Source organism: Serratia ficaria, assembly GCF_900187015.1.
GTDB classification, from domain to species: domain Bacteria; phylum Pseudomonadota; class Gammaproteobacteria; order Enterobacterales; family Enterobacteriaceae; genus Serratia; species Serratia ficaria.
The window spans coordinates 2,948,451-3,059,325 of record NZ_LT906479.1 but is presented as its reverse complement, the minus strand read 5'-3'; the positions used below and the strand labels follow the sequence as shown (position 1 = coordinate 3,059,325).

The 110,875-nt window shown below is 60.3% G+C and carries 115 protein-coding genes, 1 pseudogene and 1 riboswitch (2 of these 117 only partly in view); of the genes and pseudogenes, 72 read left to right on the top strand and 44 right to left on the bottom strand.

Going from position 1 to position 110,875, the window contains the following annotated elements:
* The 6 genes from CKW09_RS14530 to narI all read left to right on the top strand — a co-directional run.
* Window positions 1-230 carry the 3' portion of a glycosyltransferase family 2 protein gene (locus tag CKW09_RS14530; RefSeq protein WP_061794627.1) on the top strand. The gene continues 514 nt to the left of window position 1, outside the view, so the window shows 230 of its 744 coding nt (coding positions 515-744); its start codon lies beyond the left edge, outside the window; the stop codon is at window positions 228-230.
* Between the two features lie 2 nt (window positions 231-232).
* Window positions 233-2,101: a carbohydrate binding domain-containing protein gene (locus CKW09_RS14525; protein ID WP_374188969.1), complete on the top strand. Its 1,869-nt coding sequence runs from the start codon at window positions 233-235 to the stop codon at window positions 2,099-2,101.
* 292 nt (window positions 2,102-2,393) lie between these two features.
* Entirely contained in the window at window positions 2,394-6,170 is a 3,777-nt protein-coding gene (locus CKW09_RS14520) for a nitrate reductase subunit alpha (RefSeq protein ID WP_095097935.1), read from the top strand.
* Complete coding sequence (gene narH / locus CKW09_RS14515; RefSeq protein ID WP_061794626.1) at window positions 6,167-7,711, top strand: nitrate reductase subunit beta; 1,545 nt, start codon at window positions 6,167-6,169, stop codon at window positions 7,709-7,711. Before CKW09_RS14520 ends, narH begins: the two co-directional genes overlap by 4 nt.
* The gene (gene narJ / locus CKW09_RS14510) at window positions 7,708-8,427 is read left to right on the top strand and encodes a nitrate reductase molybdenum cofactor assembly chaperone (protein ID WP_061794625.1); all 720 of its coding nucleotides are present in this window, start codon (window positions 7,708-7,710) and stop codon (window positions 8,425-8,427) included. Before narH ends, narJ begins: the two co-directional genes overlap by 4 nt.
* 2 nt (window positions 8,428-8,429) lie before the next feature.
* Complete coding sequence (narI, locus tag CKW09_RS14505; protein ID WP_061794624.1) at window positions 8,430-9,107, top strand: respiratory nitrate reductase subunit gamma; 678 nt, start codon at window positions 8,430-8,432, stop codon at window positions 9,105-9,107.
* Between the two features lie 199 nt (window positions 9,108-9,306).
* On the opposite strand, the gene CKW09_RS14500 is transcribed toward narI, so the two are convergent.
* Genes CKW09_RS14500 through CKW09_RS14490 form a run of 3 tightly spaced genes read right to left on the bottom strand, consistent with a single transcriptional unit; the run spans window position 9,307 to window position 11,881 of the window.
* The gene (locus CKW09_RS14500; protein WP_370671102.1) at window positions 9,307-9,456 is read right to left on the bottom strand and encodes a DUF2474 domain-containing protein; all 150 of its coding nucleotides are present in this window, start codon (window positions 9,454-9,456) and stop codon (window positions 9,307-9,309) included.
* Window positions 9,457-9,470: 14 nt separating this feature from the next.
* A complete protein-coding gene (gene cydB, locus CKW09_RS14495) occupies window positions 9,471-10,478 on the bottom strand; it encodes a cytochrome d ubiquinol oxidase subunit II (protein ID WP_095097932.1) in 1,008 nt (335 codons plus the stop codon).
* Window positions 10,479-10,480: 2 nt separating this feature from the next.
* The gene (locus tag CKW09_RS14490) at window positions 10,481-11,881 is read right to left on the bottom strand and encodes a cytochrome ubiquinol oxidase subunit I (protein ID WP_095097929.1); all 1,401 of its coding nucleotides are present in this window, start codon (window positions 11,879-11,881) and stop codon (window positions 10,481-10,483) included.
* 144 nt (window positions 11,882-12,025) lie between these two features.
* On the opposite strand from CKW09_RS14490, the gene CKW09_RS14485 reads away from it, so the two are divergent.
* The 6 genes from CKW09_RS14485 (at window position 12,026) to CKW09_RS14460 (ending at window position 19,196) form a co-directional block, all read left to right on the top strand.
* Entirely contained in the window at window positions 12,026-13,444 is a 1,419-nt protein-coding gene (locus CKW09_RS14485) for an aminotransferase-like domain-containing protein (protein WP_061794621.1), read from the top strand.
* 153 nt (window positions 13,445-13,597) lie between these two features.
* Window positions 13,598-15,286, top strand: a complete 1,689-nt coding sequence (locus tag CKW09_RS14480; protein WP_174524323.1) for an ABC transporter substrate-binding protein — start codon at window positions 13,598-13,600, stop codon at window positions 15,284-15,286.
* A gap of 48 nt (window positions 15,287-15,334) precedes the next feature.
* Window positions 15,335-16,291, top strand: coding sequence for an ABC transporter permease (locus tag CKW09_RS14475; RefSeq protein WP_061794620.1), 957 nt, complete (start codon window positions 15,335-15,337; stop codon window positions 16,289-16,291).
* 4 nt (window positions 16,292-16,295) lie between these two features.
* Window positions 16,296-17,246 carry an oligopeptide ABC transporter permease gene (opp4C, locus tag CKW09_RS14470; RefSeq protein ID WP_061794619.1) on the top strand — a complete coding sequence of 317 codons (951 nt, stop codon included), beginning with the start codon at window positions 16,296-16,298 and terminating at the stop codon, window positions 17,244-17,246.
* Window positions 17,243-18,229 carry an ABC transporter ATP-binding protein gene (locus CKW09_RS14465; RefSeq protein WP_095097923.1) on the top strand — a complete coding sequence of 329 codons (987 nt, stop codon included), beginning with the start codon at window positions 17,243-17,245 and terminating at the stop codon, window positions 18,227-18,229. Before opp4C ends, CKW09_RS14465 begins: the two co-directional genes overlap by 4 nt.
* Window positions 18,219-19,196: an ABC transporter ATP-binding protein gene (locus tag CKW09_RS14460; RefSeq protein ID WP_061794617.1), complete on the top strand. Its 978-nt coding sequence runs from the start codon at window positions 18,219-18,221 to the stop codon at window positions 19,194-19,196. The genes CKW09_RS14465 and CKW09_RS14460 overlap by 11 nt, the downstream gene beginning before the upstream one ends.
* On the opposite strand, the gene CKW09_RS14455 is transcribed toward CKW09_RS14460, so the two are convergent.
* A complete protein-coding gene (locus CKW09_RS14455; RefSeq protein ID WP_061794616.1) occupies window positions 19,184-20,158 on the bottom strand; it encodes an alpha/beta hydrolase in 975 nt (324 codons plus the stop codon). The two genes, CKW09_RS14460 and CKW09_RS14455, sit on opposite strands and share 13 nt — an antisense overlap.
* A 682-nt stretch (window positions 20,159-20,840) precedes the next feature.
* On the opposite strand from CKW09_RS14455, the gene CKW09_RS14450 reads away from it, so the two are divergent.
* The 6 genes from CKW09_RS14450 (at window position 20,841) to CKW09_RS14425 (ending at window position 28,662) form a co-directional block, all read left to right on the top strand.
* A complete protein-coding gene (locus CKW09_RS14450) occupies window positions 20,841-22,055 on the top strand; it encodes an aspartate aminotransferase family protein (RefSeq protein ID WP_061794615.1) in 1,215 nt (404 codons plus the stop codon).
* Between the two features lie 52 nt (window positions 22,056-22,107).
* Entirely contained in the window at window positions 22,108-23,142 is a 1,035-nt protein-coding gene (gene astA / locus CKW09_RS14445; RefSeq protein ID WP_061794614.1) for an arginine N-succinyltransferase, read from the top strand.
* Complete coding sequence (gene astD / locus CKW09_RS14440; RefSeq protein ID WP_061794613.1) at window positions 23,142-24,614, top strand: succinylglutamate-semialdehyde dehydrogenase; 1,473 nt, start codon at window positions 23,142-23,144, stop codon at window positions 24,612-24,614. The genes astA and astD overlap by 1 nt, the downstream gene beginning before the upstream one ends.
* A 49-nt stretch (window positions 24,615-24,663) precedes the next feature.
* Window positions 24,664-26,004 carry an N-succinylarginine dihydrolase gene (gene astB / locus CKW09_RS14435; protein WP_095097920.1) on the top strand — a complete coding sequence of 447 codons (1,341 nt, stop codon included), beginning with the start codon at window positions 24,664-24,666 and terminating at the stop codon, window positions 26,002-26,004.
* Window positions 26,005-26,015: 11 nt separating this feature from the next.
* Window positions 26,016-26,999 (top strand): succinylglutamate desuccinylase, encoded by a 984-nt coding sequence (gene astE, locus CKW09_RS14430; RefSeq protein WP_061794611.1) that lies wholly within the window; start codon window positions 26,016-26,018, stop codon window positions 26,997-26,999.
* Between the two features lie 580 nt (window positions 27,000-27,579).
* Window positions 27,580-28,662: a porin gene (locus tag CKW09_RS14425; protein ID WP_061794610.1), complete on the top strand. Its 1,083-nt coding sequence runs from the start codon at window positions 27,580-27,582 to the stop codon at window positions 28,660-28,662.
* A 78-nt stretch (window positions 28,663-28,740) separates the two neighbouring features.
* Here CKW09_RS14425 and CKW09_RS14420 read toward each other — a convergent pair whose 3' ends face one another.
* Window positions 28,741-28,965, bottom strand: coding sequence for a biofilm development regulator YmgB/AriR family protein (locus CKW09_RS14420; RefSeq protein WP_095097917.1), 225 nt, complete (start codon window positions 28,963-28,965; stop codon window positions 28,741-28,743).
* Between the two features lie 119 nt (window positions 28,966-29,084).
* Window positions 29,085-29,276, bottom strand: coding sequence for a YdfD/YebW family protein (locus tag CKW09_RS14415; RefSeq protein ID WP_061794608.1), 192 nt, complete (start codon window positions 29,274-29,276; stop codon window positions 29,085-29,087).
* 230 nt (window positions 29,277-29,506) lie between these two features.
* Between CKW09_RS14415 and lysM the strand changes: the two genes are divergently transcribed.
* The 5 genes from lysM (at window position 29,507) to CKW09_RS14400 (ending at window position 32,380) form a co-directional block, all read left to right on the top strand.
* On the top strand, window positions 29,507-29,953 hold the full coding sequence (gene lysM / locus CKW09_RS14410) for a peptidoglycan-binding protein LysM (protein ID WP_061794607.1): 447 nt from the start codon (window positions 29,507-29,509) through the stop codon (window positions 29,951-29,953).
* Window positions 29,954-30,235: 282 nt separating this feature from the next.
* Entirely contained in the window at window positions 30,236-30,376 is a 141-nt protein-coding gene (locus tag CKW09_RS24745) for a hypothetical protein (RefSeq protein WP_167387250.1), read from the top strand.
* A 23-nt stretch (window positions 30,377-30,399) separates the two neighbouring features.
* A complete protein-coding gene (locus CKW09_RS24740) occupies window positions 30,400-30,564 on the top strand; it encodes a hypothetical protein (protein ID WP_165283120.1) in 165 nt (54 codons plus the stop codon).
* Window positions 30,565-30,655: 91 nt separating this feature from the next.
* The gene (locus CKW09_RS14405; protein WP_061794606.1) at window positions 30,656-31,597 is read left to right on the top strand and encodes a pirin family protein; all 942 of its coding nucleotides are present in this window, start codon (window positions 30,656-30,658) and stop codon (window positions 31,595-31,597) included.
* Window positions 31,598-32,026: 429 nt separating this feature from the next.
* Window positions 32,027-32,380, top strand: coding sequence for a DUF1304 domain-containing protein (locus CKW09_RS14400; protein ID WP_061794605.1), 354 nt, complete (start codon window positions 32,027-32,029; stop codon window positions 32,378-32,380).
* A 7-nt stretch (window positions 32,381-32,387) separates the two neighbouring features.
* On the opposite strand, the gene CKW09_RS14395 is transcribed toward CKW09_RS14400, so the two are convergent.
* Both CKW09_RS14395 and CKW09_RS14385 read right to left on the bottom strand, forming a co-directional pair.
* Window positions 32,388-32,774 (bottom strand): helix-turn-helix domain-containing protein, encoded by a 387-nt coding sequence (locus tag CKW09_RS14395; RefSeq protein ID WP_061794604.1) that lies wholly within the window; start codon window positions 32,772-32,774, stop codon window positions 32,388-32,390.
* A 450-nt stretch (window positions 32,775-33,224) separates the two neighbouring features.
* A complete protein-coding gene (locus CKW09_RS14385) occupies window positions 33,225-33,437 on the bottom strand; it encodes a YccJ family protein (protein ID WP_061794602.1) in 213 nt (70 codons plus the stop codon).
* Between the two features lie 198 nt (window positions 33,438-33,635).
* On the opposite strand from CKW09_RS14385, the gene CKW09_RS14380 reads away from it, so the two are divergent.
* On the top strand, window positions 33,636-33,875 hold the full coding sequence (locus tag CKW09_RS14380) for a DUF2766 family protein (RefSeq protein ID WP_061794601.1): 240 nt from the start codon (window positions 33,636-33,638) through the stop codon (window positions 33,873-33,875).
* 39 nt (window positions 33,876-33,914) lie between these two features.
* Here CKW09_RS14380 and CKW09_RS14375 read toward each other — a convergent pair whose 3' ends face one another.
* Entirely contained in the window at window positions 33,915-34,148 is a 234-nt protein-coding gene (locus CKW09_RS14375; RefSeq protein ID WP_061794600.1) for a YobH family protein, read from the bottom strand.
* Between the two features lie 162 nt (window positions 34,149-34,310).
* Here CKW09_RS14375 and CKW09_RS14370 point away from each other — a divergent pair, with 162 nt between their 5' ends.
* Together CKW09_RS14370 and CKW09_RS14365 are read left to right on the top strand one after the other, a co-directional pair.
* Window positions 34,311-34,469, top strand: coding sequence for a PhoP/PhoQ regulator MgrB (locus CKW09_RS14370; protein WP_061794599.1), 159 nt, complete (start codon window positions 34,311-34,313; stop codon window positions 34,467-34,469).
* Window positions 34,470-34,562: 93 nt separating this feature from the next.
* Complete coding sequence (locus tag CKW09_RS14365; protein WP_061794598.1) at window positions 34,563-34,835, top strand: YebO family protein; 273 nt, start codon at window positions 34,563-34,565, stop codon at window positions 34,833-34,835.
* Between the two features lie 81 nt (window positions 34,836-34,916).
* Here CKW09_RS14365 and CKW09_RS14360 read toward each other — a convergent pair.
* Window positions 34,917-35,081 (bottom strand): annotated as a pseudogene (locus CKW09_RS14360) (VOC family protein); the annotation flags it as partial.
* A 169-nt stretch (window positions 35,082-35,250) separates the two neighbouring features.
* On the opposite strand from CKW09_RS14360, the gene CKW09_RS14355 reads away from it, so the two are divergent.
* The 3 genes from CKW09_RS14355 (at window position 35,251) to CKW09_RS14345 (ending at window position 37,421) form a co-directional block, all read left to right on the top strand.
* Complete coding sequence (locus CKW09_RS14355; RefSeq protein WP_095097914.1) at window positions 35,251-35,565, top strand: phage protein NinX family protein; 315 nt, start codon at window positions 35,251-35,253, stop codon at window positions 35,563-35,565.
* 83 nt (window positions 35,566-35,648) lie between these two features.
* Window positions 35,649-35,885, top strand: a complete 237-nt coding sequence (locus tag CKW09_RS14350; RefSeq protein ID WP_025303167.1) for a DUF4060 family protein — start codon at window positions 35,649-35,651, stop codon at window positions 35,883-35,885.
* A 174-nt stretch (window positions 35,886-36,059) separates the two neighbouring features.
* Window positions 36,060-37,421 carry an amino acid permease gene (locus CKW09_RS14345; RefSeq protein ID WP_095097911.1) on the top strand — a complete coding sequence of 454 codons (1,362 nt, stop codon included), beginning with the start codon at window positions 36,060-36,062 and terminating at the stop codon, window positions 37,419-37,421.
* Between the two features lie 44 nt (window positions 37,422-37,465).
* Here the strand turns inward: CKW09_RS14345 and CKW09_RS14340 are convergent, their stop codons facing one another.
* Entirely contained in the window at window positions 37,466-37,756 is a 291-nt protein-coding gene (locus tag CKW09_RS14340; protein ID WP_061794594.1) for a hypothetical protein, read from the bottom strand.
* 224 nt (window positions 37,757-37,980) lie between these two features.
* Between CKW09_RS14340 and CKW09_RS14335 the strand changes: the two genes are divergently transcribed.
* The 3 genes from CKW09_RS14335 to cspE (CKW09_RS14325) all read left to right on the top strand — a co-directional run bounded on the left by CKW09_RS14335 (window position 37,981) and on the right by cspE (CKW09_RS14325) (window position 40,146).
* Complete coding sequence (locus CKW09_RS14335) at window positions 37,981-38,979, top strand: MBL fold metallo-hydrolase (protein ID WP_061794593.1); 999 nt, start codon at window positions 37,981-37,983, stop codon at window positions 38,977-38,979.
* A 799-nt stretch (window positions 38,980-39,778) separates the two neighbouring features.
* Window positions 39,779-39,895, top strand: a complete 117-nt coding sequence (locus CKW09_RS14330) for a DUF2627 domain-containing protein (protein WP_002211058.1) — start codon at window positions 39,779-39,781, stop codon at window positions 39,893-39,895.
* Between the two features lie 41 nt (window positions 39,896-39,936).
* Entirely contained in the window at window positions 39,937-40,146 is a 210-nt protein-coding gene (cspE, locus tag CKW09_RS14325; protein WP_002221949.1) for a transcription antiterminator/RNA stability regulator CspE, read from the top strand.
* Between the two features lie 52 nt (window positions 40,147-40,198).
* On the opposite strand, the gene CKW09_RS14320 is transcribed toward cspE (CKW09_RS14325), so the two are convergent.
* A complete protein-coding gene (locus CKW09_RS14320) occupies window positions 40,199-40,915 on the bottom strand; it encodes a polyphenol oxidase family protein (protein WP_061794592.1) in 717 nt (238 codons plus the stop codon).
* A gap of 145 nt (window positions 40,916-41,060) precedes the next feature.
* Here CKW09_RS14320 and rlmA point away from each other — a divergent pair, with 145 nt between their 5' ends.
* On the top strand, window positions 41,061-41,879 hold the full coding sequence (gene rlmA / locus CKW09_RS14315) for a 23S rRNA (guanine(745)-N(1))-methyltransferase (RefSeq protein WP_095097908.1): 819 nt from the start codon (window positions 41,061-41,063) through the stop codon (window positions 41,877-41,879).
* A 54-nt stretch (window positions 41,880-41,933) separates the two neighbouring features.
* Here rlmA and mntP read toward each other — a convergent pair whose 3' ends face one another.
* From mntP to manX, 5 genes are all read right to left on the bottom strand, one after another.
* Window positions 41,934-42,503, bottom strand: a complete 570-nt coding sequence (gene mntP, locus CKW09_RS14310) for a manganese efflux pump MntP (RefSeq protein WP_061794590.1) — start codon at window positions 42,501-42,503, stop codon at window positions 41,934-41,936.
* Between the two features lie 11 nt (window positions 42,504-42,514).
* Window positions 42,515-42,698, bottom strand: a riboswitch (yybP-ykoY riboswitch).
* A gap of 221 nt (window positions 42,699-42,919) precedes the next feature.
* Entirely contained in the window at window positions 42,920-43,378 is a 459-nt protein-coding gene (locus tag CKW09_RS14305; RefSeq protein WP_061794589.1) for a DUF986 family protein, read from the bottom strand.
* Window positions 43,379-43,432: 54 nt separating this feature from the next.
* Entirely contained in the window at window positions 43,433-44,275 is an 843-nt protein-coding gene (locus CKW09_RS14300; protein WP_061794588.1) for a PTS mannose transporter subunit IID, read from the bottom strand.
* A gap of 15 nt (window positions 44,276-44,290) precedes the next feature.
* A complete protein-coding gene (locus tag CKW09_RS14295; protein ID WP_004945641.1) occupies window positions 44,291-45,091 on the bottom strand; it encodes a PTS mannose/fructose/sorbose transporter subunit IIC in 801 nt (266 codons plus the stop codon).
* A 55-nt stretch (window positions 45,092-45,146) separates the two neighbouring features.
* Window positions 45,147-46,106, bottom strand: a complete 960-nt coding sequence (gene manX, locus CKW09_RS14290; RefSeq protein ID WP_061794587.1) for a PTS mannose transporter subunit IIAB — start codon at window positions 46,104-46,106, stop codon at window positions 45,147-45,149.
* Window positions 46,107-46,734: 628 nt separating this feature from the next.
* On the opposite strand from manX, the gene CKW09_RS14285 reads away from it, so the two are divergent.
* Window positions 46,735-48,279 (top strand): TerC family protein, encoded by a 1,545-nt coding sequence (locus CKW09_RS14285; RefSeq protein ID WP_061794586.1) that lies wholly within the window; start codon window positions 46,735-46,737, stop codon window positions 48,277-48,279.
* A 17-nt stretch (window positions 48,280-48,296) separates the two neighbouring features.
* Here CKW09_RS14285 and CKW09_RS14280 read toward each other — a convergent pair whose 3' ends face one another.
* From CKW09_RS14280 to pabB, 4 genes are all read right to left on the bottom strand, one after another.
* Window positions 48,297-49,898, bottom strand: coding sequence for an EAL domain-containing protein (locus tag CKW09_RS14280; protein ID WP_095097905.1), 1,602 nt, complete (start codon window positions 49,896-49,898; stop codon window positions 48,297-48,299).
* Between the two features lie 271 nt (window positions 49,899-50,169).
* The gene (sdaA, locus tag CKW09_RS14275; protein WP_061794584.1) at window positions 50,170-51,534 is read right to left on the bottom strand and encodes an L-serine ammonia-lyase; all 1,365 of its coding nucleotides are present in this window, start codon (window positions 51,532-51,534) and stop codon (window positions 50,170-50,172) included.
* A 447-nt stretch (window positions 51,535-51,981) separates the two neighbouring features.
* Window positions 51,982-52,560 (bottom strand): CoA pyrophosphatase, encoded by a 579-nt coding sequence (locus CKW09_RS14270; RefSeq protein WP_095097902.1) that lies wholly within the window; start codon window positions 52,558-52,560, stop codon window positions 51,982-51,984.
* Window positions 52,557-53,930, bottom strand: a complete 1,374-nt coding sequence (gene pabB / locus CKW09_RS14265) for an aminodeoxychorismate synthase component 1 (protein WP_061794582.1) — start codon at window positions 53,928-53,930, stop codon at window positions 52,557-52,559. The genes CKW09_RS14270 and pabB overlap by 4 nt, the downstream gene beginning before the upstream one ends.
* 535 nt (window positions 53,931-54,465) lie before the next feature.
* On the opposite strand from pabB, the gene CKW09_RS14260 reads away from it, so the two are divergent.
* Window positions 54,466-55,467, top strand: a complete 1,002-nt coding sequence (locus tag CKW09_RS14260) for a glycosyltransferase (RefSeq protein WP_061794581.1) — start codon at window positions 54,466-54,468, stop codon at window positions 55,465-55,467.
* Window positions 55,468-55,534: 67 nt separating this feature from the next.
* On the top strand, window positions 55,535-55,777 hold the full coding sequence (locus tag CKW09_RS14255) for a YoaH family protein (protein ID WP_061794580.1): 243 nt from the start codon (window positions 55,535-55,537) through the stop codon (window positions 55,775-55,777).
* Between the two features lie 33 nt (window positions 55,778-55,810).
* Here the strand turns inward: CKW09_RS14255 and purT are convergent, their stop codons facing one another.
* A complete protein-coding gene (purT, locus tag CKW09_RS14250; protein ID WP_061794579.1) occupies window positions 55,811-56,989 on the bottom strand; it encodes a formate-dependent phosphoribosylglycinamide formyltransferase in 1,179 nt (392 codons plus the stop codon).
* Between the two features lie 272 nt (window positions 56,990-57,261).
* Here purT and cspE (CKW09_RS14245) point away from each other — a divergent pair, with 272 nt between their 5' ends.
* The 5 genes from cspE (CKW09_RS14245) (at window position 57,262) to yebF (ending at window position 60,192) form a co-directional block, all read left to right on the top strand.
* A complete protein-coding gene (gene cspE / locus CKW09_RS14245) occupies window positions 57,262-57,471 on the top strand; it encodes a transcription antiterminator/RNA stability regulator CspE (RefSeq protein WP_061794578.1) in 210 nt (69 codons plus the stop codon).
* A 147-nt stretch (window positions 57,472-57,618) separates the two neighbouring features.
* Window positions 57,619-59,001 (top strand): ATP-dependent RNA helicase DbpA, encoded by a 1,383-nt coding sequence (gene dbpA / locus CKW09_RS14240; RefSeq protein ID WP_061794577.1) that lies wholly within the window; start codon window positions 57,619-57,621, stop codon window positions 58,999-59,001.
* An 89-nt stretch (window positions 59,002-59,090) separates the two neighbouring features.
* Complete coding sequence (locus CKW09_RS14235; RefSeq protein ID WP_095097899.1) at window positions 59,091-59,414, top strand: YebG family protein; 324 nt, start codon at window positions 59,091-59,093, stop codon at window positions 59,412-59,414.
* Between the two features lie 39 nt (window positions 59,415-59,453).
* A complete protein-coding gene (yqfB, locus tag CKW09_RS14230) occupies window positions 59,454-59,762 on the top strand; it encodes a N(4)-acetylcytidine aminohydrolase (protein WP_061794575.1) in 309 nt (102 codons plus the stop codon).
* Between the two features lie 70 nt (window positions 59,763-59,832).
* The gene (gene yebF / locus CKW09_RS14225; RefSeq protein WP_061794574.1) at window positions 59,833-60,192 is read left to right on the top strand and encodes a protein YebF; all 360 of its coding nucleotides are present in this window, start codon (window positions 59,833-59,835) and stop codon (window positions 60,190-60,192) included.
* Between the two features lie 85 nt (window positions 60,193-60,277).
* On the opposite strand, the gene CKW09_RS14220 is transcribed toward yebF, so the two are convergent.
* From CKW09_RS14220 to mdtH, 5 genes are all read right to left on the bottom strand, one after another.
* Window positions 60,278-60,841: a lipoprotein gene (locus tag CKW09_RS14220; protein WP_061794573.1), complete on the bottom strand. Its 564-nt coding sequence runs from the start codon at window positions 60,839-60,841 to the stop codon at window positions 60,278-60,280.
* A gap of 159 nt (window positions 60,842-61,000) precedes the next feature.
* Window positions 61,001-62,641 (bottom strand): ABC1 kinase family protein, encoded by a 1,641-nt coding sequence (locus CKW09_RS14215; protein ID WP_095097896.1) that lies wholly within the window; start codon window positions 62,639-62,641, stop codon window positions 61,001-61,003.
* Window positions 62,642-62,678: 37 nt separating this feature from the next.
* On the bottom strand, window positions 62,679-63,326 hold the full coding sequence (gene grxB, locus CKW09_RS14210) for a glutaredoxin 2 (RefSeq protein WP_095097894.1): 648 nt from the start codon (window positions 63,324-63,326) through the stop codon (window positions 62,679-62,681).
* Between the two features lie 116 nt (window positions 63,327-63,442).
* On the bottom strand, window positions 63,443-63,691 hold the full coding sequence (locus tag CKW09_RS14205; protein WP_061794570.1) for a hypothetical protein: 249 nt from the start codon (window positions 63,689-63,691) through the stop codon (window positions 63,443-63,445).
* An 83-nt stretch (window positions 63,692-63,774) separates the two neighbouring features.
* Window positions 63,775-64,980: a multidrug efflux MFS transporter MdtH gene (mdtH, locus tag CKW09_RS14200; protein ID WP_095097891.1), complete on the bottom strand. Its 1,206-nt coding sequence runs from the start codon at window positions 64,978-64,980 to the stop codon at window positions 63,775-63,777.
* 345 nt (window positions 64,981-65,325) lie between these two features.
* On the opposite strand from mdtH, the gene rimJ reads away from it, so the two are divergent.
* From rimJ to murJ, 4 genes are all read left to right on the top strand, one after another.
* Window positions 65,326-65,910, top strand: a complete 585-nt coding sequence (gene rimJ, locus CKW09_RS14195) for a ribosomal protein S5-alanine N-acetyltransferase (protein WP_061794568.1) — start codon at window positions 65,326-65,328, stop codon at window positions 65,908-65,910.
* A gap of 8 nt (window positions 65,911-65,918) precedes the next feature.
* Window positions 65,919-66,563, top strand: a complete 645-nt coding sequence (locus tag CKW09_RS14190; RefSeq protein ID WP_061794567.1) for a YceH family protein — start codon at window positions 65,919-65,921, stop codon at window positions 66,561-66,563.
* Window positions 66,556-67,476, top strand: a complete 921-nt coding sequence (locus CKW09_RS14185) for a Gfo/Idh/MocA family protein (protein WP_061794566.1) — start codon at window positions 66,556-66,558, stop codon at window positions 67,474-67,476. The genes CKW09_RS14190 and CKW09_RS14185 overlap by 8 nt, the downstream gene beginning before the upstream one ends.
* A gap of 104 nt (window positions 67,477-67,580) precedes the next feature.
* Window positions 67,581-69,116 (top strand): murein biosynthesis integral membrane protein MurJ, encoded by a 1,536-nt coding sequence (gene murJ / locus CKW09_RS14180; RefSeq protein WP_095097888.1) that lies wholly within the window; start codon window positions 67,581-67,583, stop codon window positions 69,114-69,116.
* A 63-nt stretch (window positions 69,117-69,179) separates the two neighbouring features.
* On the opposite strand, the gene argS is transcribed toward murJ, so the two are convergent.
* Entirely contained in the window at window positions 69,180-70,910 is a 1,731-nt protein-coding gene (gene argS / locus CKW09_RS14175) for an arginine--tRNA ligase (RefSeq protein WP_061794564.1), read from the bottom strand.
* Window positions 70,911-71,828: 918 nt separating this feature from the next.
* Between argS and CKW09_RS14165 the strand changes: the two genes are divergently transcribed.
* The gene (locus tag CKW09_RS14165) at window positions 71,829-72,392 is read left to right on the top strand and encodes a VOC family protein (RefSeq protein WP_061794563.1); all 564 of its coding nucleotides are present in this window, start codon (window positions 71,829-71,831) and stop codon (window positions 72,390-72,392) included.
* Here the strand turns inward: CKW09_RS14165 and CKW09_RS14160 are convergent.
* A complete protein-coding gene (locus tag CKW09_RS14160; protein WP_061794562.1) occupies window positions 72,389-73,537 on the bottom strand; it encodes a MalY/PatB family protein in 1,149 nt (382 codons plus the stop codon). The two genes, CKW09_RS14165 and CKW09_RS14160, sit on opposite strands and share 4 nt — an antisense overlap.
* A gap of 102 nt (window positions 73,538-73,639) precedes the next feature.
* On the opposite strand from CKW09_RS14160, the gene cutC reads away from it, so the two are divergent.
* The 3 genes from cutC (at window position 73,640) to CKW09_RS14145 (ending at window position 76,564) form a co-directional block, all read left to right on the top strand.
* Window positions 73,640-74,398, top strand: a complete 759-nt coding sequence (cutC, locus tag CKW09_RS14155; protein ID WP_061794561.1) for a copper homeostasis protein CutC — start codon at window positions 73,640-73,642, stop codon at window positions 74,396-74,398.
* 385 nt (window positions 74,399-74,783) lie between these two features.
* Window positions 74,784-75,185, top strand: a complete 402-nt coding sequence (locus CKW09_RS14150; protein WP_095097882.1) for a hypothetical protein — start codon at window positions 74,784-74,786, stop codon at window positions 75,183-75,185.
* On the top strand, window positions 75,182-76,564 hold the full coding sequence (locus tag CKW09_RS14145; protein ID WP_231922049.1) for an FKBP-type peptidyl-prolyl cis-trans isomerase N-terminal domain-containing protein: 1,383 nt from the start codon (window positions 75,182-75,184) through the stop codon (window positions 76,562-76,564). The genes CKW09_RS14150 and CKW09_RS14145 overlap by 4 nt, the downstream gene beginning before the upstream one ends.
* A 36-nt stretch (window positions 76,565-76,600) precedes the next feature.
* Here CKW09_RS14145 and cmoB read toward each other — a convergent pair whose 3' ends face one another.
* The 5 genes from cmoB to CKW09_RS14120 all read right to left on the bottom strand — a co-directional run bounded on the left by cmoB (window position 76,601) and on the right by CKW09_RS14120 (window position 80,354).
* A complete protein-coding gene (gene cmoB / locus CKW09_RS14140; protein ID WP_095097876.1) occupies window positions 76,601-77,572 on the bottom strand; it encodes a tRNA 5-methoxyuridine(34)/uridine 5-oxyacetic acid(34) synthase CmoB in 972 nt (323 codons plus the stop codon).
* Window positions 77,569-78,312: a carboxy-S-adenosyl-L-methionine synthase CmoA gene (gene cmoA, locus CKW09_RS14135; protein ID WP_095097873.1), complete on the bottom strand. Its 744-nt coding sequence runs from the start codon at window positions 78,310-78,312 to the stop codon at window positions 77,569-77,571. Before cmoA ends, cmoB begins: the two co-directional genes overlap by 4 nt.
* A gap of 102 nt (window positions 78,313-78,414) precedes the next feature.
* Window positions 78,415-78,810 (bottom strand): MAPEG family protein, encoded by a 396-nt coding sequence (locus CKW09_RS14130; protein WP_004932387.1) that lies wholly within the window; start codon window positions 78,808-78,810, stop codon window positions 78,415-78,417.
* A gap of 102 nt (window positions 78,811-78,912) precedes the next feature.
* Window positions 78,913-79,728 (bottom strand): DUF72 domain-containing protein, encoded by an 816-nt coding sequence (locus CKW09_RS14125; protein WP_095100157.1) that lies wholly within the window; start codon window positions 79,726-79,728, stop codon window positions 78,913-78,915.
* Between the two features lie 47 nt (window positions 79,729-79,775).
* Window positions 79,776-80,354 carry a hydrolase gene (locus tag CKW09_RS14120; RefSeq protein ID WP_061794555.1) on the bottom strand — a complete coding sequence of 193 codons (579 nt, stop codon included), beginning with the start codon at window positions 80,352-80,354 and terminating at the stop codon, window positions 79,776-79,778.
* Between the two features lie 214 nt (window positions 80,355-80,568).
* On the opposite strand from CKW09_RS14120, the gene CKW09_RS14115 reads away from it, so the two are divergent.
* The 7 genes from CKW09_RS14115 to ruvB all read left to right on the top strand — a co-directional run bounded on the left by CKW09_RS14115 (window position 80,569) and on the right by ruvB (window position 86,208).
* Window positions 80,569-80,799, top strand: coding sequence for an FmdB family zinc ribbon protein (locus tag CKW09_RS14115; protein ID WP_331712577.1), 231 nt, complete (start codon window positions 80,569-80,571; stop codon window positions 80,797-80,799).
* A gap of 74 nt (window positions 80,800-80,873) precedes the next feature.
* Window positions 80,874-82,658, top strand: a complete 1,785-nt coding sequence (gene aspS, locus CKW09_RS14110; RefSeq protein WP_095097870.1) for an aspartate--tRNA ligase — start codon at window positions 80,874-80,876, stop codon at window positions 82,656-82,658.
* Entirely contained in the window at window positions 82,658-83,104 is a 447-nt protein-coding gene (gene nudB, locus CKW09_RS14105) for a dihydroneopterin triphosphate diphosphatase (protein WP_061794553.1), read from the top strand. Before aspS ends, nudB begins: the two co-directional genes overlap by 1 nt.
* 16 nt (window positions 83,105-83,120) lie before the next feature.
* Window positions 83,121-83,864: a YebC/PmpR family DNA-binding transcriptional regulator gene (locus CKW09_RS14100; protein ID WP_061794552.1), complete on the top strand. Its 744-nt coding sequence runs from the start codon at window positions 83,121-83,123 to the stop codon at window positions 83,862-83,864.
* A 73-nt stretch (window positions 83,865-83,937) separates the two neighbouring features.
* Window positions 83,938-84,459, top strand: coding sequence for a crossover junction endodeoxyribonuclease RuvC (gene ruvC, locus CKW09_RS14095; protein WP_061794551.1), 522 nt, complete (start codon window positions 83,938-83,940; stop codon window positions 84,457-84,459).
* 113 nt (window positions 84,460-84,572) lie between these two features.
* Window positions 84,573-85,184 (top strand): Holliday junction branch migration protein RuvA, encoded by a 612-nt coding sequence (gene ruvA, locus CKW09_RS14090; protein WP_061794550.1) that lies wholly within the window; start codon window positions 84,573-84,575, stop codon window positions 85,182-85,184.
* A 19-nt stretch (window positions 85,185-85,203) separates the two neighbouring features.
* Window positions 85,204-86,208, top strand: a complete 1,005-nt coding sequence (ruvB, locus tag CKW09_RS14085) for a Holliday junction branch migration DNA helicase RuvB (protein ID WP_061794549.1) — start codon at window positions 85,204-85,206, stop codon at window positions 86,206-86,208.
* A gap of 50 nt (window positions 86,209-86,258) precedes the next feature.
* On the opposite strand, the gene znuB is transcribed toward ruvB, so the two are convergent.
* The gene (gene znuB / locus CKW09_RS14080) at window positions 86,259-87,044 is read right to left on the bottom strand and encodes a zinc ABC transporter permease subunit ZnuB (protein ID WP_061794548.1); all 786 of its coding nucleotides are present in this window, start codon (window positions 87,042-87,044) and stop codon (window positions 86,259-86,261) included.
* Window positions 87,041-87,799: a zinc ABC transporter ATP-binding protein ZnuC gene (gene znuC, locus CKW09_RS14075; protein ID WP_095097867.1), complete on the bottom strand. Its 759-nt coding sequence runs from the start codon at window positions 87,797-87,799 to the stop codon at window positions 87,041-87,043. The genes znuB and znuC overlap by 4 nt, the downstream gene beginning before the upstream one ends.
* Before the next feature lie 78 nt (window positions 87,800-87,877).
* On the opposite strand from znuC, the gene znuA reads away from it, so the two are divergent.
* The 3 genes from znuA to lpxM all read left to right on the top strand — a co-directional run bounded on the left by znuA (window position 87,878) and on the right by lpxM (window position 91,289).
* Window positions 87,878-88,831 (top strand): zinc ABC transporter substrate-binding protein ZnuA, encoded by a 954-nt coding sequence (gene znuA, locus CKW09_RS14070; protein WP_061794764.1) that lies wholly within the window; start codon window positions 87,878-87,880, stop codon window positions 88,829-88,831.
* 21 nt (window positions 88,832-88,852) lie between these two features.
* On the top strand, window positions 88,853-90,175 hold the full coding sequence (gene mepM / locus CKW09_RS14065; RefSeq protein WP_061794546.1) for a murein DD-endopeptidase MepM: 1,323 nt from the start codon (window positions 88,853-88,855) through the stop codon (window positions 90,173-90,175).
* Window positions 90,176-90,320: 145 nt separating this feature from the next.
* Window positions 90,321-91,289: a lauroyl-Kdo(2)-lipid IV(A) myristoyltransferase gene (lpxM, locus tag CKW09_RS14060; RefSeq protein WP_095100154.1), complete on the top strand. Its 969-nt coding sequence runs from the start codon at window positions 90,321-90,323 to the stop codon at window positions 91,287-91,289.
* An 83-nt stretch (window positions 91,290-91,372) separates the two neighbouring features.
* Here the strand turns inward: lpxM and pyk are convergent, their stop codons facing one another.
* Together pyk and CKW09_RS14050 are read right to left on the bottom strand one after the other, a co-directional pair.
* Complete coding sequence (pyk, locus tag CKW09_RS14055) at window positions 91,373-92,815, bottom strand: pyruvate kinase (RefSeq protein WP_061794544.1); 1,443 nt, start codon at window positions 92,813-92,815, stop codon at window positions 91,373-91,375.
* A 186-nt stretch (window positions 92,816-93,001) separates the two neighbouring features.
* Window positions 93,002-93,874 carry a MurR/RpiR family transcriptional regulator gene (locus CKW09_RS14050; RefSeq protein ID WP_061794543.1) on the bottom strand — a complete coding sequence of 291 codons (873 nt, stop codon included), beginning with the start codon at window positions 93,872-93,874 and terminating at the stop codon, window positions 93,002-93,004.
* 341 nt (window positions 93,875-94,215) lie between these two features.
* On the opposite strand from CKW09_RS14050, the gene zwf reads away from it, so the two are divergent.
* The 4 genes from zwf to mdtI all read left to right on the top strand — a co-directional run bounded on the left by zwf (window position 94,216) and on the right by mdtI (window position 97,725).
* The gene (zwf, locus tag CKW09_RS14045; RefSeq protein WP_061794542.1) at window positions 94,216-95,691 is read left to right on the top strand and encodes a glucose-6-phosphate dehydrogenase; all 1,476 of its coding nucleotides are present in this window, start codon (window positions 94,216-94,218) and stop codon (window positions 95,689-95,691) included.
* Window positions 95,692-95,847: 156 nt separating this feature from the next.
* On the top strand, window positions 95,848-96,489 hold the full coding sequence (locus CKW09_RS14040; protein ID WP_095097864.1) for a bifunctional 4-hydroxy-2-oxoglutarate aldolase/2-dehydro-3-deoxy-phosphogluconate aldolase: 642 nt from the start codon (window positions 95,848-95,850) through the stop codon (window positions 96,487-96,489).
* 551 nt (window positions 96,490-97,040) lie between these two features.
* Window positions 97,041-97,409 (top strand): multidrug/spermidine efflux SMR transporter subunit MdtJ, encoded by a 369-nt coding sequence (mdtJ, locus tag CKW09_RS14035; protein WP_061794540.1) that lies wholly within the window; start codon window positions 97,041-97,043, stop codon window positions 97,407-97,409.
* Complete coding sequence (gene mdtI / locus CKW09_RS14030; protein WP_061794539.1) at window positions 97,396-97,725, top strand: multidrug/spermidine efflux SMR transporter subunit MdtI; 330 nt, start codon at window positions 97,396-97,398, stop codon at window positions 97,723-97,725. The genes mdtJ and mdtI overlap by 14 nt, the downstream gene beginning before the upstream one ends.
* A gap of 56 nt (window positions 97,726-97,781) precedes the next feature.
* On the opposite strand, the gene CKW09_RS14025 is transcribed toward mdtI, so the two are convergent.
* Entirely contained in the window at window positions 97,782-98,126 is a 345-nt protein-coding gene (locus tag CKW09_RS14025) for a RidA family protein (RefSeq protein WP_061794538.1), read from the bottom strand.
* Window positions 98,127-98,259: 133 nt separating this feature from the next.
* On the opposite strand from CKW09_RS14025, the gene CKW09_RS14020 reads away from it, so the two are divergent.
* The 5 genes from CKW09_RS14020 to rnd all read left to right on the top strand — a co-directional run bounded on the left by CKW09_RS14020 (window position 98,260) and on the right by rnd (window position 104,749).
* Entirely contained in the window at window positions 98,260-100,176 is a 1,917-nt protein-coding gene (locus CKW09_RS14020; RefSeq protein ID WP_095097861.1) for an ATP-dependent DNA helicase, read from the top strand.
* A gap of 78 nt (window positions 100,177-100,254) precedes the next feature.
* Entirely contained in the window at window positions 100,255-100,956 is a 702-nt protein-coding gene (gene tsaB / locus CKW09_RS14015; RefSeq protein ID WP_095097858.1) for a tRNA (adenosine(37)-N6)-threonylcarbamoyltransferase complex dimerization subunit type 1 TsaB, read from the top strand.
* Window positions 100,957-101,056: 100 nt separating this feature from the next.
* Window positions 101,057-101,647 carry a Slp family lipoprotein gene (locus CKW09_RS14010; protein ID WP_061794535.1) on the top strand — a complete coding sequence of 197 codons (591 nt, stop codon included), beginning with the start codon at window positions 101,057-101,059 and terminating at the stop codon, window positions 101,645-101,647.
* Between the two features lie 208 nt (window positions 101,648-101,855).
* Complete coding sequence (fadD, locus tag CKW09_RS14005; RefSeq protein ID WP_061794534.1) at window positions 101,856-103,544, top strand: long-chain-fatty-acid--CoA ligase FadD; 1,689 nt, start codon at window positions 101,856-101,858, stop codon at window positions 103,542-103,544.
* A gap of 83 nt (window positions 103,545-103,627) precedes the next feature.
* Window positions 103,628-104,749 (top strand): ribonuclease D, encoded by a 1,122-nt coding sequence (rnd, locus tag CKW09_RS14000; protein WP_061794533.1) that lies wholly within the window; start codon window positions 103,628-103,630, stop codon window positions 104,747-104,749.
* 234 nt (window positions 104,750-104,983) lie between these two features.
* On the opposite strand, the gene minE is transcribed toward rnd, so the two are convergent.
* The 3 genes from minE to minC are packed head-to-tail and all read right to left on the bottom strand — an operon-like array spanning window position 104,984 to window position 106,793.
* Window positions 104,984-105,253: a cell division topological specificity factor MinE gene (gene minE / locus CKW09_RS13995; RefSeq protein WP_004932303.1), complete on the bottom strand. Its 270-nt coding sequence runs from the start codon at window positions 105,251-105,253 to the stop codon at window positions 104,984-104,986.
* Window positions 105,254-105,256: 3 nt separating this feature from the next.
* Window positions 105,257-106,069 (bottom strand): septum site-determining protein MinD, encoded by an 813-nt coding sequence (gene minD / locus CKW09_RS13990; RefSeq protein ID WP_061794532.1) that lies wholly within the window; start codon window positions 106,067-106,069, stop codon window positions 105,257-105,259.
* Window positions 106,070-106,094: 25 nt separating this feature from the next.
* The gene (minC, locus tag CKW09_RS13985) at window positions 106,095-106,793 is read right to left on the bottom strand and encodes a septum site-determining protein MinC (protein WP_061794531.1); all 699 of its coding nucleotides are present in this window, start codon (window positions 106,791-106,793) and stop codon (window positions 106,095-106,097) included.
* Window positions 106,794-106,929: 136 nt separating this feature from the next.
* Between minC and CKW09_RS13980 the strand changes: the two genes are divergently transcribed.
* The 4 genes from CKW09_RS13980 to CKW09_RS13965 all read left to right on the top strand — a co-directional run bounded on the left by CKW09_RS13980 (window position 106,930) and on the right by CKW09_RS13965 (window position 109,609).
* Window positions 106,930-107,202, top strand: coding sequence for a YcgL domain-containing protein (locus tag CKW09_RS13980; RefSeq protein ID WP_061794530.1), 273 nt, complete (start codon window positions 106,930-106,932; stop codon window positions 107,200-107,202).
* A gap of 46 nt (window positions 107,203-107,248) precedes the next feature.
* Complete coding sequence (locus CKW09_RS13975) at window positions 107,249-108,277, top strand: lytic murein transglycosylase (RefSeq protein ID WP_095097855.1); 1,029 nt, start codon at window positions 107,249-107,251, stop codon at window positions 108,275-108,277.
* A 103-nt stretch (window positions 108,278-108,380) separates the two neighbouring features.
* Entirely contained in the window at window positions 108,381-109,037 is a 657-nt protein-coding gene (locus CKW09_RS13970; protein WP_061794529.1) for a fumarylacetoacetate hydrolase family protein, read from the top strand.
* A gap of 125 nt (window positions 109,038-109,162) precedes the next feature.
* Window positions 109,163-109,609: a YcgN family cysteine cluster protein gene (locus CKW09_RS13965; RefSeq protein ID WP_061794528.1), complete on the top strand. Its 447-nt coding sequence runs from the start codon at window positions 109,163-109,165 to the stop codon at window positions 109,607-109,609.
* A 502-nt stretch (window positions 109,610-110,111) separates the two neighbouring features.
* Here CKW09_RS13965 and dsbB read toward each other — a convergent pair.
* A complete protein-coding gene (dsbB, locus tag CKW09_RS13960) occupies window positions 110,112-110,642 on the bottom strand; it encodes a disulfide bond formation protein DsbB (RefSeq protein ID WP_061794527.1) in 531 nt (176 codons plus the stop codon).
* 121 nt (window positions 110,643-110,763) lie between these two features.
* Window positions 110,764-110,875, bottom strand: partial view of a sodium/proton antiporter NhaB gene (gene nhaB / locus CKW09_RS13955; RefSeq protein ID WP_061794526.1) — the 3' end only. The gene runs 1,466 nt beyond the window's last position; the window shows 112 of its 1,578 coding nt (coding positions 1,467-1,578); the start codon falls outside the window, past its right edge; it ends in the stop codon at window positions 110,764-110,766.

The window sequence follows — 110,875 nt, the reverse complement described above, 5'->3', positions numbered from 1 at the left end:
ACTACCTGATGTGGCTGGCGGTGCTGCAGAAGGCGCGTAACGGCCTGGCCTACTGCATTCCCGAACCGCTGGCCTGCTACCGGCTGTCGAGCCATTCGCTGTCGGGCAACAAAATCCGCGCCGCGGACTGGCAATGGCGGATTTACCGTCAGCATCTGGGGCTGTCTTACCAGAAATCCTGCTATCTGTTCGCCACCTATCTGCTCAATGCCGCGATGAAAAGGCAATGACCATGAGGGGCATGTACCGGATGGCGGCGCTGGGCTGCTGCGCCTGGTGGAGCGTTTCGGCTCTGGCGCAGGGCTGCCAACCCACGCTGTTGGCCAACCCCGGCTTTGAGCAGGGGCTCGGCGGCTGGCGCGCGCAGGGCGCGCAGGCCGACGACGATGCGCACAGCGGCAAGCGCAGCCTGCGCTACGACAATGCCGATGCCGCGCAGTACCGGACCTTCAGCCAGGCGCTGCGGGTGGCGCCGGGGCAGACGATCGATTTCGGCGTTTGGCTCAAGACCCGCGGCGTGCGGGGGCAAGGCCGCGACGGCGGCGCCGCGGTTTATCTGCAGAGCTTCGATGCGCAGGGGCGCTTTCTGGAAGGCGCCTATCCGGCCGGGGTGGCCGGCGACAGCGATTGGCGGCAGGTGAGCGCCAGCTATACCGTGCCGCCGCAGGCGGCGCGGGTCACCTTTGGCGTCTATCTGCGCAAGGGCAGCACCGGCAGAGCCTGGTTTGACGACGCCTATGCGTGCGTTCGCGCGCCTGCGCCGGCGTTGTATCAGCTCGGCCCGTCGGCGCAGGGTAAGGTCGACACGCTGCTGGTCACTCCGCAGCCGCAGCATGTGCAGGTCGACAGCGAATTGCTCAATGCCCAGGGGCAGGTTATCCACAGCAGCCGCGGCCGTTATCGGGTCGAAGGGCAGCGCCGCATCGAATACCAACCGCCGACCGGCCTGGCCCAGGGGGAATACCGCCTGCGCCAGCAGGTCAGCGGCGCGCAATCCCGGCAGGCGCAGGGCAGTGAGCTGTCTTTTCGCGTCGGGCAGCCGGCGGCCAAAGTGGCGATCGACAGCGAAGGCTTTACCCTGCGCGACGGCCAACGGATTTTCCCGCTGGGCATCTACGCCAACGTGGCTACCGATGAGCATTTGGCGCGCATCGCGGCGGCGGGATTCAACACGGTGCTGAACTATGACTATGGAGAAAAGAAAGATCCTTACGCCTTTTTCCGCAACGCGCGCAAGCGCGGGCTACTGGTTATCTATTCCGTCAAAGATCAGTATCGCGGCAGCCGTTTCGCCCCGGCCGTCCGCGGCGGCGACTACGCGGCGATGACCGCCTGGTACGTGCAGCGCTTGCGTTCGCAGCCCAACCTGCTCGCCTGGTACATCAACGATGAGCTGGGGCCGGAATATCTCGATAAAATCGAGGAAAAAAACCTGCAAATCAAGCGGCTTGACGGCGATCATCCCACCTTCCAGGTGCTGAACAAAACCGGGGAGCTGGACGCTTACTTCAACAGCAGCGACATTCTGGCGACCGATCCTTACCCGGTGGGGAACGATCGCGATCTGACGCGCACCACGCGTTATACCGCGCTGACGGTGCAGGCCGCCCGCCAGGCGCGCGGAGCCTGGGTGGTGATGCAAATCATGGATCACGCCGCCTATGACGCCCGCCGCCGGCCGCATCCGCCGTCAGAGGCGGAAATCCGCAATCAGGCCTGGCAGGCGCTGATCGGCGGCGCCAAGGGACTGCTGCTTTACTCCTATACCGACCTGTTCTACAAGCGCAAAACCGGCCGCTTCGACCAGCGGGAGTTTGACGCCGCCTGGCGTGGGGTGGCCGCCGTGTCGCAGCAAATCGCCGCCTTCACCCCTTATCTGCTGACGGGGAAATCGACTCCGCTGACGGGAAGCGACCCGCAAATCCCGGCGCGGATGTTTATTCTGGGCGATCGCGCCTTGTTGCTGGCGGCCAATCCCTACTATCGAGAGGCCAACACCCGATTGCGCCTCCCGGCGGGCTGGCGGCCGCAGGAGGCGGGCGCGGAGGTCAGGCTGGCGTTGCCCGCGGTGGGCACGGCGACCCTGTGGCTTCAACGCTGAATTCTTCGAGTTAGCGCCACGCGGGAGGTTGCTCCCGCGTTCTACCCCCAAATACCCCATCTCTTATCCTTCCGTCCTCACCCAGTCCGTCAATCCTCTTTTATCGGTTTATTATCAATCATTTATGTCGAATTTCCGGAGTTATACTTTGGTGGTATTCCCGTCGCCTCCGGCGCTTTTTCCACCGCCTTCTCTTGATCGCAATCAAATCGCCGCCGTACCGCCCTCAGTAGGCTGGCGGCAGATTGAGCATGTCTTCTTATAACGACAAGAGCCTTCAGGAGCCTTCCGGATGAGCAAGTTTTTAGACCGTTTCCGCTACTTCAAGCAGCTGGCGGAGCCTTTTTCTGGCGAACACGGCCAGACGCTGAACACCAACCGCGACTGGGAAGACGGCTACCGCAGCCGCTGGCAGCACGACAAGGTGGTGCGATCCACCCATGGCGTGAACTGCACCGGCTCCTGCAGCTGGAAGATTTACGTGAAAAATGGCCTGGTGACCTGGGAAACCCAGCAGACCGACTATCCGCGCACCCGCCCCGATCTGCCGAACCACGAGCCGCGCGGCTGCCCGCGCGGCGCCAGCTATTCCTGGTATCTCTACAGCGCCAACCGGCTGAAATACCCGCTGATGCGCAAGCGCCTGCTCAAGCTGTGGCGCGAAGCCAAGGCGCAGCACGGCGATCCGGTCGACGCCTGGGGCGCTATCGTCAGCGATCCTGAAAAAGCCAAAAGCTACAAGGTCGCGCGCGGCCGCGGCGGCTTTGTGCGCTCCAGCTGGCAGGAGGTCAACGAACTGATCGCCGCCGCCAACGTTTACACCGCCAAAACCTTCGGCCCCGACCGCATCATCGGCTTCTCGCCGATCCCGGCGATGTCGATGGTGTCCTACGCCGCCGGCGCGCGCTATCTGTCGCTGATCGGCGGCGCCTGCCTGAGCTTTTACGACTGGTACTGCGACCTGCCGCCGGCTTCGCCGATGACCTGGGGCGAGCAGACCGACGTGCCGGAGTCCGCCGACTGGTACAACTCCTCCTACATTATCGCCTGGGGCTCCAACGTGCCGCAGACGCGCACCCCGGACGCCCACTTCTTCACCGAGGTGCGTTACAAGGGCACCAAAACCGTGGCGGTGACGCCGGACTACGCCGAGGTCGCCAAGCTGTGCGACCACTGGCTGAACCCGAAACAGGGCACCGACAGCGCGATGGCGCTGGCGATGGGCCATGTGATGCTGAAAGAGTTCCACCTCGATCGCGAGGTGAATTACTTCCGCGATTACGTGCGCCGCTATACCGACATGCCGATGCTGGTGTTGCTGGAGCCGCGTGAAGAGGGGCACTACGCCGCCGGCCGCCTGCTGCGCGCCGCCGATCTGGTGGACGGCCTGGGCCAGGAAAACAATCCCGAGTGGAAAACCGTCGCCATCGACCAGCGCAGCGGCGAGCTGGTGGCGCCGCAGGGCTCCATCGGTTTCCGCTGGGGCGAAAAGGGCAAGTGGAACCTCGAGCAGCGCGAAGGCAAGGAGCAGCAGGACGTCGAGCTGCAGCTGAGCCTGCTGGGCAGCCATGACGAGGTGGCCGAGGTGGGCTTCCCTTATTTCGGCGGCATCAAGAGCGGCGGCGCCGACGGCGAGCATTTCAACAGCGTCGCGCTGGAAGAGATCCTGCAGCACAAGCTGCCGGTAAAACGCCTGCGCCTGGCGGACGGCCGCGAGGCGCTGGTGACCAGCGTCTATGACCTGACGCTGGCCAACTACGGCCTGGAACGCGGCCTGAACGACGCCAACTGCGCCGCGAGCTACGACGACGTCAAGGCCTACACGCCGGCCTGGGCCGAACAGATCACCGGCGTATCGCGCCACAATATCATCCGCATTGCCCGTGAGTTCGCGCAAAACGCCGAAAAGACCCGCGGCCGTTCGATGATCATCGTCGGCGCCGGCGTCAACCACTGGTACCACATGGACATGACCTACCGCGGGCTGATCAACATGCTGATCTTTTGCGGCTGCGTCGGCCAGAGCGGCGGCGGCTGGGCGCACTACGTCGGCCAGGAAAAACTGCGGCCGCAGACCGGCTGGCTGCCGCTGGCGTTCGGCCTCGACTGGCAACGCCCGCCGCGCCATATGAACAGCACGTCGTTTTTCTACAACCACTCCAGCCAGTGGCGTTACGAAACCGTCGGCACCGATGAACTGCTGTCGCCGCTGGCGGATAAATCGCGCTTCAGCGGCAGCCTGATCGACCTTAACGTGCGCGCCGAGCGCATGGGCTGGCTGCCGTCGGCGCCGCAGCTGGGCACCAACCCGCTGCAGCTGGCGGCGCAGGCCAAGGCCGCCGGCCAGACGCCGGTGGAGTTCACCGTCGACGCCCTGAAGTCGGGCGCGCTGGGCTTCGCCGCCGAACAGCCGGACAACCCGCAAAACTTCCCGCGCAACCTGTTCGTCTGGCGCTCCAACCTGCTGGGCTCCTCCGGCAAGGGCCATGAGTACATGCTCAAGTATCTGCTGGGCACCGAGCACGGCATTCAGGGCAAGGATCTCGGCCAGCAGGGCGGCGTGATGCCGGAAGAGGTGGAGTGGCGCGCGCAGGGCGGCGAAGGCAAGCTGGATCTGGTGGTGACGCTCGATTTCCGCATGTCCAGCACCTGCCTGTACTCCGACATCGTGCTGCCGACCGCCACCTGGTACGAAAAAGACGACATGAATACGTCGGACATGCATCCGTTCATTCACCCGCTGTCGGCGGCGGTCGATCCGGCCTGGGATTCGAAGAGCGACTGGGAGATCTACAAGGGCATCGCCAAGGCGTTCTCCGCAGTGTGCGTCGGCCATTTGGGCCAGGAAACCGACGTGGTGACCCTGCCTATCCAGCACGACTCCGCCGCCGAGCTGGCGCAGCCTTACGGCGTGCAGGACTGGAAAAAGGGCGAATGCGGCCTGATCCCCGGCAAGACCGCCCCGCACATCATCGCGGTGGAGCGCGATTACCCGGCCACCTACGAACGCTTCACCTCGTTGGGGCCGCTGCTGGACAAGCTCGGCAACGGCGGCAAGGGCATCAGCTGGAACACCCAGACCGAGGTCGACTTCCTGAAGCAGCTGAACTACGTGAAAGCCGACGGCCCGGCGGCGGGGCGGCCGAAAATCGACAGCGCCATCGATGCGGCGGAAGTGATCCTGTCGCTGGCGCCGGAAACCAACGGCCAGGTGGCGGTGAAAGCCTGGGAGGCGCTGAGCAACATCACCGGGCGCGATCATCGTCATTTGGCGCTGAACAAGGAAGACGAAAAAATTCGCTTTCGCGATATCCAGGCCCAGCCGCGCAAAATCATCTCCAGCCCGACCTGGTCCGGCCTGGAAGACGAACACGTGTCCTACAACGCCTGTTACACCAACGTGCATGAGCTGATCCCCTGGCGCACCCTCAGCGGCCGCCAGCAGCTGTATCAGGATCACGAATGGATGCGCGCCTTCGGCGAAAGCCTGCTGGTGTACCGGCCGCCGATCGACACCCGCGCCGCGCAGCCGCTGCTGAACAGCAAGCCGAACGGCAACAGGGAGAAAGCGCTGAACTTCCTGACGCCGCATCAGAAGTGGGGCATCCACTCCACCTACAGCGACAACCTGCTGATGCTGACCCTGTCGCGCGGCGGGCCGATCGTCTGGCTGAGCGAGGATGACGCCAAAGATCTGGGCATCGCGGACAACGACTGGATCGAAGCCTTCAACGCCAACGGCGCGCTGACGGCGCGGGCGGTGGTCAGCCAGCGCATCCCGCCCGGCATGACCATGATGTACCACGCCCAGGAACGCATCGTGAATATTCCGGGCTCGGAAATCACCAGCCAGCGCGGCGGCATCCATAACTCGGTGACCCGCGCCGGCCCGAAACCGACCCACATGATCGGCGGTTACGCGCAGCTGGCTTACGGCTTCAACTATTACGGCACCGTCGGCTCCAACCGCGACGAGTTCGTGGTGGTGCGCAAGATGAACAATATCGATTGGTTAGACGGCGAAGGCAACGACTACGCGCAGGGCAGCCAGCAGGAGAAAACCCAATGAAAATTCGTTCTCAAGTCGGCATGGTGCTGAACCTGGACAAGTGCATCGGTTGCCATACCTGTTCGGTAACCTGCAAGAACGTCTGGACCAGCCGCGAAGGCATGGAATACGCCTGGTTCAACAACGTGGAAAGCAAGCCCGGCGTCGGTTATCCGCACGCCTGGGAAGATCAGGAAAAGTGGCGGGGCGGCTGGATCCGTAAAATCAACGGCAAGCTGGAACCGCGCATGGGCAGCCGCGTCGGCCTGCTGGCGAAAATCTTCGCCAACCCGGACGTGCCGGCGCTGGATGACTACTACGAACCGTTCGACTACGACTACCAGCATCTGCACACCGCCAGGCAGGGCAAACACCAGCCGGTGGCGCGCCCGCGTTCGCTGATCACCGGCCGGCGCATGAAGAAGATTGAAAACGGTCCGAACTGGGAGGAGATCCTCGGCGGCGAATTCGAAAAGCGTTCGCAGGACAAAAACTTCGACAACATGCAGAAGGCGATGTACGGCCAGTTCGAAAACACCTTCATGATGTATCTGCCGCGTTTATGCGAACACTGCCTGAACCCGGCCTGCGTCGCCACCTGCCCGAGCGGGGCTATCTACAAGCGCGGCGAAGACGGCATCGTGCTGATCGACCAGGATAAATGCCGCGGTTGGCGCATGTGCCTGACCGGCTGCCCCTACAAGAAAATTTACTTCAACTGGAAGAGCGGCAAGTCCGAGAAGTGCATCTTCTGCTACCCGCGCATCGAGGCCGGCCAGCCGACGGTGTGTTCGGAAACCTGCGTCGGCCGCATCCGCTACCTCGGCGTGTTGCTGTACGACGCCGATCGCATCGAGCAGGCGGCGGCGGTGGAAAACGATAAGGATCTGTATCAGAGCCAGTTGGATATTTTCCTCGATCCGCACGATCCGGCGGTGATTGCCCAGGCGCTGGCCGACGGCGTGCCGCAGGGCGTGATCGACGCCGCCCAGCAGTCGCCGGTGTACAAAATGGCGATGGACTGGAAGCTGGCGCTGCCGCTGCACCCGGAATACCGCACCTTGCCGATGGTGTGGTACGTGCCGCCGCTGTCGCCGATTCAGTCGGCCGCCGACGCCGGCGAGCTGGCGCACAGCGGCGTGCTGCCGGACGTAGAAAGCCTGCGCATTCCGGTGCAGTACCTGGCCAACCTGCTGACCGCCGGCGACACCGCGCCGGTGCTGCTGGCGCTCAAGCGCATGCTGGCGATGCGCCACTACAAACGCGCCGAGACCGTCGACGGCGTGGTGGACACCAGCGCGCTGGAGCAGGTCGGGCTGAGCGAGGCGCAGGCGCAGGAAATGTACCGCTACCTGGCGATCGCCAACTATGAAGACCGCTTCGTGGTGCCGTCCAGCCACCGCGAACTGGCGCGCGAAGCCTTCCCGGAAAGCAAAGGCTGCGGCTTCAGCTTCGGCGACGGCTGCCACGGCAGCGACGGCAAGTTCAACCTGTTCAACAGCCGCCGCATCGACGCCATCGACGTGACGCAAAAAACCGTACGCCCGGAGGATGCCTCATGATCAGCCTGAAAGTGATCGCCCGCCTGCTCGATTACCCGGAGCAGGCGCTGTTTGACCATCAGCAGGCGCTGATCGAAGCGCTGGAGCCGGCCAGTGAGCTGGATCTGCACCACAGCGCGCAGCTGATCCTGTTTATCCGCCGGCTGTGCGCCCGGCCGTTACTGGACGTGCAGGCCGACTATTGCGAGCTGTTCGACCGCGGCCGCGCCACCTCGCTGCTGCTGTTCGAGCACGTGCACGGCGAATCGCGCGATCGCGGCCAGGCGATGGTCGACCTGATGGCGCAGTATCGCGCCGCCGGGCTGGAGATCGACAGCCGCGAACTGCCGGATTTCCTGCCGCTGTATCTGGAATATCTGGCCAGCCGCAGCGGCGAACAGGCGCGCGAAGGGCTGCAGGACATCGCGCCGATCCTGGCGCTGCTCGGCGCCCGCCTGCTGCAGCGGGAAAGCCCTTATGCGGTGTTGTTTGAGCTGCTGCTGGCGCTGTCGGGCAGCGAAGTGCAGGCGCAGGCGCTGGAGACGCAGGTGGCGAAAGAGGCGCGCGACGACACGCCGCAGGCGCTGGACGCCGTGTGGGAAGAGGAACAGATCAGGTTCCTTGGCGAACAACCGGGCTGCGGTTCCGATCGGCAAACCGCACATCAGCGGCGCTTCGCCGGCGCGGTGGCGCCGCAATATCTGGATCTGGCTGCAACGGCACCCAAAGGAAGATAATCATGCAATTTTTGAATCAGTTTTTCTTCGACATCTACCCCTATCTGGCGGGGGCGATTTTCCTGATCGGCAGCTGGCTGCGCTATGACTACGGCCAGTACAGCTGGCGCGCCGGCTCCAGCCAGATGCTGGACAAAAAGGGCATGCGCCTGGCCTCCAACCTGTTCCACATCGGCATTCTGGGCATCTTCGCCGGGCACTTCCTCGGCATGCTGACGCCGCACTGGATGTATGAGTCCTTCCTGCCGATCGAGGTGAAGCAGAAGCTGGCGATGATCGCCGGCGGCGCCTGCGGAGTGATGACGCTGATCGGCGGCGCGCTGCTGCTGAAACGCCGCCTGACCAACCCGCGGGTGCGCGCCACCAGCAGCTTTGCCGACATCATGATCCTGACGCTGCTGGTGGTGCAGGTGTGCCTCGGTCTGCTGACCATTCCGTTCTCCGCCCAGCATATGGACGGCAGCGAAATGATGAAGCTGGTGGCCTGGGCGCAGGCGGTGGTGACCTTCCACGCCGGCGCTTCGCAACATCTGGCGGGCGTGGCGCCGATCTTCAAGCTGCATATGGTGCTGGGCATGACGCTGTTCGTACTGTTCCCGTTCTGCCGCCTGGTGCATATCTGGAGCGTGCCGGTAGAGTACCTGACCCGGCGTTATCAGCTGGTGCGCAATCGCCGCTGAACCTGACCACGCCGCCGCCGGGCCGACAGCGGCGGCTGATTCTGCGGCCGTTGCCGGATCTGCGAAGCGTTGCGCAGTTCGCTAATAAAACGAGCCGATCGGGCAGGTGTTCGAACTGCCGAAGATCGGCGCCTTGCCGCTGGTCACGCTGGTGGTGTCCTTCTACTTTCCCAACCGCGTGGCCAGATAACGCCCGGCGCTAATGCGACTTCATCCCCGCCGCGGTCATCAGCAGGCGGAACAGCGAGGCGACGGCGAACAGCCCCAGCACGCTGGCGCTCCAGATGATCGCCAGCCAGCCGACGCGTTTCCACCAGGGGGCCGGCGCCGGGGTATTTTCACGTTGCATGCTTTTCTCCCTCATCAGTGATAGCCATCGTCATGGCTGACCTTGCCGCGGAACACGTAGTAGCTCCAGAAGGTATACACCAAAATAATCGGGATGATGAACAACGCGCCGACCAGCATAAAGCCGAGGCTTTGCGGCGGGGCGGCGGCGTCCCACAGGCTGATGGACGGCGGGATCAGCAGCGGCCAGATGCTGATGCCCAGCCCGCTCAGGCCGAGGAATACCAGCAGCAGGGTCAGCATAAACGGCGAATAGTGCGCGCCGCGCCTCACGCCGCGTCGAATGCCCCAGGCGCTGAGCAGCACCAGCGCCGGCACCGGCAACAGCCAGAACAGATTCGGCAGCTGGAACCAGCGGGCGGCGATTTCCGGGTGGGCGCTCGGCGTCCAGACGCTGACCGCCGCCAGCACCAGCAACAGGGTTATCAGCAGCGGCGTCGCCAGGCGATACATGCGCGCCTGCAGCTCGCCGGCGGTTTTCATCACCAGCCAGGTGCAGCCGAGCAGGGCGTAGGTCACCACCAGCCCCAGCCCGCAGAACAGCGCGAACGGCGTCAGCCAATCCAGCGCGCCGCCGGCGTAGCTGCGGCCGTTGACCGGAAAGCCGTTGATGATGGCGCCGACCACTACCCCCTGGCTAAAGGTGGCGAAGATGGACCCCCAGATAAACGCCTTATCCCAGATATGGCGTTTTTCCGCCGTGGCCTTGAAGCGGAACTCGAAGGCCACGCCGCGGAAAATCAGCCCGAACAGCATCAGGGTGAGCGGAATGGCCAACGCGTCGAGGATCACCGCATAGGCCAGCGGGAAGGCGCCGAACAGCGCCGCGCCGCCCAGCACCAGCCAGGTTTCGTTGCCGTCCCATATCGGGGCGACGGTGTTCATCATTACGTCGCGGTCACCGCTGTCCCTCACCCACGGGAACAGGATGCCGATGCCCAAATCAAAGCCGTCCATTACCACGTACATCATGGTGCTGAAGACGATGATCACCAACCAAATCAGCGGAAGATCGATGCCCATGTTCAGCTCCTGTCGTCCAAGGTGTCTTTAACTGCGGAGAGCGGGCGCGCCGGCCGGCCTTCGGTGTCGTCTGCGTGCGGCTCATGCCGCTGCGGCCCTTTGCGGATCAGGCGCATCATGTAGGAATAGCCCACGCCGAACACCGAACAGTAGACGACGATAAACGCCAGCAGGCTGATGCTCATATGCAGGTCGCCGTGCGCGGATACCGCGTCCCCGGTGCGCAGCAGGCCGTACACCACCCAGGGTTGGCGGCCGATCTCGGTGGTGAACCAGCCCGCCAGCAGCGCCAGCAGCCCGGAAGGGCCCATCCACAGGATGAAATGCAGGAACGGCCGGGAATGATACAGCCCGCCGCGCCAGCGCAGCCACAGGCTCCATACCCCGGCCAGGATCATCAGCATGCCCAGCGCCACCATGATGCGGAACGACCAGAACACCAGGGTGGAGTTTGGGCGATCTTCCGGCGGGAAGGATTTCAGCGCCGGCACCTGTTCGGTCAGGCTGTGGGTCAGGATCAGGCTGCCGAGGTAGGGCACCTCCAGCTTGAAGCGGGTTTCTTCCCGCTGCATGTCCGGCCAGCCGAACAGGATCAGCGGCGTCGCCTCGCCCGGCGGGTTTTCCCAGTGGCCTTCGATGGCGGCGATCTTCGCCGGCTGGTATTTCAGGGTGTTGAGCCCGTGGGCGTCGCCGATCATCGCCTGCACCGGCGCCACGCTCAGCGCCATCCACATCGCCATCGACAGCATCTTGCGCATCGCCGGGGTATCGCGGCCGCGCAGCAGGTGCCAGGCGGCGGAGGCGCCGACGAAGAACGCCGAAGACAGGAAGGCGGCGATGGACATGTGCAGCAGGCGATACGGGAAGGACGGGTTGAAGATCACCCTCAGCCAGTCGACCGGCACCACCTGGCCGTTGATGATCTCATGCCCCTGCGGGGTCTGCATCCAGCTGTTGGAGGCCAGGATCCAGAAGGTGGAAATCAGCGTGCCCAGCGCCACCATGCAGGTAGCGAAAAAGTGCAGGCCCGGGCCGACGCGGTTCCAGCCGAACAGCATCACGCCGAGGAAGCCGGCCTCGAGGAAGAAGGCGGTCAGCACCTCATAGGTCAGCAGCGGCCCGGTAATGCTGCCGGCGAACTCCGAGAAGAAGCTCCAGTTGGTGCCGAACTGGTAGGCCATCACCAGCCCCGAAACCACCCCCATGCCGAAGTTGACGGCGAAAATCTTCGACCAGAAATGATACAGATCGCGGTAGGCGGCATTGCGCGTTTTCAGCCATAACCCTTCCAGCACCGCCAGGTAGCTGGCGAGCCCGATGGTGATGGCGGGAAAGATGATATGAAAAGATACGGTGAAGGCGAACTGTATTCGGGCAAGTTCCAGTGCATCAAGACCCAGCATGGCGCCCCCTTGGGTTGAACATAAATTAACCTCTTGAGTGTGGCTGTCATTTTTGTGTGGAAAGCTTGGCGTCAAGTTAAGCACGGAGTACAGTGACTATAATAGTGACAGTTATTTCACTTTTTCATATAACAGTTAGGGCCTATGACCAGATACGAGCAGCTTGCGCAGCAGATCAGAGAACAGATCCAGAATCGGGTATGGCGGGCGGGCGACAAGCTGCCTTCGCTGCGCGAGAGCGGAAAACGCGCCGGGTTGAGCCTGATGACGGTGGTGCAGTCTTATCAGTTGCTGGAAAGCCAGGGCTGGATCGTCGCCCGGCCGCAGTCGGGCTACTACGTGGCGGCGCGTCCGCAGCCGCTGCCGCAGCCGGCGCGCGGCGAGAAGCTGCTGCTGAGCGAACAGGTCGATATCAACGCCTTTATCTTCGACGTGCTGCAGGCCTGCCAGGATCCGGACATCGTGCCCTTCGGCTCGGCGTTTCCCGACGCCACGCTGTTTGCCCAGCCCAAGCTGGCGCGGGCGTTGAGCAGCGTGGCGCGCAAGTTTACTCCGCACAGTTCGCTGGCCAACCTGCCGCCGGGCAATGACGCGCTGCGGCGGCACATCGCGCAACGTTATGCGTTGAGCGGCATGCAGGTGGCGCCGGATGAGATAGTCATCACCGCCGGGGCGATGGAATCGCTGAGCCTCAGCCTGCAGGCGGTGACCCAGCCCGGCGACTATGTGGCGATCGAGTCGCCGGCGTTTTACGGCGCGCTGCAGGCGCTGGAGCGGCTGCGGCTGAAGGCGGTGGCGATCGCCACCCATCCGCAGGACGGCATCGATCTCGATGCGTTGCAGCAGGCGGTGGAGCAGTATCCGATCAAGGCCTGCTGGCTGATGACCCACTTTCAGAATCCGCAGGGCGCCAGCATGCCCGATGAGCATAAACGGCAATTGGTGACGCTGCTGCGCGAGCGGCAGATTTCGCTGATTGAAGACGACGTGTACGGCGAGCTGTATTTCAGCGCCGAGCGGCCGCTGCCGGCCAAGGCGCTGGACAGCGGCGGCCAGATCCTGCACTGCTCGTCGTTCTCCAAGTGCCTGGCGCCGGGGTTCCGCGTCGGCTGGGTGGCGGCGGGGCGCTACGCCCAGCAGATCCAGCGGCTGCAGCTGATGAGCACCGTCTCCACCAGCGTACCGACCCAGATGGCGCTGGCCGACTACCTGCTGCACGGCGGCTACGACACCCATCTGCGGCGGCTGCGGCGGTTGCTGGCCCAGCGCCAGAGCGCGATGCGTCAGGCGATCGCCCATCACTTTCCGCCGACGGTCAAGGTCAGCCAGCCCGACGGCGGCTATTTTCTGTGGCTGGAGCTGGATGCGGCGCTGTCGTCGATGGAACTGTATCGGCGCGCGCTGGCGCAGGGCGTCAGCATCGCGCCGGGGCGGATGTTTACCACCGGCGACCATTTCAACCACTGCTTCCGCCTGAACGCGTCTTTCGAATGGAACGACAGGATGGAGGCGGCGATCAAAACCTTAGCCAAACTTATCCGGCAGCTCGAACCGGCAGGCTGAACGGCTTCGCCGCGCCGGCCGCGCAATAGAAAAACTCATAATGCTTTTTCCGGCAATGGAATGCCGGTTTCGTTGTTAGACAGCCCTGTGGCCGCCCATTACTCTGCGATAAATTTTGTCACATTTTATCAACGGGTCGATGAGGGGCAGTGGGTGAGCGGAATAAAAAATAACATAAACAAACTGTTGCACAATCGGTTAGCGCCGCTGGCGCTGGCCTGCGCATTGGGCATATCCTTCAGCGCGCAGGGGGAAACGCTGGCGGAAGGCATCACGCCGGCCACCGACGCCGGCCTGGTGCCGACGGCCGCCAAGCTGCGCAAGGACACTGTGGTCGCCGGCATTCTCGAACCGCAGGGCATTTTCAACCCTTATCTGTTCACCAACGGCTGGGATGAGAACGTCACCGAGGTGATCTTCAGCCGGCTGATCGGCCTGGACAGCGCGGGCAAGCCGGAAGGGCGGCTGGCGGAGTCCTGGCAGGTCAGCCCCGATAATTTGACCTATGTCATCAAGCTGCGGCCCAACCTGGTCTACAGCGACGGCTCGCCGCTCAAGGCCGAGGATATCGCCTTTACCCTCACGCTGTTGCATGACCCGGCCTACGACGGCGAAACCGACATTGCCCCGGCGCATATTCAGGGCGGCGAGGCCTATAAAAACGGCACCGCGGACAGCATCAGCGGGTTGAAGGTGATCGACGATCGCACCCTTCAGATAACCACGACCCAGGCGGGCGCCACCACGCTGCAATTGATCGGCGGGCCGGTGCTGTCCAAAGCCTATTACGGCAAAGACTACCGGCGCGGCAAACTCGACGGCGTGCGCGCGCTGAGCGGCAAACCGCTGGGCAACGGCCCGTATATTTACGACAAATACGTACCGGGTCAGGAGATCCGTTTCCACGCCAACCCGAACTTCTACCTCGGCGCGCCGCCGATGGCGCGGTTTATCTATCGCGTCACCAACCCGGCCACCAACTTCCAGCTGTTCCAGACCGGTGAAACCGACTACGACGCCTTCACCGCAAAACCGGACGATATCGAGCAGTTGAAGCTGCTCGGTTTCGCCAACATCAACCTCTACAGCTCCAGTGATTACAGCCGCATCGATTTCAACCTGAGGCGCCCGGCGCTGCAGGACAAGCGGGTGCGTCAGGCGCTGATCTACGGCCTGGATCGGCAGAAGCTGATCGCCGTGGTCTACCAGGGCTACGGCACGGTGGCCAACCAGCCGATCTCCCCCATTTCCTGGGCCTATGATCCGGCCGGCATCAATCCTTACGCTTACGATCTCGATAAGGCCAAACGGCTGCTGGACGAGGCGGGCTGGAAAGCGGGCGCCGACGGCATTCGGCAGAAAGACGGCAAGCGGCTGGAGCTGACGCTGCTGGTGACCAAAAAGCTGCTCAACGACGCGCTGGTGCCGATCGCCAAGGACAACTACCGCCGGCTCGGCGTGGTTCTGAAGCCGCAGGTGCTGGATTTCAACGCGCTGCTGGCGCAGCGCAAGACCGGCAACTATGACCTGGCGTCGCTGAGCACCAGCACCCTGAACGATCCGCACGACGGGGTGCGCGACTTCATCAGCAGCGAAAGCGAAACCGGCTATAGCAATCCGCAGGTGGATACGCTGATCGGTCAGGCCAACGCCACGCTGGACATCGAACGGCGCAAGCCGCTGTACCACCGGCTGTACCAGACGCTGGCGGAGGATCCGCCGGTGATCCTGCTGGGCAACCGCAAGGTGCTCAGCGCCAGCAGCGCGCGCGTCAGCGGCTTCAAGCCGGACATCTACAACGGTCTGGTCGGCAGCCTGCCGAACGTCAAACTGGCCCGGTAACGGCAATACGCCGCCGCGCCGGGCCGGGCGGCGGTGATGGGATACCGCATGAGAAACTTTATTCTGCGTCGGCTGCTGCAAACCATTCCGATGCTGCTGCTGGCCTCGTTGCTGATTTTCTGCATCTTCGCGCTGACCCCCGGCGATTTTATCGACGGCAACATCAACCTGACGGCGCAGCGCGCGGCGGAGTTGCGGGCGCTGTACGGGCTGGACCAGCCGCTGCTGACCCGCTATCTGCACTGGCTCGGCCAACTGCTGCACGGCGACCTCGGTTTTTCGCTGCAGTATCAGATCCCGGTCAGTACGCTGCTGAACCAGTATATCTGGAACTCGTTCCTGTTGGCGGCGGTGGCGCTGGTGCTGTATTGGGGCATTGCGCTGGCGATCGGGGTCGCCTCGGCGATGAAGCCGTATTCGCCGTTCGACCACCTGGTCACGGTGGGGGTGTTCGCCGCCATGTCGTTCCCGACCTTTTTCCTTTGCCTGCTGCTGATCAAGTGGTTCGCCGTCGATCTGCATTGGCTGCCGGCGGGCGGCATGCTGCGCACCGGCAGCGAAGCGACCGGGTTGGCCTGGGCGCTGGAGGTGGCGGCGCATCTGCTGCTGCCGGTGCTGGCCCTGGTGATGCTGCAGGCCGGCACCCTGACGCGCTATTTCCGCGCCAGCATGCTGGAGGTGATCCGCATGGACTATATCCGCACCGCGCGCGCCAAGGGGCTGAGGGAAAAAACGGTGATCTTGCGCCACGCGTTGCGCAATGCGCTGCTGCCGCTCATCACCCTGCTGGGGTTCGAGCTGCCGGCGCTGTTTTCCGGCGCGCTGATCACCGAAAAAATCTTCAACTGGCCAGGCGCCGGGCACATTCACATCGATTCGCTGGCGGCGCGCGATTACCCGGTGCTGATGGGCTTTACGCTGTTTCTGGCGGTGCTGACCCTGCTCGGCAACCTGCTGGCGGACATCCTGTACGCCTATGCCGATCCGCGCATTCGTTTGAGGTAATACCATGTTGGCTACGCTGTTTCTCGGTCGCCGTCGCCGCTGGCGGCAGGCGCAACTTCCGGCGCTGGCGCAGCTGTCGCCGCCGCCGACCGCGCAGGCCTGGCGGCGGCTGCGGCGGCATCGGCCGGCGATGATCTCGCTGACGCTGCTGCTGTTGCTGGCGCTGCTGTGCGTCTTCGGGCCGATGCTGTCGCCGTGGCGGGATGACGCCGGCGACGCCCTGAACATCAATCAGGCGCCGACGGCCGCACACTGGCTCGGCACCGATTTTCTCGGGCGCGATATCGGCACCCGTTTGCTGCTGGCGGGGCGCATTTCGCTGACCATCGGCCTGGTGTCGATGCTGCTGTCGGTCACGCTCGGCTACCTGCTCGGCGCGCTGTCAGGCTATCTGGGCGGCGTGGCGGACAAGCTGATTATGCGCTTCGCCGATCTGGTGATGACCATCCCCAGCCTGCCGTTGCTGATCGTCATGGGCGCGATGTTGAACGAGCTGGACGTTTCGTCGGACTACCGCATCTATATGGTGATGATGATGCTGAGCCTGCTGGGTTGGCCGTCGCTGGCGCGGCTGGTGCGCGGGCAAATCCTGTCGCTGCGCGAACGCGACTTCATGCTGGCTACCGAGGTGCTGGGATTGTCCGCCCGTCGGCGCATTTTCGGCCATCTGCTGCCCAACACCGTACCGATCCTGGTGGTGGTGGCCACCATGGGGGTGGCCAATGCGATCCTGAGCGAGTCGGCGCTCAGCTATCTCGGGTTGGGGGTGGTGCCGCCGATGCCCTCCTGGGGCAACATGATGGACGCCGCCAACAGCCTGATCGACTTTCAGCGCCGCCCCTGGCTGTGGATGCCGCCCGGGCTGGCGATCTTCATCACCGTAGTGGCGATCAACATTCTCGGCGACGGCCTGCGGGACGCGCTGGATCCGAAAATGAACGGGGTAAGACCATGAGCCAGCCTTTGGTGGCCTTCAGGCAGCTGTCGGTGTCCTTCCACGGCGAACAAGGGCGGGCCAGGGCGGTGCAGCAGCTCAGCCTGGAATTGCATGCCGGGCAAACGCTGGGGATCGTCGGCGAGTCGGGCTGCGGCAAAAGCGTCACCGCCATGGCGCTGATGGGGTTGTTGCCGCCGCCGGGGGCGCGGATTGACGGCGGGGAGATCCGCTTTGATGGGCAGAACTTGCTGCAGTTACGCCCTGCGCAGATGGCCGACCTGCGCGGCAATCGATTGGCGATGATCTTTCAGGAACCGATGAGCGCGCTCAACCCGGTGCTGACGCTCGGCGAGCAGCTGATGGAGCCGCTGATCCGCCACCGCGGCTTGTCGCCCAAAGCCGCCTGGCGGCAGGCGATCGGGTTGATTGCGGAGGTGGGGTTGGCGCGCGCGGAAGCGTTGATGAAGTGCTATCCGCATCAGCTGTCCGGCGGCATGCTGCAGCGCATCATGATCGCCATGGCCATCGGCTGCCGCCCGGCGCTGTTGATCGCCGATGAGCCGACCACCGCGCTCGACGTCACGGTGCAGGCGCAGATCCTGGCGCTGCTGCATGAGCAGACGCGCCGGCACAATATGGCGATGATGCTGATTACCCACGATCTGGGGGTGATCGCCCAGATGGCCGACCGGCTGGCGGTGATGTACGCCGGGCGCATCGTCGAGCAGGGGCCGACGCGCGAAGTGCTGGCCGATCCGCAGCATCCTTATACCCAGGGGCTGATGGCTTCGCGTCCGGTGCCCGGGCAGCGCCGTCGCCGGCTGTATTCCATTCCCGGCCAGGTGCCTGACCTGACCCGTCTGCCGGACCACTGCGCCTTCGCCGAGCGCTGCGCGCAGGCCACCGTCCGCTGCCGCGACGGCGTGCCGCCGCTGTATGGCCCGCTGCAGCGCCAGTCGGCCTGTTTTCTCAACGCCGGAGGGCGCATAAATGTCGGTTGAACCTTTGGTTGAAGTGAAAGGACTGAAAAAATATTTTCCCTTGCGCGAGGGCCTGTTCGGGCAAACCACCGGCCAGCTGCGCGCGGTGGACGACGTCAGCTTTAGCATTCGCAAAGGCAGCATTTTCGGGCTGGTGGGCGAGTCCGGCAGCGGCAAAACCACCGTCGGCCGCACGCTGTTGGGGCTGCACGACAAGACCGCCGGCGAGGTGCTGTTCCGGGGGCAGGCGCTGGACCGCCTGAGCGCCGGCCGGATGCGCGCCCTGCGGCCGAAAATGCAGCTGGTGTTTCAGGACCCCTACAGCTCGCTGAATCCGCGCCTGCGGGTCGGCGATGCGATTGGCGAAGCCCTGTTGCAGCACGGATTGGCGCGCAAAAGCGAGGTGCGCGATCGGGTGATCGATACCCTGGAGATCTGCGGATTGTCGGCGCAACATTACGGGCGCTTCCCGCACGAGTTTTCCGGTGGACAGCGCCAGCGTATCGGCATCGCCCGCGCGCTGATCCTGCGGCCGGAATTTATCGTCGCCGACGAGCCTATTTCGGCGCTCGACGTGTCGATACAGGCGCAGATCATCAACCTGTTCTCCGATCTGCAGGAACGGCAGGGAGTGACGCTGCTGTTTATCTCGCACGATCTCGGGGTGGTGGAGCATCTGTGCCAGGACGTGGCGGTGATGTATCTCGGGCAGATTGTCGAAAGCGCCGATCGCGACACGCTGTTTCGCCAGCCGCGCCATCCCTATACCCGGGCGCTGCTGGCGGCGGTGCCGACGCTGGATCCGCAGCGCCGCGCGCCACAGGCGGCGCGCGGCGAACCGCCCAATCCCGCCAATCCGCCGTCCGGCTGCCGTTTCCATCCCCGTTGTCCGCAGGCGACGGCGCAATGCCGCGAGCAGGCGCCGCGGCTGCGCAGCGTGGCGCCCGGCCATCGGGTGGCCTGCCATTACGCCGGTCAGGACAGGTAGTGCCTCAGCGCGCGCCCGGCCTGATGCAGGGCGGAGTGCACCGCCGGCACCTGGGCTAGCGGGTTGAGCAAGCCGTAGTCGTGGATCAACCCGTTGTAGCGGGTAGCGGTGACCTCGACCCCGGCGGCGTTCAGCAGCCGGGCGTAGGCTTCGCCTTCGTCGCGCAGCACGTCCAGCTCGGCGGTCTGCACCAGCGCCGGCGGCAGACCTTGCAGCTGCTCCAATGAGGCGTTGAGCGGCGAGGCGGTGATCTCTTTGCGCTGCGCCTTGTCGGTGGTGTAGTTGTCCCAGAACCATTTCATCATGTTGCGGGTGAGGAAGTGTCCTTCGGCGAACTGGCGGTAAGACGCGGTATCGAAGCTGGCGTGGGTCACCGGCCACAGCAGGATCTGGCAGCGCAGCGCCGGGGTGCCTTTCTCCTTCGCCATCAGGCTGACCACCGTCGCCATGTTGCCGCCGACGCTGTTGCCGACCACCGCCAGCCGCGCGCCGTCGACGTTGATTTTCTCACCGTATTCGGCCACCCATTCGGTGGCGGCGTAGGCCTGGTTGATGGCGGTCGGGTAATGCGCCTCCGGCGACGGGGTGTAGTTGACGAACACCGCGGCGGCGCCTGAGGCGTGCACCAGATCGCGCACCAGCCGTTCATGGGTGGGGAAATCCCCCAGCACCCAGCCGCCGCCGTGGAAGAACATAAACACCGGCAGTTTCTCTTTTACCCGGGCCGGCCGCACCAGGTGCAGCAGGATGTCCTGTCCATCGACGTGAATGGTTTTCTCGCTGATCTCCACCTCGCGCAGCGGCACTTCGACGCTGCTCTGCGCGCCTTCCAACACCTTGCGCGCCTCTTTCGGTTTCATCTGCTCCATCGGCTTGCCGCCGCCGGCGTTCAACGCGTCGAGAAAGGCGCGGATATCGCGCTGTGCGGCCGGCTGGCCGAGATCGACAGTTTTTTTGGACATGGTGTCTCCTGGTGAGCTGAAATAAGAAAAATGCGGTCAGGATCACAGTGTAGTCGCTGGTTAATCAAGATGGGCTCCGCGGTAAAAACGGCGCGCCGCCGAGCGCATCGCGCGGGGGCAACGCGCCGCGCAACGCCTGAGTTGACGCGGCCTTGCCCGATAATGGTGCGTGGCCTGCACTTTGACGGGGCAAAAGTGTGACCTTGAGCAAATCGGGCCAAATTATTTTTGCGAGCGCGATCAGAAATTTTGAAGTTTTTTGCAATTGAATAGGATTTCGCGGCCGATGATGATTTCCGGCCTTATTTTTTCAATTATTCATTACCAATGCATAAATATTGAATAAGTATGCATTATAAGCCGTTGTTTTAACGAAAAAAATCCAAAAATCCCCCGAAAATCCCGTTTTGGCACGATAGCTGCTCTACACTCTTTATCAAACGGCATGTATTTTAACTGCTCGTTAACATTTATTCCCCGTTCCGGACCCGATACGCGGCATAAATAGCGAAAAATCGATTTTATGTAACAGATTTGTTTCTGAATGGCCGGTGAATGGCAGAGTTATCACCGGTCGGAAAGTCGGTGTCGCGCTGCGGTTTTTTTGTTTTGTTGCGGAACATCCGGGCAGGAACGGCCCTTACAGTCAAAATTCAGCCTTTGCTGAAGTTATGAGGTCACTATGGAACAGCCAATCGCAGTTACCCGCCAGTCTTTCGACGACTGGATGGTCCCGGTTTATGCCCCCGCTGATTTTATTCTGGTGCGGGGAGAAGGTTCACAGGTTTGGGATCAACAGGGCAAGTCTTACATCGATTTCGCCGGCGGCATCGCGGTCAACGCGCTGGGCCATGCGCACCCGGCGGTGAAGGCGACGCTGGTGGAGCAGGCGGGCAAGCTGTGGCACCTGGGCAACGGCTACACCAACGAGCCGGTGCTGCGCTTGGCCAAACAGCTGATCGACGCCACCTTTGCCGACAAGGTGTTCTTCTGCAACTCCGGCGCAGAAGCCAACGAAGCGGCGCTGAAGCTGGCGCGCAAACATGCGCACGACCGGCATGGCGCCGGGAAAGACCAGATTGTGGCGTTCAATAACGCCTTCCACGGCCGCACGCTGTTCACCGTTTCCGCCGGCGGCCAGCCGAAGTACTCGCAGGACTTCGCTCCGCTGCCGGGCGGCATCACCCATACGCCGTATAACGATCTGGCCGCCGCCGCCGAGCTGATCAACGACCGCACCTGCGCGGTGATCGTCGAGCCTATCCAGGGCGAAGGCGGGGTGTTGCCGGCCGACGCCAGCTTCCTGCAGGGGCTGCGCGAACTGTGCGACCGCCACAATGCGCTGCTGATCTTCGATGAAGTGCAGACCGGCGTGGGCCGCACCGGCCACCTGTACGCCTACATGCAGTACGGCGTGGTGCCGGACGTGCTGACCACCGCCAAGGCGCTGGGCGGCGGCTTCCCGATCGGCGCGATGCTGACCACCGACGCGCTGGCGAAAACCCTCGGCGTCGGCACCCACGGCACCACCTACGGCGGCAACCCGCTGGCGACGGCGGTGGCGGGCACGGTGTTCTCGATCATCAACACCCCTGAAGTGCTGGAAGGCGTCAAGCAGCGTCACCAATGGTTCCTCGAGGGGCTGAACGCGATCAACCGCCAATACCCGATCTTCTCTGAGATCCGCGGCGGCGGTTTGCTGATCGGCTGCGTGCTGAACCAGGATTACGCCGGCAAGGCGAAACACATCACCCAACTGGCCAACGAAGAAGGGGTGATCGCCCTGATCGCCGGGCCGGACGTGGTGCGCTTCACCCCATCGCTGATCATTCCTGAGCAGGATGTGAAAGAGGGGCTGGCGCGATTCGCGCGCGCCGTGGCGCGGATTTGCAGCTAACAAACGGGCTGCGCCTTCAGCGGCGCAGCCTGATTCAGAAGAGGTTCGCATTATGATGATTATTCGCCCTATAGAGCGTCGCGATTTGGCTGATTTACTGCGGCTTGCCGGCAAGTCCGGCATCGGTCTCACTTCACTGCCGCAAAATGAAGATACCCTGTCGGCACGCATTGAGCGGGCGTTAAAAACCTGGCAAGGCGAACTTCCGCAAAGTGACCAGTGTTATCTGTTTGTGCTGGAAGACAGCGAGCGTCAGCAGGTGGTGGGGGTCTGTGCGATCGAAGTGGCCGTCGGGCTGGCGGAACCCTGGTACAGCTTCCGCGTCGGCACTCAGGTGCACGCGTCCAAACAGCTGAACGTGTATAAGTCGGTGCCGACGCTGTTCCTCAGCAACGATCACACCGGGCATTCCGAACTCTGCACGCTGTTCCTTGATCCGGACTATCGCCACGGCGAGAACGGCAAACTGTTGTCGAAGGTGCGTTTCCTGTTTATCGCCGCGTTCCGCGAACGCTTCGCGCGCCGGCTGATCGCCGAGATGCGCGGCTTTTCCGATGAAAACGGCCGCTCGCCGTTCTGGGAAAGCGTCGGGCGCCATTTCTTTTCCATCGAGTTCGCCAAGGCGGACTACCTGAGCGGCACCGGGCAGAAGGCGTTTATCGCCGAGCTGATGCCGAAGCACCCGCTGTACGTCGACTTCCTGGCCGAGGACGCGCAAAAAGTGATCGGCGAAGTGCATCCGCAGACGGTGCCGGCGCGCCGGGTGCTGGAGTCGGAAGGTCTGCGCTACCAGGGCTACGTCGATATCTTCGACGGCGGCCCGACGCTGGAGGCGGAAATCGACCAGATCCGCGCGGTCAGACACAGCCGCCTGGTGAAGGTGGTGCTGGACGAGACCCCGATGCGTCCCGATGCCCCGGCGCTGCTGGTGGCTAACGATCATTATCAACACTACCGCGCACTGCTGGTTAATGCCGATCTGTATGACGATCGCCTGCACGTCAACGCCGCCACCGCGGCGGCGCTGGGCGTCGAACAGGGCAGCCCGGTGCGGGTGATCCCCCTTATTGCACAGGAGAAAGCGTGATGTCGCATCCCGCACTGTTTATCAACGGCGTCTGGCGGCAGGGCCGCGGCGCTGAATTCGGCAAAACCGATCCGGTGAACAATCTGCCGCTGTGGCGCGCCAACGCCGCCGACGCCGACGACGTCGCCGCCGCCTGCGAAGCCGCCCGCGCGGCTTTTCCTGCCTGGGCGCGTACGCCGTTTGAGCAACGCGAGCAGCTGGTGAAGCGTTTCGCCGCGCTGTTGGAGGAGCACAAGCCGTCGCTGGCTGAAACCATCAGCCGCGAGACCGGCAAGCCGCGCTGGGAAACGCTGACCGAAATCCAGGCGATGATCGGCAAGGTGGGCATTTCCCTGCAGGCCTATCAGGCGCGCACCGGCGAGAGCCATACGCCGATGGCCGACGGCGCTTCGGTGCTGCGCCATCGGCCGCACGGCGTGCTGGCGGTGTTCGGCCCGTATAATTTCCCCGGCCACCTGCCGAACGGCCATATCGTGCCGGCGCTGCTGGCGGGTAACTGCGTGGTGTTCAAGCCGAGCGAACTGACGCCGCTGACCGCAGAGGCGACGCTGAAGCTGTGGCAGCGGGCCGGTTTGCCCGCTGGGGTGATCAATCTGGTGCAGGGCGGCCGGGAGACCGGCGAGGCGCTGGCCGCCAGCGCCGACATCGATGGCCTGCTGTTTACCGGCAGCGCCGGCACCGGCTATCACCTGCACCGCCAACTGGCGGGGCAGCCGGAGAAGATCCTGGCGCTGGAGATGGGCGGCAACAACGCGCTGATCGTCGACGGTTTTGAAGACCGCGATGCGGCGGTCAACCTGGCGATCCAGTCGGCGTTTATCTCCGCCGGCCAGCGCTGCACCTGCTCGCGCCGCATTCTGGTGAAGCAGGGCGCCGAGGGCGACGCCTTTATCGAACGCCTGGTGCAGGTGGCCAGCGCGCTGCGCATCGGCCGCTGGGATGCCGACCCGCAGCCGTTTATGGGCGGGGTGATCTCATCGGCGGCGGCCGAGAAAATGCTCGAGGCGCAGCAAAACCTGCTGGCCCTGGGCGGCAAGCCGCTGCTGACCATGCAGCGCCTGGAGCAGGGTAATTCTCTGCTCAGCGCCGGCATTATCGATCTGACCGGGGTGCGCGGGGTGCCGGATGAAGAGTATTTCGGTCCGTTGACCACCGTGATCCGCTACCGCGACTTCGACGAGGCCCTGCGGCTGGCCAACCAGACGCGCTACGGCCTGTCGGTCGGGCTGGTGTCGCCGCGGCGCGAACTGTTCGACCGGCTGCTGCTGGAGGCGCGCGCCGGCATCGTCAACTGGAACAAACCGTTGACCGGCGCTTCCAGCGCGGCGCCGTTCGGCGGCGTGGGCGCCTCGGGCAACCACCGCCCAAGCGCTTACTACGCGGCGGATTACTGCGCCTGGCCGATGGCGTCGCTGGAAAGCGAAAGCCTGTCGCTGCCGGCCAGCCTGTCGCCGGGCTTGTCGTTCCGTTAATCGTCGGCGGCGCCATGGCGCCGCCGCACGTCATCCCCAGGGGATCAACATGTCAGGATATGAAGTCAATTTCGACGGTTTAGTGGGCCCGACGCACCACTACGCCGGGCTGTCGTTCGGCAACGAGGCGTCGACGCAGCATCAGAACAGCGTATCGAACCCGAAACTGGCGGCCAAACAGGGGCTGCTGAAGATGAAAACGCTGGCGGATCTCGGTTTCCAGCAGGGGGTATTGCCGCCGCAGGAGCGGCCGCATTTGCCGATGCTGCGCCGGTTGGGGTTCAGCGGTTCCGACGAAGCGGTGCTGGCGCAGGCGATACGCCAGTCGCCGCGCCTGCTGTCGGCGCTCAGCTCGGCCTCCAGCATGTGGACCGCCAACGCGGCCACGGTGTCGCCTTCGGCCGACAGCGCCGACGGCAGGGTGCATTTCACCGCCGCCAACCTGAACAATAAATTCCATCGCGCGATTGAGGCGGAAACCACCTCCGCCGTGCTGCGGGCGATGTTCAACGATGAACGGCATTTTTCCCACCATGAGGCGCTGCCGCAGGTGGCGCTGTTTGGCGACGAAGGGGCGGCTAACCATAACCGCCTGGGCGGCGACTACGCCAAACGCAGCGTGCAGATGTTCGTTTATGGGCGCCAGGAGTTCGGCGGCCAAACCGCGCCGACGCGTTATCCGGCGCGCCAGACGCGCGAAGCCAGCGAGGCGGTCGCCCGTCTGCATCAGCTCGACGAACGCCATACGGTGTTTGTGCAGCAGAACCCGGCGGTGATCGATCAGGGGGTGTTCCACAATGACGTGATTGCGGTCAGCAACCAGAACCTGCTGTTCCATCATCAGCAGGCGTTTTATCAGCAGCAGCGGGCGCTGGACGAAGTGCGCGGCAAAATGGCGACGCTCGACAGCGAACTGCTGACGATCGAAGTGCCGACGGAGCGCGTGTCGGTGGCCGATGCGGTGGCGACCTATCTGTTCAACAGCCAGATTCTGACCAAGCCGAACGGCAAAATGATGATCGTGGTGCCGGAAGAGTCGCGTCAGCACGCCGGCGTATGGGGTTATCTGAGCGATATGGCGTCCGGCGGCGGGCCGATCGATGAAATCCGGGTGTTCGATCTGCGCGAGAGCATGCGCAACGGCGGCGGTCCGGCCTGTTTGCGTCTGCGCGTAGCGCTCAATGAACAGGAGCTGCGTGCGGTCAATCCGCGCGTCATGATGAACGATACGCTGTTCGCCACGCTGAATCAGTGGGTCGATCGCCATTACCGCGACCGCCTGACCCAGGACGATCTGGCCGACCCGCAGCTGCTGCGCGAGGGGCGCGAAGCGCTGGATTCGCTGACGTCGATCCTCGGTTTGGGTTCCATTTATCCGTTCCAACAATAAGCGGGGCCATCATGTTTGATTTATTGCCCCTGACACTGGAGGGGGCCGTGCCCCCGAGCCAGCAGGGTGAAACGGCGCAGCTGCGCTGGCGCTGGCTGGGCGAAGGGCTGCTGGAAATGACGCCGCGGCGCGACTATCGCCAGGCGGTGGTGCTGTCGGCCGGCATCCACGGCAATGAAACCGCGCCGATAGAGCTGCTGAATCAGTTGGTCAGCGATCTCTTGGCCGGCCTGCGGCCGCTGGCGGTGCGGCTGTTGGTGGTGCTGGGCAATCCGGCGGCGATGCGCGCGGGGAAACGTTATTTGCACAGCGATATGAACCGCATGTTCGGCGGCCGCTTCGGCGATTTCGCCCACAGCGGAGAAACCGCGCGGGCGCAGCAGCTGGAGCAGGTGCTCGAGGGGTTCTTTGACGGCGAGAAAGCGGAGCGTTTCCATTACGATCTGCATACCGCCATCCGCGAGTCGCTGTTGCCGCGCTTCGGCATCCTGCCTTTCCAAACGCGCCCCTACAGCGGCGGCATGCTGGCGTTGCTGGATGCGGCAGAGCTGGATGCGTTGGTGATCCACAGCGCGCCGGGCGGCACCTTCAGCCATTTCTCCAGCGAGCACCTCAATGCGGCCAGCTGTACGCTGGAGCTGGGCAAGGCGCGGCCGTTCGGCGGCAACGATCTGCGGCAGTTCGCCGCGATTGACCGCGCGCTGCAGGCTGCGGTGAGCGGTGAAGCGTTGCCTGAGCGCGCAGGCCCTGCTGTGCGGGTATTCCGCGTCGCGCAGTCGTTGATTAAGCGCAGTGACGATTTTACGCTGCACCTGAGCGACGATACCGCCAACTTCACCGAGCTGAAGCAGGGGACCTTGCTGTGCGAGCAGCCGGGCGAGGCTTACCGCGTTAGCCACCCGCGCGAATGGGTGCTGTTTCCCAACCCCAATGTCGCGCTTGGCTTGCGTGCCGGCATGTTGCTGACCGAGGTTCCGCGCACCACCCTGTATTAATTTCCCACCGCGGCGGCGTTATCGCGCCGCGGTCATAATATTCCCGCTGTAAACTCCGCTTTTTATCGTTTTATTCCTTGTCGAATAAATGCAGGTTAATACACGCTTTTTGTTTCTCTCTGGCGCCGCTTGATGACGGTGGCTAAAGGGAGGGGAAATAAATATTGACGCCGCTATATTCGCCTGTCGGTTTTGTTAAGACGAAAATGTGAAATCCGTAACGTTATTAGTAACCATGCTAATTTTAATGTTATTTTCGATTGGTATGAAAAGCATACAAAACGAAACCGCTGCGCACCAAATTGGTGCGATGCACCATTTTGGTTATAAGATATGAAGCAAAAAATGCGTGTAATCAATGCGTTGTGAATAACTTGATTGAAACATAAAGTTACAAATAAACATGCTTTATCCACGGTGTTTTATGAACTTTTCGATTTGAAGTTTGGATTCATGATGCTAATGTCACATGGCTCCTGTATTAGAGGGGCTCATAAAATAGCAAAATATAAAGATCACAGCCCAAAGTATAAATTGGGCGTGACAGGCAGGGTTTTAATTATAATATCTAGGAAAATAAATGATGAAACGCAGTGTATTAGCCTTAGCCGTTGCCCTCGGGGCAATCACCACCTTCGCCAACGCGGCTGAAATTTATAATAAGGATGGCAATAAACTCGACCTGTATGGCCGTGTTAACGCCAAACACTATTTCAGCGACGCCAAATCCAACGACGGCGACATGACCTATGTGCGTCTGGGTTTCAAGGGTGAAACGCAAATCAATGATCAACTGACCGGTTACGGCCAGTGGGAATACAACGTCCAGGCCAACCACGATGAAGCGCAGGGCACCGCGGGCACCAAAACCCGTCTGGGCTTCGCCGGTCTGAAATTCGGCAGCTACGGCTCGTTCGACTACGGCCGCAATTACGGCGTAGTGTATGACGCCGAAGCCTATACCGACATGCTGCCGGAATTCGGCGGCGACTCCTACAGCTACACCGATAACTACATGACCGCCCGTTCCAACGGTCTGGCGACCTACCGCAACCGCGATTTCTTCGGCCTGGTGGAAGGTCTGAACCTGGCGGTGCAGTATCAGGGCAAAAACGACGGCGACAGCCGCAGCGTGACCAAGCAAAACGGCGACGGTTACGGCCTGTCCCTGGATTATCAGGACATCGGCGGTTCCGGCATTGGCGTAGCGGCGGCCTTCTCTGACTCCAACCGCACCAGCGACCAGAAGAAGCTGGCCTATGGCCAGGGTGACAGCGCCACCGCCTGGACCACCGCGGTGAAATACGACGCCAACCAGGTTTACCTGGCCGCCATGTACGCGGAAACGCGCAACATGACGCCAATCAGCGTGAACGGCACCTCCGGCTTCGCCAACAAAACGCAGAACTTCGAAGTTGTGGCTCAGTACCAGTTCGAAAACGGTTTGCGTCCTTCCGTGGCCTACGTGCAGTCGAAAGGCAAGGATATCGAAGGCATCGGCGATGCCGATCTGGTGAAATACGTGGAAGTGGGCGCGACTTACTACTTCAACAAAAACATGTACACCTACGTGGATTATCAGATCAACCAGCTGAGCGACGACAACAAGCTGAAACTGGCCAATGACGACATCGTGGCGGTCAGCCTGACCTACCGTTTCTAATCAGAGGCCATTACCTTCATCCTGTGTCGGGATCGGTAACCAGGCAGGGCGCAAGCTCTGCCTTCCTTATATAGAAAGCTATCCCCTGGGCGCCAGGCCCACCAGCTCAATCGCTGAACGCAGCGTGGCGGATCGCCGCGGGTTCTGTTCGCGCTCGATCTCCACCACCAGCTGCGCCAGAATATTGCCGCCGGAAACCTTTTTATTATTATTGATCAGCTGAAGCACCGCGCCGCCGAGCGCCAGGCTGACGTCGTGCAACAGGGTTTGATAATGCTCGTCGGAATGAGCAGAGACTGGCATGCAGGGTATCTCCGTATCTTTCGGAGCGTGCAATTTAGCAAAATGGCGGCCTGAAGCCGTAGCGCCAGCCGCATTTTCCGAGGAAATCAGAAATTCCTCAGGCGCGCAGGCCCGGGGGATCAGAAGGTTGAATACTCGCTGGCGGGCAGCCAGAAGCCGTCGATAAAATCTTCCATCGGGTAACAGCCGGCATGACGCAGGTTTTGTTCCTTCATGGCGACCAGGCACTGGCGTTCGTCTCGCAGCACGTCGACCACCATTTCGCTGCAGCCGCCATCCAGATAGCATACAAACATCACCAATGCGTACATAGTTTCTCGCATCCTCCGTCACGCTGCGGGTGTCTTGCGAACATTGTAGGTAAAAAAGCGCGATTTTTCAGCGTCATCACTGGGGAATAGGCCGAATTGACAGATAAACGTCGTATTTTCGGATTACTCCAACCCTTTAATCCCGCAGGCCGATTGAATATCCCTTTTGCGGTGCTAAGCTTAACAGGCCTTAACTCAATGCAATATTGCAACCATCAAAAGGAGCGGATATGGGATTGTTTAACTTCGTCAAAGAAGCCGGCGAGAAACTGTGGGACACGGTCACCGGCAATGCGACTGCCGAAGATCAAAGCGCCAAACTGAAGGAGCATCTCAATAAAACCGGCCTGCCGGGCATCGACAAAGTCGATGTGCAGGTCGTTGATGGTAAAGCCGTGGTGACCGGCGATGCCGCCAGCCAGGAGTTGAAAGAGAAAATTCTGGTGGCGATCGGCAACGTGGCGGGCATCAGCGGCGTGGAAGACAAGGTGGCGGTGGCCCAGTCCGCAGCGGAAAGCCGTTTCTACACCGTGAAGAAGGGCGATACCCTGAGCGCCATTTCCAAAGAGGTATACGGCGACGCCAATCAGTACAACAAGATTTTCGAAGCCAACAAGCCAATGCTCTCCAGCCCGGACAAAATTTATCCGGGGCAGGTGCTGCGCATACCGCAGTAAGCGTCTTAACCCAGCAACCCGGTCATTGACCGGGTTTTTTTATGTCAGGGTATTAGACGTGCTAATGATTGTGGGTTCGTCATAAAAAATAGACATGCTCTGTGCGCTTGGTCGCCCTCCAGGTGGGGGAGTGTTGACCCTGAGGAGGAAAATTGGTAGCGTCGTGCCCCGGTTGAGGTCTGAGAAGCATTGGACGCAAAATCTTGAACAGCCCGCTCTGACGGCGCTCATCAATCACCCTATAACAACAATGCCCGCAGTTGACGAGTTAAGACAGATTTTGTGAAACCACAGCGTAATGCCTCACCGGATAAAAACTATCGAGAAACCCTGGGAGATGCGCAATTTGCCATCATAGTGCTGGCGATTGCCTCTTGCTCCCTGATTATTTTTACGCTGACGGTCACGCTGTGGCTGACCTGAGGCCGTTAACCACAGGGGATAAAATGGAGCCCAATCTCCACGATGAAACCAAACTGCTGGCGATTATTGGCCTGTTGGTCTCGGTGTTGCTGGTTGTGTCGATTCTCTTTGGCGTGACCTACTTCTCCGATTTGAAACATGCGCGCGATGATATCGATATAAAAGGCTGTTATATCAAGGCCCCTTGAGCGAGCGTTTGAGACCTTTCCGGCCGGCGGCCCTGTGCTAAGCTGGAGCCTGGCATCTTTTGGCCACGGCGTCTTTCAGGAGGTCTTTGCAATGAGTCATTCCCGCCCAACCCCGTCTTCGTCTTCCCGCTTGTGCCCGACGCCCGACGGCGCGAGCCAAATCCAACGCATTGCGGTGCGCACCGCCGAAGTCGGCGGCGTGCCGATCGCCCGCGCGTTGCCCACCCGGGAACGGCGCACCGTTGGCGCATGGTGTTTTCTCGACCATGCGGGCCCGACGGTTTTCAACGGCGACGATCCCGGCATGGACGTCGGCCCGCATCCGCACACCGGCCTGCAGACCTTTACCTGGATGATTGAAGGCGAAGTGCTGCATCGCGACAGCCTGGGCAGCGAGCAGCTGATCCGGCCGGGGCAGGTAAACCTGATGACCGCCGGGCGCGGCATCGCGCATACCGAGCAGTCGGCGGGAAAGCAACGGCGCCTGCATGCCGCGCAGCTGTGGATTGCGCTGCCGGCGGAACACGCCGATATGGCGCCGCGATTTGACCACTACCCGGATTTGCCGCAATGGTTGGACGGCAATGTTAATCACCGGCTATTGGTCGGTGAATTTGGTCAATATCGTTCGCCGGTGTTTACGCTTTCGCCAATAATCGCCCTCGATCTGGAATGGCAGGCCGATGGCGATTTGCAATTGCCGCTGAATAATGATTACGAAATAGGCCTTTTGCCCCTTATTGGTGCATTTGAGCTTAATGATGAAAAATTTTCACCTGATGAGTTCGCCTATTTGGGCATGAACATTAACTCTATTGGGTTAAAGGCTGCGAAAGGCAGCCGGGGATTATTAATCGGCGGAGTGCCATTAAACGAAGAGATTCTCATTTGGTGGAATTTCGTTGGTCATACCAGAGAGGAGATAATTCAGGCGCAGCGAGATTGGGAGCAGGGGAATAGCCGTTTTCCCGAGGTGAACGGCTATTCGGGAGGCCGCATGACCGCGCCGCGCTTGCCCTGGAGCGATGTTTGATGCCTTCGGGCTATAACGAGGCGAAGATCTTATTCATTTCGCTCTATTAACGCCGAATTAATGTGATCGGAAGTCCAAGTTTCTTAGAATATATAGTTGATATGGTAAATAGTGATCTGGCGCAAATAAATTGACCGGGCAGAAGATTAAGATAAATCCCAAGCAGTGATGTTATCTACCCGTTAGTCAGAAGCCAGTGAGGTCATTATGAGCCAAGTACTCTATCGTGCAAGATTATCCCATGTTGTTGTTGCTACGGCGGCGTTTTGGATCTCTATCGCGGCACTTTTGGTGGTGGCGCTGAACTAACGCTGAATGAGTCAACAATCAAACCCGCTGCGGCGGGTTTTTTTATGTCGGTTAATGATTCAATTTCCCGGGAATGATTATACTTGATTAGATGCATGCCAATTAACCATGTGGGAAATAATGATAATAATTTTTGATACTCTGGTGTTGCTCATCGCCGCGCTGCATCTGTATATCCTGGTGCTGGAAATGTTCCTGTGGCAAAGGCCGGCAGGGAGGAGGGCGTTCGCCACCACGGCGGAGTTCGCCGCCTCGACGCGGGTGCTGGCGGCTAACCAGGGGTTGTATAACGGTTTTCTGGCGGCGGGGTTAGCCTGGGGATACTGGCGTGAAGACCCGGCGCTGCAGCTGTTTTTCCTCGGCTGCGTGCTGGTGGCCGGCGTTTTCGGCGGGTTGACCGCCAGCCGCAAGATCCTGTGGGTGCAGGCTTTGCCGGCGCTGATTGCCATACTGGCGGGCTGGTTGGCGCGGTAACCCGCCGTCAGGCGCTCTTCTGGTGGATGACGTGCAGCGGCGGAGCGATGTGCAGGTCTACGCTCGGATCCTGGCGGAAGTCATAAGGCGTAATGTTAAAGCGCTTTCTGAACATATAAGTGAAATGCGATTGTGAGCCGAAACCGAAATCCAGGGCGATATCAAAAATCGACGCTTCACTGCTGCGCAATTGATAAACCGCGCCGGCCAGCCGGCGTTCGCGAATGTACTTGCCCAGCGAAATCCCTGTCGCTTCTTTGAACAACTTCTGCATGTGCCACAGAGAGTAGCCGGAGTATTCGGCCAGCTCTTCGAGATGGATCACTCTTCCCAGATGAGTTTCGACCCATTTGCTGAGGGCGCAGACCAACGAGAGATGGTGTTCTTGTATCATCAGTGCGTCTGTGTGAGATCTACATAGCGGTGAAGTATACACAACTTGCCGCCGCGGACAAAAAGGCCGCCGGCGCCGGCGCGAAATTATTCGGAAATACCATCGGCAAGTGGCTTGTCAGCCGGAGGGAAAAACGGCTACTCTGGCTTGGCCCGTTACCGCCGAATATGCAGGGGTGCCGGCCGCAGCAATACCCGCTTAAACCGAGTCAGCCGTAACAACGCAGCGTTGATGGGGTGATCGCATGTTGATGACAGTGATTATTACTCTGGTTGTAATCGTGGGCGTCGGCGCTTTTATCGCCACGCCGGTGATGAGAATGAATAATGCGGAAGGCGTGGGAGGTGAAGAGCCGTGATGTCAGGGCGCATTGTTCCCCGCGGAACGGATTGACCGACTGCCGAAAAAGCCTGGGCTGAACGCCCGGGCTTTTTGTTGCCGAACCGGCGATCAGACGTTCTTTCTCTCGACGGTTTCTTCACCCCAGTACAGCTGATCGGCACTGGTTTTGGCGAAGGCCATCTGCAGAGCCTCGTCGCTGCCTTCCTCCCAAATCTTCTGCGCCAAAATTTCATCATTTCCCGCCAGTTCGAAGATTGCCTCGGCAATTTCGACGGAGGTCTCACGCACTGTCGCCCAGGATTTCACATTGTGGTTCGCCATAACTTTCTCCCTTCGGGTTGTGGCTTGGTGAGCGGCGCCTGACGGCGCCCATGCCTGCAGTATAGGCCAAAGCGGGGAAGGATTTTGCCGCCCGATGCGCATTGGCGCTGAATAATCAGCGTTGCGCGGACAGGGATCGGCAAGCGGCGGGCGCCATGTTATCCTGTGCGGCGTCTGAATTAAGAGGGAAAGTGTATTATGTCTGACATGCTGAGCAACGATCAGGAACTGGCTTCCGATCTGGTCGCCTGCCAACTGGTCATCAAGCAGATTCTGGACGTCATTGACGTGATTGCGCCGACCGAGGTGCGAGACAAGATGGCCGGCCAATTGAAAAGCATCGATTTTTCCACTCACCCTGCGGGAGCCGATCCGGTGACCCGACGGGCGATCGAAAAAGCGATTGCGCTGATTGAGATGAAGTTTACCCGCAATTGATGCGGCCGCCGCAGAGCGGCGGCGTCGGACGGTGGGGGGTTAGTCCACCACCGTTTCGATTTTCTTGAACAGCGGACAGTCGGTGACGCCGATGATGCCGTTATCGCCATTCACGTACTGTGCGGTCGCCACGTTGCGCGCCGTCAGATACTTGCACTGCAGGCCCAGCCCGCCGACGTTGGCATTGCTGCCGATCAGCACGCCATAGCCCGAAATCAGAAAGCCGCCGTAAATCACCGCCAGCACGACCACCCATTTAATCAATTTGCTCATTGAGGTTCCTCGCTATCTTCGATGAGAAGATCTAGCCACGCCGGGGCGCAGGCGACAAGGGTAACAATCTGAAAAATAACCCTTGTCGAGAAATCTAAACGACGGGTTAAACTTCGTTTAAGTTAGCTGTGATAGCATGGGCAATAGATTACCAAGATAACAATGAGGCTGCTAAATTTGTTGCGAAAAAAAATCCTCGTGATCGTTGCGGCCGTCGCTGCCTGCCTGTTCTTTTATCTGCTGGCGCTGGACAGTTACTGCGACGATGGCGGGAATTTTGCGTTGGGGGTGTGTTCGGTGACTCGCTTCATCCCCTGGTGAGTGAAGGAGCGGAACAATTTTTTGCCGGGATGTTCGCGGCCCGGCTTCGGGTGCTAAGATGTTGGCCTGATTTTCGCAGTAGGTAGGTTGTCCATGTTTGATTTAGGTGTTGGCCAGAACGGCCTGGTGTCGCTTGCCGTTGCAGCCCTGGCGCTGCTGGTGGGATTGTGGGTCTGGTTCCTGGTGAACCGCGCCAGCGTGCGCGCCAACGAGCAGATCCGTTTGCTGCAGGAAATTGCCGAGCAGCAGCGTCAACAAACGGCGCTGTTGAAGAGCCTGGCGCAAAACGCCCGCGGCGAAGGCCTGGCTGACGATGACGACCTCAGCCCGGCGCTGGATTTCAAAGGTTTTATCCCCGAGCGTTAATCGAGCGCGGCGGCGGACGGCGCCGTTAGCCCTCCGCCCCGTCAGAAAAACGTCATTCCCTGATAGGGCTTTTCCCGGCGAGCGGGCCGCATCCAGCGACAGACACAGCCACAGTTCCCCCAGCGACAGATAGGCGCCGCTTTGCCAGCGCGCGTGCGGCACAAATCCCAGCAGGTCGCGGTAAAAGTCGAGGCTGCGGTCAACGTCGGTCACGGCGAGCGTCAGGTGGTTAAGCCCGGTGAGCATAGTGAGATTCCGGCAGTCAGATCCATGGCGAAAAGTGTAATCAGGCTCTTGCTAAAGATAAAGTGAGAAAAACATTAGTAGGGATAATGTGAAAGCCGCCGCTTTGTCATAAATCTGTCGTATTGGCATCGTAATGTAGCGCCAACCTTACGAAAGACGGATAAAGCCGATGATTAAATGGTATGAAGAAAGCGACGCCGAAGTGAACCGCAGCATTGCGCTGATCACCGGAGAAAACCCGGATAAATGGTATCCCTACGGCGGCGTGAAAGGTAAAGATTACTGCAAGAATCCCTCCGATGCCTGGCCGATTATCTGCGCCAATAAAATCAGCCTCAACCCCGACGGCCAAAGCGACAGCCTGCAGTGGCAGGCGCGCATGAAAACCCAGCGCGGTGAATGGCAGGCGGACTGCGCCAGCCCGTTGCGCGCGGCGATGATCTGCTTCCTGCTGAGTCAGCAGGCCGGCGAGATGGCGCGCTAAACCCGCAGCGACAGAAATACCGATGACCGGCGAATAGTTTTTCCTTTTTCTTATAACAGAACTGTCTTTGGCGGAGCCTGTTTATGAAGCGCATTATCAAAGGTGATAAAAACTTGTCTCATCTGGTGATTGCCCATGCGGCGATCGATCGTCATGCCGAAAGCTTCGGGCAGCGCCGTCAGGGCTGGCCCTCGACCTATCTGATCAAATATCAAAACGATCGCGTGGCGGTGGAAGTGGTCACGCGCCGCCAGTCTTATGTCGCCACGCTGATGATCGGCGCGCGCAATCTGACCAAACTGTGCGGCATGCCGGGCTAACCGCCGCCGCTCTGCCGTTTCTCCCGATCAAAAATAGCGCCCTGGCCATTGGCTTCGGGGTGCTAATCCTTGATGCACACGGGGTTAAGTGTTAAAAAGCCGCCCGCAGATACATTTATTGATTGGTGAAATCTTGTCCGACAACGGCAAGATGATGCGCCACATGAGGATAAGATGGGCGGTCAGCGACAGGATACCCCGCTAAAACGCGGTTTAAAAAACAGACATATACAGCTTATTGCCCTTGGGGGCGCCATCGGCACCGGTTTATTTCTCGGCATCGCGCAAACCATAAAAATGGCCGGGCCTTCGGTACTGTTGGGCTATGCCATCGGCGGCTTTATCGCCTTTCTGATCATGCGCCAGCTGGGGGAGATGGTGGTGGAAGAGCCGGTTGCCGGATCCTTCAGCCATTTCGCCTACAAATACTGGGGCGACTTTGCCGGCTTTCTCTCCGGCTGGAACTACTGGGCGATGTTCATTCTGGTCGGCATGGCGGAATTGACCGCCGTCGGCATTTACGTCCAATACTGGTGGCCCGAGATCCCCACCTGGGCATCGGCGGCGCTGTTTTTCGTGCTGATTAACCTGATTAACCTGGTCAACGTGCGGCTGTATGGCGAAACCGAGTTCTGGTTCGCCATCATCAAGGTGGTGGCGATCGTCGGCATGATCCTGTTCGGCGCCTGGCTGCTGGTCAGCGGCAACGGCGGACCGCAGGCCAGCTTCAGCAACCTGTGGCTGCAGGGCGGTTTCATGCCGCACGGCATCTCGGGCCTGGTGATGGCGATGGCGGTGATCATGTTTTCCTTCGGCGGGCTGGAAATGGTGGGCATCACCGCGGCGGAAGCCGCCGATCCGCGCCGCAGCATTCCCAAGGCCACCAACCAGGTGGTGTACCGCATTCTGATTTTCTATATCGGTTCGCTGACGGTGCTGCTTTCGCTGTATCCGTGGGGGCAGGTGGTGGAGGGCGGCAGCCCGTTCGTTCTGATCTTCCACGCGTTGAACAGCAATCTGGTGGCGACCATTCTCAACGTGGTGGTGTTGACCGCCGCGCTGTCGGTATACAACAGCGGCGTCTACGCCAACAGCCGCATGCTGTTCGGCCTGGCGAGCCAGGGCAATGCGCCGCAGGTGCTGACCCGCGTCAACGCACGCGGCGTGCCGGTGTTGTCGATCGCGCTCTCGGCGCTGGTGACTTCGATTGGCGTGCTGATCAATTATCTGATGCCCGGCAAGGCGTTTGAGCTGCTGATGGCGCTGGTGGTCTCAACGCTGGTGATCAACTGGGTGATGATCTGCCTGGCGCACCTCAAGTTCCGCGCCGCGAAGAATCGCCAGGGCGTGATCCCCAGCTTCAGGGCGCTGTGGTATCCGTTCGGCAACTACCTGTGCCTGGCGTTCCTCGGCCTGATCCTGGTTATCATGTATTTCAGCGCAGGGATCCGCATTTCGGTATTGTTGATGCCGGTGTGGGTGGCGGTGCTGTGGGTCGGGTTTATGCTGACCCGCCGCAAAGGCGCCAGGCGCTAGATCGAGGCTCTGCGGAGGCGCATTGCGCGCCTCCGCCGTCGCGCTTAGCTGCGCGGCATGAAGGCGCGGCCTTCGTTATTGCGCCCCCGCCCCAGCAGCTTCCTGCACAGCAGCAGCAGGGTGCTGATCACATCGATAGCCACCACGCTGAGCATCAGCATGGCCAGCATAAAGAAACCGACCAGCGAACCCGCCAGCAGCACCAGCGGCGCAGGCACCCGCACGCGGCGCAGCTTCATGGCGAAATACATTTTCCAATACTGTTTCTGCGCCAGCAGCGCGCGGCGCATGCGGCTCAGGCGGACGCCCGATTTGCGTGATGTAGAACGGCCCATGACTTCTCCTTTTCTGAATGTGCTGTAAGTAAATCATAAAGATCTTAAGAGATGCTTAACGGGCTCTTGGCGGCCCTGGCATACCTACAAGGACTGTGACAACGGAATGGGGAGAAAGGTCCCTCGGTACAGCGCACTGTTCACAAAGCGCGTTCTCCGGCTATCTTGTTAAGCTGAAAGCCGTGCCCGTACAGGGTGTCCGCAGGGTCGGGAGAACAGACAGGATGAAGATAACCAATCGTTATTATGACGCCGCCAAGGCGCACCATACGCCGCAGGGCTTTCGCAACCCGGAGCCTTCGCAGCGGCGGGAAGGCGACCTGCAGCGCTGGCAGGACGAACGCAAGCGGCAGGGGTTGCCCAAGCCGCCGCAGATGGGCTATCAGCAATTCACCCAGCGCTGGTGGCAGCCCGCCGATCTCAGCGGCAGCGACGACAGCATCTGGTGGCTGGGGCACGCGTCGATGCTGCTGCGGCTCGGCGGGCGCCATGTCCTGATCGACCCGGTGTTGTCCGAACGCGCCTCGCCGCTCAGTTTCTATGGCCCAAAGCGCAGAACGCCGCCGCCGCTGACGGTGCGGCAATTGCCGGCGGTGGATGTGATCCTGATCTCCCATAACCATTATGACCACCTTGATCGGCGCACCGTGCGGCAGCTGGCGCGGCGTTTCCCTCAGGCCACCTTTATCGTGCCGCTGGGGCTGAAGCGCTGGTTCCGGCGCTACCGGCTGCAAAAAGTGCGCGAGCTGGACTGGTGGGAAAGCCTGACGCTGGGGGAGCTGACGTTTTACGCGACGCCGGCGCGCCATTGGAGCATGCGCACCCTGTGGGATCGCAACCGTTCGCTGTGGTGCGGTTGGGTGGTTCATCATCCGGCGCTGCGCTTTTATTTCTCCGGCGACAGCGGCTATTCCGACCGGCTGGCGGAGATCGGCGAGCGGCTGGGGCCGTTCGACGTGGCCGCGCTGCCGATCGGCGCCTATGCACCACGCTGGTTCATGCAGGAACAGCATATGGATCCGCAGCAGTCGGTGAGCTTGTATCGGCAGCTGCAGGAGCCGCGGGTGATCCCCATTCATTGGGGGGTGTTCGAGCTGGCCGATGAATCGCTGGATGAACCGCCGCAGCAGTTGAACCTGGCATTGAGCGAGGCGGGGCTGGAACGGCATCGCTTCCACCCGCTGAAGATTGGCGAGCGGATTGCGCTGGCGGCTACTTCTTAAGGGGTAATCGGCTGGGGCCCGCGCCGCAAGCCGCGGCCGGTGCGGGTTGGCGGGCGGTGATCCGAGGGCGAGCCGGATGCCGCCCGCGGGGAATAACGCAGCCGTTCGCGGCGGCGGCGAAATAATTAGGCGAATTGATAAGCACGAAAGGTGATTCAAATAACCGTGGTGTTTTAAAGATTTAATTCCGCTATAAGTTTTCGCTATCCATACGCTTATTCCTGTTATTTAAGCCCGCGCCGGCGGAGGTATTTATGCATCGCTGCACTAAGGTGAGGCATAAATTTGCCCGTTGCATGCTTATGCAGCAGCCGCAGGCGGCGGTGACGCGCCGGTTTGTCACGGCCGCCAATAATAAGCGCCGGCGTTATTGCCCGGGCGGCGGTCGCGGGGTGACCACCATCAGGCAACGGCCGCCGCGGCGTCGGCGGTCAAATGGTCGGATGAGCGAGGGCGGCGCGTCACCCGTTCATCGATATTCAAATGTTGCATATAAAATTCCATAAAGATTCAAATTTTTTAACGTTATAAGCGGCGGCGAGCGTTTATATGTTGTCATGATCATGCGTCAGCGCGATGAAAGAATTGTTAAAATACAGTCAGGATGCGGAGTGCAGCGCGGTGGCATGGTTAAGCAGAAAATAGCCAAGGCTTCAACATCTTTTAGCCTATTTAAGCAAATGTGGCTCTCGACCGTTTCAAATATGTGCGACATGTCCATCGGTGATTAAAAATGGCTTGCCATCGAATACAGAGTATGTGATAACGCATCTGGGTAAAACGAGGTACAGTTCTGTATATGTGTGGCATTTTCAGTAAAGAAGTTCTGAGTAAAGACGTTAGCGTTGAATACCGCTTCTCTGCCGATCCTTATCTTAGTGCCTCAAGCAGTAACGACTCTAGTTTGTCTATGTAACGCCTACGGGCGGTTTAAACAATCCAAAGGAAATACTCAAGATGGCAAAGATCAAAGGTCAAGTTAAGTGGTTCAACGAGTCTAAAGGTTTCGGTTTCATCACCCCGGCTGACGGCAGCAAAGACGTGTTCGTACACTTCTCTGCAATCCAGGGTAACGGCTTCAAAACCCTGGCTGAAGGCCAGAACGTTGAGTTCGAAATCCAAGATGGCCAGAAAGGCCCATCTGCAGTAAACGTTACTGCTATCTAATCAGCGTCAGCTGTACAAAAAGCCCGCCTTCGTGCGGGCTTTTTCGTGTGCGTCATCCGGTGGCGATGATGATGCCCGCGTACTGGTTGCGGCCGGTAATCCCCGGGTGGCTCGGATCCTGCGCGCGGCGATGGCTGTTGCGGCGATAGCTGGTGTATTTAAAGCGCTGCGCTCGCTGCGGGTCGGTGTCCGGGGTGCAGATGGTGCAGCTGCCGGCGCGATCGACGGCGGCAAAGCCTAAGGCGCCGAGCTGGTATTCCGCGATGGCGGCGAGGTCCAGGTGGCGATAGCGCGGGCTGATCAGCGCGGCGGGCAGCGGCAGCCGCTGCTTGAAGTTAGCCACCAGCGCGTCATCGACCTGGTAACAGCAGGGGCCGGCGGCGGGGCCGATAGACGCCACCCAGTTGGCGGTGGCGTCGTCGCGGTTGATGTGCGCCGCCATCTGCTCAAGAATGCCATCCAGCAGGCCGCGCCAGCCGGCATGCACGGCGGCAACCGCTGAACCGTCGCGGCGGCTGAACAGCACCGGCAGGCAGTCCGCCGTCAACACGCCGAGCAGAATGCCGGGTTGGCGGGTATAGAAGCCGTCGGCTTCACCGCAGGGCTGCGCCGGCCGCAGCACCTCAACGATGCGCGTGCCGTGCACCTGTTTTTTTTCCGGCAGGGTGGCGCGGTAGGGCAGCAAATGCCCGGGCAACAGCGCAGCCTTGCTGCCGAAACCGTGTTGAATGTGGGGAACCGCTTCGAGCAGCGGGGAACGATCGCTCATGGAATATCTTCACCTGCGTCAGAAAACAGACTCTCAGTGTAGCCAGCTTTTTCCTTCGTTGGCTAGCGCCGGCGGGGGATGCGCCTTGCATCGCACCGGCGCCTTCTTTAGACTAGCCGCGCCCTGTTTCTCTGGAATCCACCTCATGTCTTATCAGTGCCCCCTGTGCCACCGGCCGCTTCATTTTTCGCAACAACAATGGCGGTGCGACAGCCACCATCAGTTTGACTGCGCCAAAGAGGGCTACGTCAATTTGTTGCCGGTGCAGCACAAGCGTTCCAGGCAGCCTGGAGACAGCGCGGAGATGATGCAGGCGCGGCGCGCTTTCCTCGATGCGGGCTATTACCGACCGCTGCGGCAGCGGGTGGCGGAGCTGCTGGATTCGTCGCTGGCGGCCGGTGCCGCGGCGCTGCTGGATATCGGCTGTGGGGAAGGGTACTACACCGCCGAAGTGGCCGCACGCTTGGCTCAGGGGCGCACTATGGCGGTCTATGGGCTGGACGTCGCCAAGGTGGCGATCCGCTATGCGGCCAAACGCTACCCGAAGGTCTCTTTCTGCGTCGCCTCCAGCCATCGGCTGCCGTTCGCCGAAGGCGCTCTGGATGCGGTATTGCGCATCTACGCCCCGTGCAAGGCGGAAGAGCTGGCGCGGGTGGTGAAGCCGGGCGGCATCGTCGTCACGGTCTCGCCCGGGCCACGCCATCTGTATCAGCTCAAAGAGCGGGTATACCCGCAGGTGCAGCTGCATGACGAGCAGGATGAGCAGTTTGAGGGGTTTGACCGCGAGAGCCGGGAGGCGCTGGCCTATGACATGGCGCTGCCGGGTGAACAGGCCGCCAACCTGCTGCAGATGACGCCGTTCGCCTGGCGCGCTTCGCCGGAGGTGCGCCAGCGGCTGGCCGCCAGCGAAAACTTTAGCTGCGAAACCGACTTCGTCATCGCGGCGTATCGCCGCCGGGCCTGATGCCCTGAAGCGAAAAAACCTGCCGCGGCAGGTTTTTTATTGCTCGATGTGCTGTCAGGACAGATAGCCCAGGTGTTCCAGCAGGATGTTGACGCCGATGCCGATCAGCACCACGCCGCCGAGAATTTCCGCGCGCTTGCCCAACAGCGGGCCGATAAAGCGCCCGACCATCATGCCGAGCGTCGCCATGATCATGGTGGCGCAGCCGATGGCCATGGCGGTATGCACGATGTTCACCTGCAGGAAGGCCAGCCCCACGCCGATCGCCATGGCGTCCAGGCTGGTGGCGATGGCGGTGGCGACCAGCAGCCAGAAACCGTGGCGCTTCACTTTCTCTTCTGCGTCCGGGCGATTTCTGACGCCTTCAACAATCATGCGCATGCCGAGAATAAACAGCAGCGAGAAGGCGACCCAGTGGTCCCACTCCATGATGTACTGGCTGGCGAACAGGCCGATAGCCCAGCCGATGATCGGCGTAATGGCTTCAACGACGCCGAAAATCAATCCGGTGCGGATGGCTTCACGGAAACGCGGTTGATGCAGGCTGGCGCCTTTGCCTATCGACGCGGCGAACGCATCCATGGACATGCCAAAAGCGAGAATGAGCGTTGCTGAAAGGTTCATCTAAAATAGCCTCGGCCGGGCGGCTCCATATACACGTAACCCACCCCCAACCATACGACGGAGTTACGTGTCTATGGTCTCGCCAACCTTACCTGGCTGCCCGCACCACGTTTCTTGCGGCGAAACGAGTATGTTGATACGGGCGTTTCTGACTTTTTATTGCTCAGAAACCGGCTACTCCCCAATGACGGCGCAACCATACCATATTATTTCTGCAGGCGACAACTTTATTCTTTGCGGGGATTGACGCTGAAATCGAGAATTGTTTTCATCAATGATCGTGCAAGAGGGAATATAATGTAGTCTGATGCAACAGTGTTGCGGAAATAATAATCAGAAAGCCTCGGCGCTGCGGGTTAATTAACCACATGCAGCGCGCGGTCGTAGGGGTGAAAGGACGCAAGTGCATTTTTTAATCACTGATTATTCAAGAAAAATTGATATATCTTCTCCAGATCGTCTAATTGGGTGACCTGAATCAGCAGCCGGCGGCGCTCCAGGTCGATGACCAAAATGCCGTCTTCCGATAAATTCATGGCCTTAATGCGGTTATATTCGATAAAGGCATTGGCGTAAAAGAAACCCTGCGCTTTAAACAACATCTTCGGCCAGCGAATATAAGAAATATACACGGCGATTAACGCGAGGGAAATAAGCAGGTAGGTGGTTAATACCGCACCGTTGTCGGTGACATTGCGGTAAATAAGAATGGCGATCAGGCCGACGAAAATCAGGCAGTCGATCCGGTTGCGGCGCTTCAGCGGCACCCTGAGCAAGGTCTTGCCCTTCAGCAGGTTCATGCCGAACTCGTCGTACAGCGAGTACAGCAACATCAGCGCGATAAATACCAGCAAAACGCCATCGGTCAGCGACATCTTCTACTCCACACATAAAAAAGCCGGGGGTTTCCCCCCGGCGGTCCATGACGATTACAGGCCCAGCAGGCCGATCCAGTAGCCAAAGATGCCGATGGCAAAGAAGCCGATGATGATCCACAGCGCGTTCACCTTGCGACGCAGCAGCCACATGCAGCCGAAGGTCAGCAGCAGCGGCACCAGGCCCGGCATCAGCTGGTCGAGAATGGTCTGCACCGTGGTCACCGTGGTATGCCCGGTCTGGTCGGTGATTTTCGACACCACCAGCGGGATATTCACGTGCGTCCACTTATTGACCAGCGCCCCCATGACAAACAGGCCGAGAATGGACGCTCCTTCCGTCAGTTTTTGCAGGAAGCCGCCGCCCATATCGTTAACGATGTCCACCCCTTTGCGATAGCCGTAGGCCACGCCGTAGTAGCGGGTCAGCAGGCGCACCAGGTTAAACAGCACGAAGAACAGGATCGGCCCGAGCAGGCTGCCGCTCATGGCGATACCGGCGCCCAGCGCGGCGAATACCGGCCGCACCGTGCCCCAGAAGATCGGGTCGCCGACGCCGGCCAGCGGCCCCATCAGGCCAACCTTGATGCCGTTGATCGCCGCGTCGTCGATCGGCGCGCCGTTGGCGCGTTGTTCTTCCATCGCCATGGTTACGCCAAGCACCGGCGCCGCCACGTAAGGGTGGGTGTTGAAGAACTCAAGATGGCGTTTGATCGCCTGCTTGCGGTCGTCGTTGTTTTCCGGGTACAGGCGACGGATCACCGGCACCATGGAGAAGCAAAAACCCAGCGCCTGCATACGTTCGAAGTTCCATGAACCCTGGAACAGGTTCGAGCGCATGAATACGCCGCGAATATCGGCCGGCGTGAGTTTCTTTTGAACTGTCGTATCAACCATTTCTCTCACCTATTCCTAGTCGAGTTCGTTATCGAGATCGTTGGCATTAGCCGGGCCAGCCTGAACAACCTGTGACTTGTTGTATTTCGGGCTGAGCTGGATATACAGCACCGCCATCACCACGCCGATGACGCCGAGCGCCACCAGGTTGAAGTTGGTGAAGGCTGCGGTAACGAAGCCCAGATAGAAGAAAGGCATCAGGTAGCCGGCGCGCATCATGTTGATCACCATCGCGTAACCGACCACCACGATCATGCCGCCGGCGATGTTCAGCCCGCTGGTGACCACTTCCGGGATCGAGTTGAGCAGCGCGTGAACCCCTGCGGTGCCGACCGAAATGGCGACGATCACCGCCGGAATGGCGATGCGCATCGCCTGCAGCAGCAGGGCGGAGATGTGGATCCAGGTGATGGCGCGCAGGCTGCCGCGCTCCGCCGCGCTGTCCGCCGCGTGCTGGAAGGCCACGGTCAGGGTACGCACGATGATGGTCAGCACCTGGCCCGCCGCCGCCAGCGGAATGGCCAGGGCGATGCCGGCGCCGACGCTTTGCCCGCCGGCGATGACCAGAATGGTGGAAATGATTGACGCCAACGCCGCATCCGGCGCAACCGCCGCACCGATATTCATCCAGCCCAGGGCAATCATTTCCAGCGTACCGCCGATGATGATGCCGGTTTTCATATCGCCGAGGATAAAGCCGATCAGCGTACAGGCGACCAACGGGCGGTGAAACTGGAACTCGTCGAGAACGGAACCCATCCCGGCGATACAGGCAACGATAAATATCAGTACAATCTGAAGAGTGGTAATCTCCATTGCACTTCTCCTATGACCAAAAAGCTCTGAGTAAAATAATTACTGGCGTGCGCCATTAATTGAGTTTGTTAATCAGGTCCATCATTTTTAACTGGCTGTCGGACGACACTTTGCGGACTTCCAGTTCGATACCGCGTTCGTTTAATTTCTTAAACGCTTCGATATCTTTTTCATCGACGGAAACGGCGTTGTTAACCTGAGTTTTTCCCTGGCGGAACGCCATGCCGCCGATATTGACCGACTTGATGTCCACGCCGCCCTCAACCAGCCGCCACACGTCCGTCGGGTTGGTGAACAGCAGCATCACGCGATCGCCGGCGTATTTCGGGTTGTTCCACACGCGGATGGCTTTCGCCACGTCGACCACGTGAGCGGTAACGCCCGGCGGGGCAACCTGCGTCAGCAGGGTTTTACGGACGTGGTCGGCGGCCACTTCGTCGCTGACGACGATGATGCGGCTGACGTTGGTTTCCTTGGTCCAGCGGGTGGCGACCTGGCCGTGGATCAGGCGGTCGTCGATGCGCGCCAGGCCGATTTTCATGTGATCATTCGGGCCAAGCGGCGCCTGCGGGGCGGCGGCCCTGGCGACGGGCGCCGCGGGCTTGACGCTCTCTTCCTGCGGTTTCTTGAGGGCCTTCACGCCTTCGCGGCCGGTTTCCAGCGCCAGCGCGACCAGTTCGTCAAAGCCGGGGTTGTCATCACGGGCCATAAAGGTTTCCACCAGCATCGGGATGTTAACCCCGGTGACCACCTCGTAGCGCTCTTTATCGACGGCGATGCGGCTGGCCGCGTTGAACGGGCTGCCGCCCCAGGTATCCACCAGGAACAGCACACCGCCGCTGGTGTCGAGTTCGCTGATTTTCTCGTTGTACTTCACGATTAACGTTTCGGCATTTTCACCGGGAACGAAATCTATAAAGGCGACGTTATCCTGCTCGCCCAATAGCATTTCTGCCGTTTTCAGCAATTGTTCCGCTGCGGTCCCGTGTGTGCCGATGATAATAGCTATTGCCACTCGCTACCTCCTCATTAAACTTCATACCCGTCATCTTTCAATCCGCAGCGTTGCGGCTGCGGCCTGAAAGCCATGGGTATAGGCACGGATTGTGTCGTTCTTATTGCCTCCCTGGCAGTCACTTCCGCGGTTCAGATACATTATGGTAGATAAAAAGAAACGCACGCCTAACATTTCCCACGCAGTTTCAAAAACCTGTGCGTGTTATTCCACGTTGACGCCATTTATTTTAGTGAGTGAAAAAATAAATTTTGTGACATTGCTCTGTTATTGAAAGCTCGGATTACTCCTAGTGCCGCGTTTGCGGAATTAAACGCCAGAGCGGTTACCAGACGTTGCAGCAGGTAAAAAAGCCGCTTTGCCGCCCAGAAAAATCCTGCTAGAGTTATTTCTTCTTTCATCACCAAGGAGTGAAGGGCCTCAGCCCTCCCTATGGACTGTCACCGAAGTTACTGTTTTTCAAGGTTTCACCCGCCACCTGCTGGCGTTGTATCATTCACCCGGCCGCTCGGCCACCCCCCGGTACTGCAATCCCGTAATCTTGCCGTTGTCGCCTGCGCCCCTGTGGCGTCAGCCTCGTCGCGCCTGAGCCTGGCTCGGCAATCCCGTCTTTTTTCCGGAGTCTGACATGGAATTTTTAATGGACCCCTCAATTTGGGCCGGGTTACTTACGCTGGTGGTATTGGAAATCGTTCTGGGCATCGACAACCTGGTGTTTATCGCCATTCTGGCCGATAAGCTGCCGCCGAAGCAGCGCGACAAAGCGCGGGTCCTCGGCCTGTCGCTGGCGCTGATCATGCGCCTGGGGCTGCTGTCGGTGATCTCCTGGATGGTGACGCTGACCACGCCGCTGTTCAGCGTGGGCGAGTTCAGCTTCTCCGGCCGTGACCTGATCCTGCTGTTCGGCGGGGTGTTCCTGCTGTTCAAGGCCACCATGGAGCTGCATGAGCGGCTGGAAGGGCAGACGCACCAGGACGGCGCCAACCGCGGCTACGCCAAATTCTGGGCGGTGGTGGTGCAGATTGTGATCCTCGACGCGGTGTTCTCGCTCGACGCGGTAATCACCGCGGTGGGGATGGTGAATGACCTGCCGGTGATGATGACCGCCGTGGTGATCGCCATGGCGGTGATGCTGCTGGCGTCGAAACCTTTGACCAACTTCGTCAACGCGCACCCGACCATCGTGGTGCTGTGCCTGAGCTTCCTGCTGATGATCGGCCTGAGCCTGATCGCCGAAGGCTTCGGCATGCATATTCCGAAAGGCTATCTGTACGCGGCTATCGGTTTCTCCATCCTGATCGAGCTGTTTAACCAGATTGCGCGCCGCAACTTTATCAAGCACCAGGCGCGCCGCCCGATGCGCGAGCGTACGGCGGAGGCGATCATGCGCCTGATGGGGCAACGGCGCGCGCAGCAGACGGATGAAACCGCCGCCCGCCCGACGGAAGAAACCTTTGCCGAGGAAGAGCGCTATATGATCAGCGGGGTTCTGACGCTGGCCTCGCGCTCGCTGCGCAGCGTGATGACGCCGCGTACCGACATCTCCTGGGTCGATTGCGAACGCTCCCGCGAAGAGGTGCGCGAGCAGCTGCTGGACACGCCGCACAGCCTGTTCCCGGTGTGCCGCGAATCGATTGATGAGATCGTCGGCGTGGTGCGCGCCAAGGATCTGCTGGTGGCGCTGGAGCAGGGTGAGGACATCGCCGAATTCGCCGCGCGCACGCCGCCGATCGTGGTGCCGGAAACCATGGACGTGATCAACCTGCTGGCGGTGCTGCGGCGCGCCAAGGGGCGCCTGGTGGTGGTCGCCAACGAGTTCGGCGTGGTGCAGGGGCTGGTGACGCCGCTGGACGTGCTGGAGGCGATTGCCGGTGAATTCCCTGATGAAGATGAAACGCCGGATATCGTGGCGGAAGGCGACGGCTGGCTGGTGAAGGGCGGGGCCGACCTGCATTCGCTGGAGCAGGCGCTGAACTGCGAGGATCTGGTCAGCCCGACGGCGGACTACGCTTCGCTGGCGGGTTTCCTGCTGGCGCATTATGGCCAGATGCCGGCGGTGGGCGACGTGGTGGAGCTGAACCGGCTGCGTTTCGACATCGTCGAGGTCACCGATTACCGCATCGAGCTGGTGCGCATTACCAAGACGGAGCCCGAACACCGGGAACTGCCGTAATCTGCGGGCCGGGGGCGTTACGCCTCCGGCTGGTTTGCCTGCCCCTCCGGCTCTGCGCCGGTTCTCAAACGCGACTCGTATTGCCGTAACCACAGCGGGAACACATGGATAGGCATGGGTTTGGCGAAGTAATAGCCCTGCAGGGCGTTCACTTCGCGCGCGCGCAGGTAGTCCGCCTGTTCCTCCGTCTCGACCCCCTCGGCCACCAGCTTCAGCTTCAGGCGCTGCGCCAGCAGGATGATGGTGTCGGTGACGGTGGCGTTAACCGCGTCGGTGCCGATGGCGGCGGTAAAGCCGCGATCGATTTTCAACACGTCCGGGCTGAGGTTTTTCAGGTAGCTCAGCGAGCTGTGCCCGGTGCCGAAGTCATCGATGGCCAGCATGATCCCCATCTCTTTCAGCGTTTTTATTTGCTCGTATTGAATGGCCGACAGCGCGGTGCGCTCGGTCAGTTCCAGCATCAGGGAAGGCATCGGCTGCGCCGGCAGCCAAATCTGCCGAATGTCATCGATGATATTGACCGCGTTGAAATGCTCGGCGGCCACGTTGATGCTGATGTAAAACGACGGGCGCGGCGGGAACAGCTGCAGGTTTTCCACCACGGTATTCATCAGATAGCGGGTCAGCGGGATGATCAGCTCATGCTGCTCCGCCAGCGGAATGAACACGTCCGGCGAGATCCAGCCCTGGCGCTTCTTCTTCCAGCGCAGCAGCATCTCAACCCCCGAGCAACGTCCGGTGTCGCTGTTGATAATCGGCTGGCAGTAAACGCGAAACTCGCGGTGGGTGATGGCGTGGCCGATATGGTAGGCCAGGCTCATGCGGTTGGCGGTCAGCAAATACACCACGTAGGCCGCCAGCAGGCTGACCAATAACGCCAGCGGGATGTGCCGCGGCAGCGCGGCCAGCGCCAGCATGCCGACCTGCGGGCCAAACAGCGAAACCGAGAAGGGATATTTGGCGGAGTTGGCGGTATAGCGCAGGTCGGCGGTCAGGGTATCGCGGTTGAGGATTTCCCGTCGGCCGTATTCCAGGCTGTTGTCGGCGACGTTCAGCACCACCCGCTGGGCATAGGGCTCCTGAGGCTCGAGCAGGAAGTTGGCCAGCAGCTCGATATTGAAAACGTGCAGCACGCCGCTGTTTTTGTCGCTGGCGGACGGCGTCCACATCACCAGCGTCGGCACGCCCCGGCTCACCGCCAGCGAAGGCCGCAGCGCCAGCCTGGCGCCGCCGTTGGCGATGCTCGGCAGCACGGCGGCGAATTGATAATCGCGGGCGCCGAACAGGCTGGAGCAGTAAATCTTGTCGTTTTTCACCAGCAGCATGGAGCGCAGCGCCTGGTTTTGCGCGGCGCGAAAACGCAGCGTCGGCATGGCGCTCTCGCAGCTTTGTTCCAGCAGCGGCATGCTGCGCCCGGCCTGCAGCTCGGCCGGCTGCAGCAGCTGATTGATTTTGGTGACGGTGCGGGTGGCCAGCGCCTGCTGGCTCTGTTCGATGTTTGTGACCTCTTGATAATAGCGGGTGTACAGCGATATCAACAGAATAGCCAGCCCCACCGCGCCGGCCAGCAGCCAACGGTAGTAGCGATATTGGGACGCGGCAAGGTGGGTCATCAACATCTGGTAAATCCTTGTTCGGTAAACCTGCTCCGAGTCAGCGTCAGGCTATGTTCCCGTAAAATTATACTCGGCTAATTCTAGCCTGTGGTTATACAAGATTGATGATAACCCAGTAAATTATTTAAATTTGGCGAAACAGAAGGCTTATTTGCGGGTTAACCGCGGGATCGCAGGGAGCAACGGCGAGGGAACTTTGGGTGACAATGTCACAAATGTGGCCGCATGCGGGCGATTGGCGATAAAAAACCCCGCCGGAGGGCGGGGTCGGAGGTCAGTCGCACTGCACCTTGATGGCCAGGCCGCCGCGCGAAGTTTCGCGGTATTTGGCGTTCATGTCCTTGCCGGTTTCGTACATGGTCTCGATCACCTTATCCAGCGAAACGCGCGGTTCGCTGGTGCGGCGCAGAGCCATGCGCGCCGAGTTGATCGCCTTGACCGAGGCGATGGCGTTGCGTTCGATGCAGGGAACCTGCACCTGGCCGGCGACCGGGTCGCAGGTTAAGCCCAGGTTGTGTTCCATGCCGATCTCCGCCGCCACGCAAACCTGCTCCGGGCTGCCGCCCAGCAGTTCGGCCAGGCCGGCCGCCGCCATGGAGCAGGCGACGCCCACTTCGCCCTGGCAGCCGACTTCGGCGCCGGAAATGGAGGCGTTCATCTTGTACAGCGCGCCAATCGCCCCCGCCGCCATAAAGTAGCGGATGTAGATGTCCGGGCTGACGGATTCGATAAAGTGATCGTAATACGCCAGCACCGCAGGCACGATGCCGCAGGCGCCGTTGGTCGGCGCGGTGACCACGCGGCCGCCGGCGGCGTTCTCTTCATTTACCGCCAGCGCGAACATGTTGACCCAGTCGATCACGTTCATCGGATCGCTGGACAGCTTGTCGGAGGACACCAGCATGCGGCGCAGAGCGGAGGCGCGACGCGGCACGCGCAGCGGACCAGGCAGCACGCCTTCGGTGTTCAGGCCGCGATCGATACAGGCGCGCATGGTTTGCCAGACGTTGCCGAAGTAGGTCTCGATTTCCTGCTTGCTGTGCAGCGCCAGCTCGTTTTGCATCACCATGCCGGACAGCGACAGCCCGGTTTCACGGCAGTGCTGAAGGATGTCGCGGGCGAAGTTGAACGGGTAAGGCACGCTCAGCTCATGGGCGTCGGCCTTGCCGAAGTTTTCTTCATCGACGATAAAGCCGCCGCCGATGGAGTAATAAGTCTTGCTGTAAATTTCCTTGTCGCCGGCGAAGGCGTGGATGCGCATGCCGTTTTCATGCAGCGGCAGGTTGTCGCTGCGGAAGACCATGCCGCCGTCGCGCGGGAAATCAACCTCATGCAGACCGCTGGCCAGCATCAGGCGTTGACGTTGTTCTACATCGCGAATAAAACCCGGGATGCTATCGATATCAACGGTGTCGGGCATATTGCCCGCCAGGCCGAGGATGATAGCGATATCGGTATGGTGACCTTTACCGGTCAATGAGAGTGAGCCGTAAACGTCTACGGCGACACGCGTGATAGAAGGCATCAGGCCTTTATTTACCAGATCGTCGACAAACTGTTTGCCGGCTTTCATCGGTCCAACCGTATGAGAGCTGGACGGGCCGATGCCGATCTTAAACATGTCGAAAACGCTAATCACGCTAAAACTCCTTAGAGGCATATTGTTATGGCTGCGGCGGTTAAAAACCGCGCAGGGAACTGCGATAGTGTAAAAGCACCGTACGGGTTCGGCTGCCTTTTTCGCATGAAATAAAATAATCCTTGGTGTTACTTTCTTTGCTGATTACCGCAGGCGTCAGGCCGGGCGCGGAACCGTCCTTTGCCCCCATTCCATCAGAGGGTAATCGCGCCGGCTTCCGTTGCGGGGCGCCGCCGGCCTAATCCCTGTATCGACAGTGGTTTATCTCGGTCGGCAGTATTTTACAGGTATTTCGTAAGGTTTAAGAGAGGGTTTACAGTTTTTTTAAAACCGTGTCAGCCAGCAAGGTAGTTGAAAAAGCAAACGGATGAAGTGATGGCGATCGCTTTACCTGCGGCTGCGTGCCGCATACCGGTTTAAATTGTGATGCAGGTCACTTTATTGACTTCAGAGGCTGACTTGCTGCGCCAGACGTCGAATGATCGCGGCGGTGAGCCCCCACACGAACTGGCTTTGATACCAGGAAAGATAAATGCGGTGCGTATGGCCGCCGCGGTGAATATCCAGCGGATAATAGCGCGATAGCGTCAGGGCTTCGCGCAGCGGCATCTCGAAGACGTCAGCCACTTCGGCCTCGTTGGCGTGGAACTCCACCTCCGGCGGGATCAGGCCGACGATCGGCGTGACCTGGAATCCGGTGCTGCTGTCGAGCGGCGCCATCTGGCCGATGACGGTGACGGCCTGCGGCGGGATAGCCACCTCTTCCTGCGCTTCACGCAGCGCCGTGACGATCGCCGAGCCGTCATCGGCGTCGGTTTTGCCGCCGGGAAACGCCACCTGGCCGGCGTGTTTACGCAACGAGTCGGCGCGCCGGGTCAGCAGCAGCGTCGGCTCCGGGCGGCAAACAATCGGGATCAGCACCGCCGCCGGGCGCACGTTGTGCGAAATCTGCGATGCCTGCGGCAGCTGCAGCTGGAAACGGCTGATAAAGGCGGCCAGCGAGGCCGGATAATTCGGTGGGTTCACGACAGGCTAAACTCCCCAAGCTGCGGCAGAATGCGGCCAACCTTGTCGAAGGTTTCCTGATACTCCGCCTGTTCCTGGCTGTCCGCCACGATGCCGCCGCCGGCGGAGCAATGGATGCGGCCATTTTCGGCGATCAGCGTGCGGATGGCGATATTGGTGTCCATGGTGCCGCAGGCGCTGAGGTAGCCGATGCTGCCGCAGTAGGCGTTGCGGCGCTGCGGCTCCAGCTCTTCGATGATGGCCATCGCCCGCACCTTGGGGGCGCCGGTGATCGAGCCGCCGGGGAAGCAGGCGCGCAGCAGGTCGGTGGCCGGCGTGGTCTCCGGCAGCGTCGCGGTGATGGTGCTGACCAAATGATGCACCGCCGGGAAGGGTTCCACGGCGAACAGCTGCGGCACCCGCACGCTGCCCGGCAGCGCCACGCGGCCGATATCGTTGCGCAGCAGATCGACGATCATCAGATTCTCCGCGCGGTCCTTGGGGGAGTGCGCCAGCCGCTCGGCCTGCGCGGCGTCCTGCGCCGCGTCCGCCAGCCGCGGCAGGGTGCCTTTGATCGGCCGGGTTTGGATCCGCTGTTGCTCCAGCCAAAGAAAACGTTCGGGAGAGACGCTCAGCACGCTGTTTTCCGGCAGGCGCAGAAACGCGGAAAAGGGCGCGCGGTTGCTGGCGCTGAGCTGCTGAAACGCCTGCCATTCATCCCCTTGATAGTCGGCGGAAAAGCGCTGCGCCAGATTGATCTGATAGCAGTCGCCGCTGCGCAAATAATGCTGGATGCGCTGGAATTTCTCACCGTACTGTTGGCGCGTCATATTGGCCCGCCAGCCGCCGGTCAGGGCGAACGGCCGCTGCGGGGGGGCCTGCTGCCGGCTGAGCCACTGCCAGCGCTGCTCGACGTCCCGATAGCTGAGCAGCGTCAGCTTTTGCTGTTGATGGTCGGCGATCAGCGCCCAGTCATAGAGGCCTATCGCCATATCCGGCAGCGCCAGGTCGGCGGCGGCCAGCTGCGGCAGCGGCTCAATCCTGCGGCCCAGATCGTAACCGAACAATCCCAGTGCGCCGCCCTGGAACGGCAGGTCGGCATTGAAAGGCGGCCGCCACCCTTGCGCCGCCAGCTGTTGCTGCAGCAGGCTAAAAGGATCCTCGGCGGATTGTTGCCGGCTGTCGCCCTGGCGGATCTCGGTGACCTGGCCGCGGGTGGTCAGCGTGACGTTGGGCTCCGCGACCAGAATGTCGAAACGATTGTGGGAATGTTCGGCAAATCCCGAGTGCAGCAGCATCGCCCAGGGCTGGTGGGCGAGCGGGGCGAAGAGCGCCAACAGGGCGCCGCGGGAGTAGGGCAAAGACTTGACGTTTGGGGCGGTTACGCTCATGGAGTTGAATAAACCTGACTGTCGGAGGCGGCGGTGTCTGCCGGCTATTCTGCCATAGTCGGCCGTTGCGCGCATGCCTCGTCGTGCGCGACGCCAAGCACAGCTCACATCAACGGCAATTGAACAATCTGGCGACGAAGCATTTTTTGCGCCATTAACCGTAATTCAATATGCTAAAAATTAATAAGTCCGGTTGCCAGCGTCATATTTATCTATCGGCGTTCCCTGCCGGAAATTATAAAAAAATTAATCTATTAATTTCATCTTATTATTGTTTCAGTTCGTCATCAAACGAATGGGGGCAGCTATGTCTTTCTGTCGAAAATGCGGTCTGTGGATAGACGAATCCGCTGACCATGCAACTGTTCATTCATGTCTCTGCGGCGCTTGCGCACAAAAAGACAAAATCAGCCAACGCGCATTCAGGCATCCGTTGAAAAGCCTGGGGCATTATTTCGGCGCGACGCTGCATTCTAAAATGCATTGATATCGCTAAGAAATAAAATTAATTCGTCACATTATTGAAGAGCTGACCATGTCGTTAATGCTGAGCGTCATCGTCCCGCTGCATAATGCGGGATCGCTGTTCGAACCTTTCCTGGCCTCGCTGCTGGCGCAGCATGAGCGCCGGCTGGAGGTGATCATCGTCAATGATGGTTCCACCGACGGCTCCGGCGATATTGCCCACCGTTACGCGGCCCAACACCCGCATATCAGGGTGATCGATCAGGCCAACGCCGGGGTGTCCAATGCGCGCAATGCCGGCCTGGCCATCGCCCGGGGAAAATACGTGGCGTTTCCGGACGCGGATGATTTATTGGCGCCGGAGATGTATTCCACGCTGCTGGAGCAGGCGGAAAAACATCAATTAGATGTTATGCAGTGCAACGGCGAGCGCTATTTCGCCAGCCAGGATGAGCTTAAGCCGATATTCCCAGCGCAGCGGTTGAGCAGCACGGCGGTGATCGACGGCGTACAGTGGTTCGAGCGGGCGCTGAAGTCGCGCCGGTTTATTCACGTGGTGTGGCTGGCGATATATCGTCTTGATTTTATCAAACAACATCGGCTGTATTTTGAACCGGGTCTGCATCATCAGGATATACCCTGGACTACCGAAGTGATGTTCAATGCGCAGCGGGTCAAATACCTGAGTAAACCGCTGTACCGGCAGCGGGTGCACGATCGGTCGATCAGCAACCGCCGCCGTACCGGCAACGCCAATGTGCAATATCAGCGTCATTACATGAAGATCGTCGAAATGCTGACGCAGCTCAACCACCGCTATGCGGACAAAATCGATCTTCGCCCGGCGTTCCACTGGCAGATCGCCCGCGAAGCGCTGGGCATCTGCCACAGCATCCGCCGCGAGCCGGAGCTGACGGCGCAGTGCCGGATAACCGAAGAGTTCTACCGGCGCGGCATCGACAAGGCAATGGCCGCCAATGCGCGCGGCATCAAGCAAGGCTGGCATGTCATGCTGTGGCGACACCGTCTGAAGCAGTGGCACGGCCGCAGCGGCTGCTCGCAGCCCGCCTGAATCACAAGCATTGGGATCTGCCGTTTTAAGGCGTATACTCCCCCTCCATTTTGCTGGAGAAAAACACATGCTTGCAGGTATGCCATCACTGAGCCACGCAGAGCAACAGGCAGCGGCGGAGCGCATTCATCAACTGATGGAACAGGGCATGAGCAGCGGTGAAGCCATCGCCCGCGTCGCGCAGGAAATCCGCGAAAAGCATCAGGGTGACCCGGTTTCGGCGTTGTTCGATGACGAAGATGAAGAAGAGTATGAAGCACGGCCCGACGAGCAGGCCGATGACAACGATGAAGAAGACGAAAACTATTGATGTCAAAAGGGCCGGAAAACCGGCCCGCTGACATTACCCTTCGAGCGTGACCGCAGCGGCTGCCTGCTTGGCCATTTCCACCGCTTGTTCCACCGTTTCCGCCGTCGCCAGCGCCACGCCCATGCGGCGCTGCCCCTGAATCTCCGGTTTGCCGAATAAGCGCAGCTGATTATATCCGCTCAGCGCGCGGTCCAGGCCGCCAAAACGCAGGTCGGTGCTGGTCATTTGCGGCAGGATCACCGCCGAGGCGGAGGGGCCGAACTGGCGGATTGCGCCAACCGGCAGGCCGAGGAAGGCGCGAACGTGCAGCGCGAATTCCGACAGGTTCTGGGAAATCAGCGTCACCATGCCGGTATCGTGCGGGCGCGGTGACACCTCGCTGAAGATCACCTCATCGCCGCAAACGAACAGCTCTACGCCGAACAGGCCGAATCCGCCCAGCGCCTTCACCACTTGCTCCGCAATAGCCTGGGCGCGGCTCAGGGCCAGATCGGACATCGACTGCGGCTGCCAGGACTCGCGATAGTCGCCGTCTTCCTGGCGGTGCCCGATAGGGGCGCAGAAATGCACGCCATCCACGGCGCTGAGCGTCAGCAGGGTAATCTCGAAGTCAAACTTCACCAGACCTTCGACGATCACCCGGCCGCCGCCGGCGCGCCCGCCCTGTTGGGCGTAATCCCAGGCGGTTTTCAACTGCTCCGGGCCGCGGATCAGGCTTTGCCCCTTGCCGGACGAACTCATGACCGGCTTGACGATGCACGGATAGCCGATGTGCGCTATCGCCTGATGGAAATCGGCCTCGCCGTCGGCAAAGCGATAGCGGGAGGTGGGCAGGCCGAGGGTTTCCGCCGCCAGGCGCCGAATGCCTTCACGGTTCATGGTCAGGCGGGTCGCTTCGGCGCAGGGCACCACGCGGTGGCCCTGTTGCTCCAGCTCAACCAGCATGTCGGTGGCGATGGCCTCTATTTCCGGCACGATGTAATCGGGGCGTTCCCGTTCAATCAGTGCCTTGAGCGCGGCGCCATCGAGCATATTGATGACGTGGCTGCGGTGCGCCACATGCATGGCGGGCGCGTCGGCGTAGCGATCGACGGCGATCACTTCCAGCCCCAAGCGCTGGCATTCAATGGCGACTTCTTTACCCAGCTCGCCGGAGCCGAGCAGCATAACGCGGGTGGCGGACGGGCGCAGGGCGGTTCCAATCGTTAACATAGTCTCGTACCTGGATCGTGAAAGTTGAGCGGTCTGACAATCGGCGGCGAGTATATACGAAAACGATTGCGCATGCAGCCGCCGAGCGAAGGGAAAACGGCTGGAACGGCGCAAGGGGAATTGCTAACTCGCTGTTTTTATAACAAACAAAAACATTTGCTCCGTACAGATGATTATGCGTTAATGATCGACGGCGAAAGAAGGCCTACATATGCTAGGGCTTTCGCGCCTGAGTGCCGTTAAGGCAGGTTTATCAAGTAAAGGAAAGACAAATGGCTAAGATCACCGGTCACGTTAAATGGTTCAACGAAAGCAAGGGCTTCGGTTTCATCACCCCGGCCGACGGCTCCAAGGACGTTTTCGTTCATTTCTCCGCTATCGTCAGCGAGGGGTTCAAAACGCTGGCGGAAGGCCAGCAGGTCGAGTTCTCCATCCAGGACAGCCAACGTGGCCCGGCCGCAGCCGACGTCGTCGCCATTTAACGACGCCGCTGCCGAAAAACCCGCCGCCGGCGGGTTTTTTTATGCCTGAAGCCCGTAACCCGGCCTATCTCTGTTATCATCTGCGGTTGATTCGGCGCCTGCCCGCGGGCGCGCCGCCATTCCATTCGCCATATAAGAGTTATCGCCGTGAGCACAGTTTCTTTTTCTTCCCTGCCGCTGCCAGCCGCACAGTTGGCCAACCTCAACGAACTGGGGTATGCCGAAATGACGCCGGTGCAGGCCGCCGCGCTGCCCGCCATCCTGCAAGGGCGGGACGTGCGCGCCAAGGCAAAAACCGGCAGCGGTAAAACGGCGGCGTTCGGCATCGGCCTGCTGGACAAAATCAACGTCGGCCAGGTCGCCGCCCAGGCCTTGATCCTGTGCCCGACGCGCGAGCTGGCTGACCAGGTGAGCAAAGAGCTGCGCCGCCTGGCGCGCTTCACCCAGAACATCAAAATACTGACTCTGTGCGGCGGCCAGCCGATGGGCCCGCAGCTCGACTCGCTGGTGCATGCGCCGCATATCGTGGTGGGCACGCCAGGCCGCATTCAGGAGCACTTGCGCAAGAAAACGCTGGTGCTGGATGAACTGAAGGTGCTGGTGCTGGACGAAGCCGACCGCATGCTGGACATGGGGTTCGCCGACGACATCGACGACGTGATCGGCTATACGCCGCCGCAGCGTCAGACCCTGCTGTTTTCCGCCACCTATCCGACCGGCATTGAGCGCATCAGCGCGCGGGTGCAGCGCGACCCTTTGAATGTGGAAGTGGACGGTGACGAAGACCTGCCGACCATCGAGCAGCGCTTTTACGAAACCACCCGCGATCAGCGCCCGGCGCTGCTGGTTTCGGCGATCCGTCATTTTCAGCCGTCCTCCTGCGTGGTGTTCTGCAACACCAAGCGCGACTGCCAGAGCGTGTTTGAAGCGCTGGAGGCGCGTGGCATCAGCGCGCTGGCGCTGCATGGCGATCTGGAACAGCGCGACCGCGATCAGGTGCTGGTGCGTTTCGCCAACCGCAGCTGCCGGGTGCTGGTAGCGACCGACGTCGCCGCGCGCGGGCTGGATATCAAGGATTTGGAGCTGGTGGTTAACTACGAGCTGGCGTTCGATCCGGAGGTGCACGTTCACCGCATCGGCCGCACCGGCCGCGCCGGCATGAGCGGCCGGGCCATCAGCCTGTGCACGCCGCAGGAAATGGCGCGTGCGCACGCCATCGAGGAATACCTGCAGCTGCGGGTCGATTGGGCGCCGGTGTCTGAGCTGAGCGGGGCGGCCAATACGCCGCTGGAAGCCGAGATGATCACGCTGTGCATCGACGGTGGCCGCAAGGCGAAAATTCGCCCCGGCGACATCCTGGGCGCGCTGACCGGCGACGCCGGCCTGACGGCGGCGGAAGTGGGCAAGATCGACATGTTCCCGGTGCATGCCTACGTGGCGATCCGCAAGGCCAGCGCCCGTAAGGCGATGCAACAGCTGCAGCAGGGTAAAATCAAAGGCAAAAGCTGCAAGGTGCGTTTGTTGAAATAACGCCGGGTCGGGGAGCGGCTTGCTCCCCGCCTGAAATCATTTTATACTGGTTTTATGTACAGTAATTTCGTACCTTTGAGGACGCACGCATGGCGGTTGAAGTAAAATATGTGGTGGTGAGAAACGGTGAGGAAAAAATGACTTTCGCAAGCAAGAAAGAAGCCGACGCCTACGACAAGATGCTGGATTTGGCCGACAACCTCGGCGACTGGCTGCAGCAAGCGCCGCTGAGTCTGGACGACGAGCAGCGCGAAGGCCTCGGCTTCTTCCTGGCTGAGAACAAAGACGCCCTGGCGCAGATCCTGCGCGGCGCGGCGCCGCCGGAAAGCGTCAAAAAGCCGGCTAAAGCGAAAGCGGAAAAAAACCTTGCTGACCCAAAAGAGGGGTCTGCGTCAGAAAAGCAGGCGGCATAATGACTTATGTTGCGGTGTTGTGATGAAAAAGGATCTAAAATGAGCCGTGAAATAACCTTCTTCAGCCGCTTTGAGCGAGACATCCTGGCCGGGCTCAAAACCATCACCATTCGGGACGCCAGCGAATCGCACTTTCATCCCGGTGAAGTGTTGCGGGTAAGCCGTAACGAAGACGGCGAGTTTTTCTGCTTTATCGAGGTGTCGTCGGTGGCGCCGGTGCGCCTGGATGCGCTGACGGAACAACATGCACAGCAGGAAAATATGTCGCTCGGCGAGTTGAAGCGGGTGATCGAGGAAATCTATCCCGGGGTGGATGAGCTGTTTGTCATCACTTTTGCCAAACGCTGATCCTCCGCCCGTCCGCCTGTGAACCCGGGGCCGGCGCCCCTGGATAGCGTCAATCACAACTGGAGGGCATATGAACAAAACGGGATTGGGTTTGGCCATTGCGTTGTTGACCATGGCTGGTTTGTCGACGGCGGCGCAGGCGCAGGAACAGCGCACCGCCAAGGTGGCGCAGTGCGCCGGTTTGCAGCCGGCGGAGGTAGCAGCCCAGGTGAAGCGCGATTTTCTGCAAAACCGCATTACGCGCTGGGAAGCGGACAAAAAGCTGCTCGGCACCGCCACGCCGATAGCCTGGGTTAGCCCCGACGCCATCAGCGGCAAGGATCAGGTTTGGCAGGTTCCGCTGAGGGTGCGCGGCACCCGGCTGGATACGACCTACCATGTCACGCTCAACTGCAATTCGGGCGAAATCACCTACGGCGCTCCCCAGTAATCCCGTCGCCGTTGCCCAGCCCCGGCGGCTGGGCCAAGAAAAAAGCCCGCTGTGTCAGCGGGCTTGTCAGTGAAAGGCAGGGGGCTCAGTCGCTGAACGGGATCACCAACTCGCCCGGTTTCACTTCCAGTCCTTTCGCCAGCTTCTTCGCCAGGGCTTCGGTTTTGCTGTTGTCAGGATTCAGCACGTAGGCCGGTTTCTGGTCGAAGTAGGATTTCAGCGACTGATTCAGGTAAGGGGTCAGCGCCTTCATCACCGTCTGCATTTTTTCCGGCTGCACGCTGTAGTCGGTCAGCTCCATGTCTTTCAGGAAGATGGCGCCTTTTTCACGATCGTAGACCGGCTGCGCTTTTAACGTCAGCTTCAGGTCCGCGGTCTGCGGGCCGAGGATCGAGGTAATGTTGACCTTGGCGTCGCCCGACAGGGTGACTTTGCCCGGCTCGCTGCGGCCAATCTGGCTCTGCAGCTGGGTCAGCACGATATTGGCGTCCAGCAGCCCAGGCACGCCGATCTGCTTCTGATAATCGTTGTGCTTTTGCAGGTAATCATTCACTTCCTGCTCGCTGAGCGTGTACTGGGTGAGTTGATTACAACCGGCCAATACGCCGGCGAACACCAGGGCGGCTACGCCCATCAGAATCTTCTTCATTTGTGCCTCATAGCTACTGCCAACGAAAAATGCTGCAGATAATTGATTGATTTATCATTATAAACCTTCGCCGTCGCGGAAAGATACGGCTATCGGGCCTTGAACATGCCGATAGTGCGCGCGAATCGCCGCCGTACCTATCGGATAACACCGAAACTGTCAGCGCCGCAGGCGCAGCGCCAGCACCAGCACGCCGGCCAGGCAGGCCAACCCGCCCAGCAGCGGAAACAGCGGCACGCCCCACAGCCGCAGCGACGAATGCATCAGATATGGCGCCAGCCCCAGCGCAAAGGCGGCGGTGACAATGGCGATGGCCAACGTCACGGCGGCGCGTTCCAGCGCCTTGCTCAGCTGGCCGAGGTTTCTGACGTTGATCTCGGCGTTGAGCTGCCCCTGCTTCAGGCGCCGCATCAGCAGCCGCAGGGTTTGCGGCAGTTCTTCGCCGGCGTCCAGCGCTTCACCGCCCAGCATCAGTATCCTTTGGCGAATGGCCGCGGGAGCATAACGCTGCAGCATCACCTGTTGCAGCATCGGCTTCAGCGTGGCGATGATGTCGAAGGCCGGATCGAGCCGGTGCAGCACGCCGTCGGCGGTGATCAACGCCTTGAACAGCAGCGCCAAATCCGGCGGCAGGGCCAGCTGATGCTCGCGCGCCATGACCAGCAGGTCGGTCAGGGCCTTGCCCAGCGTCAGGGTGGCGGAAGCCTGCTTATCGAGAAAGTTCTGCGCCGCCAGCTCCAAGTCCATCAGGTCCAGCGGTTCGCTGTCCGACCAGGCGATCAGGGTATTGACGATGCCGTCGGACTGGCGTTCGGCGATGGCCTGCAACAGCAGGAACAGCTGATTGCGCCGCCGTTCGGAAAGCTGCCCCACCATGCCGAAATCGATAAAGCCCACGCGATTGCCGCTCAGCGCCATCACGTTGCCGGGATGCGGGTCGGCGTGATACAGCCGGTGCTCCAGCACCATTTTCATGAAGGCCTGGGCGCCGCGGCGCGCCAGCAACGGGCCGTCAAAGCCCGCCGTCGCCAGCTGCTGCGGGCTTTCCGGCGCCGTTCCGGGCAAAAACTCCTGCACCAGCAGCCGCGGCGATGACCACTGCCAGTAAATTTTGGGGATCGCCACCTCGGGCTGCTGTCGGAACCGTTCGGCGACCCGATCGCAATTATTGCCTTCGTGGGTCAGGTCCAGCTCGTGCTGGAGGGCGGTCGCCAGGGCGCGCACCATTTGCCGCGGGCGATAGCGAGCCAGCGCCGGGCTTTGCTGTTCCGCGGTTTCGGCCAGATAGGCCAGCAGACGCAGATCGGCATTGATGGTTTTGGCCAGCCCCGGCCGCAGCACTTTTACCACTACCGGTTCCCCGCTGTGCAAGCGGGCGCGATAGATCTGCGCCATCGAGGCGGCGGCCAGCGGCGTGCGGTCGAATTCGGCGAACAGGCGATGCGGATCGTCCCCCAGATCCGCGGCGATCTGCGGCGCCAGCGTTTCCCAGGGCAGCGTCGTCGCCTGGCTGTGCAGGCGATCCAGCTCATCGGTCCAGGTTTGATCCAGCAGGTCTGAACGGGTGGCCAGTATCTGGCCGAATTTGACGAAGGTCGGCCCCAGCGCTTCAAGCGCCGCGCGCAGCCGCTCGGGCATCGTCTGGTCGCCGGCGCGCGGGGCATCGCCGCCGGTGCCGTTCAATAACGAGCCCAGGCCCAGCAGGCGAATGACATCCTGCAGGCCGTAGCGGATCAAGACCGATGAAATCTCTTTCAGCCGCGCGCGATCGCGGGCGGTAACCAGAACCATTTTCAGCATCTGCGCGCCATGTCCTTATTCTGTCGCCTGAGCGAAATTACTGTTCCATATCGAACAGCAGCGGGATGTCGCTGCGTTGCGCCATCCGGTTGCGGTAGGCTTCCACATTTTCCGGCAGCGCCAGCCCGGCGACGATCGACAGCGAACGCAGCAGCGGGAACAGATGAATATCGTCTTCGGACAGCTCGCCGTTGACCGCCTCGGCGGAAACCACCCGCGGCGAGAGCCGTTGCAGATCGCGCTCCAGTTCGGCGATCAGATCGGCGCTGTTGGCCAAATGCTGGTTGAAATCCCCGATCGACGCCTGTTTTTTATTGATGAAATAGCGGCGCGCGGCGTCGGTGGCGAATTCTTCGAAATCGGCGTGGGCAAAGCGCGGCAGCAGTAATTTCGCCGTGTAGCCGCCAACGTGCTGCAGCCAGTCGGCGATGGCCGGGTTGGTTTTACCGGTCAACAGCGGCTTGCCGTCCAGACGATCGATATAGTGCACGATATCCATGCTTTCCGGCATATAGCTGCCATCGTCTTTTTGCAGGATGGGCGCCATCTTTTGGCCGATCATGCCGACCGGGGTCGCTTCGTCGTCGTTGAGCAGGGTGACCAGGCGGACAGGAAGGTGTTTGAGACCAAAAATCATGCGGGCTTTAACGCAGAATGGGCAATGATCGTAAATAAACAGTTTCATGCTTGCTCCGGTTTGTCAGGTTTTAACAGCAATAGTTACCACAGCTTATCGACGCTGTCGCGGAGTGTTCTTGTTGGATGATGCGATCACCCGCGCGCAGTGCGCGGGGCGGGAGGTTATTTCTTGGCGGGCACCGAGTTGAACACGTCGATCAGGTGGATGCGCGCCTGCTCCAAATCGATCTTGTCGCGCTCGTTGGCGGCGTTGACGACCTGCAGCTGTTTGATGATGTCGCTCTTCAGGCCGTCATTTTCGGCAATGATATGCGCCAGCGCCTTTTCCACCAGGGTGGCGCGCGCATATATCATGCGCAGGTTCAATACCATGTGCTCCAGCAGCTGCGGTAATTTCGTTTCGTCGGTCATGGCGGGTCTCCCGTTGATGTTTTTACTAACAGGATAGCAGCTGCAGGAAATTCGGCTGGTTTTCTGGCTACTTAGCGCAGAATTTAGCCGCCGGGCAGCACCGCCGGCGCAGCGCGGCGCGGGCTGAATTGCCAATAAAGCGCCAGCAGCGTAATGAAGCCGACCGCGCCGAGCAGCAGCCAGGGAAGCTCCGGCATGTTCAGCGTGCGGCCGGAGTCATACATCCAGCCGCCGCCGGTGTAACCCAGCGCGCCGCCCAGCGCCAGGCCGAGCCGGCTGAACCCCATATAGCTGCCGCGCGCCCGCGGATCGGCCAGCGAAGCGCTGAGGGTCTCGCGCGCCGGTTCGGCGATGATTGAGCCGAGATAGAAGCAGCAGATCAGCACGAAGACGCCTTGCAGGCTGCTGGCCAGGCCGATCGGCAACAGGCTCAGCGTCATCAGCAGCAGGCCGGCCATCAAACGCTGTTCGAGCCGGAAATGTTTTTCGCTCCAGCGCGCCAGCGGATAGAGCAGCGACAATGACAGCGCCGCTTCGATGGCGTACATCCATTTCACCGCCGCCGGCGAGCCGGCGATTTCGTTGACCAGGATCGGCAACATCAGCATCACCTGCACCGCCAGCATGTAGTAGCCGGTCAGCGTCAGCACGTAGGTCAGGAAACGGCGATCGCGCAGCACCCGCATCATGCCGTCTTTCATCGGCGCGCGTACGGTGGAGATTCGGTAGGCCGGCAGCAGCCAGGCATTCCAGCCGGCGGCCAACACGAAGATCGCCGCGCCGACCCAGCAGACAAAGTGGAAGTCATACTGCAGCAGCCAACTGCCGAGCAGTGCGCCAATGACCGCGCCGGCGCTGTCCTGCATCATCAGCAGTGAATAGAAACGGCCGCGTTCGTGCGGACGGGTGAGCTTGATCACCAGCGCGGTGCGCGGCGGGTCGAACAGCGTGCCGCCGAGGGCGGAAAGCGCGCAGGAGAACCACAGCAACCAGGGTTGATCGGCCATCGCCATGGTGGCGAAACCGGCCGCGCGCAGCAGCATGCCGGTCACTATCATCGGCTTGGCGCCGAAGCGGTCGGCGATCGCGCCGCCAAAGATGCCCAGCCCTTGCTGGATCAGCTGACGCAGGCCCAGCGCCACCCCGACCACCAGCGCCGCCCAGCCGAGCTGATCGACAAAGCGAATCGAAATAAGCGGGAAGACCACGAAAAAGCCTAAAACCACTAACAGGTTATCGAGTAACAGGAAATATTTACCCAAGCTCCGAGCTTGCGATACCAGAGACATGCTTCACCATGAGCAATTAACAAGGAGAGGAAGGTTGCATCTCCATTCTCTACCCGATCCCGGGCTGCTGATAGGGGCGCGCTAGATAATATTTTTTTATCGTCAAGACGTTACCTGCACGACAAAAACGTCTGAAAATAGCCGTAAAATGATTAATCGCCTATTTACTGAGCGACCGGGATTTTACCTCAGGGGCAGGCTACGGTTATATTAATTGAGGGGAAGTGCGGTTCTGCGCCGGTGGCTGCGAAATAATCTCTCAGGATAAAATCGCCACAGGATAATTATCCGGACGCGCGCCCAATAAATACTTCTTATCGAACCGTTCTGACCGCGGGGGAAATGATGTTCGGCTACCGCTCTGCATCACCAAAAGTACGTCTTACTACCGACCGGATGGTGGTCCGTTTAGTCCATGAACGGGATGCTTATCGCCTGGCGGAATACTATGCCGATAACCGGGCGTTCCTCAAACCCTGGGAACCGGTGCGCGATGAAAGCCACTGCTACCCCTCCGGCTGGCAGGCGCGGCTGGGCATGATCACCGAAATGCAAAAGCAGGGCAGCGCCTATTATTTTATCCTGCTCGATCCGGAGGAGCAGGAAGTGCGCGGCGTGGCGAACTTCAGCAACGTGCTGCGCGGCTCGTTTCACGCCTGCTTCCTCGGCTATTCGCTGGGGGAAAAGTGGCAGGGGCAGGGGCTGATGTACGAGGCGCTGCAGTCCGCCATCCGCTATATGCTGCGTCAGCAGCGCATGCACCGCATTATGGCCAACTACATGCCGCACAATCAACGCAGCGGCGCGCTGCTGAGCCGTCTGGGATTTGAACGCGAAGGTTACGCCAAGGATTATCTGCTGATTGACGGGCAGTGGCAGGATCACGTATTGACGGCATTAACCAATAAAGAATGGCTACCGCCACGCTGAGGCCAGTAATGAAATATGAATTGAGCGCGAAAGAAGCCCGGGTAATCGGCTGCCTGTTGGAAAAGCAGGTCACCACGCCGGATCAATACCCGCTGTCGCTGAACGCCATTACGCTGGCGTGCAATCAGAAGACCAACCGCGAACCGGTGATGGATCTGACGGAAAGCGAGGTGCAGCAACTGCTCGACCTGCTGTTGAGAAAACATTTCCTGCGCACCCTGAGCGGTTTCGGCAACCGGGTGGTGAAATACGAGCAGCGGTTTTGCAATTCCGAATTCGGCCAGTTGAAGCTGTCGCCCGCCGAATTGGCGGTGATCGCCACGTTATTGCTGCGCGGCGCGCAAACCCCCGGTGAATTGCGCACCCGCACCCATCGCATGCATGAGTTCAGCGAGGTCAGCGAAGTCGAGCAGGTGCTGCAGCAGCTGACGGCGCGTGAGGACGGCCCCTTTGTGGTGCGCCTGGCCCGCGAGCCGGGCAAGCGCGAGAGCCGGTTTATGCATCTGTTCAGCGGCCAGATAGATGAGGCGCCGCCGGAGGCCGCGGCGCCTGACGAGGGCGAGCTGAGCGCCCGGATCGGCGCGCTGGAAAACGACGTCGCCGAACTGAAACGGCAGCTGCAGCAGCTGCTGGCGCGGGGGACGCATGACTAAATTACGCGTTGGCGTGGTGGGGCTGGGCGGCATCGCGCAGAAGGCCTATTTGCCCATCCTCAGCCAGGCGGCGGACTGGACGCTGGTGGGCGGTTTTTCCCCCAATCAGCAAAAGGCGCAGCCGGTGTGCGACAGCTATCGCATGGCGTGTTTCCCCCGTCTCGACACCCTGGCCGGGCAGTGCGATGCGGTGTTTGTTCACAGCAGCACCGCCAGCCATTATCAGGTGATCGACGAACTGTTGCGGCAGGGCGTGCATGTCTATGTCGACAAACCGCTGGCGGAGACGCTGGAACAGGGCGAGCGGCTGATTGAGCTGGCCGAGAAACGGGGCAAAGCCCTGATGGTCGGATTCAATCGGCGCTTTGCGCCGCTGTACCTGCAGCTCAAACGGCACATGTCTCAGCCGGCCTCGATCCGCATGGACAAACACCGCGCCGACAGCGTCGGCCCGCAGGATCTGCGCTTCACCCTGCTGGATGATTATCTGCACGTGGTGGATACCGCGCTGTGGCTGGCGGGCGGCCAGCAGCAGCTGCTCAGCGGCCGCCTGCGCGCCAATGAGGCCGGCGAGATGCTGTACGCCGAACACCACTTCGCCTGCGGAGAGACGCTGGTGACCACCAGCATGCATCGCCGCGGCGGCAGCCAGCGCGAAAGCGTGCAGGCGGTGACCGACGGCGCGGTTTATCAGCTGAACGACATGCGCCAATGGCTGCGTGAAGATGGCGGTGGCGTGCTGGAGCAGCCGGCCCCCGGCTGGCAGACCACGCTGGCGCAGCGCGGTTTCGACGGCGCCATCCGCCACTTCCTCGATTCGGTCGGCAACCAGAGCGCGCCGGAAACCAGCGGTGAGCAGGCGATCGCCGCCCAGCGGGTGATCGAGCGGCTGTTGCGGGATAACTCTATGTAACATATGGCGGTAGCTATTCTGCCGCGGATACGTAAACTTACCCGGTTGTTTCGCTGACGCCTGCTGATGCAGGCGTCGATATTTAGGCATAATCAGAAAACCACATGAACCTACTAAAATCACTGGCCGCCGTCAGCTCAATGACGATGTTTTCACGGGTGCTGGGTTTTGCGCGTGACGCCATCGTAGCGCGCGTTTTCGGGGCCGGCATGGCAACGGACGCCTTTTTCGTGGCGTTCAAGCTGCCCAACCTGCTGCGCCGCATCTTTGCCGAGGGCGCGTTTTCCCAGGCCTTTGTGCCGATCCTGGCCGAATATAAAAGCCAGCAGGGCGAAGAGGCGACGCGCACCTTTATCGCCTATGTGTCCGGTCTGTTGACGCTGGTATTGGCGGTAGTGACGATATTGGGCATGCTGGCCGCGCCCTGGGTCATCTACATCACCGCGCCGGGCTTTGTCGACACGCCGGACAAGTTCGCGCTGACCTCGGCGCTGTTGCGCATCACTTTCCCCTATATTCTGTTGATCTCGCTGGCGTCGCTGGTGGGGGCGATCCTCAACACCTGGAACCGTTTCTCCATCCCGGCCTTCGCGCCGACCCTGCTCAACGTCAGCATGATTGGCTTTGCGCTGTTCGCCGCGCCTTATTTCAACCCGCCGGTGCTGGCGCTGGCCTGGGCGGTGGTGCTCGGCGGCGTGCTGCAGCTGGGCTACCAACTGCCGCATCTGCGCAAGATAGGCATGCTGGTGCTGCCGCGCCTCAAGCTGGGCGACGCCGGGGTATGGCGCGTGATGCGCCAGATGGGGCCGGCGATCCTCGGGGTGTCGGTCAGCCAGATCTCGCTGATCATCAACACCATCTTCGCCTCGTTCCTGGTATCGGGTTCGGTGTCCTGGATGTACTACGCCGACCGCCTGATGGAATTCCCTTCCGGCGTGTTGGGGGTGGCGCTGGGCACCATCCTGCTGCCGTCGCTGGCGAAAAGCTTTTCCAGCGGCAATCACGACGAATATTCCCGCTTGATGGACTGGGGGCTGCGCCTGTGCTTCCTGCTGGCGCTGCCGAGCGCCATCGCGCTGGGCATTTTGGCCAAGCCGCTGACCGTTTCGCTGTTCCAGTACGGCAAATTCAGCGCCTTCGACGCGGCGATGACCCAGCGCGCGCTGGTGGCTTACTCGGTGGGGCTGATGGGCCTGATCGTGGTGAAAGTGCTGGCGCCGGGCTTCTATTCGCGTCAGGACATCAAAACGCCGGTTAAAATCGCCATCATCACGCTGATCATGACCCAGGTGATGAACCTGGCGTTCATCGGCCCGCTGAAGCATGCCGGGCTGGCGCTGTCGATCGGTCTGGCGGCCTGTCTGAACGCCTCGCTGCTGTATTGGCAGCTGCGCAAACAGCAGATTTTCCAGCCGCAGCCGGGCTGGGCGCTATTCCTGGCCAAGCTGGTGGTGGCGGTGCTGGTGATGTCGGCGGTGCTGGTCGGCCTGATGTGGCTGATGCCGGCCTGGGATCAGGGCAATATGCTGGAGCGCCTGCTGCGCCTGGCCGCCGTGGTGGTTGCCGGGGTGGTCGCCTACTTCGGCGTGCTGGGGGGGCTGGGGTTCCGTCCGCGCGACTTCGCTCGCCGGGTGGTCTGATTCAGGCATTCGCATAAAAAAGGCCGCATAAGCGGCCTTTTTCGTGTTCAGCGCAGGTTGGCGTTACATGCGCTCGACGGTTTCGATACCCAGGGTATCCAGGCCGGTTTTCAGCGTCCGCGAGGTCAACAGCGCCAGCTTCAGGCGGCTTTGACGCGCTTCTTCGCTGTCGGCATTGAGGATCTGGCAGTGTTCGTAGAAGCCGGAGAACAGGCCGGCCAGATCGTACAGGTAGCTGCACATGACGTGCGGGGTGCCTTCGCGCGCCACGGCAGTGAGGATCTCTTCGAACTGCAGCAGGCGGGTGGCCAGGGCGATTTCACGCTCCTCGGTCATCACCAGCGGCAGCGTCAGGCCGCTTTCGTCGATCCCGGCGCGTTTGAATACCGAGGCCACGCGAGTATAAGCATATTGCATATATGGCGCGGTGTTGCCTTCGAAGGCCAGCATGTTGTCCCAGTCGAAGACGTAGTCGGTGGTGCGGCTTTTCGACAGGTCGGCGTATTTGACCGCGCCGATGCCCACCACCCGCGCCACCTGCTGCATCTCTTCCGCCGGCATGTCCGGATTCTTGCCGGCGATCAGCTGGCCGGCGCGTTCGATGGCTTCATCCAGCAGATCGGACAGTTTCACCGTGCCGCCGGAGCGGGTTTTGAACGGTTTGCCGTCTTTGCCCAGCATCATGCCGAACATGTGGTGCTCCAGCGACACAGATTCCGGCACGTAGCCGGCCTTGCGCACGATGGTCCAGGCCTGCATCAGATGTTGGTGCTGACGCGAGTCGATGTAGTACAGCACGCGGTTGGCGCCCAGCGTTTCGTAACGGTATTTGGCGCAGGCGATGTCGGTGGTGGTGTACAGGTAGCCGCCGTCCTTTTTCTGGATGATGACGCCCATCGGCTCACCGTCCTTGTTCTGGTATTCGTCGAGGAACACCACGGTGGCGCCTTCGCTTTCCACCGCCAGCCCCTTGGCTTTCAGATCGGCGACGATGCCCGGCAGCATCGCGTTGTACAGGCTTTCGCCCATCACGTCGTCTTCGGTCAGGGTGACGTTCAGGCGATTATAGGTCAGCTGATTTTGCGCCATGGTGATGTCGACCAGCTTGCGCCACATCTGCAGGCAGTATTGATCGCCGCCCTGCAGCTTGACCACGTAAGCGCGCGCGCGCTCGGCGAACGCGGCGTCTTCGTCGTAATGTTTCTTGGCCTCGCGATAGAACTGCTCCAGATCGGACAGGCCCATATCGCTGGCGTTCTCATTCTGCATTTTTTCCAGGTAGGCGATCAGCATGCCGAACTGGGTGCCCCAGTCGCCCACGTGGTTGGCGCGGATCACCTTATGGCCCAGGAACTCCTGGGTACGCGCCGCAGCGTCGCCGATAATGGTGGAGCGCAGGTGGCCGACGTGCATTTCTTTCGCCACGTTCGGCGCCGAGTAGTCGATAACGATGGTTTGCGGCTCAACCGGCGCGATGCCCAGTTTCGGCGCGTTCAGCACCAGATCAGCCTGGCGGGCGACCCAGTCGCTATTCAGGAAGATATTGATAAAGCCGGGGCCGGCGATTTCCACTTTGCTGGCGACGTCGCCGAGCTCCAGCAGCTGCACCACTTTTTCCGCCAGCTGGCGCGGCGGCATGCCGAGCTTCTTGGCGACCGACATGACGCCGTTGGCCTGATAATCACCAAACTGCGCTTTGGCTGACTGACGGACCTGCGCCTCGCAATCGGCTGGCGCGCCTGCGGCAATCAGCGCCTGGCTGACTTTATCTGAGAGAAGAACCTGAATATTCACCGGGTTACCTTAATAACGAACGAGGGGCCTTGTGCCATGCCCCTGCGGGATTCAAAGGTGGTTGCCGGGCCGCGCGCCGAAACGGCGACCCACCACAAAACAGCCTGTAATTGTAACCGATCTGATGAAGCGCGTCAGCAGTTGGCGCGGCCCTAAATGAAAGAGCCGACGCGGGGATTTTGCTTCGCCAGTAAGGGATGCCGTGGGGGACATGGACGGAGGATAAGCAGCAGCGAGTGGGGTAATAGGGAGTAAAATGAAAGTGGGGTAAGCGTGAAGTAACTAGTGTTTTTTATTGCGGCGTCCGCCATCCAGGGAGCTGGTGCGGCGTGACTTGAAATGGCGATAAATAGCGTAAGCGGCAACGGCAATGAGGACAAGGGATATCATTAATAGAATCATGGTAATTATCTCAAATTCAGCTTTAGCCCAAAGTAGCTTAATTGCTATTGCGAAGCAATTAGTTAAATTCCATTTAAGATAATCCTTAGTGTCGGGGATGTTATCAATCAGTAAACACAATGACTTAGTGCGGTTTTTTCGCCAAAAGTTGATTTTATCTGCATGTTTGACGGGTAATTTTTCGGGACTTTATCAGGGGGCGATTTATGCTGGCGGGTTCAATGGTTGTGATGCGCGAAATGGCCAATTCCTTAAATCTTCTTGTCATAAGTAAAAGCTATAATCACTTGGGAAAATTCTGATTTTTAATTAAATTGTGACAATTTCAAATTAATCTCTGAATAGGGTAATGGTTTTTATTCTTTTGTGCCTTTTCGATTTCCGACTATGGATATGCCGTAATTGGCCTTGCGGAATAGGGAAATTTCCCCTGGCGGCGCAGGCAACCATGGCGGCTCGCGCGTGCTCGGTGTAAATTACGGCGCTTGAATTCGCATTCCGTTGTTTGAGGACCCCATGACCCCTTTGCAGGCCATCACAGAACTTGACGATCTCGCACTCGACCTGCCGCGTTTTGAACGGGCGCTGAGCCGATTTGCCGCGAAGCTGCAGCTCGACCTGTCACTATTCGGCGCCGATCACATCTCGGTGCGCTGTCACCAAAACGCCACCGCCGATCGTTGGCGCCAGGGCCTGATGCGGTGCGCTTCGCTGCTTTCCGAGTCGGTGATTAATGGTCGCCCGATCTGCCTGTTTGATCTGCAGCGGCCGCTGAACGTCGGACCGTGGCAGATTGATTGCGTAGAATTGCCGTATCCGGGCGAAAAACGCTATCCGCATGAGGGGTGGGAACACGTCGAGCTGGTGCTGCGCGGCGATCCCGCCACGCTGCATGCGCGGGCGCTGAGCCACCTGGCCGACGACGCGCTGCTGGCGCCGGGGATCAAACTGAAACAGAGCTCACCCCGGGGCGAGGGCGAGCGATTGCCTAATCCGACTCTGGCCATCACCGACGGCAGCGTGACGATAAAGTTTCATCCTTATTCCATCCGTGAAATCGTCGCCAGCGAACGGGCCTAAGGCGGTAACGACGCGCAGGCCTGCGCCATGCGGTCCAGCGCTTCGTTCAGCAACGCGCGCCGGCAGCCGAAATTCAGGCGCACAAAGCGGCGGTTGCCGAAATCCAGCCCGGGGCTGAGCCCCACGCCGGCCTGTTCGAAAAAGGCGTGCGGGTTATCCACCTTCAGTTCGCTGCAGTCGATCCACGCCAGATAGCTGGCCTCGAACGGCGGCAGGCGCAGCCCGGGCATGGCATTGATACGCTCGGTCACCACATCGCGGTTGGCGCGCAAATACAGCAGCTGCTCGTCCAGCCAGGGTTGCCCATGCTGATACGCCGCCTGGGCGGCGACCAGCGCCAGCAGATCGACGTCCGGCACGATGCCGTTGCGCGCGCGCTGCAGCCGTTGGCGCAGGGCGGCATTGGGGATAATCGCCATTGACGCGCCCAGCCCGGCGATATTGAAGGTCTTCGACGGCGACATCAGCGTGATGCTGCGCTGGGCGGCGTCTTCGTTCAGCGTGGCGAAGGGGATATGCCGCACGTCCGGCTCGAGCAGCAGGTCACAGTGAATTTCATCCGAGCACACGATCAGCCCGTGTTTGCGCGCGAAGTCGTGGTGCTGCAACAGTTCCTCGCGGCGATACGCGGTGCCGCCCGGGTTTTGCGGGTTACACAGCAACAGCAGCTTCTCCTTGCCGTCGAGCTGCGCCTCTATCGCCGGGAGATCCAGCAGCCAGCGCTGATTGACCAGCGCCAGCGGCACCGGCAGCTGCCGGCGGCCGGCGAATTTCGCCGCCTTGCGAAACGGCGGGTAGATAGGCGAAGGCGCCAGCGTGCCTTCCTGTTCTGCGGTATAGGCGCGTACGCAAAGATTCAGGCCGCAGACCAGGCCGGGCAGAAAAATGATCCATTCGGGCTTGATGCGCCAACCGTAGCGCTCTACCATGCGGCGGGTAAAAACCTCAACAAGATCATGGGAAGGGTGGCTGTAGCCGAACACGCCGTGCGCCACGCGTTGCCGCAGCGCGTCGATCACCGCCGGCGGCGCTCGGAAGTCGCTGTCGGCGACCCACAGCGGAATAACGTCGCGATCGTGATATTTGTCCCACTTAACGCTGTCACTGTGACTACGGTCTACCCATTGATCAAAATTGAATGCCATAGTTAGAAGCCTGAGCCGGTTTGTGCCTTATGCATGAGCCTACGTGAGAAATTGAGAAATGAACAATTGCCGTCGCATGTTGGCCGTCATCTGGGGGTGACAATGATTAAACTGGAAGTTTGCTGCTTTAGCGTCGACTGCGCGCTGACGGCTGAGCGGGCGGGGGCCGACCGCATCGAGTTGTGCGCCAGCCAGAGCGAGGGCGGTTTAACGCCGAGCTACGGCACGCTGCGTTTGGCGCGCGACAGGGTCAGGGTCCCGGTGCATCCGATCGTTCGCCCGCGCGCGGGCGATTTTTGCTACGGCGCGGTGGATTTCGACGTGATCAAGCAAGACATTGTCCAGATCCGCGATATGGGCTTCCCCGGCGTGGTGGTCGGCATGCTGGATGACGAAGGGCATATTGACCTGCCGCGCATGCGTGAGGTGATGCAACTGTGCGGCCACATGGCGGTGACCTTCCACCGCGCCTTCGACATGTGCCAGAACCCGATGGTGGCCCTCGATCAACTGACGCAGCTCGGCGTGGCGCGCATTCTGACCTCGGGGCAGCAGCAAAATGCCGAACTGGGCCTGCCGCTGCTGAGAGATCTGCTGCATGCCAGCCAGGGGCCGGTGATCATGGCGGGCGCCGGGGTGCGTCTCAGCAACCTGCACAAGTTTGTCGATATCGGCATTCAGGAATTGCACAGCTCGTCGGGCCATGCGGTGCCTTCCACCATGCGTTATCGCAAAGCGGGCGTCACCATGTGTTCCGACAATGAATTTGATGAATTTAGCCATTATTGCGTGGATGGCGAAATGGTGGAGGCGATGAAAAGCGCTCTGGCCTTGGTCGACCCCTTGGCGCAAAGCGCATGAACACGCAGCTAACCGCGTTTGAAAACCGGTTTCCGGGCCGCAAAGCCCCCTTGGCGTGTCACTGATCCTTCGGCGATCACGCGAGTACCAGGCCCCGGCGTTTTGCCGGGGCTTTTTTTATCTCGCCAACAGGGCAACGGCGTAAATAAGGTGCGGGATCAAACGTGACGATAAGTCGGTGCCCGGCGGTTAATCATGATGGATATTATATATTTCCTTGCCCTTGTTATTAGCGGCTGATAAATTTGTTTTTTAAAAAAACCCTTTAATATCAAAATCTTGAATATGATGTTGGTTGTGTATCAATTAAGTGAATGAATGGCGGGAAATACCGCCGCCTTTGCAGCAGGGACGTTCTGTCGGATTTAACAAGGAGATAACTACAATGACCCGATCGGCATATTGCTTAACCGCATCACTTTTGCTGGCCATGACGTTGGCCGGTTGCCAAAACGCCAAACGACCGGCGGCGGCAGTGAATAAAGTCAGTGCAACGGAAACGGCGGAGCAGGATAAAAAACGGCGCGAGGCTGAACGTATCCAGCAGTGCCAACGTGAGCTCGAGGCCATGCGCAATATGGATCCCGAGAAATATCAAAAGTACAAACGCGAATTCGATGCGTTGATGAGCGGAGCCGCGCAGTACGCCGGGGTGCGGCCGCGGGTCAACACCGACACCCAGGAAACCGTCGACGCATTGTATCGCTACCGCATCAGCCGCACCTGCGTTGAAATAAGCACCACCATGATGACCGGTCTCGCCGAACGGGGAGAGCGCATCCAATGAGCCCACGTTCCCGGCTGGCGCTTTTAAGCCTGATGTTGCCGCTGATGGCGGCGCCCCATGCGCTGCATGCGGATGACGGCGTGCCCGCCTTGCTGCAGTTTGCCGAGCAGTATCATCGGCAGGATCCGCCGCCGCAGCCGGCAGACAAACCGCCGTCGCCGGCGGCGCAACAGCCGGCGGTCAAAACCAGGGCGTCCGCCGCCGGCCGGCAGCAGTGGGCGCTCGCCCAGAAGGCGCTGCGAGAAAAGAGCGGCCAGCTGGAGCGCCAGCAGGCGACAATCCAGTCTCTGCAGCAGGAATTGACGGCGCTGCGCGTTGCCACGGCGCTGACGGCCGCCGATCCGCCGCCGGTCAAGCCGGATCTGGCCGCGCTCGGCGCGTTGGCCAGCGGCGTGCGCCAGGCGCTTAACCTGACGCCGCAGGAGCAACAGGCGCAGGCGCTGATCGCCCGGGCCAGGGCGGCGCTGGCGCAGCAAAAGGCGGATTCCGCCAAGACGGTGGCCGAGCTTCGGCAACAAGTGACTCAGCTTCAGCAGCAGGAAAAGGCCCGGTTAACGCAGGCTGAAGCTTTGCAACAACGCCTCTCCAGGGCGGCGGAAGACAACGCGCAATCAACGCAGCGGCTGGATGCGGCAAAAAAACAGGCCGTCGAGGCCGAGCAGGCATTGACGGCCGCCAATCAGTCGCAGAAGGCGTTGCGCGATGAAATCGACGGGCTGCGCGCTCGCGCCAGGCTATTGCCGGATGGCCAGACGCTGAAAAAACCGCAGGGACAGCAGAGCTACGCCGCAGGCGTCGCGCTGGGGCGGGATATTCAGGCCCTGCTGGCGGAGCGCCAGAGCTGGGGCGTCACGCCGGACAAGGACGCACTGTTGGCGGGGGTGATCGATACCTTCAGCGGGCGCTATCAGTTGAATGAGGCGTTGTTGGCCAGCGCCCTGGCGGACTCGGAAAAAGCGGTGAATCAAGCGCGGGACAAATCGGCTAAGGAACAGCTGGCCAAGGGGGAATCCTTCATCGCCGAGTTCCGCAAGAAGAAGGGCATAAAAAAATCCTCGTCCGGCTTCTGGTATCGGCTGGACTACGCGGGGGATGAAGCGATCCCTGAAAATGCTTTGGTGTCTGTGGTGGTGAAAGAAACGCTGGCCGGTGGCCGCGTCATTCAGGATATGGACCGCAGCGGCAAAGTGCTTTCCCAGCCATTGTCGGCCTTTCCGCCGTTATTCCGCGAAGCTATCGGCTATCTGAAAAACCACGGTTCCTTGACCATGGTGGTTCCTTCGGCGCTGGCCTACGGCGAAGCGGGCTATCCGCCGCAAATTCCGCCAAACGCCACCATGGTGTACCAGCTGCGGATTGTCGACGTAGGGAAGGGATAACGCAGGGCCTGGCAGGCCAGGCCCCGGCAGTATCGGTTACGGCTTTTTGGCCACCAACACGGCGCGCAGCGGCGCCGGATAACCTTCGACCGTTTTGCTGCGGTCGTTGGGATCGAGGAATTCGGCCAGCGACTCGCTGGTCATCCAGTCGGTGCGGCGTTGCTCTTCGGTGCTGGTTACGCACATGTCGGCGATTTTCACGTCGACGAAACCGCATTTCTCCAGCCAGCACTTCAGCGCCTGGGCCGAAGGGATAAAATAAACGTTGCGCATCTGCGCGTAGCGGTCGCCCGGCACCAATACCTGATTGGCATCGCCCTCCACCACCAGGGTTTCCAGCACCAGCTCACCCTCGGAAACCAGCTGATTTTTCAGTTGATAGAGGTGATCCAGCGGCGAACGGCGGTGATACAGCACGCCCATCGAGAACACCGTGTCAAACGCCGCCAGTTCCGGCAGCTGTTCGATGCCGAGCGGCAGCAGGTGAGCGCGCTGATCGCCGCCCAGCAGTTTGCGCACCGCTTCGAACTGGCACAGGAACAGCTGCATCGGATCAATACCGACCGCCAGATGAGCGCCGGCGCCGATCATCCGCCACAGGTGGTAGCCGCTGCCGCAGCCGACGTCGAGAATGGTGCGCCCGGCCAACGGGGAAATGTGCGGCAACACGCGATCCCACTTCCAGTCGGAGTGCCATTCGGTATCGATGTCGATGCCGTACAGCGAGAAGGGGCCTTTGCGCCAGGGCATCATGGTGCGCAGCATTTTTTCAATGCCTTCCAGCTGGCCCGGCGACAGGCCCGGCTCCATTTCGGCGCGCACGCCGTGCAGCAGATCGAGACGGGTCGGGGTCAGGAGCGGCAGATGCTCCACCGAATTGAACCACTGCTTGAACTTGCCGTGCAGCGATTCGCGCTGCCAGGCGCTGAGCTGGGCGGGCAGGGTGTCCAGCCAGTGGCTTAGGTTGCTCTTGGCGATGCGCTGGTAGAAATCACCGAACTCGATCATTGGGCGTCTCCCGCTTTCAGGGCGATCAGCGAGCCGAAGTTAAAGCACTGGAACCACACTTCGGCATGTTTAAAGCCGGCCCGTTGCAGGCGCGCCTTATGCGCCTCAACCGAGTCGGTCAGCATCACGTTTTCCAGCATGCTGCGTTTCTGGCTGATCTCGAGCTCGCTATAGCCGTTGGCGCGTTTGAAATCGTGGTGCATGTTGAACAGCAGTTCGCCGACGTCGGCGTCTTCAAAGCTGAATTTTTCCGACAGCACCAGCGCGCCGCCCGGCCGCAGGCCGCGATACACCTGCTCCAGCAGGCGCAGCCGATCGGCCGGCTCAAGGAACTGCAGGGTAAAGTTCAGCACCACCATCGAGGCGTTTTCAATATTGACGTCGAGAATATCGGCTTCGATAACCTCAACCGGCGTGTCGGCGCGAAAGGCGTCGATATGCCGCCGACAGCGCTCGACCATCGCCGGGGAGTTATCGATGGCGATGATTTTGCAATCCGCCACCTTGATATTCCGCCGCATCGACAGCGTCGCCGCGCCCAGCGAACAGCCGAGATCGTAAACCTGGCTGCCGGGTTGCACGAAGCGTTCGGCCAGCATGCCAATCATCGAAATGATGTTGGAATAGCCGGGAACGGAACGCTGGATCATGTCGGGGAACACTTCTGCGACGCGTTCGTCGAAGGTCCAGTCGCCCAGTTTGGCGATGGGGGCGGAGAAAAGAGTATCGCGGTTTGGCATAGCGGCAAATAAGTTCAGAATTCGAAGGGGCGTATTCTAACAGATAACCGCAAGAAAGCGGAGCGGAAGCAGGCGGCGGGGCCGCCTGATGATTAACGGGGATCAGTGCAGGCTGAAAATCAGATCCCAGGGCAGATAGAAAATATTCGCCAGAACCATCAACAACAACGAAATATAGGTCGCAGCCATGCCGGAACGGCGCCAGCGGACCTCGCGATTACGCAGGCCGTAGTAATGAACCAGACGCCCGGCCATCAGCATCAGGCCGCAGAGGTGGATCATCCAGATCTCCGCACCGTTCATTTCCATAATCACCAACAGCACTGCGGCGATGGGAATGTATTCTACGGCGTTGCCGTGCACGCGGATGGCGGTCTGTAACTCATAGAAACCGCCGTCTCCGTAGGCGACACGGTACTGCATCCTTAATCTGACCACGTCATATGAGAGTTTGATCAACAACAATGCGCCGAGCACAACATAAAGCGCGCTTACCATTTTTCACTCCATTCCCTAACCAAAACTGGCAGCCAGCATCATAGCCGTCATTGTATTCACTGTCGCGAGGAAAAATCTGATGCTATTGGTCAGATTAATAGGTCAAAACAGTGCATCCTGCTCCGGCCAGTCCGGCGGCGCGGGCAAATCGGGGATCGCCTGGCGCAGCTGTTGCCAGATTTTTTGCGCCTGCTGCGGCGAGTCGCCGTTGTCCGGCGTATGAATGAACAGATAAGGCTGATGCCGTTGTTGCCAGAGCGGCAGCTTCTGCTGCCAGGCGTCGAACCAGCGCAGGTTATCGGCCAGCAGGTCGCCACCGATAAAGCGCACCAGCGGTTGGCCGGCGGTCACCAGCGCATGCACCGGCAGCTTCGGTTTTTTCTGCTGCGCGTCGCGCACCGCCGCGCTGTTGGGGGCGGCATGGTGCACCGGGCGGCTGTCGAGGATCACCCGATTGATACCGCGCTGATGCAGCCCCTGATTCAACAGGCGTTCTGCTTCTCCTTTGGCGAAGAACGCCGGGTGGCGCACTTCCACGCCGTAGGTGAAGGTTTTCGGCAGCGGGTCGAAAAACTGCCACAGGCGCGGCAATTCGTCAGGGCCGAAGGCCGAAGGCAGCTGCAGCCACAGCTGGCCGATGCGCTGATGTATCGGGCTCAGACACTGATAAAACGCCTGCAGCTCGGCGCCGCAGTTGCGCAGCGCGGCCTTATGGCTGATGTCCGAGGGGAATTTGAAGCAAAAACGAAAGTCATCGCCGGTCATATCGCGCCAGCGCTGCACGATTTCCTGTTTGGGCAGTGCGTAAAAGGTGGTGTTGCCTTCCACGCAGTTGAAATAACGGCTGTAGTCCGCCAGATCACGCAGCCCGATGCGGTTCCAGGCTGCGTGCTGCCACTGTGGTAGTCCGATGTAGATCAACGCGCCATCTTCCTTAATTTATCTCGTCAGGCTACAACTTAACGTTACTGGTCGAGCGCGGCAAGAATTTCACCGGTGCTGCGCACCCGCGCCAGGCGAGGGAAGATATTGTCGACGGCGAACCGGTGCATTTCACCGTTCTGCGCGCTGCAGGCATCTTCGGCGATCAGCAATTCATAGCCATGTTCCCAGGCGGCGCGGGCGGTGGATTCCACGCCGATATTGGTGGATATCCCGCACAGCACCACGGATTTGACGCCGCGACGGCGCAGCTGCAGATCGAGGTCGGTGCCGTAGAAGGCGCCCCATTGGCGTTTGGTGACCCGAACATCGCTGTCGCTGACCGCCAGCTGCGCGGGGAACTCCCACCAGCTGGCCGGCAGACCGCCCGCAGGGGCAGGGGCCGGCTGGTCCACCGGCTGCTTCAACGCTTCGGCGAAGGAATCGGACCACCCGACGCGCACCAGGAAAACCGGCGCGCCCAGCAGGCGAAAACGGGCGGCGAGAAGGGCGGCGTTGGACACCACCTGCTCGGCGCTGTGCGGCCCGCCGGCGTAGGGCAGAATGCCGTTTTGCAAGTCAATCAGCACCAGAGCGGTGGTTTGGGCATCAAGTTTCAGCATGGGATTCATCTCATTGCGAAGTGGATAAAATTCACTCAGGAAGGCGCGCGCACGCGGCGGCGCGCTAAACCGGGGAGACTCAGGCTACGTGAAAAAAGCGTCACGGGTTAATGGGAAATTTGTTAACCAATGTGTTACTTCGAACAAAAACGCGCCATTTAGTGCAGCAACAAAGCTGTGTTCGCACTTATCTGCCGCATGAATTTCCTTTATAATGGCCCCCTTTTTTCGACACTCTTTAATCCAACGACCTATGCCGATTTACGAATATGCATGTGGTGCTTGCAGCCATCGGTTAGAGAAATTGCAAAAATTTTCCGACGCGCCGCTGACAGACTGTCCGGCGTGTGGGCAGCCCGCGTTAACCAAGTTAATCTCCGCTACCGGCTTCCAGCTCAAGGGAACCGGGTGGTATGCGACAGATTTTAAACCGGGCAACAGGTAGAGTTCATCAGATAACCGCCGCGCGACAGGGGCATTGCGGCCCGGCGCGGCATCGGCTGTGTAAAAGGATAGCGTATGCGTACTGAATATTGCGGGCAGTTGAATCTGTCCCACGTAGGCCAGGAAGTCACACTCTGTGGTTGGGTCAACCGTCGTCGCGATCTCGGCGGCCTGATCTTTATTGATATGCGCGACCGCGAAGGCATCGTGCAGGTGTTCTTCGATCCGGACCAGAAAGTGGCGTTCGACAAGGCCTATGACCTGCGCAATGAATTCTGCATCCAGATCGTCGGCACCGTGCGTGCGCGTCCGGACAGCCAGATCAATAAAGATATGGCCACCGGCGAGGTGGAAGTCTTCGCGCATGCGCTGGAGATCATCAACCGCTCCGAACCGCTGCCGCTGGATTCCAACCAGGTGAACAGCGAAGAAGCGCGTCTGAAATACCGCTACCTGGACTTGCGCCGCCCGGAAATGGCCGATCGCCTGAAAACCCGCGCCAAGATCACCAGCTTCGTGCGCCGCTTTATGGACGACCACGGCTTCCTCGACATCGAAACCCCGATGCTGACCAAGGCCACGCCGGAAGGCGCCCGCGACTATCTGGTGCCGAGCCGCGTGCACAAAGGCAAGTTCTACGCGCTGCCGCAGTCCCCGCAGCTGTTTAAGCAGCTGCTGATGATGTCAGGTTTCGACCGTTACTATCAGATTGTTAAATGCTTCCGCGACGAAGACCTGCGCGCTGACCGCCAGCCGGAATTCACCCAGATCGACGTCGAGACCTCCTTCATGACCGCCGAACAGGTGCGTGAAGTGATGGAAAAACTGGCGCGTGAACTGTGGCTGGACGTGAAGGGCGTGGATCTGGGCAACTTCCCGGTGATGACCTTCGCAGAAGCCATGCGTCGTTACGGATCCGACAAGCCGGACCTGCGCAACCCGCTGGAGCTGGTGGACGTGGCCGACCTGGTGAAAGACGTCGAGTTCAAGGTGTTCTCCGGCCCGGCTAACGACGCCAAGGGCCGCGTCGCGGCGATCTGCGTTCCGGGCGGCGCACAGCTGACCCGCAAACTGATCGACGAATACGGCGCCTTCGTCAACATCTACGGCGCCAAAGGGCTGGCATGGCTGAAGGTCAACGATCGCGCCGCCGGCATGGACGGCGTGCAAAGCCCGATCGCCAAATTCCTCAGCGCGGAAGTGCTGGAAGCTATTCTGGCGCGCACCAACGCGCAGACCGGCGATATCCTGTTCTTCGGCGCCGACAGCGTCAAGATTGTGACCGACGCGATGGGCGCGCTGCGTCTGAAGCTGGGCCGCGACCTCGAGCTGACCCAGCTGGACCGCTGGGCGCCGCTGTGGGTGGTTGACTTCCCAATGTTTGAAGAAGACGGCGAGGGCGGCCTGGCGGCGATGCACCATCCGTTCACCGCGCCGCGCGACATGAGCCCGGAACAGCTGGCCGGCACGCCGACCAACGCCATCGCCAACGCCTACGACATGGTGATTAACGGTTACGAAGTGGGCGGCGGTTCGGTGCGTATTCACCGCAGCGAAATGCAGCAGACGGTGTTCAGCATTCTGGGCATCGACGAACACGAACAGCGCGAGAAGTTCGGCTTCCTGCTGGATGCGCTGAAGTACGGCACGCCGCCGCACGCCGGCCTGGCCTTCGGCCTGGATCGCCTGGTGATGCTGCTGACCGGCACCGACAACATCCGCGACGTGATAGCCTTCCCGAAAACCACCGCCGCGGCCTGTTTGATGACCGATGCGCCGAGCTTCGCCAACCCGGCGTCGCTGCAGGAGCTGGCGATCAGCGTGGTGAAGAAAGCCTCCGCTGAGCAAGAGAGCGAGTGATGAACTACAAGCGCCCCGAATCTATTCTGGTAGTGATTTATGCGAAATCCAGTGGACGGGTGCTGATGTTACAGCGGCGCGACGATACCGAATTCTGGCAGTCGGTCACCGGCAGCCTGGAGCAGGATGAGTCGCCGCCGCATGCCGCGCGGCGTGAGGTCATGGAAGAAGTCGGCATCGATATCGAAGCAGAGCATCTGCCGTTGTTCGATTGCCAGCGCTGCGTGGAGTTTGAACTCTTTGTCCATTTGCGACATCGCTATGCCCCGGGAACCACGCGCAATAAAGAGCACTGGTTCTGTCTGGCTTTGCCCGAAGAGCGCGATCCGGTCATTACCGAGCATCACGCTTACCGATGGCTTGAGGCGGCGGAAGCCGTGAAGTTGACCAAGTCATGGAGCAATCAGCAGGCGATTGAAGAGTTTGTGATTAATTCAGTCCAGTAATTTTTCGGAGATTTTTATGGCAGGTCATAGTAAGTGGGCCAACACCAAACACCGTAAAGCGGCGCAGGATTCCAAGCGCGGCAAAATTTTCACCAAAATTATTCGCGAGCTGGTTACCGCCGCGAAACTGGGCGGTGGCGATCCGGGGGCTAACCCGCGTCTGCGTGCGGCGATCGACAAGGCGCTGTCCAACAATATGACGCGCGACACCCTGAACCGCGCTATCGCGCGCGGCGTCGGCGGCGATGATGATACCAACATGGAAACCATCATCTATGAAGGCTACGGTCCGGGCGGCACCGCCGTGATGATCGAATGCCTGAGCGACAACCGCAACCGTACCGTAGCGGAAGTGCGCCACGCCTTCACCAAATGCGGCGGCAACCTGGGCACCGACGGCTCGGTCGCGTATCTGTTCACCAAGAAGGGCGTGATCGCCTACGCGCCGGGCCTGGATGAAGACAGCGTGATGGAAGCGGCGCTGGAAGCCGGCGCGGAAGACATCGTCAGCTACGACGACGGCGCCATCGACGTGTTTACCGCCTGGGAAAATCTGGGCGAAGTGAAAGACGCGCTGACCGCCGCCGGTTTTGAAGCGGAAGCGGCGGAAGTGTCGATGATCCCATCGACCAAGGCCGACATGGACGCGGAAACCGCGCCTAAGCTGCTGCGCCTGATCGATATGCTGGAAGACTGCGACGACGTGCAGGAGGTTTACCACAACGGTGAGATCTCCGACGAGGTTGCGGCGACGCTGTAATGACGTTGATGTACGGCGCTGCCACGCGGCAGCGCCGGGCGGAACCTACGCTTAACGCAAGGTGGTGGTAGAGATGGCGATCATACTCGGTATCGATCCCGGTTCACGTATCACCGGCTACGGACTTATCCGCCAGCAGGGCCGCCAGCTGAGCTATATCGCCAGCGGCTGCATTCGCACGGTGGTGGACGACATGCCGACGCGGCTTAAGCTGATTTATGCCGGCGTCAGCGAAATCATCACCCAGTTCCAACCGGACTTTTTCGCCATCGAACAGGTGTTTATGGCCAAGAACCCGGATTCGGCGCTCAAGCTCGGCCAGGCGCGCGGCGTGGCGATTGTCGCGGCGGTTAACCAGAACCTGGAAGTGTTCGAATACGCGGCGCGGCAGGTCAAGCAAACCGTGGTGGGCACCGGGGCGGCCGAAAAGGCGCAGGTGCAGCATATGGTGCGCTCGCTGCTGAAGCTGTCGGCCAATCCGCAGGCGGACGCCGCCGATGCGCTGGCCATCGCCATCACCCATTGCCATCTCAGCCAGAACGTGCTGCGGATGAGCGAAGGGCGATTGAACCTGGCGCGCGGGCGGTTACGCTGAAGGCAACGCCGGTGAACATTCAGGCTGGATATTCATCCAGCCTTTTTTATGTTATAAGCTTTAGCTGCACGGCATGGCAGTGAGCCATGCTCAGGAATTCTGCAGGAGGGTAAATGATAGGTCGTCTCAGGGGAAATATTCTGGAAAAGCAGCCGCCGCTGGTGTTACTGGAGGCGAACGGCGTCGGTTATGAAGTGCATATGCCGATGACCTGCTTTTATGAGCTGCCGGAACTGGGGCAAGAGGCTATCGTGTTTACCCACTTCGTGGTGCGTGAAGACGCCCAGTTGCTGTACGGCTTCAACGACAAGCAGGAGCGCGCGCTGTTCCGCGAGCTGATCAAGGTCAACGGCGTCGGGCCGAAGCTGGCGCTGGCTATCTTGTCCGGCATGTCGGCGCAGCAGTTCGTCAGCGCGGTCGAACGCGAAGAGATCACCGCCCTGGTCAAGCTGCCGGGCGTAGGCAAGAAAACCGCCGAGCGCCTGGTGGTGGAAATGAAGGACCGCTTCAAAGGGCTCAACGGCGACCTGTTCAACAACAGCAGCGAAATCGCGCTGCCGGCCGCCGCCAACGCCGCCGAAGTGGATGCCGAAGCCGAAGCGGCCTCGGCGCTGGTGGCGCTGGGTTATAAACCGCAGGAAGCCAGCCGCATGGTCAGCAAAATCGCCAAGCCGGGCGCCGATTGCGAAACCCTGATCCGCGACGCGCTGCGCGCCGCGCTCTAAGGTCGACAAGGGGCAGACAATGATTGAAGCCGATCGCCTGATTTCCGCCGAGCCGATCACCGAGGAAGACATTCTCGATCGCGCCATCCGTCCGAAGCTGCTGGCCGAATACGTCGGCCAACCGCACGTGCGCGAACAGATGGAAATCTTTATTCAGGCGGCCAAGCAGCGCGGCGACGCGCTGGACCATTTGCTGATCTTCGGCCCGCCGGGGCTGGGGAAAACCACGCTGGCCAACATTGTCGCCAACGAAATGGGGGTTAACCTGCGCACCACTTCCGGCCCGGTGCTGGAGAAGGCGGGGGATTTGGCGGCGATGCTGACCAACCTCGAACCGCACGACGTGCTGTTTATCGATGAGATCCACCGCCTGTCGCCGGTGGTGGAAGAGGTGCTGTATCCGGCGATGGAAGACTATCAGCTGGATATCATGATCGGCGAAGGCCCGGCCGCGCGTTCGATTAAGCTCGATCTGCCGCCGTTTACCCTGGTGGGCGCCACCACCCGCGCCGGTTCGCTGACGGCGCCGCTGCGCGATCGTTTCGGCATAGTGCAGCGGCTGGAGTTTTATCAGGTGGCCGATCTGCAGCACATCGTTTCGCGCAGCGCCAACTGCCTGGGGATAGACCTGTCGGATGACGGCGCCCATGAGGTGGCGCGCCGCGCGCGCGGTACGCCGCGCATCGCCAACCGCCTGCTGCGCCGGGTGCGCGACTTCGCCGAGGTGCGCGCCAATGGCGTGCTCAACGGCGCGGTGGCGATGCAGGCGCTGGATATGCTCAACGTCGATGCCGAAGGCTTCGACTATATGGACCGTAAACTGCTGTTGGCGATTATCGACAAGTTCACCGGCGGCCCGGTCGGGCTGGATAACCTGGCGGCGGCGATCGGCGAAGAGCGGGAAACCATCGAAGACGTGATCGAACCCTTCCTGATCCAGCAGGGGTTTATCCAGCGCACGCCGCGCGGCCGCATGGCGACCCATCACGCCTATCGGCACTTCGGCATCGAGCGCGAAGAATAAGCCATAAAAAAGGGCCGCTGATGCGGCCCTTGTCATATCACCCGGCAGGATCAGGCCTGCTGTTGGCGAAACAGGCTCAGCACAAACAGCAGCGCGGCGCTCAACACCACCGAAGGCCCGGCCGGCGTGTCGTAAAACGCCGAGAAGGTCAGCCCGCCGGTGACCGCCAGCATGCCGATCAGCACCGCGACGCCGGCCATCTGTTCCGGCGTGCGCGCAAAGCGACGGGCGGTGGCGGCGGGAATAATCAGCAGCGAAGTGATGATCAGCGCGCCGACGAACTTCATCGCCAGACCGATGGTCAGGGCGGTGACCAGCATCAGCACGGTGCGCGCGCGCGCCAGGTTGACGCCGTCGACGTGCGCCAGCTCCGGGCTGATGGTCATCGACAGCAGATCACGCCATTGCCACCATAGCACCAGCAGCACCACCGCCACGCCGCCGGCGATCATGACGATGTCGCTCAGGGTAACCGACAGCAGGTCGCCGAACAGATAGGCCATCAGATCGACCCGCACGTTGGACATCAGCGCCACCACCACCAGGCCGAGCGACAGCGCGCTGTGCGCCATGATGCCGAGCAGGGTGTCTACCGAAAGCTGCGGGCGGCGTTCGAGCCACACCAGCGCCAGCGCCAGCAACAGCGTGACGGCAATCACCGCATAGAACGGATTGACGTCCAGCAGCAGGCCGAAGGCCACGCCGAGCAAAGAGGCGTGCGCCAGGGTATCGCCGAAGTAAGACATCCGGCGCCAGACCACGAATGAGCCGAGCGGCCCGGCCGCGCCGGCCAACAACACGCCCGCCAACCAGCCCGGCAACAATAGTTCGATCATGCCTCGCCACTCCCGGTTTTCTTCAACACAATTCTTCCCTGCAGGTCGTGACGATGGTTGTGATGGTGGCGATAGACCGCCAGCTGCTCCGCGCCGCGGTTGCCGAACATGGCGATGAACTCAGGGTGCATCGAGACCACCTCAGGCGCGCCGGAGCAACAGATATGCTGGTTGAGGCACAGCACTTCGTCGGTTTTCGCCATCACCAAATGCAGATCGTGGGAGACCATCAGCACCGCGCAGCCCAGTTCCTTGCGCAGTTGGTCGATTAGACCGTACAGCGCCAGCTGGCCGTTGACGTCCACGCCCTGGGTGGGTTCGTCCAGCACCAGCAGCTGCGGCTTGTTGAGCAGCGCGCGCGCCAGCAGCACCCGCTGGTTTTCGCCGCCGGACAATTTTTGCATCGGCTGATCGAGCAGGTGGGCCGCCTGCACGCGCTTCAGCGCCGGCAGGATGTCGGCCTTTTTGACGCCGGGCTTGAGGCGCATAAAGCGGCTGACGGTCAGCGGCAGCGTGGCGTCAAGATGCAGTTTTTGCGGCACGTAGCCAATGCGCAGGCCCGGCTCGCGTTCCAGCGCGCCTTCGGAAGGGGAGATCAGCCCCAGCACTACGCGCACCAAGGTGGATTTACCCGCGCCGTTTGGGCCGAGCAGCGTCAAAATACGGCCCGGCTGCAGGCTGAGCGAAATATTCGACAACACCTTGCGGTTGCCGAAGGTGACGGAGATATTTTTTAGCGTTATCAGTGTGGACATCTCGTGATTACATTTTGCAGAACTAACCGAATGTTATAATATCACGCCTCGCTGACGAAAACGATGGGATTACTGATGATGGCACAGAAAAATAAATGGCTGCAGCGCACGCTGCTGGCCAGCGCTTTGTTGATGACCGGCCCGCTGAGCAGCGCTTCCGCTGCGGTGGTGACCTCAATTCGCCCGCTGGGCTTTATCGCCTCGGCCATCGCCGATGGCGTCACGCCGACCGAGGTGCTGTTGCCGGACGGCGCTTCTCCGCACGATTTCGCGCTGCGTCCGTCCGATCTGCAGCGCCTGCGCGCCGCCGATCTGGTGCTGTGGGTCGGGCCGGATATGGAAGCCTTTTTGACCAAGGCGCTGTCGCCGCTGCCGGCTAATCGCCAACTGGCCATCAGCGAGTTGCCGGCGGTGAAGCCGCTGCTGATGAAGGACGATGGAGGCCAGCATGACCATGAACATGCAGCCGATGCGCATAATCATGCCGATCATGATGACGGTGACGAGCACCATCACGGTGAATATAATATGCACGTTTGGCTGTCTCCGGATGTGGCTAAAGTGACCGCGATCGCGATTCACGACAGATTATTGGAACTTATGCCGCAAAATAAGGACAAATTAGACGCAAACCTGCGCCAGTTCGAGAATCTGCTGACGCAAACTGACAAAAATGTTGGTAACATGCTTAAGCCTGTGCAAGGTAGGGGTTATTTTGTTTTTCATGATGCTTACGGCTATTTTGAAAAACGCTTCGGTTTGAGCCCGCTGGGGCATTTCACCGTTAACCCCGAAATTCAGCCTGGAGCACAGCGCTTACACCAAATTCGAACACAGTTGGTTGAGCAGAAAGCGGTATGCGTTTTTGCTGAGCCACAATTCAGGCCGGCCGTAATCAATGCCGTCGCCAAGGGTACCACTGCGCGTTCCGGAACGCTGGACCCGTTGGGCACGGGCATCGCACTGGGGAAGGACAGCTACGGGAAATTCCTGACAGCGCTGTCAAACCAGTACGTGAGCTGCCTGAAGTAAAGCTTATGAGGATAATATCGAGTGCAGCAGATAGTCCGAACTATCGCTCTGGCGTATAACAACCTGCCACGGCCCCACCGCGTCATGCTGGGGTCGCTGACAGTGGTTACATTGGCCGTCGCCGTCTGGCGGCCTTTTGTTTATCACCCAGAACATAACCCCATCGTCAAGAACGTCGAATTAGAATCCAGCCAGTTGCGCTCCTTGCTGCCCGAAGCCAGCGAGCCGATCGACGCCGATCAGGCCACCCCCGATGATGAAATCCCTCAGGATGAACTGGACCAGAAAGGCGCCGGTGAAGAGGGCGTGCATGAATATGTGGTTTCCACCGGCGATACCCTCGGCAGCATTCTGACCCAGTACGGCATCGATATGTCGGACGTCACGCTGCTGGCTTCGCAAAACCGCGATCTGCGTAACCTGAAAATCGGTCAGCAGCTGTCGTGGACGGTGAACGACGCCGGCGATCTGCAACAGCTGACCTGGGAAGTTTCCCGCCGGGAAACCCGCACCTACGATCGCGTCGGCAACAGCTTCAAAGAGTCGCAGGAATCGCAGCAGGGCGAATGGAAAAACAGCGTGGTCAGCGGCCGCCTCAACGGCAGCTTCGTCAGCAGCGCCGGCGACGCCGGCCTGAACCGTTCTGAAATCAATGCGGTGATCAAGGCGCTGCAGTGGCAGCTGGACTTCCGCAAGCTGCGCAAAGGCGACCAGTTCGCGGTGTTGATGTCGCGCGAGCATTTTGACGGCAAGCGTTCGCAAAGCCAGCTGCTGGGCGTGCGCATGCGCACCGGCGGCAAGGATTACTACGCCATCCGCGCCGAAGACGGCAAATTCTATGACCGCCAGGGTTCCGGCCTGGCGCGCGGCTTTATGCGTTTCCCGACCATGAAGCAGTTCCGCATTTCCTCCAACTTCAATCCGCGCCGGGTCAACCCGGTGACCGGCCGCATTGCGCCGCATAAGGGCGTCGACTTCGCGATGCCGGTCGGTACGCCGGTGCTGGCGGTGGGCGACGGTGAAGTGCTGATCGCCAAACGCAGCGGCGCCGCCGGCAACTATGTGGCGATCCGTCATGGCCGCCAGTACACCACGCGCTATATGCACCTGAAAAAGCTGCTGGTCAAGCCGGGTCAGAAGGTGAAGCGCGGTGACCGCATCGCGCTGTCGGGCAACACCGGCCGCTCCACCGGGCCGCATCTGCACTTTGAACTCTGGACCAACCAACAGGCGGTGAACCCGCTGACGGCGAAGCTGCCGCGTTCCGAGGGCCTGAGCGGCAAGGATCGCAGCGATTATCTGGCGCAGGTGAAGGAAGTGGTTCCGCAGCTGCAGCTGGATTGATCCCGTCGTCCAGGCGCCCCGGCGCCAGTGATCCCATCGGCCTGATTTCGGGCCGATGGCGTTTTATATGGGCGCTTCGCGGAGGTGATTGCAAATTCATCTGCTGCAATTATTATTAGCGAACCGCTAAGTTAAGAGCTTGTGCATGCAAAACCAGAAAAAATCGAACGTAGAGTTCATTCCGCAATTTCAGAAGGCCTTTTTCCACCCGCGCTACTGGGGCGTATGGCTGGGAACCGGCCTGATGGCCGGCATTTCGCTGGTGCCTGCGCGCCTGCGCGACCCGGTGCTGGGCGCCGTCGGCACGCTGGCCGGCAAACTCGCCAAGGGCGCCCGCCGCCGCGCGCGCATCAACCTGCTGTACTGCCTGCCGGAAGTGCCGGAAAGCGAACGCGAGCATATTATTGACCAGATGTTCGCCTGCGCGCCGCAGTCGATGGTGCTGATGGCCGAACTGGCCTGCACCAGGCCGGAAAAGGTGCTGAAGCGCGTGCGCTGGCACGGTGAAGAGGTGCTGGACAACATCCGCGCGGAAGGGCGCAACGTCATCTTCCTGGTGCCGCACGGCTGGGCGGTGGACGTGCCCGCGATGCTGATGGCCGCCCGCGGCCAGCCGATGGCGGCGATGTTCCATAATCAGCGCAACCCGTTGGTCGACTATCTGTGGAACGCCGTGCGCCGTAAATTCGGCGGCCGCATGCACGCGCGCAATGACGGCATCAAGCCGTTTATCAGTTCGGTACGCCAGGGATACTGGGGCTATTATCTGCCCGATCAGGATCACGGCGCCGAGCACAGCGAGTTCGTTGATTTCTTCGCGACCTACAAGGCCACGCTGCCGGCGGTAGGCCGCCTGATGAAGGTCTGTCGCGCCGCGATAGTGCCGCTGTTCCCGGTGTATGACGGCAAAACCAGCATGCTGAATATCTACATCCGCGCGCCGATGGACGATTTGGCCGAGGCTGACGATCCGCGCATCGCGCGCCGCATGAACGAAGAGGTGGAAAACCTGGTGGGGCCGAATCCGGAACAGTACACCTGGATCCTGAAGCTGCTGAAAACGCGCAAGGAAGGGGAGACGGAACCTTATTCGCGCGACGATCTGTACCGCTAGCGTCACGCAGGATGGCGTGGCTGAAGCGATAAAAAAAGCCAGTCGGCGTTAACCGACTGGCTTTTTAGCATTTCCGGCGGCGATTATTCGACGCGCAGGATGCGGCTGGTATTGGTGGTGCCGACGGTTTCCATCACGTCGCCCTGGGTGACGATCACCAAATCGCCGGAAACCAGGAAGCCTTTGTCGCGCAGGCGATTGACGGCGTCATTGGCGGCGACCACGCCGTCGTTGTGGCTGTCGAAGTACACCGGCGTTACGCCGCGGTACAGCGCCGTCAGGTTCAGCGTGTGCTCATGGCGCGACATGGCGAAGATCGGCAGGCCGGAGCTGATGCGCGACATCATCAGCGCGGTGCGGCCGGACTCGGTCATGGCGATCAGCGCGGTGACGCCTTTCAGGTGGTTGGCGGCGTACATCGAAGACATGGCGATCGCCTCTTCAATGTTGTCGAACTGCACGTCCAGGCGGTGTTTGGAGACGTTGATGCTCGGGATTTTCTCTGCGCCCAGGCAAACGCGGGCCATCGCCGCGACGGTTTCCGCCGGGTACTGGCCGGCCGCGGTTTCCGCCGACAGCATGACGGCGTCGGTGCCGTCCAGCACGGCGTTCGCCACGTCCATCACTTCGGCGCGGGTCGGCATCGGGTTGGTGATCATCGACTCCATCATCTGGGTGGCGGTGATCACGGCGCGGTTCAGCGTGCGGGCGCGGCGGATCAGCTTTTTCTGGATGCCGACCAGCTCCGGATCGCCGATTTCGACGCCCAGATCGCCTCGGGCCACCATCACCACGTCAGACGCCAGGATGATGTCGTCCATCGCTTCGTCGCTGCATACCGCTTCGGCGCGTTCAACCTTGGAAACGATTTTGGCGTTGCAGCCGGCGTCGCGCGCCAGGCGGCGCGCATAATTCAGGTCTTCGCCGGTGCGCGGGAAGGAGACCGCCAGGTAGTCGACGCCAATCTTGGCGGCGGTGACGATGTCGGCCTTGTCTTTTTCGGTCAGGGCTTCGGCAGACAGGCCGCCGCCCAGTTTGTTGATGCCCTTGTTGTTGGACAGCGGACCGCCCACGGTGACTTCGGTAAACACTTTCATGCCCTGCACTTCGAGCACCTTCAACTGCACGCGGCCATCGTCGAGCAGCAGCACGTCGCCCGGCACCACGTCGGCAGGCAGGCCTTTATAGTCGATACCGACTTTTTCTTTATCGCCTTCGCCTTTGGACAGGTTGGCATCGAGCAGGAATTTATCGCCCACGTTGAGGAAGATTTTGCCTTCCTTGAAGGTGGATACGCGGATTTTCGGCCCTTGCAGATCGCCCAGGATCGCGACGTGACGCCCCAATTTAGCCGCTATCTCGCGGACTTTGTCAGCGCGAGCCTGATGGTCTTCGGCGCTGCCATGGGAAAAGTTGAGCCGAACTACGTTAGCGCCGGCGGCAATGATCTTTTCCAGATTATTGTCGCGGTCAGTAGCCGGACCCAGGGTGGTAACAATTTTGGTTCTTCTGAGCCGTCTGGACATGTATTACTCCGTTGACTGGTGAAGCAAATAATGGTGTTGCGATAACGTCGGATAACGAAACCAGGAGTGAAATGTAATTTTACTACACCGATGTTTCACTCGGGTTACCCGCATGAGCGTTTAACAGGGTACTGCCTCTCTCGCTGTCGTTCAAATCAGGACGGACGGCAGCTTTTTTTCACTGGGTTACGAGTCAAAACTGTTGGGGATCATCACGCCCTTATCAAAGCGCGATTCTTTGAGCGCTTCCTTGACCCGCTTCAAGTTATCTCTGAATTTAGCCCCTCTGCGCAAGGTAAATCCGGTGGCCAGCACGTCAATGAGCGTTAATTGCGCGATCCGCGACACCATCGGCATATAAACGTCGGTATCTTCCGGCACGTCGAGCAGCAGGGCGAGGGTGGCCGCCTGCGCCAAAGGCGTATCGCGCGAGGTGATGGCGATCACCGTGGCGTCGTTTTCACGCGCCAGATGCGCCATTTCCACCAGGTTCTTGGTGCGGCCGGTGTGGGAAATGAGCACCACCACGTCGCCTTCGCCGGAGTTCATGCAGCTCATGCGCTGCATCACGATATCGTCGAAATACACCACCGGGATGTTAAAGCGGAAAAATTTGTTCATCGCGTCGTGAGCCACCGCCGCCGAGGCGCCCAGACCGAAGAAAGAGATCTTTTTCGCCTGGGTGAGCAGGTCAACCGCACGATTGATTGCGGCAATATCCAAATTTGCCTTTACTGTATCCAGACTGGCCATGACCGATTCGAAGATTTTACTGGTATAGGAATCGACGCTGTCATCTTCCTCTACGTTGCGGTTTACGTAGGGGGTGCCGTTAGCCAGGCTTTGGGCAAGGTGCAGTTTGAAATCGGGGAAGCCTTTGGTCTCCAGGCGGCGACAAAAGCGATTGACGGTTGGCTCGCTCACGTCGGCCATGCGAGCCAGCGTGGCGATGCTGGAGTGGATGGCGGTCTGCGGGGAGGCCAGGATCACCTCGGCGACTTTCCTTTCAGATTTGCTCAGGAGCTCCAGATGGCTCTGGATTTTTTCCAGCGTATTCATATAACGGGAGTCACTCATGGGTTTTGTCGATTTCAATCAAAGGAGAAATCAATGCCGGTTTAGTGAAAATATACTACGTGCTGGTAACCGTTGGCAGTATCGACAGGGCGTATGCAGGCTTTTTTCACCAGAATATGACCTGTGTCTAACTTTCATAATGGTAATGGAACGCCAAAAAAGACGGAAAGTTACAGTTTTTGGCGCTTCGGGCGGCATCCGGCCGGGGGGCGCTTAACACTGAGATCTTTAGGGCTTTTTGATCCGGGTTTACTGGCCGTAGTCAAAGAGAGTACATTAGTAATGTAAGAAAATTACAAATATCCTGCAACGAGGAGATGAACATGGCGGTAACCTCTACAGCCCAGGCGTGTGACCTGGTTATTTTCGGCGCGAAAGGCGATTTGGCGCGTCGGAAGCTGCTGCCTTCCCTGTACCAATTAGAAAAAGCCGGCCATATCCACCCGGATACGCGCATCATCGGCGTCGGCCGCGCCGAGTGGGATAAGAAAGCCTACACCGAGGTGGTCAAGGAAGCGCTTGGCACCTTCATGAAGGAAAAGCTGGATGACGAACTCTGGGCGACGCTGAGCGCGCGTCTGGACTTCTGCAACCTCGATGTGAACGACAGCAAGAACTTCACCAGGCTCGGCAAAATGCTGGATCAGAAGCATCGCACCACCATCAACTATTTCGCGATGCCGCCAAGCACCTTCGGCGCCATCTGCAAAGGGCTGGGCGAAGCCAGGCTGAACCACGAGCCGGCGCGCGTGGTGATGGAAAAACCGCTGGGCACCGATCTGGCGTCCTCCCGCGTGATCAACGATCAGGTGGCGGAGTATTTCAACGAATCCCAGGTTTACCGCATCGACCATTACCTCGGTAAAGAGACGGTACTGAACCTGCTGGCGCTGCGCTTCGCCAACTCGCTGTTCGCCTCCAACTGGGACAACCGCACCATCGATTCCGTGCAGATCACCGTGGCGGAAGAGGTGGGCATCGAAGGCCGCTGGGGTTACTTTGACCAGGCCGGCCAGATGCGCGACATGATCCAGAACCACCTGCTGCAAATTTTGACCATGATCGCCATGTCGCCGCCGGCGGACCTGACCACCGACCGCATCCGCGACGAAAAGGTGAAAGTGCTGCGCTCGCTGCGTCGCATCGATCAAACCAATGTGCGCGAGACCACGGTGCGCGGCCAATATACCGCCGGCTTCGTGCAGGGTAAAAAGGTGCCGGGTTATCTGGAAGAGGAAGGGGCGAACAAAAGCAGCAGCACCGAAACCTTCGTGTCCATTCGCGTGGATATCGACAACTGGCAGTGGGCCGGGGTGCCGTTCTACCTGCGCACCGGCAAACGTCTGCCGACCAAATGTTCGGAAGTGGTGGTGTACTTCAAGAACCCGCCGCTCAACCTGTTCAGCGACTCTTATCAGCAACTGCCGCAGAACAAGCTGACCATTCGCCTGCAGCCGGATGAAGGCATCGAGATCCAGGTGCTGAACAAGGTGCCGGGGTTGGACCACAAGCACCGTCTGCAAACCACCAAGCTGGACCTGAGCTTCTCGGAAACCTTCAACCAGGAGCACGTGGCGGACGCCTACGAGCGCCTGCTGCTGGAAACCATGCGCGGCATTCAGGCGCTGTTCGTGCGCCGCGACGAAGTGGAAGAGGCCTGGAAGTGGGTCGACTCCATCATGGACGCCTGGAAAGCGGACAACGAAGCGCCTAAGCCATACCAGGCCGGCACCTGGGGCCCGGTGGCTTCCGTGGCGATGATCACCCGCGACGGCCGTTCCTGGAACGAATTCGAGTAACGCTTACCGCCGGCAGCCTGTCTGCCGGCTTTTTTTTGCCCGCGACAAGCGGGGACAACATCACTTGGGGTGCGGCCGGACGCCTGCGCTAACGCGCGGGGCCCTGTGGCAGGGGCGTGCCAGATTAAAACCGTAAGTAATGGAGAAGACACGACGATGAAAAACTGGAAAACCAGTGCAGAACAGATCCTGACCTCAGGCCCGGTGGTTCCGGTCATTGTGATCAACAAGCTGGAGCAGGCGGTGCCGTTGGCCAAGGCGCTGGTCGCCGGCGGCGTGCGGGTGCTGGAAGTGACGCTGCGCACCCCCTGTGGGCTGGACGCCATCCGCGCCATCGCCCAGGAGGTGCCGGAGGCGATCATCGGCGCCGGCACGGTGATCAATCCGCAGCAGCTGAGGGAAGTGACCGAGGCCGGCGCGCAGTTCGCCATCAGCCCCGGCCTGACCCTCGACCTGCTGCAGGCGGCGACCGCCGGCTCGATCCCTCTGATCCCGGGCATCAGCACCGTTTCCGAACTGATGCTGGGTCTGGACCACGGCCTGCGCGAGTTCAAGTTCTTCCCGGCGGAAGCCAACGGCGGCGTGAAAGCGCTGCAGGCGATCGGCGGCCCGTTCCCGCAGGTGCGTTTCTGCCCGACCGGCGGCATTACGCCAAACAATTACCGTGATTACCTGGCGCTGAAGAGCGTGCTGTGCATCGGCGGCTCCTGGCTGGTGCCGGCCGAAGCGCTGGAGAGCGGCGACTATGCGCGCATCAGCGAACTGGCGCGCAGCGCCGTCGAGGGCGCTGCGCTGTAACCCGCGCCGAGCCTGGGGTTGGCGATTGTTTGCCCAGCCCCGAAGACACCGAGGTTCAACGGTTTGTTGAACCTTTTTTTATTTTTAAATTCCTTAACTTTATTATTTTTAACCCGTTTTTTTCTGATTTTTGTGAAAACGGCAGTTTGCTTTCTTATTTTTGCTATGGTACAAATATCGCAGTTGAAAATTTTACTTTTATGAGGATATTGGGCAAATCGCACGGTGTGCGGCTGAGAATAGAGAATAATTATGATGAAACTTAACGGAACTACCCTCAGAACCTCTACTTGCCAGCTTTTCCTTTCTGCCATCCTTGCCAGTGAGCATCACTGGTGCAGCGAGCTATAGCGTCTTTCTCCCTTAACCGGCGTCGATGACAGGCACAGCCCTTCGTCATTCCGCGTAGCCGGGCAAACATTTTTATTGCGTTCGGGTCAGTTTATCCCCAGGGATCTCTGCGTCTTCAGCGCCTTGCCGCGCCTGTCAGACGAGATAAATCGGGATAAATACGCCTTAGCGTGCGTTATTCGCAGTTTGGGAGAAAAATCATGATTTACTGGATCTTTTTAGGCTTGGCCATCGTGGCCGAAATTATCGGTACCCTGTCGATGAAATACGCCAGCGTCAGCGGCGGCATGACCGGACACATCGTCATGTACGTAATGATTACCGCGTCTTATGTGATGCTGTCGATGGCGGTAAAACGCGTGGCCCTGGGCGTGGCTTACGCGCTGTGGGAAGGTATCGGCATCTTGTTCATCACGCTGTTCAGCGTGCTGTGGTTCGACGAGCCAATCTCGGCGCTGAAGGTGTTGGGCCTGGCGACGCTGATCGCCGGCATCATGCTGGTGAAATCCGGCACCCGCAAGGCGCGAAAACAGGTAAACCCGCGAGGTGACAATCATGCAACAGCTTGAGTTGTACCACATCGGGTTCCTGGCGTTGGCGATCGTGTTGGAAATCGTCGCCAACGTTTTTCTGAAAATGTCGGACGGCTTCCGTAAAATCTGGCTGGGCCTGCTGTCGTTGGCCTCGGTGCTGGGGGCATTCAGCGCCCTGGCGCAGGCGGTTAAGGGCATCGATCTGTCGGTGGCCTATGCGCTGTGGGGCGGTTTCGGCATTGCGGCGACCATCGCCGCCGGCTGGATCCTGTTCGGACAGCGGCTGAACGCCAAAGGCTGGATAGGTCTGGCGCTGTTGCTGGCGGGTATGGTGATCATCAAACTGGCTTAACCGGCGCCGGTTAAACCGACAAAACCGCAGGCGGCGACGCCCGCGGTTTTTCTTTTTTAGACCGCGGCGATAATTTTGATTTCAACCTTGTACTTCGGGTTCATCAGTTTCGCCTGCACGGTGCAGCGCACCGGCGCGCTGCCGGCGACCACCCAGGCATCCCAGGCGGCGTTCATGGCGGCGAAGTCGGCGGCGTCGGCCAGGAAGAGGGTAGCGTCCAGAATGCGGCTCTTGTCCGATCCGACCCGCGCCAGCAGCACGTCGATGGCGGCCAGCGCGTTGGCGGTCTGGGCGGTGGCGTCGTCATCCAGGTTTTCCGGCACGCTGGTGTAGTAAACGGTGTCGTTGTGCACTACGGCCTCGGACCAGCGCTGATCGGGATCAATTCGTTCGATATTCATTTGCTTATCTCCATATCATAGTCCCGCTAAGGGTATCACAGCCGGCGGCGGAAATGCGCGGCGATAAAGTCGGTGGTAGCGGCGTGGCAGGCTTGGCATAATCAACGCTGAATTACACCGGCAGAGAGATAGCGTGACAGACGATTTTGCAACAGACGGCGCATTGGCGCAGGCAATCAAGGGATTCAAACCGCGTGAGCCGCAGCGGCTGATGGCGGAAGCGGTCACCGAGGCGATCAACTTCAAGCAAGAGCTGGTGGTGGAAGCGGGAACCGGCACCGGCAAAACCTTCGCCTATCTGGCGCCGGCGCTGCGCGCCGATCGTAAAGTGATTATCTCCACCGGCTCGAAGGCCCTGCAGGACCAGCTGTATGCGCGCGACCTGCCGACCATCGCCAAGGCGCTGAACTACAAAGGCAAGATGGCGCTGCTGAAGGGGCGCTCCAACTACCTGTGCCTGGAGCGGCTGGAGCAGCAGTCGATGGCCGGCGGCGAGCTGGCCGGGCAGACGCTGATCGACCTGGTGCACCTGCGCAAATGGTCGTCGCAGACCAAAGAAGGCGATATCAGCAGCTGCAGCGACGTGGCGGAAGACAGCTTCGTTTGGCCGCTGGTGACCAGCACCAATGACAACTGCCTGGGCAGCGATTGCCCGCTGTATAAGGATTGCTTCGTGGTCAAGGCGCGCCGGCGCGCCATGGATGCCGACGTGGTGGTGGTGAACCACCACCTGTTTTTGGCGGACATGGTGGTCAAGGAGGGCGGCTTTGCCGAACTGATCCCCGAAGCCGACGTGATGATCTTCGATGAAGCGCATCAAATTCCCGACATCGCCAGCCAGTATTTCGGCAAACAGCTCACCAGCCGCCAGCTGCTGGACCTGGCGAAAGACATCACCATCGCTTACCGCACCGAAGTGCGCGATTCCGCGCAGCTGCAAAAAAGCGCCGATCGCCTGAGCCAGAGCACCCAGGATTTCCGCCTGATGCTGGGCGAGCCGGGGTTTCGCGGCAATCTGCGCGACGTGCTCGGCCAGCCGAACGTGCAGCGCGCGCTGCTGCTGCTCGATGACGCGCTCGAACTGTGTTACGACGTGGTCAAGCTGTCGCTGGGGCGTTCGGCGCTGCTGGACGCCGCCTTTGAGCGCGCCACGCTGTACCGCGCGCGGCTAAAGCGGTTGAAAGAGGTCACCGAACCGGGCTACAGCTACTGGTATGAGTGCAATTCTCGCCACTTTGTGCTGGCGCTGACGCCGTTGACGGTGGCCGATCGCTTCCGCGAGCTGCTGGACGAGAAGCCGGGCAGTTGGATCTTTACCTCGGCCACGCTGTCGGTCAACGAGCAGTTGGGGCATTTTACCGAACGCCTGGGGTTGACCAAGGCAAAAACGCTGCTGTTGCCAAGCCCGTTCGACTACGCCAGGCAGGCGCTGCTGTGCGTGCCGCGCTTTTTGCCTTCGCCGAATCAGCCCGGCGGCGCGCGCCAGCTGGCGCGCATGCTGCGGCCGCTGATCGAAGCCAACAACGGCCGCTGCTTTTTCCTGTGCACCTCGCACCAGATGATGCGCGAGCTGGCCGAAGAGTTTCGCGCCACCATGACGCTGCCGGTGCTGTTGCAGGGCGAAACCAGCAAGGGACAGCTGTTGGCGCAATTTGTCGAAGCCGGCAATGCGTTGCTGGTGGCGACCAGCAGTTTCTGGGAAGGGGTGGACGTGCGCGGCGACGCCTTGTCCTGCGTGATCATCGATAAACTGCCGTTTACCTCGCCGGATGACCCGCTGTTGAAAGCGCGGATTGAAGACTGCCGGCTGCGCGGCGGCGATCCGTTCAACGACGTGCAGCTGCCGGATGCGGTCATTACCCTGAAGCAGGGCGTGGGGCGATTGATCCGCGATACCGACGACCGCGGCGTGCTGGTGATCTGCGACAACCGGCTGGTGATGCGTCCTTACGGCGAAGTGTTTCTCAACAGCCTGCCGCCGACGCCGCGCACCCGCGATATCGCCCGGGCGATCGCCTTTCTCAAGGCCGCCAATGCGCCGGCCACGTGACAGATGAAGGGCTTACGGGGCTGTGCTACAATGCGCGCCCTGTATGAAAACCCTGTTTTATTCCCGCCAGAGGTTGGCATGTCCACGCGAATTTTAGCGATCGATACGGCGACGGAAGCCTGTTCCGTCGCCATCTGGAATCAAGGCGAGATCCACGCCCTGTTTGAGCTGTGCCCACGCGAGCATACGCAACGTATTTTACCTATGGTGCAGCAGGTGCTGGCGGAATCCGGCCTGGCGCTAAACCAGCTCGATGCGCTGGCCTTCGGCCGCGGCCCCGGCAGCTTTACCGGCGTACGCATCGGCATCGGCATCGCGCAGGGGTTGGCGCTGGGCGCCGACTTGCCGATGCTCGGCATTTCGACCCTGCAGACCATGGCGCAGGGCGCCTGGCGGGTCGGCGGCGCCGATCGGGTGCTGGCGGCCATCGACGCCCGCATGGGCGAAGTCTACTGGGGGCAATTCGAGCGTCGGGCGGACGGCGGCTGGCTGGAAAGCGAAGGCGAAGCGGTGCTTTCGCCGGCGCAGGCGCTGGAACGCGCTCAACGCCTGCAGGGCGACTGGGCCCACGTCGGCACCGGCTGGCAAACCTATCCTGACCTGGTCGGCGGATCCTCGCTGATCCTGCGCGATGGCCAGATGCTGCTGCCGCAGGCGGAAGACATGCTGCCGCTGGCGCTGCAGGCCTGGCTGCGGGGGGATGCGGTGGCGGTGGAAAACGCCGAGCCGACCTACCTGCGCAATGAAGTGACCTGGAAGAAATTGCCTGGCCGCGAATAGCCGCGGCTTATTGTGCTGCCGTTGATTTCGTCGGGGGGCGCGGTGCAACTTGCACGCCGAGTTGCGGTCGAAGTTACAGGTATTTCAGGAGATTGCGACCATGTTAACCCGCACTGCAAGTAAAAGAGCGTCGCTGCTGGCCATCGCCTGCGGCGCGTTGGCGTTAAGCGGCTGCGTGACCGTGCCGGACGCCATCAAGGGGTCGACAACGACGCCGGTGATGCGGCTGTCTTCGGTGCAGAATGCGCCGAATATGTTCACCGGGGCCGAGGCGCGTTTCGGCGGCACCGTGGTGAACGTGGCCAATGAACAGGGGCGGACGGTGCTGGAGATCGCCGCCGTGCCGCTCGATTCCGGCGCGCGTCCGGTTTTGGGCGAACCTTCGCGCGGCCGCTTGCTGGCCACGGTCAACGGTTTCCTGGAGCCGGTTGATTTCAAAGGCCAACTGGTGACCGTGGTCGGGCCGATTACCGGCCTGAAAGACGGCAAGATCGGCATGACGCCATACCGGTTCGTGACGATGAACGTGACCGGCTATAAGCGCTGGCGTCTGGTGCAGCAGGTGATGATGCCGCCTGCGCCGATGGGACCCTGGGGCTGGCGTGGCGGTCCGTGGGGCCCAGGCTGGGGCGCCGGTTACGGCTGGTATAATCCGGGCCCGGCGCAGGTGGAAACCCTCGTTACCGAGTAGAAAACGCTTGATGTGAACAATTTTTGACAGGGCGGCTCCGGCCGCCTTTTCTTTTTGGCGTAGGGAAACGCCGGCAATTAGTGACGTACATCGCAACCTGAATAATGTTTAAAACCTGAACTGGTCCGCTGAGTTAAAATATTGTTATGGTTAGGCTGCGAGTTTAGGGGCTGCGATGATAATTAGTAATGATTTCAGGAGTAATACCTTGGATAAGGTCTGGTTAAAACGGTACCCGGCAGATGTTCCCGCAGAGATCGACGCCGATCGTTATTCATCTTTGATCGAAATGTTCGAGAACGCGGTGCAGCGCTACGCCGATCAGCCCGCGTTCATCAACATGGGCGAGGTGATGACCTTCCGCAAGCTGGAAGAGCGCAGCCGCGCCTTTGCGGCTTACCTGCAAAATGAACTGGGCCTGAAGAAGGGCGACCGCGTCGCGCTGATGATGCCTAACCTGCTGCAGTACCCGATCGCGCTGTTCGGCGTGTTGCGCGCCGGGATGGTGGTGGTCAACGTCAACCCGCTGTACACGCCGCGAGAGCTGGAACACCAGCTGAACGACAGCGGCGCCAGCGCCATCGTGATCGTCTCCAACTTTGCCCATACGCTGGAAAAAGTGGTGTTCAACACCCAGGTGAAACATGTGATCCTCACGCGCATGGGCGATCAGCTTTCGGCCGCCAAAGGCACGCTGGTCAACTTTGTGGTGAAGTACATCAAGCGGCTGGTGCCGAAATACAACCTGCCCGCGGCGATCTCGTTCCGCAGCGCGCTGCAGCGCGGCCGCCGCCTGCAGTACGTCAAACCGGACATCATCAATGCAGATCTGGCGTTCCTGCAGTACACCGGCGGCACCACCGGGGTGGCGAAAGGCGCGATGCTGACGCACCGCAACATGCAGGCCAACCTGGAGCAGGCCAAGGCCGCCTATATGCCGCTGTTCCGCGAGGGGCAGGATCTGGTGGTCACGGCGTTGCCGCTGTACCACATCTTTGCTCTGACGGTGAACTGCCTGCTGTTCATCGAGCTGGGCGGCCGCAACCTGCTGATCACCAACCCGCGCGACATTCCCGGATTGGTAAAAGAGCTGGGCAAATATCCCTTCACCGCCATGAGCGGCGTGAATACCCTGTTCAACGCGCTGTTGAATAACGAAGACTTCCATAAGCTCGACTTCTCCACGCTGCGTTTCTCCGTCGGCGGCGGCATGTCGGTGCAAAAAGCGGTGGCGGACAAGTGGGAACAGGTCACCGGCAAGCATCTGCTGGAAGGTTACGGCCTGACCGAGTGCGCGCCGTTGGTGTCGGGCAATCCTTATGACCTGAAACACTACAGCGGCAGCATCGGCCTGCCGGTGCCGTCGACCGACATTCGCCTGGTGGATGACAACGGCCAGGACGTGCCCGTGGGCGAACCGGGCGAACTGTGGGTCAAAGGGCCGCAAGTTATGTTAGGCTACTGGCAGCGGCCGGAAGCCACCGACGAAGTATTGAAAGAGGGCTGGTTGGCGACCGGGGACGTGGTTACCGTAGACGAGCAGGGCTTTGTGCGCATCGTCGACCGCAAGAAGGACATGATCCTGGTGTCCGGTTTCAACGTGTATCCGAATGAGATCGAAGACGTGGTCAGCCAGCATCCGAAAGTGCTGGAGTGTGCGGCGATCGGCGTGCCGAGTGAGGTTTCCGGCGAGGCGGTGAAAATTTGCGTGGTGAAGAAAGACGCTTCGCTGACCAAAGAAGAGTTGCTGACCCATTGCCGCCGCCACCTGACCGGGTATAAAGTGCCTAAAATTGTTGAGTTCCGCGACGAGCTGCCGAAATCGAACGTCGGCAAAATTTTGCGGCGAGAATTGCGTGATGAGCAAAAATCACCGAAGCCGGCCGATGCCGCCTAGGCGATCGGCTTCTCGCCTTACTGATCAACAACGCCGGTGAATGCCGGCGTTGTTGTGTTTGAATCATATAAGAGAATGACGTTTTGAATTATCAGTTGATCACTACCGATGCCGGATTGCAGCAGGTCTGCGAGCAGGCGAGAAAGTATGCCCAGATAGCGCTGGACACCGAGTTTGTCAGAACGCGCACCTACTACCCGCAGCTAGGCCTGATCCAGCTCTACGACGGTGAGCAGCTTTCCCTGATCGATCCGTTGCCGATCAGGCAATGGCAGCCGTTCATCGAACTGCTGGCCGATACCGACGTGGTCAAGTTCCTGCACGCCGGCAGCGAGGACCTGGAAGTGTTCCTCAACGCCTTCAAGACGCTGCCGACCCCGCTGATTGATACCCAGATCCTGGCGGCCTTCACCGGGCGGCCGCTGTCGTGCGGTTTCGCGACTCTGGTGGCGGAATATATGCAGGTCGAGCTGGACAAAAGCGAATCGCGCACCGATTGGCTGGCGCGCCCGCTGACCGAAAAACAGTGCGCGTATGCGGCGGCCGACGTGTTCTACCTGCTGCCGATGGCCAAACGGCTGGTGCAGGAGACCGAAGAGGCCGGCTGGACCGCCGCCGCCCACAATGAGTGCCTGCTGTTGTGCCAGCGCCGCAGCGAGACGCTGGCGCCGGAATTGGCCTACCGTGAAATCACCAATGCCTGGCAGCTGCGTCCCCGTCAGCTGGGGTGCCTGCAGAAGCTGGCCGAATGGCGGCTGCGTCAGGCGCGCGAGCGCGATCTGGCGGTAAACTTTGTGGTGCGGGAAGAAAATCTCTGGCAGGTGGCGCGCTATATGCCGACCTCGCTGGGCGAACTGGAGTCGCTGGGGCTGAGCGGGCCGGAAATCCGCTATCACGGCAAAACGCTGGTGGCTTTGGTGGCGGAGGCCGCCGCGCTGGACGATTCGGCCTTGCCCAAGCCGTTGGGCAACCTGATCGACCAGCCGGGTTACAAGAAGGTGTTCAAGGATATCAAAGCGGCGATCCTGGTTGTCAGCGAGCAAAGCGGGTTGAGCAGCGAGCTGCTGGCCTCGCGCCGCCAGATTAACCAACTGCTGAATTGGCATTGGAAACTGAAAGAAAACGACAGCCAACCGGAATTAATCAGCGGCTGGCGCGGTGATTTATTAACGGCGCCGCTGCAGGAAATCCTGAAGAATTATTAATCGCTGACAAGGTCGGGGCAGGGTAAGGAAACGCTGCTCTGATTATTGGCCGGAAATAATCAGGCGGGTAAAGAAACGACCAGAATTTACTTTAAACGACAATGCCGCAAGATTAATTGGGATTAGTCTCAAAGGGCAAAAAGGGTTTATTCGGCGATTTTGGGGATTAATAACTGGATGTGCATACAGTTACCCCCTGTATAAAATATACAGGGGGTAATTAATGCGTCGCAATCATTTAGCTGCTTCTTCCGATTCCGGCAATGTCACGTTGAGCTCAAGCACCGAAATATCATCCCCTTTCTGCTCGAACTGCACGTGCAGCATTTCAGGGTCGATTTGAATATATTTGCAAATTACCGCCAGAATATCGCGTTTCAAATCAGGCAGATACGGGGGCTCGCTGTCCCCGCGACGACGCTCTGCGACGATAATCTGCAGCCGTTCCTTGGCTATATTGGCTGTCTGTTTTTTGCGGGACAGAAAGAAGTCTAATAATGCCATGGTTTATCCCCCAAAAAGGCGTTTCAGGAAACCCTTCTTCTCTTCTTCGATGAAGCGGAATGGGCGTTCTTCTCCTAACAAGCGGCTAACGGTATCGTCATAGGCCTTACCGGCATCTGACTCGCCATCCAGGATCACCGGCTCGCCCTGGTTGGACGCGCGCAGTACGGACTGGTCTTCCGGGATCACGCCCACCAGTGGGATGCGCAGGATTTCCAGCACGTCTTCCATGCTCAACATGTCGCCGCGGCTGACGCGGCCCGGGTTGTAGCGAGTCAGCAGCAGGTGTTCCTTGATCGGCGATTCGCCTTTCTCGGCGCGGCGCGACTTGGAAGACAGGATGCCCAGGATACGGTCAGAGTCACGTACCGAGGAGACTTCCGGGTTGGTGGTGATGATGGCTTCGTCGGCGAAATACAGCGCCATCAGCGCGCCGGTTTCGATGCCCGCCGGCGAGTCGCAGACCACGAAGTCAAAATCCATTTCGCCCAAATCGTTGAGGATCTTCTCAACGCCTTCGCGGGTCAGCGCGTCTTTGTCGCGCGTTTGCGAAGCCGGCAGGATGTAGAGGTTTTCCGTGCGCTTATCTTTGATCAACGCCTGATTCAGCGTGGCGTCACCCTGGATCACGTTAACGAAATCATAAACCACCCGACGTTCGCAGCCCATGATCAGGTCAAGGTTACGCAGGCCGATATCGAAATCGATCACTACGGTTTTCTTGCCTTTCTGGGCCAGGCCGGTAGCGATGGCCGCGCTCGAAGTGGTCTTGCCAACGCCCCCTTTACCCGATGTAACAACAATAATGCGTGCCATGAAATGGATTCCTTGTCAAAAGGGCTTAATTTAAAGGTTGTATGGTTAAAGCGTTATCCAACAGGCTGAGTCGTACGGCCTGCCCGACATAATCGGACGGGATTTGGTCGCTCAACCAGTACTGCCCTGCGATAGAGACTAGCTCAGCACCCAGGTGCGTGCAAAAAATCTGGCACTGCGTATCGCCTGATGCGCCGGCCAGCGCGCGACCGCGCATCATGCCGTAGATGTGAATGTTGCCGTCGGCAATCAATTCGGCGCCGGCGCTGACGCTGCTGGTCACGATCAGATCGCAGTTGCGGGCATAAATTTGTTGGCCGGAACGGACAGGGGTACTGATGATGCGCGTTTTGGCGGGGGCGTTTTCCACCACCGGAGCGGGCGCGGGCGCCGGTTCCGGGGCGGCCATTTTCTGGCCTTTGCCTTCGCTCAGCAGCGGCAGCCCGGCACGGGCTATCGCACGCTTTTGTCGCTCATCTCTGCAACCGCTGATACCTACAACGCGCAGACCTGCTGCCGTGACAGCCTGTTGAAGTTCTTTCCAGTTCGCATCGCCGTTCAGCGTTGCTACGTTGATAACAACAGGGGCGTTTTTCAAAAAGGCGGGCGCTTGCTCCACTTTTTCCAATAACGCCTGACGTATTACCTCGGGTTCTGAATTATGCAAATGAACAACCGATAGGGTAAAACTGCTGCCTTTTAGCTCAATTGGCGATTGTGACATCTATCCTGACTCAGTCTCAGCAACTTTAAATCCCCGGAATACCACTCGGGGTGCGATATTCCGATGTACTAGAAGCATGTTATAGTCAGAGTTATATCCAGGCAAGACGCTGCCTCAATTAAATAGAGTTAAAAAAATGCTTTGTGTGATCTATAGAAGCTCGAAACGCGATCAAACTTATCTTTATGTCGAAAAAAAAGACGATTTCTCTCGGGTGCCGGAAGATCTGATGAAAAGTTTCGGTACGCCGCAATTGGCGATGGTGCTTTCGCTGGACGAGCGCAAAAAGCTCGCCTCGGCGGATATTGAGAAAGTCAAACAGGCGCTGAAAGATGAGGGCTACTACCTGCAGTTCCCGCCGCCGGTGGAAAACCTGCTGAATCAGCATCTGTCGGGAGAGAAAGAGTAGCCCCCGACGCGCTGAATCGATGACCGAAACGGATGAAGGAGGCGCGATGAGAACCTCGGCGAGGATAACGTTGACGCTGTTGCTGACGCTGGGCGGCGGGTCGCTTCCCCCGGCGATGGCGCAAACCCTCGGCGGCCAGGGAGCCACGCTGCGCGAAACCGGGCGCGACCCGGCGCAGTTCCCGGCCTACGTCGAGCAGCTGAAGCGGCAGGCGCGGGCGCAGGGCATCCGCCAGGCGACCCTCGATCGCGCCTTCGCCGACGTGCATTTTATCGACCGGGTGGTCAAGGCCGATCGCAATCAGCCGGAAAAGAAGCTGACGCTGGATGATTATCTGCAGCGCGTGATCTCGCCGGCCAAGGTGCGGCAAGGTCGCGAGCTGGCGCGGCAATATCATCCCCAGCTGACGCGGGTCAGCGCACAATATCGGGTGCCGGAGCGTTATATCGTCGCGCTCTGGGGCATGGAAAGCGCCTTTGGCAAGATCCAGGGGCGCGAAGACCTGATATCGGCGCTGGCGACGCTGGCGTTCGAGGGCCGCCGCGAGGCGTTCTTCAGCCGACAGCTGATGGCGGCGCTCAAGATTGTCGAACAGGGCCATGCCGGCGACGGCCCGCTGAAAGGATCCTGGGCCGGGGCGATGGGGCAATGCCAATTCATGCCGACCTCGTTTCTGCGTTACGCGGTGGACGGCGACGCTGACGGCCGCATCGACATCTGGCATACCCCGGCCGACGTTTTCGCCTCCACCGCCAATTATCTGTCTACCGAAGGCTGGCAACCCGGTGTCGGCTGGGGCAGGGAGGTCAAGCTGCCACCCGGCTTCGATACCGGCCGGCTGGGGTTGAAAGACGCCCAGGCGCAGAGCGTCGATCGGTGGCAAGAATACGGCGTGCGTCGGGTGGATGGCCGCGCATTGCCGCGCGCCAGTCTGCGCGGCTGGATCATCGCACCGGATGGCGTGCCGGGGCGCGCGTTCCTGGTCTATGATAATTTCCGAACTATCATGCACTGGAATAGCTCTTACTATTTTGCGATCGGTGTGGGTATGATGGCCGACGGCATCGGGCACTGACCCGCCGCGCTGCCGCCGGCGAAGAGACGCAGCAGACAGCGTCCGCGCGCCAATAACGGGCTTAGCGTGCTAAGCCCCTACATGTTTTGTAGGGAGAAGCGGTATGTATCAACATAGAGACTGGCAGGGGTCATTGCTCGATTTCCCGGTGAACAAGGTGGTCTGCGTCGGCAGCAACTACGCCGATCATATCAAGGAAATGGGCAGCGCGACCTCCGCCGAGCCGGTGGTGTTTATCAAACCGGAAACGGCGCTGTGCGATATTCGCCAACCGGTGGCCATTCCCAAGGAATTCGGTTCGGTCCACCATGAGGTGGAGCTGGCGGTGCTGATCGGCACGCCGCTGAAGCAGGCCAACGAAGACCGCGTCGCGCGGGCGATCGCCGGTTACGGCGTGGCGCTCGATCTGACGTTGCGCGAGCTGCAGGCCGGTTTCAAAAAGGCCGGCCAGCCATGGGAAAAAGCCAAGGCCTTCGACGGTTCTTGCCCGATGTCCGGTTTTATTCCGGTCGCCGAATTCGGCGATCCGCAGAACGCCGAACTGTCGCTGACGGTCAACGATCGGCTGCGCCAGCAGGGCAACACCCGCGACATGATCACGCCGATCCTGCCGCTGATCGCCTACATGAGCCGTTTCTTCACGCTGCGCGCCGGCGACATCATCCTCACCGGCACTCCGCAGGGCGTGGGGCCGATGGTCTCCGGCGACATGCTGAAAATTACCCTCAACGGCAAATCGCTCAGCACCCGGGTGATTTGAATTCTCGCTTTGCCGTCGGAGCAAACGGCGGCAAAGCTTGCATCTGTCGGCTAAAATGTCTATATAGTGCACCCTCAAAACCTGTGCGCAGGTTATCTATTCCTTTACCTAAACCGGACGCCAACATGTCACAACTCCCTTTTTGGCAACAGAAAACCCTGGCGGAAATGTCAGAACAAGAGTGGGAATCGCTGTGCGACGGTTGTGGGCAATGCTGTCTGAATAAGCTGATCGACGAAGATACCGACGAGATTTATTTCACCAACGTAGCCTGCAACCAGCTCAACATCAAATCTTGCCAGTGCCGCAACTACGAGCGCCGCTTTGAGCTGGAAGAAGACTGCATCAAGCTGACGCGTGAAAATCTCACCACCTTCGACTGGTTGCCGCCGACCTGCGCCTATCGCCTGATTGGCGAAGGCAAACCGCTGTTCCCCTGGCATCCGCTGATCAGCGGCTCCAAGGCGGCGATGCACGGCGAGCGCATTACCGTGCGGCATATTGCGGTGCGCGAGAGCGAAGTGGTGGATTGGCAGGACCACATTCTGAATAAACCGGACTGGGCGCGTTAGGCCTAAAACGAAAAAAGCCCCTGCAAAGTGAGGGGCAAGACATACAACAACACCAGGGAAATCGGTGGTACAAACTTGCCGATACTATAAGGATATTTTGGGCAAAGTTCATCAATATATTGATTTAATAATACGTAGATAGGGTGAATTTTTTTGTACGATGCTGTAAATGACCAGGATACGTTGCCCCGCAGGCTCCCCTCGAGGTTGGCGCGCTGGCCCCGGTTTTGTCTTCGGCGGCGGGCTAAAGTTAATGTTATGTAAATTACGCGCTAAATGCCGTTCGAATGCTTCTTTTTATACAATAAGTTAGGTAGTTTGGCCGTTCTCACGTTGGTTCGAGAACACAACAATGAAAATGGTCCGACTGTTTGCCGTGGCTGGAGCACTGATCGTGCTCGTTTACTACCTTACCCATACCTGAGGTCAGGTAACCGGTAAGATTAACAGCAATCCGATAAAAAAACGGCGCCTTCAGGCGCCGTTTTTTGTTTGCGGAGGCTCAGCGGCCAAACAGATCGCGGCGCCGCGGCCGAACGAACTGAGCGATCAGGACCACCACCGCCACCAGCAGATAAGCGGCGAAGATGCCCACCAGCCACTGCGGCATCTCCAGCGTCAGGAATTGCCACTGGCGCACCGAGCAATCGCCGGAAGCGTGGAACACCGCCGGCAGCCATTTATCCAGCGGCAGCCAGGAAGGGAAGCTGACGAAGAAATCGCAGGTATTAAACGGCGACGGGTGCAGTTGGATCATGGTGTGTTTCCACGCCAGCTGCACGCCTTCCCAGGCGCTGTAGATCCACAACAGGATAGCCACGTAGCGCAGCGGGGTTTTCGGCGCAATGGCACCCACCAGCGAAGCGCCGAGAATGCCGAACAGGGCGCAGCGTTCATAGATGCACATGACGCAGGGTTGCAGCAGCATCACGTGCTGGAAATAGAGCGCGACTAATTCCAGCACCAGCGCCGTCAGGGCCATCAGCAGCCAAGCACCGCGCCCCCGTGAGCAGCGGTTAAAGAATTGCAACATATATTTATTCTTCCATGCAGTAAGCAATTGAACGGGCAGTGTAAACCAATTCAACCCCGCTGCCAGCCACCTGAACCGGATTAGGCATAAAAATAGTCGCGGCGGCGCAACGGGGTGAACGTCAGTGCCCGGCGGCAGAGGTTACCCCCTCGAGCGCCGGCGGCGTCAGCCAGTGCCACTGGGTCAGCAGTTCGGTCATCGGCGCCAGGGTAAACTGCACGCACAGCAGCCCA

Excerpts from the sequence above, each read along its gene's own strand:
- CKW09_RS14525 (WP_374188969.1), top strand. The coding sequence starts at position 233 with ATGAGGGGCATGTACCGGATGGCGGCGCTGGGCTGCTGCGCCTGGTGG.
- CKW09_RS14520 (WP_095097935.1), top strand. The coding sequence starts at position 2,394 with ATGAGCAAGTTTTTAGACCGTTTCCGCTACTTCAAGCAGCTGGCGGAG.
- narH (WP_061794626.1), top strand. The coding sequence starts at position 6,167 with ATGAAAATTCGTTCTCAAGTCGGCATGGTGCTGAACCTGGACAAGTGC.
- narJ (WP_061794625.1), top strand. The coding sequence starts at position 7,708 with ATGATCAGCCTGAAAGTGATCGCCCGCCTGCTCGATTACCCGGAGCAG.
- narI (WP_061794624.1), top strand. The coding sequence starts at position 8,430 with ATGCAATTTTTGAATCAGTTTTTCTTCGACATCTACCCCTATCTGGCG.
- CKW09_RS14500 (WP_370671102.1), bottom strand. The coding sequence starts at position 9,456 with ATGCAACGTGAAAATACCCCGGCGCCGGCCCCCTGGTGGAAACGCGTC.
- cydB (WP_095097932.1), bottom strand. The coding sequence starts at position 10,478 with ATGGGCATCGATCTTCCGCTGATTTGGTTGGTGATCATCGTCTTCAGC.
- CKW09_RS14490 (WP_095097929.1), bottom strand. The coding sequence starts at position 11,881 with ATGCTGGGTCTTGATGCACTGGAACTTGCCCGAATACAGTTCGCCTTC.
- CKW09_RS14485 (WP_061794621.1), top strand. The coding sequence starts at position 12,026 with ATGACCAGATACGAGCAGCTTGCGCAGCAGATCAGAGAACAGATCCAG.
- CKW09_RS14475 (WP_061794620.1), top strand. The coding sequence starts at position 15,335 with ATGAGAAACTTTATTCTGCGTCGGCTGCTGCAAACCATTCCGATGCTG.
- opp4C (WP_061794619.1), top strand. The coding sequence starts at position 16,296 with ATGTTGGCTACGCTGTTTCTCGGTCGCCGTCGCCGCTGGCGGCAGGCG.
- CKW09_RS14465 (WP_095097923.1), top strand. The coding sequence starts at position 17,243 with ATGAGCCAGCCTTTGGTGGCCTTCAGGCAGCTGTCGGTGTCCTTCCAC.
- CKW09_RS14460 (WP_061794617.1), top strand. The coding sequence starts at position 18,219 with ATGTCGGTTGAACCTTTGGTTGAAGTGAAAGGACTGAAAAAATATTTT.
- CKW09_RS14455 (WP_061794616.1), bottom strand. The coding sequence starts at position 20,158 with ATGTCCAAAAAAACTGTCGATCTCGGCCAGCCGGCCGCACAGCGCGAT.
- CKW09_RS14450 (WP_061794615.1), top strand. The coding sequence starts at position 20,841 with ATGGAACAGCCAATCGCAGTTACCCGCCAGTCTTTCGACGACTGGATG.
- astA (WP_061794614.1), top strand. The coding sequence starts at position 22,108 with ATGATGATTATTCGCCCTATAGAGCGTCGCGATTTGGCTGATTTACTG.
- astD (WP_061794613.1), top strand. The coding sequence starts at position 23,142 with ATGTCGCATCCCGCACTGTTTATCAACGGCGTCTGGCGGCAGGGCCGC.
- astB (WP_095097920.1), top strand. The coding sequence starts at position 24,664 with ATGTCAGGATATGAAGTCAATTTCGACGGTTTAGTGGGCCCGACGCAC.
- astE (WP_061794611.1), top strand. The coding sequence starts at position 26,016 with ATGTTTGATTTATTGCCCCTGACACTGGAGGGGGCCGTGCCCCCGAGC.
- CKW09_RS14425 (WP_061794610.1), top strand. The coding sequence starts at position 27,580 with ATGATGAAACGCAGTGTATTAGCCTTAGCCGTTGCCCTCGGGGCAATC.
- CKW09_RS14420 (WP_095097917.1), bottom strand. The coding sequence starts at position 28,965 with ATGCCAGTCTCTGCTCATTCCGACGAGCATTATCAAACCCTGTTGCAC.
- CKW09_RS14415 (WP_061794608.1), bottom strand. The coding sequence starts at position 29,276 with ATGTACGCATTGGTGATGTTTGTATGCTATCTGGATGGCGGCTGCAGC.
- lysM (WP_061794607.1), top strand. The coding sequence starts at position 29,507 with ATGGGATTGTTTAACTTCGTCAAAGAAGCCGGCGAGAAACTGTGGGAC.
- CKW09_RS24740 (WP_165283120.1), top strand. The coding sequence starts at position 30,400 with ATGGAGCCCAATCTCCACGATGAAACCAAACTGCTGGCGATTATTGGC.
- CKW09_RS14405 (WP_061794606.1), top strand. The coding sequence starts at position 30,656 with ATGAGTCATTCCCGCCCAACCCCGTCTTCGTCTTCCCGCTTGTGCCCG.
- CKW09_RS14400 (WP_061794605.1), top strand. The coding sequence starts at position 32,027 with ATGATAATAATTTTTGATACTCTGGTGTTGCTCATCGCCGCGCTGCAT.
- CKW09_RS14395 (WP_061794604.1), bottom strand. The coding sequence starts at position 32,774 with ATGATACAAGAACACCATCTCTCGTTGGTCTGCGCCCTCAGCAAATGG.
- CKW09_RS14385 (WP_061794602.1), bottom strand. The coding sequence starts at position 33,437 with ATGGCGAACCACAATGTGAAATCCTGGGCGACAGTGCGTGAGACCTCC.
- CKW09_RS14380 (WP_061794601.1), top strand. The coding sequence starts at position 33,636 with ATGTCTGACATGCTGAGCAACGATCAGGAACTGGCTTCCGATCTGGTC.
- CKW09_RS14375 (WP_061794600.1), bottom strand. The coding sequence starts at position 34,148 with ATGAGCAAATTGATTAAATGGGTGGTCGTGCTGGCGGTGATTTACGGC.
- CKW09_RS14370 (WP_061794599.1), top strand. The coding sequence starts at position 34,311 with ATGAGGCTGCTAAATTTGTTGCGAAAAAAAATCCTCGTGATCGTTGCG.
- CKW09_RS14365 (WP_061794598.1), top strand. The coding sequence starts at position 34,563 with ATGTTTGATTTAGGTGTTGGCCAGAACGGCCTGGTGTCGCTTGCCGTT.
- CKW09_RS14355 (WP_095097914.1), top strand. The coding sequence starts at position 35,251 with ATGATTAAATGGTATGAAGAAAGCGACGCCGAAGTGAACCGCAGCATT.
- CKW09_RS14350 (WP_025303167.1), top strand. The coding sequence starts at position 35,649 with ATGAAGCGCATTATCAAAGGTGATAAAAACTTGTCTCATCTGGTGATT.
- CKW09_RS14345 (WP_095097911.1), top strand. The coding sequence starts at position 36,060 with ATGGGCGGTCAGCGACAGGATACCCCGCTAAAACGCGGTTTAAAAAAC.
- CKW09_RS14340 (WP_061794594.1), bottom strand. The coding sequence starts at position 37,756 with ATGGGCCGTTCTACATCACGCAAATCGGGCGTCCGCCTGAGCCGCATG.
- CKW09_RS14335 (WP_061794593.1), top strand. The coding sequence starts at position 37,981 with ATGAAGATAACCAATCGTTATTATGACGCCGCCAAGGCGCACCATACG.
- CKW09_RS14330 (WP_002211058.1), top strand. The coding sequence starts at position 39,779 with ATGTGTGGCATTTTCAGTAAAGAAGTTCTGAGTAAAGACGTTAGCGTT.
- cspE (WP_002221949.1), top strand. The coding sequence starts at position 39,937 with ATGGCAAAGATCAAAGGTCAAGTTAAGTGGTTCAACGAGTCTAAAGGT.
- CKW09_RS14320 (WP_061794592.1), bottom strand. The coding sequence starts at position 40,915 with ATGAGCGATCGTTCCCCGCTGCTCGAAGCGGTTCCCCACATTCAACAC.
- rlmA (WP_095097908.1), top strand. The coding sequence starts at position 41,061 with ATGTCTTATCAGTGCCCCCTGTGCCACCGGCCGCTTCATTTTTCGCAA.
- mntP (WP_061794590.1), bottom strand. The coding sequence starts at position 42,503 with ATGAACCTTTCAGCAACGCTCATTCTCGCTTTTGGCATGTCCATGGAT.
- CKW09_RS14305 (WP_061794589.1), bottom strand. The coding sequence starts at position 43,378 with ATGTCGCTGACCGATGGCGTTTTGCTGGTATTTATCGCGCTGATGTTG.
- CKW09_RS14300 (WP_061794588.1), bottom strand. The coding sequence starts at position 44,275 with ATGGTTGATACGACAGTTCAAAAGAAACTCACGCCGGCCGATATTCGC.
- CKW09_RS14295 (WP_004945641.1), bottom strand. The coding sequence starts at position 45,091 with ATGGAGATTACCACTCTTCAGATTGTACTGATATTTATCGTTGCCTGT.
- CKW09_RS14285 (WP_061794586.1), top strand. The coding sequence starts at position 46,735 with ATGGAATTTTTAATGGACCCCTCAATTTGGGCCGGGTTACTTACGCTG.
- CKW09_RS14280 (WP_095097905.1), bottom strand. The coding sequence starts at position 49,898 with ATGTTGATGACCCACCTTGCCGCGTCCCAATATCGCTACTACCGTTGG.
- pabB (WP_061794582.1), bottom strand. The coding sequence starts at position 53,930 with ATGAGCGTAACCGCCCCAAACGTCAAGTCTTTGCCCTACTCCCGCGGC.
- CKW09_RS14260 (WP_061794581.1), top strand. The coding sequence starts at position 54,466 with ATGTCGTTAATGCTGAGCGTCATCGTCCCGCTGCATAATGCGGGATCG.
- CKW09_RS14255 (WP_061794580.1), top strand. The coding sequence starts at position 55,535 with ATGCTTGCAGGTATGCCATCACTGAGCCACGCAGAGCAACAGGCAGCG.
- purT (WP_061794579.1), bottom strand. The coding sequence starts at position 56,989 with ATGTTAACGATTGGAACCGCCCTGCGCCCGTCCGCCACCCGCGTTATG.
- cspE (WP_061794578.1), top strand. The coding sequence starts at position 57,262 with ATGGCTAAGATCACCGGTCACGTTAAATGGTTCAACGAAAGCAAGGGC.
- CKW09_RS14235 (WP_095097899.1), top strand. The coding sequence starts at position 59,091 with ATGGCGGTTGAAGTAAAATATGTGGTGGTGAGAAACGGTGAGGAAAAA.
- yqfB (WP_061794575.1), top strand. The coding sequence starts at position 59,454 with ATGAGCCGTGAAATAACCTTCTTCAGCCGCTTTGAGCGAGACATCCTG.
- yebF (WP_061794574.1), top strand. The coding sequence starts at position 59,833 with ATGAACAAAACGGGATTGGGTTTGGCCATTGCGTTGTTGACCATGGCT.
- CKW09_RS14220 (WP_061794573.1), bottom strand. The coding sequence starts at position 60,841 with ATGAAGAAGATTCTGATGGGCGTAGCCGCCCTGGTGTTCGCCGGCGTA.
- CKW09_RS14215 (WP_095097896.1), bottom strand. The coding sequence starts at position 62,641 with ATGCTGAAAATGGTTCTGGTTACCGCCCGCGATCGCGCGCGGCTGAAA.
- grxB (WP_095097894.1), bottom strand. The coding sequence starts at position 63,326 with ATGAAACTGTTTATTTACGATCATTGCCCATTCTGCGTTAAAGCCCGC.
- CKW09_RS14205 (WP_061794570.1), bottom strand. The coding sequence starts at position 63,691 with ATGACCGACGAAACGAAATTACCGCAGCTGCTGGAGCACATGGTATTG.
- mdtH (WP_095097891.1), bottom strand. The coding sequence starts at position 64,980 with ATGTCTCTGGTATCGCAAGCTCGGAGCTTGGGTAAATATTTCCTGTTA.
- rimJ (WP_061794568.1), top strand. The coding sequence starts at position 65,326 with ATGTTCGGCTACCGCTCTGCATCACCAAAAGTACGTCTTACTACCGAC.
- CKW09_RS14190 (WP_061794567.1), top strand. The coding sequence starts at position 65,919 with ATGAAATATGAATTGAGCGCGAAAGAAGCCCGGGTAATCGGCTGCCTG.
- CKW09_RS14185 (WP_061794566.1), top strand. The coding sequence starts at position 66,556 with ATGACTAAATTACGCGTTGGCGTGGTGGGGCTGGGCGGCATCGCGCAG.
- murJ (WP_095097888.1), top strand. The coding sequence starts at position 67,581 with ATGAACCTACTAAAATCACTGGCCGCCGTCAGCTCAATGACGATGTTT.
- CKW09_RS14165 (WP_061794563.1), top strand. The coding sequence starts at position 71,829 with ATGACCCCTTTGCAGGCCATCACAGAACTTGACGATCTCGCACTCGAC.
- CKW09_RS14160 (WP_061794562.1), bottom strand. The coding sequence starts at position 73,537 with ATGGCATTCAATTTTGATCAATGGGTAGACCGTAGTCACAGTGACAGC.
- cutC (WP_061794561.1), top strand. The coding sequence starts at position 73,640 with ATGATTAAACTGGAAGTTTGCTGCTTTAGCGTCGACTGCGCGCTGACG.
- CKW09_RS14150 (WP_095097882.1), top strand. The coding sequence starts at position 74,784 with ATGACCCGATCGGCATATTGCTTAACCGCATCACTTTTGCTGGCCATG.
- CKW09_RS14145 (WP_231922049.1), top strand. The coding sequence starts at position 75,182 with ATGAGCCCACGTTCCCGGCTGGCGCTTTTAAGCCTGATGTTGCCGCTG.
- cmoB (WP_095097876.1), bottom strand. The coding sequence starts at position 77,572 with ATGATCGAGTTCGGTGATTTCTACCAGCGCATCGCCAAGAGCAACCTA.
- cmoA (WP_095097873.1), bottom strand. The coding sequence starts at position 78,312 with ATGCCAAACCGCGATACTCTTTTCTCCGCCCCCATCGCCAAACTGGGC.
- CKW09_RS14130 (WP_004932387.1), bottom strand. The coding sequence starts at position 78,810 with ATGGTAAGCGCGCTTTATGTTGTGCTCGGCGCATTGTTGTTGATCAAA.
- CKW09_RS14120 (WP_061794555.1), bottom strand. The coding sequence starts at position 80,354 with ATGCTGAAACTTGATGCCCAAACCACCGCTCTGGTGCTGATTGACTTG.
- CKW09_RS14115 (WP_331712577.1), top strand. The coding sequence starts at position 80,569 with ATGGCCCCCTTTTTTCGACACTCTTTAATCCAACGACCTATGCCGATT.
- aspS (WP_095097870.1), top strand. The coding sequence starts at position 80,874 with ATGCGTACTGAATATTGCGGGCAGTTGAATCTGTCCCACGTAGGCCAG.
- nudB (WP_061794553.1), top strand. The coding sequence starts at position 82,658 with ATGAACTACAAGCGCCCCGAATCTATTCTGGTAGTGATTTATGCGAAA.
- CKW09_RS14100 (WP_061794552.1), top strand. The coding sequence starts at position 83,121 with ATGGCAGGTCATAGTAAGTGGGCCAACACCAAACACCGTAAAGCGGCG.
- ruvC (WP_061794551.1), top strand. The coding sequence starts at position 83,938 with ATGGCGATCATACTCGGTATCGATCCCGGTTCACGTATCACCGGCTAC.
- ruvA (WP_061794550.1), top strand. The coding sequence starts at position 84,573 with ATGATAGGTCGTCTCAGGGGAAATATTCTGGAAAAGCAGCCGCCGCTG.
- ruvB (WP_061794549.1), top strand. The coding sequence starts at position 85,204 with ATGATTGAAGCCGATCGCCTGATTTCCGCCGAGCCGATCACCGAGGAA.
- znuB (WP_061794548.1), bottom strand. The coding sequence starts at position 87,044 with ATGATCGAACTATTGTTGCCGGGCTGGTTGGCGGGCGTGTTGTTGGCC.
- znuC (WP_095097867.1), bottom strand. The coding sequence starts at position 87,799 with ATGTCCACACTGATAACGCTAAAAAATATCTCCGTCACCTTCGGCAAC.
- znuA (WP_061794764.1), top strand. The coding sequence starts at position 87,878 with ATGGCACAGAAAAATAAATGGCTGCAGCGCACGCTGCTGGCCAGCGCT.
- lpxM (WP_095100154.1), top strand. The coding sequence starts at position 90,321 with ATGCAAAACCAGAAAAAATCGAACGTAGAGTTCATTCCGCAATTTCAG.
- pyk (WP_061794544.1), bottom strand. The coding sequence starts at position 92,815 with ATGTCCAGACGGCTCAGAAGAACCAAAATTGTTACCACCCTGGGTCCG.
- CKW09_RS14050 (WP_061794543.1), bottom strand. The coding sequence starts at position 93,874 with ATGAATACGCTGGAAAAAATCCAGAGCCATCTGGAGCTCCTGAGCAAA.
- zwf (WP_061794542.1), top strand. The coding sequence starts at position 94,216 with ATGGCGGTAACCTCTACAGCCCAGGCGTGTGACCTGGTTATTTTCGGC.
- CKW09_RS14040 (WP_095097864.1), top strand. The coding sequence starts at position 95,848 with ATGAAAAACTGGAAAACCAGTGCAGAACAGATCCTGACCTCAGGCCCG.
- mdtJ (WP_061794540.1), top strand. The coding sequence starts at position 97,041 with ATGATTTACTGGATCTTTTTAGGCTTGGCCATCGTGGCCGAAATTATC.
- mdtI (WP_061794539.1), top strand. The coding sequence starts at position 97,396 with ATGCAACAGCTTGAGTTGTACCACATCGGGTTCCTGGCGTTGGCGATC.
- CKW09_RS14025 (WP_061794538.1), bottom strand. The coding sequence starts at position 98,126 with ATGAATATCGAACGAATTGATCCCGATCAGCGCTGGTCCGAGGCCGTA.
- tsaB (WP_095097858.1), top strand. The coding sequence starts at position 100,255 with ATGTCCACGCGAATTTTAGCGATCGATACGGCGACGGAAGCCTGTTCC.
- CKW09_RS14010 (WP_061794535.1), top strand. The coding sequence starts at position 101,057 with ATGTTAACCCGCACTGCAAGTAAAAGAGCGTCGCTGCTGGCCATCGCC.
- minE (WP_004932303.1), bottom strand. The coding sequence starts at position 105,253 with ATGGCATTATTAGACTTCTTTCTGTCCCGCAAAAAACAGACAGCCAAT.
- minD (WP_061794532.1), bottom strand. The coding sequence starts at position 106,069 with ATGGCACGCATTATTGTTGTTACATCGGGTAAAGGGGGCGTTGGCAAG.
- minC (WP_061794531.1), bottom strand. The coding sequence starts at position 106,793 with ATGTCACAATCGCCAATTGAGCTAAAAGGCAGCAGTTTTACCCTATCG.
- CKW09_RS13980 (WP_061794530.1), top strand. The coding sequence starts at position 106,930 with ATGCTTTGTGTGATCTATAGAAGCTCGAAACGCGATCAAACTTATCTT.
- CKW09_RS13975 (WP_095097855.1), top strand. The coding sequence starts at position 107,249 with ATGAGAACCTCGGCGAGGATAACGTTGACGCTGTTGCTGACGCTGGGC.
- CKW09_RS13970 (WP_061794529.1), top strand. The coding sequence starts at position 108,381 with ATGTATCAACATAGAGACTGGCAGGGGTCATTGCTCGATTTCCCGGTG.
- CKW09_RS13965 (WP_061794528.1), top strand. The coding sequence starts at position 109,163 with ATGTCACAACTCCCTTTTTGGCAACAGAAAACCCTGGCGGAAATGTCA.
- dsbB (WP_061794527.1), bottom strand. The coding sequence starts at position 110,642 with ATGTTGCAATTCTTTAACCGCTGCTCACGGGGGCGCGGTGCTTGGCTG.